The following is a 113773-nucleotide window of genomic DNA, read 5'->3' as shown; positions in this document are numbered from 1 at the left end:
CCGGGAACCGGGCGGGTCAGCCGACCGGCTGGGCGACGTTCTCCCGCACCCACTCGACGATCGACCCGGTGGTCGCACCCGGGGTGAAGATCTTCGCGACGCCGAGCCGCTCCAGCTCCGGGATGTCGGCCTCGGGGATGATGCCGCCGCCGAACACCACGATGTCGGTGGCGTCGCGCTCGGTGAGCAGTTCGACGACGCGCTTGAACAGCGTCATGTGCGCGCCCGAGAGCACCGACAGGCCGACCGCGTCCGCGTCCTCCTGGATGGCGGTCTCGACGATCTGCTCGGGCGTCTGGTGCAGGCCGGTGTAGATGACCTCCATGCCCGCGTCACGCAGGGCGCGGGCGACCACCTTCGCCCCCCGGTCGTGGCCGTCCAGGCCGGGCTTCGCGACGACGACCCGGATACGAGAGCTCATCTGCGCACACCTTTCACCGGCACTCCTGACCTGAACGAACGGTAACCCGGCCGGACCGGAGGCGGGAAGCCGGGCCGGACCTTCCCACATACGAGCCGCCCCACTACCGCCCACCCGGGTACGCGGAAAGCCGGACACCTCCGCCGTTCGGTCACTGTCCGCGACGAATGGGCAGTCGACATACCATCCGACCGGCGGCACGAGCTATGACAAGGTCGGATGGAATTGGACATAACGAATCAGCATTTCGGCGCTTCGGCTTGTGACAGGAGTGGCGGTTGGCTAACGTGTCCACGGTTGTCATCAGGTCCACGGACGGGTGACGACGCGACACCGGAGGTTCGACCGAGCTTCACCGAACGGTCCGGAGTCGCATCGGATCCCCGACAACGGAGGGTGTGCGTGCGCCAGCGCCTGTCGTCTGAGCCCGATCGCTATCGCGGCCGCCGCCGCGTACCCACCCCCCCGCGGAGCCGCTACGCCGCGGTGGTCACCACCGCCTTCGTCGGCGCCGGCATCGTCGCCATCGGCGCGAACGCCCTCCCCGACGCCAAGAGCGTCAGCCCGTCGGTCCTCGACGAGCTCCGGCAGGCCTCGGTCGCCAGCCAGGACGCCGCCGCCCGCGCCGACAGCGCGGAGCGCCCGTCCCGTGCCGACCGCTCCGACAGCAAGGCCGCCGAGCAGGACCCGTGGCTCCTGCCGCTGCACGGCTACGACTTCAAGTCCCCCTACGGCATGCGGTGGGGCAAGCTGCACACCGGCATCGACCTGGTCGCCCCGGAGGGCACGCCCTACAAGGCGGTCCACGCCGGCACCGTCACCAAGGCCGGCTGGTTCGGCGGCTACGGCTACGCCGTCATCGTCCAGCACTCCGACGGCAGCGAGGCCATCTACGGCCACTCCTCCGCGGTGACGGTCAAGGAGGGCCAGGAGGTGAAGGCCGGCGACCAGCTCGGCCTGGTCGGCAACACCGGCCACTCCTACGGCTCCCACCTGCACCTGGAGATCCATGTCAAGGGCCAGCCGCAGGACCCGGTGGCGTTCCTCAAGGATCGCGGAGTGGACATTCAGCTCGAAGTCGAGGCAGTTTACAGCGACGTAGCCGCGTCCTGACGCTCCGTACCGCCCCGTCACCGCCCGGACCGCACGGTCCGGGCGGTTTCGTCTGTGCCGATGTCTGCCACGTCACACCGGCCGGTGTGAGCGGGAGCACATCGCCGAATGATCGTCTCTTCGACCGAACCGGCCGACCGGTCCGAAACCGGACGCGCGGTGGCGGCGCGGGCCACCGCCTCCGCACCCCCGATACCCGCTGCGACCTGCACCGACACCAGTATTTCGAGGTCACGTGCCCCTCGAACCGATGAAGGATCCCGTGCAGCACAGCAGCCCCACCCCGGACAACGCTCCCGCCCGGCACCGGCGCCCGCGCCGCGCCCGGCGCACCGTTTACGTGGTCACCGGCGCGGTGGCCCTGCTCGGCCTCGGCATCGGCGGCGTGGTCGTCACCACCGCCCCGTCCGACCCGACGCCGGCCGCCGTCGACCTCGGCGTAGCGGCCCGCGCCGACGACGCCGACCGCGCCGACCGTTCGGCCCGCGAGCCGGTCACCCCGTCCGCCGTACCGGCCAGCCCGTCGCCGAGCCCGAGCGCGAGCGCGACCAGCCCGGCACCGAAGAAGACGGCGACGGCGAAACCCAAGCCGAAGCCGAAGAAGACGACAGTGGCGAAGAAGCCCACCTGGGTCATCCCGATGAAGGGCGCCGACATCACGTCGTGCTACGGGCCCCGCTGGGGCACCCAGCACGCCGGCATCGACTTCGCCATGCCGGCCGGCACGCCGATCCACGCCGCCGCAGCGGGCACCGTGGTCAAGGCCGGTGACGTCGGCGACGGCTACGGCATCTCGGTCTTCATCGACCACCACAACGGCTACCTGACCCACTACGCCCACCAGAGCCGGCTCGCCGTCGGCGTCGGCGACACGGTCAAGGCCGGTCAGGTCATCGGGTACGAGGGCTCCACCGGCGACTCCACCGGCCCGCACCTGCACTTCGAGGTGCACCAGGGCGCGATGTGGAACCAGATCGACCCGGCACCGTTCCTGCGTGCCCGGGGCATCGGCGTGGCCTGCTGACGCAGTGGTCCACCGGCGTGGCCGGGCCGGTCTCCAGCCCGGCCGCGCCTGCGGTCCGTCCGCCTGACGCTCAGAGCTTGTCGATCGGGGCGTGCCGCAGCACCAGCCACATGGTCTGGTCGCCGAAGTCGATCTGGGCCCGGGCACCCGGCCCGGCCCCCTCCACCGCCAGCACCCGGCCCAGGCCGTACCGCTGGTGGTTGACCCGGTCGCCCACCGCGACCTTCGGAGCCTGCTTCAGCTCGCTCGCGGTGGCCAGCCGGCTGGCGTCCACGCCCAGCCGCTTCGCCAGCTCGGTCGCCTTGGGCGTGCCGCCGGCGAAGCCGCCGCGGCCCAGCCGGTCCGCCCGGCCGCCGACGCCCCCGCCTCCGCCGCCCCACGAGGTGTACGACCCCTCGGTGCGCTCCCAGCGGACCAGCTCGGGCGGCAGCTCCTCCAGGAACCGCGACGGCGGGTTGTAGGCGGGCGCGCCCCAGGCCGACCGGGTCACCGCGCGGGACAGGTAGAGACGCTGGCGGGCCCGGGTGATGCCCACGTACGCCAGCCGCCGCTCCTCCTCCAGCTCGCGGGTGTCGCCGAGCGAGCGCAGGTGCGGGAAGACGCCGTCCTCCAGGCCGGTCAGGAAGACCACCGGGAACTCCAGGCCCTTGGCGGTGTGCAGCGTCATCAGCGTGACCACCCCTTGGTGGTCCGGGTCGTCGGAGGGGATCTGGTCGGCGTCGGCGACGAGCGCCACCTGCTCCAGGAAACCGGCGAGCGTGGCTCGCTCGTCGTCGGCGCCGAGCGCCTCGATCCGCTCGGTGTACTCCCGGGCGACGCTCACCAGTTCCTGGAGGTTGTCCACCCGGCCGGCGTCCTGTGGGTCGAGGCTCTCCTCCAGCTCGGCCAGGTAGCCGGAGCGGGTCAGCACCGCCTCCAGCACCTCCTCCGGGGTGCCGGTGCCGGCCAGCTCCCGCGCCGCGTCGAGCAACGCGACGAACTCGGCGATGCCGTTCGCCGCCCGGGTGGAGATGCCCGGCGCGTCCTTGGCCCGGCGCAACGCGGCGCCGAAGGAGATGCGGTCCCGGGCACTCAGCGCCTCCACGCACGCCTCGGCCCGCTCGCCGATGCCCCGGCGCGGGGTGTTGAGGACCCGGCGCAGGCTGACCGTGTCGTCGTCGTTGACCACGGCGCGCAGGTACGCGAGCGCGTCGCGGACCTCCTTGCGCTCGTAGAAGCGCACCCCGCCGACCACCTTGTAGGGCAGGCCGACCCGGATGAACACCTCCTCGAACACACGGGACATGGCGTTCGTGCGGTAGAACACCGCCACGTCGCCCGGGCGGGTCTCGCCGTCGTCGACCAGCCGGTCGATCTCCCGGGCCACCCAGTCGGCCTCGGCGTGCTCGGTGTCGGCGACGTACCCGACGATCTGCTCGCCGGACCCGGCGTCGCTCCACAGCCGCTTCGGCTTGCGGGAGGTGTTGCGGTCGATCACCGCGTTGGCGGCGTTGAGGATGGTCTGGGTCGAGCGGTAGTTCTGCTCCAGCAGGATCGTGCGGGCGTCGGTGAAGTCCCGCTCGAACTCCAGGATGTTGCGGATGGTCGCGCCGCGGAACGCGTAGATCGACTGGTCGGCGTCACCGACCACGCACAGCTCCGCCGGCGGGATCCCCTCGGTACCGGAGACCAGTTCCTTGATCAGCACGTACTGGGCGTGGTTGGTGTCCTGGTACTCGTCCACCAGCACGTGCCGGAACCGGCGCCGGTAGCTCTCCGCCACGTGCGGGTGCGACTGGAACAGGTGCACAGTCGTCATGATCAGGTCGTCGAAGTCCAGCGCGTGCGCCTCGCGCAGCCGCCGCTGGTAGAGCGTGTACGCCTCGGCCAGTGCCCGCTCGTTCGGCCCCTTGGCCCGGCCGGCGAACTCCTCCGGGTCGACCAGCTCGTTCTTCAGGTTCGACACCTGGGCGGCCAGGCCCCGGGCCGGGTAGCGCTTCGGGTCCAGATCCAGCTCGCGGGCGACCATCTGCATCAACCGGCGCGAGTCGTCCGCGTCGTAGATCGAGAACGTCGACTTCAGGCCGGCGTGCTCGTGCTCGGCCCGCAGGATGCGTACGCAGGCGGAGTGGAACGTCGAGACCCACATGAGCCGGGCGCGCGGGCCGACCAGCGCGGCCACCCGCTCCTTCATCTCACCGGCGGCCTTGTTGGTGAACGTGATCGCGATGATCTCGCCGGGGTGCACGTCGCGGGCGGCGAGCAGGTAGGCGATCCGGTTGGTCAGCACCCGGGTCTTGCCGGACCCGGCGCCGGCCACGATCAGCAGCGGGGAGCCGGCGTGGGTCACCGCGTCCCGTTGGGGGCCGTTCAGGCCGTCGAGGAGGGCGGCCGGGTCCGACCCGGCGCCCCCGGGACGGCGCGGCGGGGTCGGCCGGGACTCCGGCGCGGGCGGGGACTCCGGCGCGGGCGGGGATGTGGGAATGTCGAAGAGAGGATGCATCGCAGCCCGAGTCTATGCCGCCGGGCGGACACTTCCCCGCCCGCGCCGCCGCCCGGCGCACGCCGTCACGTCTCACCTGTTGGTGCGTCTTCTTGCGCGCCCGCCCGGGTGGTCGGCATACTCGACGACGTGTTCGATCAGCGCTTCTACTTTTACTACGGCACCGGGAGTCCGGCAGCCGTGGGTCGCGCCTGATCACAGACCTACGAAACGCCCCGGGCTCCCCGAGCCCGGGGCTTTTCCGTCCCGGGATCCGGGTACCGGGCCCGAGCCCCGAGAGGGACGACGATGATGACTGACGTGGTGGAGTCCAGCGGCAGCCTGGCGCGGCACGACCGGACGGCCGGCGGCGACCCGACCGGCGCCGCGGCGGCCCGGACCGGCACCGACGACGCGGCGGCGGCGGAACGGATCGGCGAGATCCGGCGGCGGATCGACGAGATCGACCGCACCCTCATCGCGCTCTGGCAGGAGCGGGCAGCGCTCTCCCAGGAGGTCGGCGCGACCCGGATGGCGTCCGGCGGCACCCGGCTGGTGCTCTCCCGCGAGCGGGAGATCCTGGAGCGGTTCCGGTCCGAACTCGGCGCCGACGGCACCCAGCTCGCGCTCCTGCTGCTGCGCGCCGGCCGCGGCCCGCTGTGACGGCCACGGAGGCGCTGTGACGGCCACGGAGACGACGAACCGCCTGCCGGCGTCGAGCTGACGCCGGCAGGCGGTCCGGAACGGATCAGGCCACCTCGTGGGTGACGACGATCTCCCGCTTCTCCGCGAAGTGGCAGGCGCTCGGGTGGTCCGAGCCCGGCCGGATCTGGAGCAGCGGCACCTCCTGGGCGCAGACGTCCTGCGCCTTCCAGCACCGGGTGCGGAACCGGCAGCCCGAGGGCGGGCTGACCGGCGAGGGCACGTCGCCCTGGAGCCGGATGATCGCCTTGCTCTCCCGCACGGTCGGGTCCGGCACCGGCACCGCCGACAGCAGTGCCTGGGTGTACGGGTGGGTCGGCCGCTCGTAGATCTCGTCCTCGGTGCCGATCTCCACCATCTTGCCCAGGTACATCACCGCGACCCGGTCGGAGAGGTGCCGCACCACGGACAGGTCGTGGGCGATGAAGACGTACGACAGCCCGAACTCGGCCTGGAGCTTCTCCAGCAGGTTCATCACCTGAGCCTGGATCGAGACGTCCAGGGCCGACACCGGCTCGTCGCAGACGATCACCTCGGGCCGCAGCGCCAGCGCCCGGGCGATGCCGATGCGCTGCCGCTGACCGCCGGAGAACTGGTGCGGGTACCGGTTGATGTGCTCCGGGTTGAGGCCGACCAGGTCGAGCAGCTCCTTGACCTTGTTGCGCCGGCTGCCGCGCGGGGCCACCTCGGGGTGGATCTCGAACGGCTCGCCGATCAGGTCACCCACCGTCATCCGGGGGTTCAGCGAGGTGTACGGGTCCTGCATCACCAGCTGGATCTGCCGGCGCAGCCGCCGCAGCGCGCCACCGGAGAGCTTGGAGATGTCCTGGCCCTTGTAGAGCACCTGGCCGCCGGTCGGCTTCTCCAGGTTCATCAGCACCCGGGCCAGCGTCGACTTGCCGCAGCCGGACTCGCCGACCACGCCGAGCGTCTCGCCGGCCTTGAGGTCGAAGGAGACGCCGTCGACCGCCTTGACCTGACCGATGGTCTTCTTGAACACCACGCCCCGGGTCACGGGGTAGTGCTTGACCAGGTCACGGACCTCGATGATGTTCTCAGTCACGGTTCACCAGTTCCTCGGCGAAGTGGCAGGCGCTGGCCCGGCCGTTGCCCAGTTGCAGCAGCGGCGGGACCTTCTCCCGGCACATCGGCTGCGCCATCGGGCAGCGCGGGTTGAACGCGCAGCCCGTCGGGATGTTCATCAGGTTCGGCGGGAGGCCCTTGATGGTCCGGAGCTCCTGCCCCTTCTCGTCCATCCGCGGGATCGAGTTGAGCAGGCCGAGCGTGTACGGGTGTGCCGGCTTGCGGTACAGGTCGTAGACGTCGGCTTCCTCGACGATCCGGCCGGCGTACATGACCGCGATCCGGTCCGCGACGTCGGCGACCACGCCGAGGTCGTGGGTGATCAGGATCATGCCCATCTGCCGTTCCCGCTGGAGCTCGCCGAGCAGGTCCATGATCTGGGCCTGCACGGTCACGTCGAGCGCGGTGGTCGGCTCGTCGGCGATCAGCACCTCGGGGTCCAGCGCCAGCGACATGGCGATCATGGCGCGCTGCCGCATACCGCCGGAGAACTGGTGCGGGTAGTTGCTGAACCGGCCCTTGGCGTTGGGGATCTTCACCTGGTCGAGCATCTCGATCGCGCGCTTCTTGGCGTCCGAGCGGCTCATGCCGCGGCGGATGCGGAACTGCTCGGCGATCTGGAAGCCGACTGTGAAAACCGGGTTGAGGGCCGAGAGCGAGTCCTGGAAGATCATGGCGATGCCCTCGCCCCGGATCCGCCGCCGCTGCTCGGGGGACATGGTGAGCATGTCCTTGCCGTGGAAGCGGACCTTGCCGCCGGTGACGAAGCCGGGCGGGGTGTCCAGGATGCCCATGATGGTCTGCGCGGTGACGCTCTTGCCGGAGCCGGACTCGCCGAGCACGGCGAGGGTCTCCCCCGCGTCGACGTGGTACGTGACTCCGTTGATGACCTTGGCGACGCCGTCCCGGGTGCGGAACTCCACCCGAAGGTCGTCGACCTCGAGCAGCCGACCCGAGGGGCGGCCGGATCCGTCGGCGCCCGGCGAGGACTGCTCGGACACGAGAATGTCGGACAACTCAGTTCCCCTATCGGAGCTTCGGGTCGAGGGCCTCGCGGACCGCCTCGCCGAGCATGACGAAGCTCAGCACGGCGGCGACGAGGAACGCGGAGGGGAAGAACAGCAGGTAGGGCGAGACCCGGATGTAGTTCTGCGCCTCGCTGATCATGATGCCCCAGGAGACGACCGGGCTCTTCAGGCCGATGCCCAGGAACGAGAGCGTGGCCTCCGCGCCGATGAACGAGCCGACCATGATCGTGCCGTAGACCAGCAGCGGGGCCAGGCAGTTCGGCAGCAGGTGCTTGAGGATGATCCGGCCGGTGCCGGCGCCGAGCGCGCGGGCCGCGACGATGTAGTCGGCCTCCTTGGTGGCGAGCACCGAGGAGCGCATCAGCCGCATCACGACCGGCCAGCTCAGCACGCTCAGGGACATGATGACCAGGCCCATGATCGTCCACTCGCCGTTGTCGGAGCCGGACCCGTTGAACGTGGTCAGGATGACGATCGAGCCGAGCACGAACGGCAGGCCGAAGAAGATGTCCGCGATGCGGGAGAGCAGCGCGTCCACCCAGCCGCCGCGGTAGCCGGCGATGATGCCCATCGTGCCGCCGACCAGCAGCGTCAGGAAGGTGGAGACCACAGCCACCACGATCGAGGCGCGGGCGCCGTAGATGACCCGGGCGTAGACGTCGCGGCCCTGCACGTCGTAGCCGAACCAGGCGGCCGACGACGGCTCGACCCGGCTGCGGTCCAGCGAGCCGTTCACCGCGTCGCCGGAGGTGAACAGCCACGGGAAGGCCGCCATCACGAGGAAGACCAGGATGATCGTCGCCGAGATCCAGAACAGCGGCTTGCGGCGCAGGTCGATCCAGGCGTCACCGAGCAGGCCACGCGGCTTGTTCTGCTTCGCGCTCTCCGGCAGGCCCGCGTTGGTGGGCGCGCCCGACCCCGCCTCGGTGGGCATGGTCGCGGGCGGCGTCGACACGATCGACGCGGTATTCGGGTCACTCATGCCCGTACCTCGCTGCGCTCGGCACGGGCGTGGTTGCCCGCGCAGACTGCTGGGACGTTTCGTACGCTGCGGCGGTCACTCATAGCGGATCCTCGGGTCGAGGGCGGCGTAGAGCAGGTCCACCACCAGGTTCATGATGAGATAGACGAGCACCAGCACCACAACGATGCCGACAACGGTAGCGCTCTCCTTGGTGACGATCGAGCGGAGCACCTGCCGGCCGATGCCGTTGATGCCGAAGATGCCCTCCGTCACGATCGCGCCACCCATCAGCGCGCCGAGGTCGGTGCCGAGCAGGGTGACCACCGGGATGAGCGAGTTGCGCAGCAGGTGCACGCCGACCACGCGGCGCATCGGGAGACCCTTGGCGATCGCGGTGCGGACGTAGTCGGCACGCCGGTTCTCGGCGATGCTCGTACGCGCCACCCGGGCGATGTACGCCATCGATGCGCTTCCGAGCACGAAGCCCGGCACGATCAGTTCGCTGAACCGCATCTCGTTGGACACGGTCGGGTTGATGATGCCCCACTTCACGCCGAGCAGCCACTGCAGCACGAAGCCGATGACGAAGACCGGGAGGGCGATCAGGAAGAGGGTGGAGACCAGGACCAGGTTGTCCAGGAAGCCGTTGCGCCGCAGGCCGGTCAGGATGCCGGCGCCGAGACCGATCACGGCCTCGATGGCGAGGGCGACCACCGCCAGCTTCAGGGTGTTCGGGTACGACGTGGCGATGATGTCGCTGATCTCGCGACCGCCGAACGTGATACCGAAGTCACCCTGCAGAAGGTTCTTCATGTAGCTGGCGTACTGCACCCAGATCGACTCGTCGAGGTTGTACTTCTCGGTCATCATGGCGCGGTAGTTCGGCGGGCAACCGCGGTCGCCGCACTTGCCGGCGAAGGGGTCACCGGGCACTGACCAGACGAGCCAGTAGATCAGGAACGTCGTACCGATGAACACCGGCACGAGTTGCAGCAGCCGTCTCAAGAGATAACGGCCCATGGGGTGGTCCTCCAGACAGGGAGCGCCGGGGCGGGCCGGCGCGGCGGCGACAACGTTTGCGAGGGGTTCGTTGTACACCCCCTCGCGGAACGGCCCCGGGCCGGGCTCACCGGTAGGCGAGCCCGACCCGGGGTCAGACCGTTCGGATCAGAGCTCGACCGAGGTGATGTCGAGCTCGCCGACGTTGGTCAGCTCCAGCTTCTTGATCTTCTCCGAGTGGCCGGACTGCTGGCCACCGAAGTAGATCGGCATCGACGGGACGTCCTGGTCGATGAGCTTGACGGCCTCAGCGAACTTCTTGTGGGCCTCCTCGATGCTGGGGGCCGCGGAGGCCTCCTTGGCGAGGGCGTCCACCTGCGGGTTGCTGTACTTGCCGTCGTTCGAGGAACCACCGGTGACGTAGAGCGGGTTGATCCAGTTCTCCACGTCCGGGTAGTCCTGCTGCCAGCCGGCCCGGTAGGCACCGGTCATCTTGTAGGCGTTGATGTTGGCGCGGAAGACCGCGAAGGTCGGCACGCCGACGGCAACAGCGTCGATGCCCAGGTTGGTCTTGATCTGCTGGGCGACGGCCTCCATCCACTCCTTGTGGCTGGCGTCCGCGTTGTACGACAGGGTCAGCTTGCCCTGGAAGCCACCGGCCTCCTGGAGGAGCTGCTTGGCCTGGGCCACGTCGAACTTGCAGGCGGTGCAGTTGCCCGGCTCGGCGCCCGGGGTCAGCGGGTTGGCCCAGCTGTCGGCCGGCTTACGGGTACCGAAGAAGATCTTGTCGGTGATCGACTGCCGGTCGATGGACAGCGAGATCGCCTTGCGCAGCTTCGGGTTCTGGAAGCGCTTGTCGTAGATCGGGAAGGCGATGATGCCCGTCGACGGGGTCGTCGAGGCCATGGCCCGCTCGGCCAGGTCGGTCTTCCACTTCTCACCGGCCAGCGCGGAGACCGGAACCTGCTGCTGGAAGTCCAGGTTGCCGGCGAGCAGGTCGTTGTACGCCGCCGTGTCGTCCTGGTAGATCTTGACGGTGACGTCCTTGACCTTCATCTTGTCGCGCAGGCTGTAGTCGTCGAAGCGGGTCAGCTTGATCTCGACGTCGTCCTGCCAGGAGACGAGCTTGACCGGGCCGTTACCGATCGGCTTCTTGCCGAAGTCAGCCGGGGTGGACGAGAAGAACGCGTCCGGCAGCGGCACGAAGGCGCTGTAGCCGAGCTTGGTCGGGAACACGGCGGTCGGCGCGGAGAGCGTGACCTCGAAGTTCCAGTCGTCGACGACCTTCAGGCCGGACATCTCCTTGGCCTTCGGCTCCGGGGCCTTCTGCGGGCCGTCCGGGCCGTCCGGGTCCTCGGTGTAGACCTCGTCGAAGCCCTGGATGTCGGAGAAGAAGGAGGCGTTCTGCGCGCCGTTCGGGCCGTACGCAGCCCAGTTCCAGGCCTTGACGAAGCTCTCGGCCTTGACGGTGGTGCCGTCGTGGAACTTGGTGTTCTGCTTGATCTTGACCTTGAAGACCTTCGAGTCGCTCGTGTCGATCGACTCGGCGAGCAGGTTCTGCGGCGCCCCACCGTTGTTGGGGTACTCGACCAGACCGCTCCACATCCAGTCGATGATCGCGCCGCCACCGGTCTCGGTGGTGTTCGCCGGAACCAGGGGGTTCTCCGGCTGGGTGCCGTCGATGACGATCGCGCCGTCCTTGCTGGCGCCGGCGTCGCCACCGTCGTTGTTCCCGCTGGAGCAGCCGGACGCGACGAGCGCGAATGCCGCGCCCACCGCGAGCGCGCCGCTCGCCCGCTTCGAGACTCTCATTCCGAGGGGCCTCCTCTTTCTAACCTGGTTCCGTCGTGAGTTTCACGCACGTCTTTGGGGGTGACACCACCGGCGACCCGAACCGCAGGACGCCGGTTTACCGCAGAGGAATTCGGGACACCCCAGGGGTACCGATCCGCCGGGCGCCACACCCTGGACGAGACACCGCGCAGGGTCGGCGACCACGCGGCGGCGCGAAAGACGGCGTCACGTGGTCGGCAGGCCCGACGAGATGCCTCACACCGGGGGGTGAGGTGCTGCCACTGTGACACCAACCGGCCCTTTCCGTGAAGGTGCCGTTATCAAGCCGTTAGTTGGTCGCCACGTTGCCGATACTTGAGAAAAGATCACAAAGCGCACGGACGATAGGGCCCTGAACAGGCAAGACGGGCACAGACAGGTCGACGGACGTCCCTGCGACACGGGAGGCTGTGACGTTCACCGCGCCGGCGTCGGCCCCCTTCGCGAGCACCCGGCTGCCGGGTTTTTTGTCCGTCCGGATGATGCCATGCCGACCGAGCGGGCACCACCGGCACCCCCGGGGTACGAGGTCGCCGAGGCCCCGCCCCCGGGCGGGCGTCGGTTCCTAGACCAGCCGGCGGTCGGCGGCCCACCGGGACAGCTCGTACCGGTTCGACATCTGGAGCTTGCGCAACACGTTGGAGACGTGCGTCTCGACCGTCTTGATCGAGATGTACAGCTCCTTGGCGATCTCCTTGTACGCGTACCCCCGGGCGAGCAGCCGCAGCACCTCGCGCTCGCGGTTGGTGAGCTGGTCCAGCTCGGGGTCGGCCACCGGCGCGTCCGGCCGGGAGGCGAACGCGTCGAGCACGAACCCGGCCAGCCGCGGGCTGAACACCGCGTCGCCGTCGGCCACCCGCCGGATCGCGTCGGTCAGCTCCTCCGGCGAGATCGTCTTCGTGACGTACCCCCGCGCGCCGGCGCGGATCAGGCCGATCACGTCCTCGGCGGCGTCGGAGACGCTCAGCGCCAGGAACCGCACCTGCGGGTGGGTACGCCGCATCGCCTCCAGCACCGCGCGGCCACCACCGTCGGGCATGTGCACGTCGAGCAGCACCACGTCCGGAGCGGTGGCGGCGATCCGGGTCACCGCCTCGGCCACCGAGCTGGCCTCACCGACCACCTCCACGCGCGTGCCCAGCTCGGCACGGACGCCGGCCCGGAACATCGCGTGGTCGTCGACGAGGAACACCCGCAGCGGCCCGCTCGGCGCCGTACCCTCGACCGGTTCCTGCTCGGACATGTCACTTGTCCCTTTCCGCCGTGGAGCCGGAGCCGCTGATCGGCAGGATCAGCCGGACCTCGGTCCCTTCCCCCGGCTCGGACCGGATCTCCGCCCGGCCGCCGTGCCGCTTCATCCGTCCGATGATCGAGCCCCGGACGCCGTGCCGGTGATTCTCCACCGTATCCGGGTCGAAGCCCTTGCCCCGGTCCCGGACGAACACGCTCACCTGCTCCGGCTCCACCTCGGCGTACAGCGACACGGTCTGCACACCGGCGTGGCGGGCCGCGTTGACCAGGGCCTCCCGGGCGGCGGCCACGATCGCGCCCACCCGCTCGTCGGTCTCCCGGTCGCCGACCACCACCACCTCGACGGTGATGGCGAACGTGTCCTCCACCTCGGCGGCGGCCTGCTCCAGGGCGGCCGCGAAGCGCTCGGTGGGCGAGGCGGCCGGCTTGTAGAGCCAGTTGCGCAGCGAGCGCTCCTGGCCCCGGGCCAGCCGCTGCACCGTCTTGACGTCGCTGGCGTTGCGCTGGATCAGGGCCAGCGTGTGCAGGACCTGGTCGTGCACCATCGCGGCCAGTTCGGCGCGCTCCTGCTCACGGATGCGGCCCTCCCGCTCGGAGCGGAGCTGGTTCCAGGTGCGCCAGAGCACCGGACCGGTGACCACACCCACGCCGGCCAGCCCGACCAGCGCGAAGATCACGCCGTTGAGCACCGCGTCGACGTTCTGCGCCGGCGAGTAGACGGCCGCCACGCCGATGATGCCCACCGCGACGAGCACGCCGCCGCCGATGAAGCGCAGCACGAACGCGCGCCTGTCGCTCTCCTCCACCACCGCGCCCAGCCAGGGCACCGCCGAGTCGCCCCACTGCCGGCGGCGCTCCGGGGCGGACTGGTGCCAGATGACGCCCGCGCCGACCGCGATGATCGCCACCAGCCAGCCGGCGGTGCCGGCCGCGCCCACCGAGTTGAACGCGACCACCTGGAGCAGCAGCACGCCGAGCCCGATCACCACGAACGGCAGCAGCTGGGCGAGGTCGCGGCGGGGCGGGACGGCGGTGTCGCCGGGGCGGGGCGGGACCACCGCCCAGAAGGCGGCGTAGAGCAACAGGCCGAGACCGCTCAGCCCGAGCAGCACCATGAACGCCACGCGTACCCGCAGCACCGGGATGCCCAGGTGCTCGGCGATGCCCGCGGCCACCCCGGCGGCCAGCCGGTGGTCGGTGGCCCGGTAGAGGCGCGGGGCGTGCGGGGCGGGGGTGCTGCTGATCGGAGGCTCCCAGGTCGAGGCGGACATGCCGGCGGCGCCGACGCCCCGATCGTCACACGGCCGCGACGCCCGGGACCACGGGGACGCCCCGGAGTTTCACCGGCGGAGGATCTCAGGGTGGGGTCAGGGTCGGGTCCGGAGGCTGCTCGGGCGGCCGGGGCAGCAGTATCGAAGGCATGAACGAGGACGCTGCCCGTCCGCCCCGCCCCTGGGCGGCAGCACAGGACGCCCCGCCGCCCCCGCCGGGAGCGGCACCCACCGACCAGGCGACCCCGCCGCCCGGCGGCGGCACGCCGTTCGGCGGTCCGCCACCCGGTGGGTACGCCCCACCGCCCGGTGCCGCCGGCTTCACCACCCGGTACGGCCTGGTACGCCCCCGTGAGGGCCGCTACCTGGCCGGGGTGTGCGCCGCCATCGGCCGGGCCACGAACACCGACCCGGTGCTGTGGCGAGTGCTGCTGGCCGTGCTCGGCTTCTTCGGCGGCATCGGGATCATCGTGTACGTCGCCGGCTGGCTGATCATCCCCGGCGAGGGCGACACCGCCTCGCCGGTGGAGGCCATGCTCGGCCGGGGCCGGTCCAGCATGTCCCCGATCACGGTGATCGTGCTCGGCATCGTGGTGGCGCTCGGCTTCGCCTACGTCGTCACCGACGGGTTCCGGGCGATCCTGCTCGGCGCGGTGATCCTGATCGGCGGCGCGCTCCTGCTCAACCGCGAGCAGCGCGGCCCGGCGCAGCGGCCGGCTCAGCCGGCGCCGCCGCACGGTCCCCCGCCGGGTCCGGTACCACCGGTGGCCTGGCCCGCGCCGCCGGCCCCGGCGCCGGGCACCTGGACCGCGGCTCCCCCCGCGGCACAGTGGACCGGCACACCCGCCGGACCGGCACACCCCGCGGCGGCGCCGTCCGGCGGCATGCCCGCCGAGCCCGGCTACCCGCCGGTGTCCGCGTCCGAGCCCGGCTACCCGCCGGTGTCCGCGTCCGAGCCGGGCTACCCGCCGGCGGCGCCGTCCGAGCCGGGGCACCCGGCCACGTCCGAGGCGGAGCGCGAGCCGGGCCACCCCGGGCCTACTACCGGCTACCCGACGCTGCCGGCGCCGGGCTGGCCCGCCGCGGCCGGCACCCGGCCGGGCCCGTCCGAGCCGACGACCGTCGCGATGCAGCACGTGACCGGCCCGGTCGCCGACACCGCCACCTGGCCCGCGTACGGCGCGAACCCGGCCTGGCCGGGCGCGCGGGACGCCGGGGCCCGGCTGGACGAGCCGGCCGCCGTGCCGCCGCCCGCGCCGGTGGGCGCACCGCTGCCGCCCGGCGGTTACCGGCCACCGTTCGCCCCGCACGGCCCGTACGCCGGATCGCCGCCCGTCCCGCCGCCCTTTCCGCCACCGGTCCGGCCGCCGCGACCGCCGAAGCGGCCCAAGGAGCGCTCGCCGCTCGGCGCGATCACGTTCTCGCTGATCTTCCTGGCGCTCGGCATGGTCGCAATGCTCGACCTGCTCGACGTCTTCCCGGTCGGCGCCGCCGGCTACTTCGCCGCGGTACTCGCGACCATCGGCCTCGGTCTGCTCGTCGGCACCTGGTTCGGCCGGGCCCGCTGGCTGATCGCCCTGGGCCTGGTGACAGCGGCGGCGCTCGGCATCGCCACCGTCGCCGAGTCCTACGACCGGGTACGCGGCATCGACGGCAACGTCACCTGGGCGCCGACCGACCTGCGCGACCTGGCCGACCGGTACGAGAACAACCTCGGTGACGCGACGCTCGACCTGCGCGGGATCGACTTCGACAAGCAGGACGTCCAGGTGACTGTCGACGTGAACCTCGGCAACGCGACAGTTGTCGTACCGCCGGACGTCGACGTGACCACTGTGGCCGACGTGAACGCCGGCGACGCCACTGTCTTCGGCCGGCGCAGCGGCGGGCTCGGCGGTCGTCAGTGGGAGACCACCGACCCGGGCGCCGACGGTCCCGGTGGCGGCAAGCTGCGCCTCTACGTCCACGTGAACGCCGGCAAGCTGGAGGTGACCCGGTGAAGGCACACCGTACCGACATCGTGTCGTTCGCTTTCGGACTCGTCTTCCTCGGCCTGTCCGTCTGGTGGCTGCTGGCCCGGATCCTCGGCCTCTCCGTACCCCCGGTCGGCTGGTTCCTGGCCGGCGGGCTGGTGCTGATCGGACTGCTCGGGCTGATCGGCGCGCTGCGCTCGGGCCGTCCCCCGGAGCAGCCCACCACGCAGCCCGCGCCGGACGTCACGGTCTCGGCGCCGTACGGCTCCCCGGTCGCGGGCCCGGAGACCGCCGGCAGCGCGGAGACGACCGCCGGCCCGGAGACGCCCGACAGCGCCGACGAGTGGGCCACCGAGGCCACGACCGACTCCGCGGAACCGGCCACCCGCGAACTGCCGCCGCTCGATCCACCGGCCGACGAGGCGGCTCCACAGCGCCGTACGCCGGGGGATCCGGCCTGACCGCGCCACTGCGGCGCCCTCCGGACGCGGCCTATGCTGGTCGGCGGAGATCTCGTCTCCGCCGGCCGGCCCGCGCACCCCGACCATGCCGGAGCCGCCGGCCGGGTCGCCGGAGCCGCCCCGTCCGTTCGCTATCTCGTCAGGAGCCCGTCCGACATGACCCAGTCCCCCGCCGTGCGCGTCACCGCTCCCTCCGGTGCGGTCCGCATCGGCGAGCGCGCCGCCCGCACGCTCGTCAGCGAGTTCGCCCGGCGTAACGACCCGAAGGCCGGCCTGCTGGTCGGCGCGACCCCGGAGTCCGCGGTGCTGGCCGCCGCGATCGAGGCGCTGCTCCCCGGCGACCGGCTCACAGTGGTGCCGGCGGAGGGCGCCGCGGCGGCCGCGCTGCGCGAACACGTGACCGCGCAGGGCCGCTGGGTCGCCGACCGGGTACGCGTGGTCGACACCCTCGCCGAGGCGGACGCCGCCGCGGTGGTGGTCGTCGCCGAGCCGTTCACCGGCACCGCGGACGAGGCGCGCGTCGCGATCGACGGGCTGGCGAAATACCTCGCCGAGGGCGCGGTGCTGAGCGTCGCCGCGCCGCTGTTCCGCACCGAGGGCGCCGACGGCGAGCTGGACCGGCAGGGCGTGCTGCACGGCGTACGCACCGACCTGGTGCTGCGCAACACCCCGCCGGTACGCGTGCACCACCTGCGGTTCACCCCGGCGCCGGTCGCGCTCGCGGCCTCGCTGTCCCCTGCGTACCGGCCGTCGAGCGTGCCGCTGACCCGGGGCATGCACATCGACTCGAACGGGGTGGCCGCGGCCGGCATCACGCTCGGCCTGGCCGCTCTGGCCCGGGCCGCGCGGCCGAAGTCGAAGCTCTGGCTGCTGCCGGCGCTGGCCGCCGCGCCGGTGGCCGCGTTCTTCCGCGACCCGGAGCGGGACGTGCCGGAGGACCCGTCGGCGGTGGTCGCCTCGGCGGACGGTCAGGTGCTGTCCGTGCAGCGCCTTCAGGACGAGCGCTTCGGTGACGGCGAGTGGCTGCGGATCGCGGTCTTCCTGTCGGTGCTGGACGTGCACGTCAACCGCGCTCCGGTGGCCGGCAAGGTGGTCGACTACTTCGTCGCCGACGGCGGGTTCGTCAACGCCATGAAGCCGGACGCCGAGCACAACGTGGCGGCGTACACGGTGCTGGACACCGACCACGGCACCGTGGTGGTGGCGCAGCGCACCGGGCTGATCGCCCGCCGGATCGTGCAGCGGGCGCCCGTGGGTTCGCTGCTGGCCCGGGGTGAGCGCTTCGGCCTGATCCGGTTCGGCTCGCGTACCGACGTCTACCTGCCGGCCGACGCCGCGGACCCGCTCGTCGGGCCGGGCGACAAGGTGGTCGGCGGCGCGACGGTGATCGCCCGCTGGCGCTGAGCGCCGGACATGAGAGAAGGGGCGCCGCTCTCGCGGCGCCCCTTCTGTCGTTCTCGGGTCAGGCGGTACGGCGCTGGTGCAGCCAGAGCAGCGGCCCGCTGACCAGGTAGCCCACCACCACGAGGGCGAACGTGAGCCGGATGTCGACGAGCGCGCCGACCACCGGGGCCAGCCAGAGCCACGGCGGCAGCTTCAGCAGCCGGGCGAGCTTCGCATACGGGAAGCTGGACACCATGGCGAAGGCGAGCAGCGCCACGCCGGCCACCATGACCAGGCCGGGGACCGGCACGCCGATGGCCACGGTCAGGGCGAGCACTGCCGCCGCCATGGTGGTCGGCACGCCGCAGAAGAAGCGGCCGTCCTTCGGCGAGACGTTGAACCGGGCGAGCCGGACGGCCGCGCACGCGGCGACGAGCGCGCAGGAGACCGCGGCGGCCGCGGGCGGCGCCGAACCGGCGAGCGAGGCGTAGACCACGACCGGCGCGGCGAGGCCGAACGAGCACATGTCGGCGAGCGAGTCCATCTGCGCGCCGAACGGGCTGGCCACACCGAGCTTGCGGGCCAGCGCGCCGTCGAGGCCGTCGAACGCGACGCACGCGATCAGGCAGATCGCGGCGATCTGCACCTCACCGCGCATGGCCAGGAAGATGGCCAGCATGCCGAGCATGAGGCTGCTCAGCGTGCACGCGTTGACGAGCGCGAACTTGGCCCGGCGGGCGGCGGTGCGCTCACCCGGCAGGAGCGGGATCGACATCGCCGGGGACTCGTCGTCGACGGGTGTCGCCGGGGGAAGCGCCGGGCTGATGGGCCGTACCGCTTCGATGTCGGTGTCGAGCCGGCCGTAGCGGAGGCGCTGGCGGTCGGCGTAACGGTGGTCGGGGGTGACCAGGTCGGTCCCGGAGACGGCCGCGCCGTCCCGGCGGCCCACCCGGACCAGCAGCACCTGGCGGGCGAACGTACTGCTGCGGCGCAACCTGCCCGCCCAGCGACGCCCTGCGGGGCGCGGACTGTCAGTCGTACGACGCCGGCGCCATGGGGCTCTCGGCACGTTTCCTCCATCACCGGATCGGCTGGCCGCCCACTGCGGGGCGGGTGTCCGGCTGTCTCGTGCCGGACCTTTCGGGTCCGGCAGCCCTTTTGCGGAGTACACCATTGCACAGGGGACAGGGGCTTGGCGATAGCTGCCGGCGGTACTTATATCTCCCTTAACCGCGCGAACCGCCCACTCATTCCCATCTCGGGCCTCAACGCCCGTTTTCGTCGGTCAGCCGTACTTCCGACTGTACCGGAGGTCACCCAGGGCGGCTCGGCGAGCGATTCAGCTCACCCGCTGCCCGGTGGCCCGGGCCGCCACGTCGGTCATCGACAGACCGGTGACCTGCTCCGGGGCGAACCAGGCGGCCCGTGCGGTGGAGCCGCCGGCCAGCTCGGTCACCACCGCGTCGGTCGGCGCGTCCACGCGTACCCGGTAGATCACCCGGACGCCGTGCCAGTCCAGCGGGCGGCCCTCCGGGCCGAGCGCGGCCGGGTTGTGCAGGTTGTCCACGGCGATCAGGTCGACCACCCGGCCCAGCTGCCCGGCCTCCTCGACCAGCTCGCGCAGCAGCCCGGCGGCCGGCTGCTCGCCGTGGTCGGTGCCGCCACCGGGCAGGTGCCAGCGGCCCGCGCCCGGGTACCCGTCGGCGATCATGGTGAGCAGCACCCGGTCGGCCGGGTCGGTGACCAGCCCGTACGCGGCGAAGCGCTGCCGGCGGTCGACGGACGGCCCGGCCGGCCCGGCGGGCAGCGCCCGGGGCAGGTCGGCCGACAGCGGAGTCACAGGCAGGCCGAGCAGCTCGGCGGTGAACGGCATCAGCTGCCGGGCGGCTGCCTCGTCGGGCGTGAACCAGCCGACCTCGTCGCTGCCACCGGCCAGCTCCGGCCGCAGCCGCCCGCCGCGCGCCTCGACCTCGAAGACCAACCGATCGGTGTGCAGCGCGATCCCCAGGTCGGCGAACGCGGCCACGTCGGCCACCGCGGCCCGGATCGCGCCGGGCGCGACGGTCAGGCCGGTCTCCTCGGCGAACTCGCGTACCACCGTGTCGGCCGGGTGCTCGGCGTGCTCGACGCCGCCGCCGGGCAACTGCCACACCCCCGGGTACGGGCACCTCGCCGAACCGCGCGCCAGCAACACCCGCCCGTCGGAGTCCCGCAGCACCCCGTAGGCCCCGACCCGCCGCCGCTGCTCCACAGCACCCTCCCCCGCCCGCGCGCCCCCGCGCTCTCCCCGCGCCCCACTCCGTCGATCATGAGGTTAGCGGTACCGAGGCGGACATTTCGCGCCGTCAACTTCATGATCGCCGGGGTGGACGCCCGGAGGGCGGGGGTGGGTGGGTCAGAGGAGGTGGGCGGCCTGGACTGCTTCGGCCGTCACCTCGGTGAGGCGGTCGGTGGGGAGGGCGCCGAGTTCCTCGCGGCGGAACCAGCGGGCCTCGCAGGTCGAACCGCCGATGTCGGCAACGGTGGGCGGCGCGGGCTGGTCGACGACCACCCGGTAGAAGGCGCGTACGCCGTGCCAGTCGATCGGGTAGCCCTCCGGGCCGAGCGAGGCGGCGTCCCGGTGGCTGGCCACCCCGAGCAGCTCGACCAGGCGGCCGGTCTGGCCGGTCTCCTCGACCAGTTCCCGGATCAGCGCCGCGCCCGGCTGCTCGCCGTAGTCGGTGCCGCCGCCGGGCAGGTGCCAGCAGCCGGCGCCCGGGTAGCCGTCGGACACCCGGGTCAGCAGCACCCGCTCCTCCGGGTCGGTCACCACCGCGTACGCGGCGAAACGCTGCGCCCGGTGCAGCCCGTCCGGGCCGGGGACGGCGTAGAACGAGGGGAACTCGGGCACCTCCTCCGGCACGATGTCGTCGGTGGAGGTGGGCAGGCCCAGGGCGCGTGCGGTGAACGACCGCAGCGGCAGCTCCCGGGCCTCGTCGAGGGTGAACCAGCGGGCCAGGTCGGTCGGGCGGTCGACCCGCTCGGTGAGCGTCCCGCCGCGGACCGACACGGTGTAGAGAAGCCGGTCGGTGTGGATCGTGATGTGCCGCTCGGGCAGCGCCCGCATGTCGGCGAGCACGTCCTGGAGGCCGGCGACCGCCACCGAGAGCCCGGTCTCGGCAGCGGTCTCCCGGACGACCGTGTGTTTGGGGTCCTCACCGTGGTCGACCGCTCCTCCGGGGAGCGACCAGGTGCCGGGGGTGCCGGAGCGCTCCGATGCGCGGACCAGCAACACTCGGCCGTTTGAGTCAGCACAAACTGCGTATGCCGCGATCCTGCGGAGCGGCTCCAGCGAGGTGGTCACGGGAGCAAATTCTCCCCGTAGCGGGTTACCGACATCGAAAAGAGTCAGATTCCTGACTCTCCGCTGGCGTCTCAGGGGCAGCTCAGGGTAGGCGTCCGGGCGGTCACCGAGGTCGCCCGCCGCGGCGCGCGGGACCGTTGACACATGACCTTCCCGAACCCCTCCCAGGCCCCGTACAAGCAGCTCCGCCGGCCGGTCAGCGACCGCATGATCGCCGGTGTGGCGAGCGGCCTCGGCCGCTACTTCGCCGCCGACCCCACGCTGATCCGGGTGATCTTCGCGACCGCCACCGTGCTCACCGGCGGGCTCGCCGCGCTCGCGTACCCGATCATGTGGTTCCTGATGCCCGAGGAGCCGGCCGGCGCGCCCGCCTGGCCGCACCCGCCGGGCACCGCGCCGGGCTGGCCGCCGGTCCCGCCGGCCGGGCCGGTCCCGCCGGCTACGCCGACCGAGCCGCGGACGCCGGGCGGGCCGCAGGCCGGCCCGCAGACGCCGCCCGCGGCCTGAGCCGCGTCACTCCCACTCGATGGTGCCCGGCGGCTTGCTGGTGACGTCCAGGACCACGCGGTTGACCTCGGCGACCTCGTTGGTGATCCGGGTGGAGATCCGGGCCACCACGTCGTAGGGCAGCCGGGACCAGTCGGCGGTCATCGCGTCCTCGCTGGAGACCGGGCGCAGCACCACCGGGTGGCCGTAGGTGCGCCCGTCGCCCTGCACCCCGACGCTGCGCACATCGGCCAGCAGCACCACCGGGAACTGCCAGACGCCCCGGTCCAGACCGGCCGCGGTCAGCTCCTGCCGGGCGATCAGGTCGGCCTTGCGGAGCACGGCGAGGCGCTCCTCGTCGACCGCGCCGATGATCCGGATGGCCAGGCCCGGACCGGGGAACGGGTGCCGCCACACCATCGCCTCGGGCAGTCCCAGCTCCAGGCCGATCGTGCGGACCTCGTCCTTGAACAGCGTGCGCAGCGGCTCGACCAGGGCGAACTTCAGGTCCTCGGGCAGGCCGCCGACGTTGTGGTGGCTCTTGATGTTGGCGGTGCCGGTGCCGCCGCCGGACTCCACCACGTCCGGGTAGAGCGTGCCCTGCACCAGGTATTCCACGTCGCCGTGCGCGGCGATCTCCCGGGCGGCGGCCTCGAAGACGCGGATGAACTCCCGGCCGATGATCTTGCGCTTCTGCTCCGGGTCGGTCACCCCGGCGAGCGCGCCGAGGAACCGCTCCCGCGCGTCGACCACCTTGAGCTTGATGCCGGTCGCCGCCACGTAGTCCTTCTCGACCTGCTCGGCCTCACCGGCCCGCAGCAGCCCGTGGTCCACGAACACGCAGGTGAGCTGGTCACCCACGGCACGGTGCACGAGCGCGGCGGCGACCGCCGAGTCGACACCGCCGGAGAGGCCGCAGATGACCTCCTTGTCGCCGATCTGCTCGCGGATCCGGGCGACCTGCTCGTCGATGATGTTCGACGGCGTCCACGTCGGCTCGATGCCGGCGATGTCGTACAGGAAGCGGCTGAGCATCTCCTGGCCGTGCGCGGTGTGCCCGACCTCCGGGTGGAACTGCACGCCGGCCCGGCGCCCGGCCAGATCCTCGAACGCGGCGACCGGGGCGCCCGCCGACTCGGCGGTCACGGTGAAGCCGTCCGGGGCCTCGGTGACGCAGTCGCCGTGGCTCATCCAGACCGGCAGGTCGGCCGGCAGGTCGCGCAGCAGCACACCGGGCTCGGTCAGGCGCGGGCGCAGCGGCGTGCCGCCGTACTCGCGGTTGCCGGTGCGCGCGACGGTGCCGCCGAGCGCCTGGGCCATGGCCTGGAAGCCGTAGCAGATGCCGAAGACCGGCACGCCGGCGTCGAACATCCCGGCGTCGATCTGCGGCGCGTCAGGCGCGTAGACGCTGGACGGGCCGCCGGACAGGATGATCGCGGCCGGGTTCTTGGCCAGCATCTCGGACACCGGCATGGAATGCGGGACGATCTCCGAGTAGACCTTCGCCTCGCGGACACGGCGCGCGATGAGCTGGGCGTACTGGGCTCCGAAGTCCACCACGAGGACGGGGCGAGGCGTGCTCATGTGCGCAAAGCCTACCGACAGTCACCGGCCGCGCGGACGCGCCCCGGCGGTGTGGCGGGGTGAACGTGTTAACAAGGGGCCCTTCCTCTACCGGAGGCGTTAAGAAGGGGCCCTTCCTTTCACCGCAGGGCGGCGGGGGCGTGCGCGGGGACGGCCGGCCGCCGCGGCGGGACCGGCTCGACCCGGGTGTACGCCGTGCCGAGCGCCGGGCGCGGGTCCGCCTCGCCCTTGTTCGGCCAGTACGACATGGCCCGCTCGGCCTGCGCGGTGATGGTCAGCGACGGGTTGACGCCCAGGTTCGCCGAGACCGCCGCGCCGTCCACCACGTGCAGCCCCGGGTGGCCGTACACCCGGTGCCAGGGGTCGATCACACCCTCGTCCGGGGTGGCGCCGATGACCGCGCCGCCGAGGATGTGCGCCGTCACCGGGATGTTGAACGGCTCGGTGACCGCCCCGCCGGGGGTGCCGCCGATCTCCTCGGCGAGCAGCCGGGCCGCCGTGTTGCCGGCCGGGATCCAGGTCGGGTTGGGCGCGCCGTGGCCGGGGCCGGAGACCAGCCGCCCCTTGCGGTAGCGGGTGGTCAGCGAGTTGTCGACCGACTGCATGACGAGCGCGATCACGGTGCGCTCGGACCAGCGGCGTACCGACAGCATCCGCGCGGCCAGCACGGGCTGCCGGACGATGCTCCCGAGCCAGCGCCGGACCCGGCGGGGGCCGCCGTCGACGAGCAGCGACTGGAGCAGGCCCATCGCGTTGGAGCCCTTGCCGTAGCGGACCGGCTCGATGTGGGTCTGCGCGTCGGGGTGGAACGAGCTGGTGATCGCCACCCCCTCGGTGAAGTCGAGGCCGCGCTTCCGGGCCGCGCCGGGCGCCACCGAGGCGCCGAGGATGGCCTCGGAGTTGGTGCGGGTCAGCTCGCCCAGCCGGGGCGAGAGCGCCGGCAGGGCACCCGTCGACTTCATCTCGTGCAGCAGCCGCTGGGTGCCGAGCGCGCCGGCCGCGAACACCACCTGGTCGGCGTGGATCACCTCGCGCCGCTTGCGCAGCCAGGCGCCGGTGCGCTCGGTGTGCACCGCGTAGCCGCCGGCCGGGTCCGGGCGTACGGCGGTGACCGTGGTCAGCGGGTGCACCTGCACACCGAGGCGCTCGGCCAGCCAGAGGTAGTTCTTCACGAGCGTGTTCTTGGCGCCGTGCCGGCAGCCGGTCATGCACGACCCGCAGTGGCTGCACCCGGTGCGGTCCGGCCCGGCCCCGCCGAAGTAGGGGTCGGCCACCCGCTCGCCGGGGCGCCCGATGTGCACCCCGACCGGCGTCGGGTGGTAGGTGTGCGCCACCCCCATCCGCTCGGCCACCGCGCGGACGGCCTGGTCCGCGCGGGTGTCGATCGGGTACGTGGTGACGCCGAGCATCCGCTTCGCCTGGTCGTAGTGGCGGGCCAGCTCGTCGCGCCAGTCGGTGATGTCCCGCCACTGCGGGTCGGCGTAGAACGCGTCGAGCGGCTCGTAGAGCGTGTTCGCGTAGACGAGTGACCCACCGCCGACCCCGGCGCCGGAGAGCACCAGCACGCCGCCTCCGGCCTTGCGGTCGGCCGAGCGCAGCAGCGTGATCCGCTGGAGCCCGAAGCAGCCGAGCCGGGGCGCCCAGAGGAACCGTCGCGCCCGCCAGGACGTACGCGGGAACTCGTCGTCGGCGAAGCGCCGCCCCGCCTCCAGGACGCCCACCGTGTAGCCCTTCTCGGCCAGCCGGAGCGCGGTGACGCTGCCGCCGAAGCCCGAACCGATGACGAGCACGTCGTAACGCATGAACGCATCATTACCGACCGGTAGCTATGGCGCCAGCAAGTGTTTTTCGCAGATCATGCAGAGCGCTCGATTCGCCGGGATTCCCGCCGCTGCAACCTCCGGCGGCCCCCGGCGCGTCGAACACCACGGGGAGGAACGAACGTGACGAGACGACGCCTGCTGGGCCTGGCCGCACTGGTGGCGGCGCTGCTGGTGGCCACCGGAGCGGTGGTGACCACCCGGCTGGTGGCGAACCGCCCGGCCGCCCCGGCCGCCGGCCCGAGCACCGCGCCGCCGGCCTCACCGACGCCCGCCCCGACCACCGCCAGCCCGGCACCCCCGCCCGGCGCCGACCTGAAGGGCCCGCTCAACCTGCTGCTCGTCGGCGTCGACACCCGGGTCAGCATCCCCGGCTGGGAGCCGCACGCCGACGCGGTGCTGCTGCTGCACGTACCGGCCGGGCTGGACAAGGCGTACCTGTTCTCGCTCCCCCGCGACCTGGTCGTGGACATCCCCGCCTACCCGAAGGCCCGCTACCCGGGCGGCCGGACCAAGCTCACCCACGCGATGAGCTACGGCAGCCGGGTGCCGGGCGACAAGCGCAACCCCAGCACCGCCCAGGGGTACGAGCTGCTGCGCACCACCGTCTCCCGCTACACCGGCCTGCGCATCGACGCCGGGGCGGTGATCACGTTCGGCGGCTTCGACAAGCTGGTGGACACGCTCGGCGGCGTGGACCTCTACGTCGACCAGCGGGTCGAGTCCCGGCACCGCCGCCCGGACGGCACCATGCGGACGCTGACCGGTGGCGGCTACACCGGGCCGCAGATGGTCTACGAGAAGGGCACCCGCCACCTGACCGGCTGGCAGGCGCTCGACTACGCGCGGCAGCGCTACACCGCGGGCGGCGACTACACCCGGCAACGGCACCAGCAGCAACTGCTCCGGGCGCTGGCCCGCAAGATCCTCGACCAGGGCACGGCCCGCGACCCGCAGCGGGTCGAGCAGGTGGTGGCCGCGCTGGGCAGGACCCTGGTGTACGCCGGGGGCGGCCGGAAGCTGATCGACTACGCGTACGTCCTGGGTGGCCTGCCGGCCGACCGGCTCACGCTCGTCGTGCTGCCCGGCGCCGGGGTGAGCAGCGGCGGCGCGTACCGGGGTGAGCAGCTCAAGCCGCTCGGCCGCGACTTCCTCACCGCGCTGCGCGGCGGGCGGGCCGACGCGTTCCTGGCCGCCCACCCGTCGCTGCGCGTCAAGAACTAGAGGCCCTACAGCGGCTTCGGGGCGGGCGGGCGCTCGGTGCCGTACAGCCACGGGTCGAAGACCTTCGCCAACTTCTTGCCGGAGATCCGCTCGGCCAGCGCCACGAAGTCGGCGGTGGTGGCGTTGCCGTTCTTCCGCTCCGCCGCCCAGGTGCGCAGGATGGTGAAGAACGCGGTGTCGCCCACCGCCACCCGCAGCGCGTGCACGGTCATCCCGCCCCGGTCGTAGACCGAACGGCTGAACAGGTTCGCCACGCCCGGCTTGCCCGGCGGCGTACGCCACACCTGACCGCCGGCGTTCGCGTACCTCTGCTCGAACATGCGCTGAACCGTGGTCGAGCCGCTGTGCTCGGCCCACAGCCACTCGGCGTACGTGGCCAGCCCTTCGTTGAGCCAGATGTCCTGCCAGCGCTGGATCGACACGCTGTTGCCGTACCACTGGTGGGCCAGCTCGTGCGCGACCACGCCGGTGTTGTCGCCCTGCCGGAAGAAGCTCGCCGAGTAGACCGGACGGCTCTGCGTCTCCAGCGCGTACCGGATCCGTTCGTCGGCGATCACCACGCCGCCGTACGAGTCGAACGGGTACGGCCCGAAGACGCTCTCCAGGTAGTCGGCGACCTCGACCGTGCGCGCGACGGACCGGTCCGGCGCCCCCTGGGCGACCTGCGTGGTGACCGCGCTGTAGACCGGCCGTCCCTTGTGCTGCCCGGTGGTGACCCGGAACTTCCCGATCGCCACAGTGGTGAGGTAACTGGCGGCCGGCGCGGTCTCCGACCACTTCCAGGTGGTCCAGGCGCCGCTGGTCGCCTTCCCCTTCGGCACGCCGTTGGAGACCGCCGTCAGTCCCTTCGGGACGGTGATCTCCATGTCGTAGGTGGCCTTGTCCGACGGGTGGTCGTTGACCGGGAACCAGGTGCTCGCCGACTCCGGCTGCCCGAGTGCGATCGCCCCGTCGACGGTGTGCAGCCAGCCGCCCTCGCCCAGCGCCTCGGTACGCAGCGCCTCCGGCCTGCCGTCGTACCGGATCTCGGCGGTGAACCCGTTGCCGGAGGTCAGCCCGATCGCCGGGGTGATCACCAGCTCGTCCTCGGTGCGGCTGTGCCGGGCGGCGGTGCCGTCCACAGTCACCGAGCGGACGGTCAGCCCGGCCAGGTCCAGGTTGAACGCGGACAGGTCGGCGGTCGCGGTGGCCCGCAGCGTGGTGGTGCCGCTGAGCTTGTCCGTCTCCGGGTCGTAGCGCACCTTCACCGTGTAGTGCGCGACGTCGTACCCGCCGTTGCCGTAGCTCGGGAAGTACGCGTCGCCGGCTCCGGCCGCGCCCGGCGCGAAGCTGCGCGAGGTCGCCGGCGCGGGACCGGCCGGGGACGACGGGCCCGGGTCCGGCTCGGCCGAACCGCAGCCGGCCAGCAGCAGCGTGCCGCAGGTCAGCAACCCGATCCGTCGTCGTGCGCCGCGCCGCGTCATCGCCTCGATCCCTCCCGGGGCCCGTTCGGCGGCCCCGCCCACGGGCCGCTCCGACCGCGGCAGCCTACCCAGCGGCGGTCACGCGTGCGTCACGGCAGTCCCGGTGGCGTGCCCCCGACCAGCCAGGCGTCCAGCAGCGCCCGCAGCGGCCGCCCGGACGTTCGTTCGGCGTACCCGATGAAATCGGCAGTGGTGACGTTGCCGTCGCGGTGCTGCGCCAGCCATCCGCGCAGCACCCGGTAGAACGCCTCGTCGCCCACCGCGCGGCGCAGCGCGTGCACCGCGAGCGCGCCCCGCTGGTAGACCGCGTCGCCGAACATCCCGGCCCGGCCCGGGTCGACTGTGGGCCTCGACCAGTCGGTGGCCGCGTAGCGCTCGACGACGGTCTGCGCCACTGTGCGCCCGCCGTCGTGCTCGGCCCAGAGCCATTCGGCGTACGTGGCGAAGCCCTCGTTGAGCCAGATGTCGCTCCACCGGGCCACCGAGACGCTGTCGCCGAACCACTGGTGCGCCAGCTCGTGCGCGACCACCTCGGTGTTCGGCCGGTCCCCGCGGAAGAACGCCGGCCCGTAGACCGGACGGCTCTGCGTCTCCAGCGCGTACCGGATGCGTTCGTCGGCGACCACCACGCCGCCGTACGCCTCGAACGGGTACGGGCCGAAGCGCGCGGCCAGGAAATCGGCGACCTCGCCGGTGCGGGCCACCGACGCGGCGGCCGGACCGTCCGCGGGCAGCGCCGCGGCGACGGCGGTGACCAGCGGCTTGCCGGCGTGGGTGCCGCTGCTGACCCGGTAGTCGCCGATCACCAGCGTGCTCAGATAGCTGGCCATCGGCGCGCGTTCCGCCCAGCGCCAGGTGGTCCAGCCGCCGCTTGAGGTCCTCCCCTCCGGCACGCCGTTCGACAGCGCGGCGAGGCCGTCCGGCACGGTGACCGCGAGGTCGTAGGTGGCCTTGTCCGACGGGTGGTCGTTGACCGGGTACCAGGTGCTCGCCGACTCCGGCTGACCGAGCGCTATCGCACCGTCCGGTGTGGCGTGGAATCCGCCGTCGCCCAGTTCGGCGTTCGGCAGCGGCTTCGGCACCCCGCCGTACGTGACCTCGACAGTGAACCGCCGCCCGGACGGCAGCCCGCCCGACGGGGTGACGATCAGCTCGGCGCCGTCGTGGCGGTGCTTCACCGCCTCGCCGTCCACCCGCACCCGCTCGACGTCCAGCCCGGCCAGGTCGAGCTGGAACCGGGACAGCGCCCGGGTGGCGGTGACGGTCAGCGTCGCGGTGCCGGTGAGCCGGTCGCCGGCCGGGTCGTACCGCACGTCCAGCGCGTAGTGGCCCACGTCGTAGCCGCCGTTGCCGGCCCCCGGCACGTACGGGTCACCGGCGTCCGCCGCGCCCGGCCGGAACCCGCTCTCGTCGCCGCCGGTGCACCCGCTCAGCGCGAACGCCGCCGCCACCAGCCCTGCCGCCCAGACCCGCCCCCGTCCCACCCGGCGAGCCTAGACGCGCGACGGCGCGGGCGGGGCCGGAACACGTCCGCGCCGCCGCCCGCGCCGCCGCGCGGTGCTCAGCCGATGCTCAGCGGTGCTCAGCGGTCGAGGACCAGCCCGACCTTCTGGAACTCCTTCAGGTCGCGGTAGCCGCACTTGGCCATCGCGCGGCGCAGGCCGCCGAAGAGGTTGAGCTGGCCGTCCGGCTCGTCGGCCGGGCCGAACAGCAGCTTCTCCATCGAGCCGAGCGGCTCACCGGCCACCTCGAACGCCCCACGGGGCAGCGACGGGTGGCTGGCCGCGGAGTGCCACCAGGCGCCCCCGGCCGGCGCCTCCTCGCACAACGACAGTGGCTCGCCGAGCATCACCGCGTCCGCGCCGCACCCGAGCGCCTTGGCGATGTCGCCGGAGGTCTGCATGTCGCCGTCGGCGATCAGGTGCACGTACCGGCCGCCGGTCTCGTCCAGGTAGTCGCGGCGGGCAGCGGCGGCGTCGGCGATGGCGGTGGCCATCGGCACCCGGATGCCGAGCACCGACTCGGTGGTCGACCAGTCGTCGCCGCCGATGCCCACGATCACACCGGCCGCGCCGGTACGCATCAGGTGCAGCGCGGTCTTGTAGTCGGTGCACCCGCCGACGACGACCGGCAGGTCCAGGTCGGCGATGAACTCCTTGAGGTTGAGCGGCTCGTCGGTGGTGGAGACGTGCTCGGCCGAGACGAGCGTGCCCTGGATGACCAGGATGTCCACGCCGGCGTCGAGGATCACCGGGGCCAGCGCCAGGGTGTGCTGCGGGGAGACCCGTACCGCCACCGTGCCGCCGCCCTCACGCAGCTCGCGGACCCGCTCGGCGATCAGGTCGGGGCGGATCGGCTCGGCGTAGACCTCCTGGAGGCGCTTGGTCGCCCGCGCGTCCTCGCCGAGACCGGCCAGCTCCTCCAGGATCTTGGCCGGGTTCTCGTACCGGGTCCAGAGGCCCTCGACGTTGAGCACGCCGAGGCCGCCGAGCTGGCCGAGCCGGACCGCCGAGGCGGGGCTCATGGTCGCGTCCGAGGGGTGCGCGACGCAGGGGATGCCGAACTGGTACGCGTCGAGCTGCCACGCGGTGGAGACGTCGTCGACGTCCCGGGTGCGGCGGCTCGGCACGATGGCGATGTCGTCCAGGTGGTAGCCGCGCTGCGCGGTCTTGCCCAGCCCGATCTCGACCACGTCACGCATGGGGGACTCCAGGTGGTTTGGGGGTGGTGGTTCAGCGGGAGTGGTAGTTGGGCGCCTCGACGGTCATCTGGATGTCGTGCGGGTGGCTCTCCTTGAGCCCGGCCGCGGTGATCCGGATGAGCTGGCCGCGCCGGTGCAGCTCCGGGATGCTCTCCGCGCCCACGTACCCCATCGCGGCGCGCAGCCCGCCGATGAGCTGGTGGGCGACGGCGGAGAGCGGCCCCCGGTAGGGCACCTGACCCTCGACGCCCTCCGGGACGAGCTTGTCCTCGGCGAGCACGTCCTGCTGGAAGTAGCGGTCCTTGGAGTAGGACTTGCCCTGGCCGCGCGACTGCATCGCGCCGAGCGAGCCCATCCCCCGGTACGCCTTGTACTGCTTGCCGTTGATGAAGATCAGCTCGCCGGGGCTCTCCTCGCAGCCTGCGAGCAGGCTGCCGAGCATCACCGTGTCGGCGCCGGCGACGAGCGCCTTGGCGATGTCGCCCGAGTACTGGATGCCGCCGTCACCGATGACCGGCACACCGGCCGGGCCGGCGGCGCGGGCCGCCTCCATGATCGCGGTGATCTGCGGTACGCCCACACCGGCCACGATCCGGGTGGTGCAGATGGCGCCCGGGCCGACGCCCACCTTCACGCCGTCCGCACCGGCCTCGACGAGCGCCTTCGCGCCCGCGTACGTGGCGATGTTGCCGCCCACGATGTCGATGGAGACGTCCCGCTTGAGCCGGGCGACCATCTCCAGCACGGCGCGCTGGTGGCCGTGCGCGGTGTCGACGATGACGACGTCCACGCCGGCGTCGACCAGGGCACGGGCGCGCTTGTAGCCGTCCTCGCCGACACCGACCGCTGCGGCGACCCGGAGCCGGCCCGCGTCGTCCTTGGTGGCGTTCGGGTACTGCTCGCTCTTGGTGAAGTCCTTGACCGTGATCAGGCCGCGCAGCTTGCCGCCCGCGTCCACGATCGGCAGCTTCTCGATCTTGTGCTGGCGCAGCAGGCCGAGCGCGTCGTCCTTGCTCACGCCGACCGGGGCGGTGATCAGCGGGGTGCGGGTCATGATCTCGCGCACCGGCGTGGCCGGGTCGGAGACGAACCGCATGTCGCGGTTGGTGACGATGCCGACCAGCTGGCCCTGCCCGTCCACCACCGGCACGCCGGAGATGCGGTAGCGCCCGCAGAGCGCGTCGACCTCGCGCAGCGTGTCGTCCGGGCTGGCCGTCACCGGGTTGGTGATCATGCCGGACTCGGAGCGCTTCACCAGGTCGACCTGGAGCGCCTGGTCCTCGACGGAGAGGTTGCGGTGCAGCACGCCGATGCCGCCCTGGCGTGCCATGGCGATCGCCATCCGCGCCTCGGTGACGGTGTCCATCGCGCTGGACAGCAGCGGCACGGTCAGCTCGATGTTGCGGGTGAGGCGGGTGCGGGTGTTGACGCGGCTGGGCACGACGTCCGACTCGCCCGGCTGGAGCAGGACGTCGTCGAAGGTCAGCCCGAGCGGCACCACCCGGGCCGAACCGGCCGGCAGCTCGGGCAGATGGCCACCCAACTCCCCGCCGTCGGTGCCGGCCGGGATCTCGGTGCTGGGCGAATTCTCCACGATTGCTCCCCTGAGCTGGTCGTACGGGCTGCAGCGAGGCGGCGCGCGGGGGCACCGGCAGGCGCCTGGTGACGGCGCGTCGCCTCATCGTACCCACTTGCCCGTCCGCGCCCGGGAAGCGGCGGGCCCGAGGGTAGGCCGGGCCACAGCACGGGCTGGGGCGGGCTTTCCTGCGGCGCGGGGTCTACGGTGAAGGGGTGCACGACGAGCCCATCGACCCGTTCAACGGCGACCCGGCCGATCCGGCTGCCGGCCTGCACGATCCCGGCGACGACGACGCGCTCGACCCGCTGAGCGAGGTCGAGCGCCAGGACGTCCTGGAGGATCTCGCCGATCTGGAGATCTACCAGGCGTTGCTCCAGCCGATCGGCGTGCGCGGCCTGGTGATCGAGTGCGAAGACTGCCGCGAGCCGCACTACTTCGACTGGGACCTGCTGCGCGGCAACCTGCGCCACCTGCTCAACTCGGGGCGTCCCCGGGTGCACGAGCCGGCCTACGACCCCGACCCGGACCACTACGTGAGCTGGGACTACGCCCGCGGCTACGCCGACGGCGTGCACGACACGCTCACCGAGGGCACCGACGACTCCGCGCAGGAGTGATCCCCGCGCGGGTCAGGCGACCAGGCCGGCCCGGAACCCGGCCGCCACGGCGTGCGCCCGGTCGCGCGCGCCGAGCTTGCGGAACAGCCGCCGGGCGTGCGTCTTGACCGTGTCCTCGGAGACGAACAGCTCCCGCCCGATCTCCGCGTTGCTCTTGCCCTCGGCCATGCCGAGCAGCACCTGAAGCTCCCGCTCGGTCAGCCCGATCGCGCTGCGCGGCGACCGCGCCGGCCGCTGGGCCGCACCGGGCCGGGGCGCCTCCGCGCCGTCGGCCGCCGCCGGGTCGTCCGGGTCCTCACCCCGCTGCACGGGCACCACTGTGGGCAGGCCCGCCGCGTCCACCGGCGCCGTCGCCGGCCAGCCGGGCCCACCCTGGGTACGCCCCGGCGCCGCCGGCCGGGTCGGCCCGCCCACAGCCGCCGCGTCCCGGGCGGTGTCCGCCACCCGGTGCCTGTTGCTCCGCCCGGGGGCGGAGAGCAGCAGCAGCGCCTTGGCGACCGCGCTGGTCAGGTCGTGGTCGGCGTTCTGGATCAGTCCGCGCGCCCCGGCGCTGATGGTGGCCGCCGCCGACTCCGACTCCTCGGCGCCGAGCAGCAGCACCGCAGCCTGCGGGGCACGGGCCAGCACCCGCCGGACGAAGCCGGCGCTGTCCGGACGGGTCAGGGCGGTGTCGGCGAGCACCACGTCCACCGGGCGCTCGGCGAGCCGCAACATCACCTCCGGATCGGAGACGGCCGTCCGGACGACGCCGGACAGCCCGAGCCGCGCCGCCGCGGAGGTCAGATGCTGGGCCGCCAATGGTGTCCGAACGCACACAAGAACACTACGCACAGTGGTCTCCTCTCCGACTCAGAGCAGACCATGCGGAGGTGGGCTCGGGAGGGGGTTCCGGGCAATCATCCGAACTTTTCCGACAGATGGGGCATATGCCGCCGAGTGTCCGAGGTTTTCGATCACAGATGTGTGAGCCGCGGACCGCTCGGGTACCGAGGGGTTCATCCGGAACCGGCATCCCGCGCGGACCGCCGCCCGGTAGCTGGCAACGAACATTCTCCGCGGTGCCGCGCGGGAGGAGGGGTGCTGATGTCGAACGTACGTAGGCTGCCTGGACCGATCGACGAGCTCTGGGACTGGCAGCGGCTCGGAGCCTGCCGTGGCCGCGACAGCGCGCAGTTCTTCCACCCGGACGGCGAGCGCGGCTCCTCCCGGCTGCGCCGCGAGATGGGTGCCAAGTCGGTCTGCCGTGCCTGCCCGGTACGCGCCGAGTGCGCCGCCCACGCGCTCTCCGTACGCGAGCCGTACGGCGTCTGGGGCGGGTTCAGCGAGTCCGAGCGGCTGCGGCTGCTCGCCCTCGGCTGGGAGGACCTGGCCGACCGCCGGCAGACCAAGGTGGACATCGCCCGGCTGGAGGCGCGCCTCGGCCGGCCGCACAACACCGCCGTGCCGGACCAGCGCAAGGTCGCCTGACCGGCTTCACGACCCCCGACGCCGCGCCCCGGACCCCCGGGGCGCGGCGTCGTGTCGTCCCGCCCCGGCCCCCGCGTGATCAACACCAGCTCGGCGAAATGGCCATATCGCGGAGCCTCTGATGCCACCACTTCGGGGAACTGGTGTTGATCTTTCGGGGTGGGGCGGTCGTCAGGTGACCGTGACCCGCACTGTGTGCCAGCCGGTCGCGCCGTCCGGGGCGACCGGGGCGCGCTGTTCCGTCTGGGTCTCACCGGTCGTGTCGGTCGCCCGCACCTGGAGCGTGTGCTCGCCCGGCGTCGCGTCCCACCGCCAGGACCACTGCACCCAGGTGTCCGCCGACACCGCCGGGGCCGGCGTCGCCTCCTGCCAGGGGCCGCCGTCGACGCGTACCTCGACGCGACGGATGCCGCGGTGCTGCGCCCACGCCACACCGGCCACGATCACCGGACCGGCGGCCGGGCGGCTGCGGGGCCGGGGCGTGTCGATCCGGGACTGCGTCTTGATCGGGCCCTGCGCGGACCAGCCGCGCGGCACCCAGTACGCGTCGAAGTCGGCGAAGCTGGTCAGCTCCAGCTCGGTGAGCCACTTGCAGGCCGACACGTACCCGTAGAGGCCGGGCACCACCATCCGCACCGGGAAGCCGTGCTGGATCGGCAGCGGCTCGCCGTTCATCCCGACCGCGAGCAGCGCGTCCCGCCCGTCGCGCAGCACTGAGGTGGGCGTGCCGCAGGTCCACCCGTCGACCGCGCGGCCCACCACCTGGTCCGCGCCCTCCTCCGGGCCGGCCTCGTCGAGCAGTTCCCTGATCGGTACGCCGAGCCAGCGCGCGTTGCCGATCAGGTCGCCGCCCACCTCGTTGGAGACGCAGGCGAGCGTCACGTACCGCTCGACCATCGGGCGGGCCAGCAGGTCGTCGAAGCTCAGCTCGATCGGGTTGCGCACCCGCCCGTGGATCCGCAGCCGCCAGGTGGCCGGGTCCACCTGCGGCACCACCAGCGCCGTGTCGATCCGGTAGAACTCCCGGTTCGGCGTCACGTACGGCGCGAGCCGGGGCAGTGACAGGTCGGCTCCGGCCGGCACCTGCGGGGCGGGCGCGGCCGGGGCGGGCAGCGTCACCGCCTCCCGGGCCGCCGACACGCCGCGCCGCCCGGCCAGCCAGTGCCCGCCCAGCCCGGCCACCGCCGCAGCGCCGGTGAGCAGCCCGGCGCCGCGCAGGAACCGCCGCCGCGACTCCGCGTCGTCGTCGTGCCGTACCGGCTCCCAGCCGCCCGGGGTCTTCTCCTCCCCCGCGAGCGCGGCGACCGCCGGAGGCGGCGCCGACGGCGGCCGGTCCGCCGCGTCGGCCCGGTCGCGCCCGGCCTGCTCCCGGCGTGCCGGGCCGGCGCCCAGCGGTCCGGCCACGAACGCCCAGAGCGTCAGCGCGCCGAGTCCGCCGCCGACCAGGGAGGGCAGCGCGTCGAACGCGTCAGCGCCGGCCCGGGTCAGCGCGGCGGCGACGCCGAGCACGGCGAACGCGGCGACGCCGGCCAGGCCGATCACCAGCCGCCGGGCCGCCGCCAGGCCGAGCAGCGCCCCGAAGGCGGCCAGCAGCAGCGCCGTCCCGACCAGCAGGGCGATCTTGTCGTACGTGCCGAAGACGTCGATGGCGAACTGCTTGACCGGCTCGGGTACGAGGTCGACGACGAGTCCGCCGACGGCGACGAGCGGCGCGGACCGGGGACCGGTCAGGACCGCCACGGGCTCGGCGGTGCCGAGTGCCACCACGGCGGCGACGACACCGGCCAGTGCCGCGCGGCGGCGGGAGAGGGTGCTCACGGCGTCCAGTCTGGTCGACCCGCCGGCCCGGCTGCCAATGTCGTCAGCGTTCCGTAAGGGCATACGCGTCAGGGCACACCACCGGGTCGGCGGTGTGCCCTGACGTCGGGCCGTGCGGTCGGGTCAGAAGCCCGGGCCGTGCTGGTGGCCGTGACCGTGCGAGTGGCCGTGGCCACCGGCGGCCGGCTCCGGCTCGGCCGGCTTCTCCACCACGAGGCTCTCGGTGGTGAGCAGCAGGCCGGCGATCGAGGCGGCGTTGCTGACCGCGTTGCGGGTCACCTTCACCGGGTCGATGATGCCGGACTTGGCCAGGTCGACGTACTCGCCGGTGGCGGCGTCGAGGCCGTGACCCCAGTCCTGGGCGACGACCTTCTGCACCACCACGTAGCCGTCGTGGCCGGCGTTCTGGGCGATCCAGCGCAGCGGCTCGACGAGCGCCTTGCGCACGATCGAGACGCCGACCTTCTCGTCACCGGTGAAGCCCAGGTCGTCGTCGAGCGCCGGCAGGATCTGGGCCAGGGCGGCACCGCCACCCGGGACCGTGCCCTCCTCGACCGCGGCCTTGGTCGCGGCGATGGCGTCCTCGATGCGGTGCTTGCGCTCCTTCATCTCGACCTCGGTGGCCGCGCCGACCTTGATCACGGCGATGCCGCCGGAGAGCTTCGCCAGCCGCTCGGCCAGCTTCTCCCGGTCCCACTCGGAGTCGGAGGCCTCGATCTCCTTGCGGATCTGCGCGACCCGGTCGGCGACCTCGGAGGCCTGCCCGCCACCGTCGACGACTGTGGTGTTCTCCTTGTCGACCACGACGCGACGGGCGGTGCCGAGCACCTCCAAGCCGACCTGGTCGAGCTTGTAGCCCAGCTCCGGGGCGACCAGCTCGGCGCCGGTCAGGATCGCCATGTCCTGGAGCATCGCCTTGCGGCGGTCGCCGAAGCCGGGGGCCTTGACGGCGCAGACCTTGACGGTCTTGCGCAGCGCGTTGACCACGAGCGTGGACAGGGCCTGGCCCTCGACGTCCTCGGCGACGATGAGCAGCGGCTTGTTGTTCTGGAGAACCTTCTCCAGCAGCGGCAGCAGCTCCTCGATCGCCGAGATCTTCTGGGTGGTGATCAGGATGTACGGGTCCTCCAGGACCGCCTCCTGCGCCTCCAGGTCGGTGACGAAGTTCGGCGAGATGAAGCCCTTGTCGAACTGGAGACCCTCGGTCACCTCCAGCTCGGTGGTGAGCGCGGAGCCCTCCTCGACGGTGATGACGCCGTCGCGGCCGACCTTCTCCATCGCCTCGGCGATCAGGTCGCCGATGGCGGCGTCCTGCGCGGAGACGGTCGCGACGTGCGCGATCGACTCCTTGCCGGCGACCTCGACGGCCTTGCCGAGCAGCGCCTCGGAGACCTTGGCGGCCGCCGCGTCGATGCCCCGCTTCAGGCCGGTCGGGTTGGTGCCGGCGGCCACGTTGCGCAGGCCCTCGCGGACCATGGCCTGGGCCAGCACGGTGGCGGTGGTGGTCCCGTCGCCGGCGACGTCGTTGGTCTTGGTCGCCACCTCCTTGACCAGCTGCGCGCCGAGGTTCTCGTACGGGTTGGTGAGCTCGATCTCCTTGGCGATGGTCACGCCGTCGTTGGTGATCGTGGGCGCACCGAACTTCTTGTCCAGGACGACGTTGCGCCCGCGCGGGCCGAGGGTGACCTTCACCGCGTCCGCGAGGGCGTTGACACCGTGCTCGAGCAGGTGCCGGGCGTCGTCCGAGAAGCTGAGGATCTTCGCCATCAGTATCCCTTCGAAGCGACGTCGCCCCGGCCCGGCGAGCCGGACCGGGGCAACGACACTGATCGGTTGCTTACTTCTCGATGACCGCGAGGACGTCGCGGGCGGAGAGCACCAGGTACTCCTCGCCGGCGTACTTGACCTCGGTGCCGCCGTACTTCGAGTAGAGGACGGTGTCGCCGACCTTCACGTCGATCGGCACGCGGTTGCCCTTGTCGTCGATCCGGCCCGGGCCGACAGCGAGGACGGTGCCCTCCTGCGGCTTCTCCTTGGCGGTGTCGGGGATCACGATGCCCGAGGCGGTGGTGGTCTCGGCCTCGTTCGCCTGGACCACGATGCGGTCCTCGAGCGGCTTGATCGCAACCTTGGTCGCGGTAGTCACGGGCATACCCTCCCGGGTACTTGGTGTCGTTGCCGGCCGGCATGCCGACCAGCGTCAATCTGCCACATGCCACCGGGCGGGGCCGTCGTCGCGGGTGCCGGTCCGCCTGGCGCTCAACCCCCGGGCACGAGGCTCGGGCGTTGGCACCCTCAGGGTGAGAGTGCTAATCGCAGGTTATTCCTCGGCTAGCACTCCGTCAAGGAGAGTGCCAACGCGTCGCCCTCCGTGTCGCGCCGGAACCGGGCCGGGAGAATGAGCGCGTGGATCTCGACCAGCTCGCCGCGCTGCGTACCCCCGAGGGGTCGGCCGCGCTCGCCGCGGCCGAACGGGTGGCCGGCGGCGACCCGCTGGCGGCGGCGGCCGCGCTGCGTTCGGCCGGGATTCCCGGCGGGCTCGCGGCGGCCGCACTCACCCAGGCGGAGCTGCGCCGCCGGGCCGCCGGCAAGTTCGGCGCGGCGGCGGCCGGGATGTTCCTCACCCGGGCCGGGCTGGAGCAGGCCACCCGCCGCGCGGTCGCCGACCGGCGCGCCGCGCGGCTGCGGGCCACGGGTGTGACCACGCTGGCCGACCTGGGGTGCGGGCTGGGGGCCGACGCGCTCGCCGCGGCCCGCGCCGGCATCCGGGTGTACGCGGTGGAGGCCGACCCGGTGACCGCCGCGATGGCGGCCGCGAACGCCGAGGCGGCCGGGCTGGCCGACCTGGTGACTGTCGAGCGCGGTGACGCCACGGCGTTCGACGCGACAGGGGTCGACGCCGTGTTCTGCGATCCGGCGCGGCGGCGGGCCGGCACCGGGCGGCGTGTGTTCGACCCGAACGCCTACTCGCCGCCGTGGGACTTCGTCACCGGCCTGGCCGCACGCGTGCCGCGCACGGTGGTGAAGGTGGCGCCCGGGCTGGACCACGCGCTGATCCCGGCCGGCGCCGAGGCGGAGTGGGTGAGCGTGGACGGCGACCTGGTCGAGGCCGCGCTCTGGTGCGGCGAGCTGGCCGAGGTCCCACGCCGCGCCACCCTGCTGCGCGAGAAGGAAGGGCCCCTTCTTAACGCCTCCGGTAGTAAAAGGGTCCCTTCCTATCACCTCACCGGGACCGGTGCGCAGGAGGCGCCGGTGGGACCGGTGCGGCGGTTCCTCTACGACCCGGACCCGGCCGTGGTGCGCGCACACCTGGCCGCCGAGCTGGCCGCCGACCTCGACGCCACGCTCGCCGACCCGTCGATCGCCTACCTGTACGCCGACGAGGCCCGGCCCACCCCGTTCGCCCGCTGCCTGGAGATCACCGACGTGCTGCCGTTCTCGCTGAAGCGGCTGCGCGCCCTGCTGCGGGAGCGGCGCGTCGGCCGGGTCGAGATCCGTAAGCGCGGCTCGGCGCTGGAGCCGGAGAAGCTGCGCCGCGACCTGCGGCTGTCCGGTGACGAGGCGGCCGGTCTGGCGCTGACCCGGGTGGCCGGCGACCCCACTGTGCTCGTCTGCCGGCCGGTTCCGCCCGGCGGTTGACCCCGGCTCACGTTTCCGGCTCGCGGTGTCGCGGCGCGCGGGTTAGCTTGAGCCCGTGGCGGGCCCTGGCACTCCGGCGATCGCGTTGCTGAGCAAGCGGAAGATCGCCCACAGCACCCACACCTACGACGTCTCGCCGGACGCGCCGAACTACGGTGCGCTCGTGGCGACCGCGCTCGGCGTGGCGCCGGAGCGCGTGTTCAAGTCGCTCGTCACCGAGGTCGACGGCGGGCTGACGGTGGCGGTGGTGCCGGTGACCGGCGAGCTGGACCTGAAGGCGCTCGCCGCCGCGGCCGGCGGCAAGCGGGCGACGATGGCGGAGCGCACGACGGCGGAGCGGGCGACCGGATACGTCCGCGGCGGCATCAGCCCGCTCGGGCAGCGCAAGCGGCTACCGACTGTCATCGACGCCTCCGCGCTGACGCACCCGACGGTGTACGTCTCGGCGGGTCGCCGGGGGTTGCAGGTGCAGCTCGCGCCGACGGATCTGGTGGCGCTGACCGGGGCGACGACGGCGTCGATCGCCACTGCCTGAGCGGCTCGTGACGGTACGTGTGGGAGCGTTTCCGGAACGCGCTCTCCCGGCGGTGTCCCGCGGGTGACAACCGCGTTGCTGAATTGTTACCGCCGCCAACAAACTTCTGACCTCGGCAGTCTTGCGGCGCATGGGAAGCGGGGAATACGTTGCCGGGCACAACAAAACATCACCACTCCCCCACCTCCGAAAGGACCCTGCACATGCGCAAGGGCTTCCTCACCTTCGCGGCCGTCGGTCTTCTCGCGACCGGCAGCATGGCCGCCTGCGGTGACAACGGCGGTTCTTCCGACGAGGCCGGCGGCTCCAACGCCAAGAAGCCGAAGATCGGCGTGATCCTGCCGGACAGCAAGTCCTCCGCCCGCTGGGAGGGCGCGGACCGCAAGTACCTCAAGGCGGCGTTCGACGCGGCCGGCGTCGAGTCCGACATCCAGAACGCGCAGAACGACAAGACCGCGTTCCAGACCATCGCCGACCAGATGATCACCAACGGCGTCAACGTCCTGATGATCGTCAACCTGGACTCCGGCACCGGCAAGGCCGTGCTCGACAAGGCCAAGTCGCAGGGCGTCGCGACCATCGACTACGACCGGCTGACCCTGGGCGGCTCCGCCCAGTACTACGTCAGCTTCGACAACGAGGCCGTCGGCAAGCTCCAGGGCGAGGGCCTGAGCAAGTGCCTGACCGACAAGGGCGTCAAGAACCCGTCGATCGCGTACCTCAACGGCTCGCCGACCGACAACAACGCCACCCTGTTCAAGAACGGGTACGACTCGGTGCTCAAGCCGAAGTTCGACTCGAAGGAGTACACCAAGGTCGCCGACGACTCGGTGCCGGCCTGGGACAACGCGCAGGCCGCCACGATCTTCGAGCAGCAGCTGACCAAGGCCGGCGGCAAGATCGACGGCGTGCTCGCCGCCAACGACGGTCTCGGCAACGCGGCCATCTCGGTGCTGAAGAAGAACAAGCTCAACGGCAAGGTTCCGGTGACCGGTCAGGACGCCACCAAGGAGGGCCTGCAGAACATCCTCGCCGGTGACCAGTGCATGACTGTCTACAAGGCGGTCAAGAAGGAGGCGGACGCCGCCGCCGAGCTGGCCATCGCGCTCGCCAAGGGTGAGCGGAAGGACACCGGCCAGACGGTCAAGGACCCGGAGGGCGGCCGGGACGTGCCGTCGGTGCTGCTGGAGCCCAAGGCCATCTACAAGGACAACGTCAAGGACGTGGTGGCCGACGGATACGTCACCAAGGAAGAGCTCTGCACCGATGCCTTCGCGAAGCTCTGCACCGACGCCGGCGTGAGCTGACCCACCCGCCTCAGGCGGCGCCGCCCGGCACGGGGTTTCCCGTGCCGGGCGGCGCCCGCGCCGGACGGGATCCGAGACCTCCCTCCGCCCAAAGGAGAACCCCGTGTCCGCAACCCCCCTGCTGGAGCTACGCGGGATCGACAAGAGCTTCGGTCCCGTCCAGGTGCTGCGTGACGTCGCCTTCGCCGCGCACGCCGGCGAGGTGACCGCGCTGGTCGGCGACAACGGCGCCGGCAAGTCGACCCTGGTCAAGTGCATCAGTGGCATCCACCCCACCGACGCCGGCGAGTTCGTCTTCGACGGCCGCCCGGTGACCATCAACAGCCCTCGGGACGCCGCCGCGCTCGGGATCGAGGTCGTCTACCAGGACCTCGCGCTCTGCGACAACCTCGACATCGTGCAGAACATGTTCCTCGGCCGGGAGAAGCGCAGCGGCATCGTGCTCGACGAGCCGACCATGGAGCAGATGGCCGCCGAGACGCTCGCCGGCCTGAGCGTGCGCACCGTGAAGTCGCTGCGCCAGCACGTGGCCAGCCTCTCCGGCGGCCAGCGGCAGACCGTGGCCATCGCCAAGGCCGTGCTCTGGAACAGCCGGCTCGTCATCCTGGACGAGCCGACCGCCGCACTCGGCGTCGCGCAGACCGCCCAGGTGCTGGAGCTGGTCCGCCGGCTGGCCGACAACGGCCTGGCCGTGGTGCTGATCTCGCACAACATGAACGACGTCTTCGCCGTATCCGACCGGATCGCCGCGCTCTACCTCGGCCAGATGGTCGCCCAGGTGAAGACCACCGACATCACCCACTCGCAGGTGGTCGAGCTGATCACCGCCGGCCGCTCCGGCAGCCTCGGCCTCACCGGCGAGCCGGGCGGCAACGGCGCCGCGCCCGCCGACACCACTCCAGGAGCCGTCCGATGACCGCCATCGTCGTGAAGAAGGAAGGCCCGGCCGGCGTCACCCCGACACCGACCGTCGGCAGCCACGTGAACAACTACTGGCGCCGGGTACGCGGCGGCGACATCGGTGCGCTCCCCGCTGTGGTCATGCTCGTGGCGCTGGCGGTGGGCTTCTCGATCGCCCGCCCGTCGTTCTTCACCGCCGGCAACCTGGCGAACCTGTTCACCCAGGGCGCGGCGGTCACGCTCATCGCGATGGGTCTGGTCTTCGTCCTGCTGCTCGGCGAGATCGACCTCTCCGCCGGCTTCGCCAGCGGCGTCTGCGCCGCGATCCTGGCCAACGTGGTGACAGTGCTCGGCTACCCCTGGTACGTGGCGGTGCTCTCCGCCGTCGTCACCGGCGTGGTGATCGGCACCGTGCTGGGCCTGCTGGTCGCCAAGGTCGGCATCCCCTCCTTCGTGGTCACGCTCGCCGGGTTCCTGGCCTTCCAGGGCGTGGTGCTGACGCTCATGGACGAGGGCGCCAACATCGCGGTCCGGGACGACGTGCTCGTGGCGATCGCCAACCGCAACCTCTCGCCCGTGCTGGGCTGGTCGCTCGCTGCCGTCGCCGTCGTCGGGTACGCGGCCGTGCAGTTGCTGCGGCACCGCAACCGTGCCGCCCGCGGCCTGCTCACCGATCCGATCGCGGTGGTCGCCGCGCGGATCGCCGGTCTGGCCGTGATCCTCGGCGTGGCGGTCTACGTGCTCAACCTGGAGCGCAGCCGCAACGTGCTCGTCGTCTCGCTCAAGGGCGTGCCGATCGTGGTGCCGATCATCGCGATCCTGCTCGTCGTCTGGACGTTCGTGCTCCAGCGCACCAGCTACGGGCGGCACATCTACGCGGTCGGCGGCAACGCCGAGGCGGCCCGCCGGGCCGGCATCAACGTCGACCGGATCCGCATCTCCGTGTTCATCATCTGCTCCTCGATGGCCGCGATCGGCGGCATCGTGGCCGCCAGCCGGGCCAACTCGGTCGACCCCAACACCGGGGGCAGTAACGTACTGCTCTACGCCGTGGGCGCGGCGGTGATCGGCGGCACCAGCCTCTTCGGCGGCAAGGGCCGGGTCCTCGACGCCGTGCTCGGTGGCGCAGTGGTGGCGGTCATCGACAACGGTATGGGACTGATGGGATACAGCTCGGGCGTCAAGTTCGTGGTCACCGGCGTGGTGCTGCTCGCCGCGGCGACCATCGACGCGCTGTCGCGTCGGCGGGCCGCCGCCACCGGCACGCGCTGACCCGGGGTACGGGAACACCATGGCAGTGGCAATGCGCGCGGGCCCCAGTCAGGACGAGATCCGTCGGCAGAACCTGGGCGCATTGCTCCGCTATGTACACGTCCACGGCGCCACCACGCGGGCCGAGCTGACCACAGCGCTCGGCCTCAACCGCAGCACCATCGGCGCGCTGACCGCGGACCTGGCCGGCGCCGGTCTGGTCAGCGAGGGGACGCCGAAGGAGACCGGCCGGGCCGGACGACCGTCACTCGTCGTCCGGCCCGAGTCGGGTCGGGTCTACGCGTACGCGTACAGCGTCGAGGTGGACCGGCTGCGGGCCGCGCGGGTCGGGCTCGGCGGTGAGGTGCTCGACCGCCGGGAGATGGACCGGCCGCGCAACCTGGTCGCCGGGGAGGCCGCCCCGCTGCTCGCCGGCGCGGTCAAGGAGATGCACCAGTCGGTGCCGCCGGACGCGATCTGCGTCGGCGCCGGGGTGGCCGTGTGCGGCATGGTCCGCCGGGAGGACGGACTGGTCCGGCTCAGCCCCACCACCGGCTGGGTGGACGAGCCGATCGGTGCGGCGCTCGCCGTCGAGCTGGGGATAGACGTACCGATCACGGTGGGCAACGTGGCCGACGTGGCCGCGTACGCCGAGCACGCCCGCGGCGCGGCGGTCGGCTGCGACAACGTCATCTACATCTACGGCGACGTCGGCGTGGGCGCGGGCATCATCGCCGGGGGCCGGCGGCTGAGAGGGCACGGCGGCTACGGCGGCGAGGTCGGCCACATGGTGGTGGTCCGCGACGGGGTGCGCTGCGACTGCGGCCGGCGCGGCTGCTGGGAGACCGAGATCGGCGAGCACGGGCTGCTGCGCGCCGCCGGCCGGTCCGAGGCGCGTGGCCGGGACGCCCTGCTCGCCGTCTTCGACGCCGCCGACCGCGGCGACGCCCGCGCCCAGACCGCGGTACGGCAGGCCGGCGACTGGCTCGGCTTCGGCGTCGCGAACCTGGTGAACATCTTCAACCCGGAGATGGTCATCTTCGGCGGCACCATGCGTGACCTCTACCTGGCCTCCGCGGCGCAGGTACGCAGCCGGCTCAACTCGAACGGGCTGCCCGCGTGCCTGGAGCACGTACGGCTGCGTACCCCGAAGCTCGGTGGCGACGCGGCGCTGATCGGCGCCGCCGAGCTGGCGTTCGAACGACTCCTCGCCGACCCGCTGAACTGATCGGCCCGCCGATCCGTACCAGTGTGCGGACGGGCGGCCGGCTTGCGCGGCCGTCCACGACCCCGCGTACCGGTCCGGACCGAGGAGGCACCGCAACCATGGCATCGCTGGAATCCGCACGCCGCAAGCTGGCGCACCGGGTGGTACTGCTGCTCGCCGCGCTGGGCGCGGGGATCGGCGTCATTCCCGGGACGGCACAGGCCGCACCCAACCCCGGCGTGCAGATGAACGCCGCCGACATGACGCTGCTCAACGGCGTACGGCTGGCCGGGCTGTGGGAGATGCCGGCCGGGCAGATGGCGGCCGAGAAGGGCCAGTCCGCCCGGGTACGCGAGGTCGGCGCGGAGATCGCCAAGCAGCACGCGGAGCTGGACCTGCTGGTGGTCGAGGCCGCGAACAAGCTGGGCGCCACCCTGCCGACGGATCCGACGGCCGAGCAGAAGGGGTGGCTGACCGAGATGCAGAACGCCACCGGCGCCCGGTTCGACCAGATCTTCGTCACCCGGCTGCGGGTCGCCCACGGCAAGATCTTCCCGGTGATCGGCGCGGTCCGGGCCAGCACCCGTGACCCGATCGTGCGCAAGCTGGCCGAGGACGCCAACACGTTCGTCAACGACCACATGACCATGCTGGAGAGCACCGGGCTGGTGCGCTGGCAGCAGTTGCCGCCGGCCGCGCTGCCGCCCGCGCAGAGCGACTCGCTCGTCGCCGCCGCCCAGGCCAACGTGGGCAGCGGCGGTGGACTCCAGGTGGGCACCGGTGTGGTGTGGGCGGTGTTCCTGATCGCGCTCGGCACCGGCGGGTACGCGACCTGGCGGCTGACCCGCCGCACGTGACCCCCGGCCGTCGAGCGGGCCCCGGCACGTGTGCCGGGGCCCGTCGCGCGTTCTCAGCCGTGCCAGGAGCGCCACAGCGCGGCGTACGAGCCACCGGCCGCGACCAGCTCGTCGTGTGATCCCAGCTCGGTGATCCGCCCGTCGGCGACCACCGCCACGCGGTCCGCGTCGTGCGCGGAGAAGAGCCGGTGCGCGATGGCGACGACGGTACGGCCGTGCAGCACCGCCGCCAGCGACCGTTCCAGTGCCCGGGCCGCCCGCGGGTCGATCAGCGAGGTGGCCTCGTCCAGCACCAGCGTGTGCGGGTCGGCGAGCACCAGCCGGGCCAGCGCGAGCTGCTGCGCCTGCGCGGGGGTGAGCGGGTGGCCGCCCGCCCCGACCGCCGTGTCGAGCCCGTCCGGCAGGGCCAGCGCCCAGTCCAGCGCGTCGACCGCGGCCAGCGCCGCGCGTACCCGAGCCGGGTCGGCTTCCGGCCGGACCATCGCCACGTTGTCGGCGAGCGTCCCGATGAACACGTGGTGCTCCTGACTGACGAGCGCGACATGGGTACGCAGCTCGGCCAGGGGCATTCCGGCGAGCGGCCGGCCGTCCACTGTCACAGTGCCGGCGCTCGGCGCGTGCACGCCCGCCAGCAGCCGGCCCAGCGTCGACTTGCCCGCCCCGGACGGGCCGACCATCGCGAGCCGCTCCCCCGGGCGGGGTTCCAGCGTCACGCCGTGCAGCACGTCGTGACCCGGGCGGTACGCGTACCGGACGTCGTGCGCGGCGAGCCGGCCCGCGCCGCCCGCACTGCCTGCAGCGGCGGCGCGCTCGTCCGGCGTGGCGAATGCCTTGGCGCGCTCGTCCGGTTCAGCGGCCACCCCGAGCAGCCGGGCCAGCGAGGCGCCTCCGACCTGGAACTCGTCCAGCCAGCCGAGCAGCCGCTCGATCGGGTCGGTGAGCTGCTGGGCGTAGAGCGTGGCGGCGGTGACCTGGCCGAGGCTGGCCCAGCCCTTCAGGTGGAACCAGCCGCCGATGAGCAGGGTCGCCACCATCGGCACCAGGTAGCCGAACTCGGCCACCGGCCAGAACACGGTCCGCAGGTAGAGCGTGTAGCGCTCGGCCGCGTACGACCGGCTGATGTCCGCGTCGCCGCGGGCCCGGCGGCGGGCCGCCTGCCGCAGCGCCTCGGTGGTCCGCGCCCCCTCGACCGTCTCGCTGATCCCGTCGGTGATGTCCGAGTAGGCGGCGTTCTCCCGCAGGTAGCCCTGCGGCGCGCGGCGCAGGTACCAGCGCGTGCCCGCCCACAGCACCGGCACCGCCAGCAGGCTGGGCAGCGCCAGCAGCGGGCCGGTCAGCACCAGCGCGCCCAGGATCAGCAGCACGGTCAGCGCGGCGATGAGCGTCTCCGGCCCGGCGAACCGGACCGTGCGGGACAGCGCGGCGACGTCCCGCGAGGTGCGGGTGAGCAGATCGCCGGTGCCGGCCCGCTCCACAGTGGCGAGCGGCAGCGCGAGCACCCGGTCGACGAACTCCTCCCGCAGCTCGGCGAGCACCCGCTCACCGAGCCGGGCCGAGGCGAGGTGCGCGAAGCGGACCAGCACCGCCTGCACCACCACGAACGCGGCGATGGCCGCCACGACCCGGTCCACAGTCGTCGCGGCGATGCCCTGGGAGATCCCCTCCACCAGGTCACCGAGCAGGCGCGGGGCGACGAGCCCGGCGCCGGCGGCGAGCGCGTGCAGGCCGAGCGCGACGGCCAGGCCACGCGGGTGACGGCGGATCAGCTCGCGCACGTACCGGCGGACCTGGGCGATGTCGGCGACGGGCAGCGCGTTGCTCATCGGTCCTCCTCCCGGCTCACCGTGGCGGCGTAGCGCGGCTCGCCGGCGAGCAGTTCCTCGTGCCGGCCCTCGGCGACGACCTTGCCGTCCTCGACGAAGACCACGTGGTCGGCGTGACCGAGCACCAGCGGGCTCGTGGTGCAGACGAGCGTGGTGCGGCCGCGGCGGGCCGGGCCGAGCCGTTCGGCGATGCGCGCCTCGGTGTGCGCGTCCACCGCGCTGGTCGGCTCGACCAGGATCAACGTCTCCGGGTCGGCGACGAGCGCGCGGGCCAGCCGCAGCCGTTGCCGCTGCCCGCCGGAGAACTCCCGGCCGCGTTCGGCGACCTCGCCGTCCAGGCCGCCGGGCAGCGCCTCGACGATGTCGGTGGCACTCGCCGCGGCCAGCGCCGCCGCCACGGCGCCGGGCTCGGCCCGGTCGTGCGGGTCAAGCTCCGTGCGCAGCACGCCGCTGAACAGCTGCGCGTCGTTGTCGGCCACCAGGATCCGCTCCCGCACCGTCGCCAGCGCCACGTCCCGCAGCGGTACGCCGTGCAGCGTGACGTCCCCGTCGGCGTAGCGGCCGAGCCGGTCGGCGATCTCGGTGGCGTCCTGCGGGGTGGCGGCGGCCAGCGCGGTCAGCCGGCCCGGTCGCAGCACCAGTCCGGAACGTACGTCCGCCAGCTCGCCCGGCCCGGCCGGCACCGGCACCGGGGTGGCCGGGTCGGTGAACTCCGGCGCGAGCCGCAGCAACCGGACGACCCGGCGGGCCGCGACGTGTCCCCGGGTCAGCTTGTCGGCCGCCTCGGTGAGGTTGCGCAGTGGGCTGACCAGGAACGCGGTGTAGCCGTAGAACGAGACCAGCTCGCCGGCGCTGATCTCGCCGCGCAGCGCGAACCGGGCGCCCAGCCAGGTCACCAGCACCACGAAGACGCCGGGCAGCAGGATCTGCGCCGCCTGCAACAGCGACTCGACCCGCGCCACCCGCAGCCCGTCCGCGCGCAACGCCTGCGAGCGTTGCCGGTAGCGCTCGGACAGCACCGGCTCGCCGCCGACTCCGCGCAGTACGCGCAGGCCCGAGACGATGTCCGCGGCCCGGGCGGTGAGCCGGCCGGTCGAGTCCCGGTACGCGGCCTGCTGCCGGTGCAGCGGGCGGATCAGCAACGCCACGAGCGCCATCAGCAGCGGCACCCCGAGCACCACCACGAGGCCGAGCGGCTGGGAGGCGCTGAGCAGGATCACCGCCACGGTGACGATGCCGACCACCGAGCCGGCGCCCCGGGCGGTGATGTCGATGGCGCTGCCGATGTGCTCGATGTCGGCGGTGCCGATACTCACCACCTCGCCCGCCGCGACCCGCCGGGGCAGCGCCGCGCCGAGGCGGTTCGTGGCGTCCACCGTGACCTGCACGGTGCGGTAGGCGGCGCCGAGCCAGTTGTGCACCGCGCAGCGGTGGCGCAGGATCCCGGCGACGGCCTGCACCAGACCCAGCCCGAGCAGGGCCAGACTCCAGCGCACCAGCGCGTCCGGGTCGCGTTGGGCCAGGCCGGCTTCCACGGCGCGGCCGAGCACGGCCGGCACCAGCGCCTGGGCCAGCATCCAGATCACGCCGAGCGCGAGCCCGGCGCCGAAGATGACGGGATGTCGCCCGGCGAGCCACACGAGATATCGGGTGGCCGACCGCGCGTCGGGGGTGCCGGGATCGCCGGCCGGTGAGAAGCGCATGGCGCACCGACGCTAGGTGCCGGGGCGACCCGCGCGCCAACCAATTCCGGCGGCCGTGACGACCCTCGCGTCAGCGGTCGACCTGCGTGAAGTCCCAGCTGTGCGGCGGGCGGGCGATCAGGCGCGCCGGCGGCTCGGGCAGCTCCCGAGGGCTGTTCCGCCACTTGGAGACGACCACCAGCCGGTGGTCGGTGGAGGAGAACACCTCGCTGGAGACGTGCATCGGGTCGTGCTCGAACTCGGGCAGCGCGGTCTCGCAGACCCAGGTGATCAGGTCGGCGAAGCCGTACGGCTCGGCCTTGGCCTCCCACATGCGGACGATCATGTCGGTCCCCTCCCCGCTCACACGCTGACCACTGTCAGCGGCATCGCCGAGTCGGCCGGCAGGTCCAGCCGGCTCGGCGCGACGCCCGCGGCGACCAGGTGGGAGCCGAGCGCGGCCACCATCGCGCCGTTGTCCGTGCAGAGCTTCGGCCGGGGCGTACGCACCCGGATGCCGTGCCTGCCGGCCCGCTGCTCGGCCATCGCCCGCAGCCGGGAGTTGGCCGCCACTCCGCCGCCGATGACCAGCGTGTCGATGCCGCTGCTGCGGCAGGCGTCGATCGCCTTGCCGACGAGCACGTCGCAGACCGCCTCCTGGAAGGATGCCGCCACGTCGGCGACCGGCACCGGCTCACCGGCCCGCTGCCGCGCCTCCACCCAGCGGGCGACAGCCGTCTTCAGGCCGGAGAAGGAGAAGTCGTACCGGTGTCCGACCAGGTCCTTCGCCGCGGTCAGCCCGCGCGGGAAGGCGATCGACGCCGGGTCACCGGCCCGCGCCTCGCGGTCGATGTACGGCCCGCCGGGGAACGGCAGCCCGAGCAGCCGGGCCACCTTGTCGAACGCCTCGCCGGCGGCGTCGTCGATGGTGGCGCCGAGCGGGACCACGTCGCGGGCCAGGTCGTCGACGCGCAGCAGCGAGGAGTGCCCGCCGGAGACCAGCAGCGCGATCGCGGGCTCGGGCAGCGGGCCGTGTTCGAGCGTGTCCACCGCCACATGCGCGGCGAGGTGGTTCACGCCGTACACCGGCTTCTCCGCCGCGACCGCGTACCCCTTGGCGGCGGCGACCCCGACGAGCAGCGCGCCGGCCAGGCCCGGCCCGGAGGTCACGGCGATGGCGTCGATGTCGGCGATGGTGACGCCGGCTTCGCGCAGCGCCCGGTCCATGGTCGGCACGATGGCCTCCAGGTGGGCGCGGCTGGCCACCTCGGGCACCACGCCGCCGAACCGGGCGTGCTCCTCGACGCTGGAGGCGAGCGCGTCGGCGAGCAGCGTGTGCCCGCGCACGATGCCCACGCCGGTCTCGTCGCAGGAGGTCTCGATGCCGAGGATCAGGGGTTCGTCAGCCATGCGCGTCAGTCCTCGTTGCGCTGCATGACCAGCGCGTCGGTGTTGCTCGGTTGGTAGTAGCCGCGCCGTACGCCGATCGGCTCGAACCCGTAGGTGGCGTAGAGCCGTTGCGCGGGCGCGTTGTCCGCGGCGACCTCCAGCAGCGTGCTGCGGGCGCCGCACCGGGCCGCCTCGGCGAGCAGCGCCTCCAGCAGCAGCCGGCCGATCCCCCGGCGGTGGGCGTCCCGGCGGACCGCGACGTTCTGCACCCACGCCTCGTCGGGCGGGGACACGGCCAGCCCGGCGTAGCCGAGGACGGCGCCGTCGTCGTCGGTGGCGACCAGGTAGAAGTGCCCGTTGGCGAGTTCGTTCCAGAACATCGCCGCCGACCACTGCTCGGCGCCGAAGAGGTCCGCCTCGATGGGCAGCACCTCGTCGATGTGCCACCAGCGGAACCGGCCCAGCCTCATGGCAGGACCGGCTTGTGGCCGGTGGCCGCGACCGCGTCCGGGCGGCGCAGGTAGAGCGGGGTGAGCGTCTCGCCGGGCGCGCCCGCGCGGATCCGCGGCGCGGCGAGACGGGCCAGCGCCAGCGGGTCCGGGTAGCGCGGCTCGTCGCGTACCGGCAGCCCCAGCACGTCCGCGTACCGGTGCGCGCCGTCGCCGACCGCGACGGTGACCGCAAGGTCGCGCGCCCGCTCCGCGACCACCGCCGGGGCGGCCACCTCCGGCCCGGCCAGGCGCCGGCCGGCGCCGTCGTAGACGGCCCAGTAGATCTCCCGGCGCCGCGCGTCGCTCGCCGCCAGCACCGGCTCGCCGGCGGCCGCCGGGTGGCCGAGCCCGTCCAGCGAGCAGACGCCGTACGTGGGTACGCCGAGCACCTGACCCATGGTGGCGGCGGTGACCAGCCCGACGCGCAGCCCGGTGAACGGGCCCGGGCCGAGGCCGGCGACGATAGCGGCCAGGTCGGCGGGCCGTGCACCGACGTCCGCCAGCACGGCGTCGACCTGCGGCGCGAGCAGCTCGCCGTGGGCGCGGGCGTCGACGGTGCACCGGGACGCGCGGACCGCGACGCCGTCCGCCGAGACCTCGGCAAGGGCCGCGGTCACCGCGGGCGTCGAGGAGTCCACCACGAGTACCAGCACGGTAAGCCAGCCTAGCCGTCCGCTCCGTCCGCCCCGTCCGCCCCCGGCACGCCCCCGGCACGCCCTCGGCACGCTCCCGGCACGCCCCCGGCACGCCCTCGCCGCTCGTCCGGTCACGATGCGTAGCGCCCGGATCAAAGAGAAGAGGTGAGAGCCTTATGCCTCTGGGTCATAAATATGACTCAGAGGCATAAGGCTAAGAAGAGGACTGCCATTCTCCGGAGATGACGGAGAGTCGCCTCGTTCGAGAAATCGCCCGGACCTTGCGGCGTGAACGCGAACAGGCAGGGCTCACCCAGCAGGCTCTGGCCGCCCGGTCCGGGCTCAGTCAGGCCGCCATCGCCCGGATCGAACGCGGCGACCGGCTGCCGAGCCTGACCGCCGCGGAACGCCTGCTCGCCGCGCTCGGCCGGCAACTGCGGATCGAGGTCGAGCCGCTGGACAGCCACCTGGACGCCGCGCTGGACGAGATGGCCGGGACGGTGCTTGCCGAGCGGATCGAAGTCCTCCGGCTGGACCGGATCATGGACGCCCTGGGCGACCTGCCGTACGTACTGTCGGGCGGCACGGCGGCACTGCTGCAGGGCGCGCCGCTGCCGGTGGACGCGGTCGAGATCGCGGTGCGCTGGCGGGACTCGCCGCAGTTCAGCGCGCTCCTCGATCGGATCTACGCGCAGCGCTGGGACGCTCGATGGCAGGTGTGGGGCGGCATCCACACGGAGCCCGAAGAGCCGGGCGAGCACCGCTGGCTGACCCGCTACGGCGAGCTGCGGGCCCGGATGTGCGAGGAACTGCCCGAGCCCATCGAGGTCCGCCTCGGTGAACGTACGTACCCGGTCGAGCCGCTGGTCGAGGTGGAGGTGACCGACCAGCGCACGGCCGAGCTGCTGTCCCGGTACCGCCGGCGCCTCGCCGCGGCGGGCGAGGCGCCGGGCGGGTCAGCCGGCTGAGCGCTCCCAGTCGACGGTGGGCAGCCCCGCGTCGGCCAGCGCCTTGTTAGCAGCGCTGAACGGGCGGCTGCCGAGGAAGCCGCGCGGGTTCATCGGGCTCGGGTGCCCGGCCTCCAGCACCACGTGCTGCGGGTTGGTCACCAGCGCCGCCTTCTTGCGCGCGTAGCCGCCCCAGAGCAGGAAGACCACGCGCTGGTCGAGCGCGTCGAGCGCCCGGATGGTGGCGTCGGTGAACTCCTCCCAGCCCTTGTTGGCGTGCGAGCCGGGCGTGGCCTGCCGGACCGTCAGCACCGAGTTGAGCAGCAGGACGCCCTGCGCGGCCCAGCCGTCGAGGTTGCCGCTGCGCGGCTTCGGCACGCCCAGGTCCTCGCCCAGCTCCTTGAAGACGTTGCGCAGCGACGGCGGCACCGCCACCCCCGCGCGCACGCTGAAGCTCAGCCCGTGCGCCTGGCCCGCCTTGTGGTACGGGTCCTGCCCGAGGATCAGCACCCGGGTGTCGGCCGGCCCGCACAGCCGGTAGGCGGAGAAGAGGTCCTCCAGCGGCGGGAAGACAGTGGCGGTCGCGTACTCCCGGGCGACGAACTCGGCCAGCGCCGCGGTGCGGGCCGGGTCCAGGTGGGGGGTGAGCACGGCACGCCAGGCCTCCGGCAGCAGCGCCGGCAGGTCCAGGGTGGGGGCGTCGGGCATCGGCAACCTCTCCTCGTCGGTCGCCATCTTCTTACCAGCCGCGACCGACACTCCCGGGCGGCGGCAGGGCCGGGTACTGGACGAGAAAAGTTACCGGAGCGTAACCTACTGGCAAGTTACTTACGCCACACCGCCACTGCTAGCTTGCATCCACCACCATCGATGCTCGCTAGGAGTGCCCGTGAGCAGGAGAAACACCCGTCCCCGCATGCCCTCCGCCGCCCCCTCCCCCCGCCGCACGACCGGCCTCCGGATGCTGGCCGTCGCCGCGGCGGCAGCCACCTACCTGGCCGGATCCGGCGCAGCCGCAGCCGCCGACGGCACCACGCCGGTGGTCTCCCGCGGCGTGACGATCCCCGCCTTCTACCACCCGCCCGCCGACCTGCCCGCCACCAACGGCACGCTGATCCGTACCGAGCCGCTGCCGCTCGGGCTCAGCATCCCCGGGCTCGACGGCCGCCCGATGCCCGGCACCGCCACCCGCCTGATGTACCGGTCCACCGACTCCAACGGCCGGGCCGTCGGCGTGACCGGCGCCTACATCGAACCGTCGGCGGCGTGGCGGGGCACCGGCCCGCGCCCGCTGGTCGCCGTCGCCTCCGGCACCATGGGGCAGGGCGACCAGTGCGCGCCCTCGTTCGCCCTGCAACACCCGCTCACCCTCACCGGCGACACCCTGTCCGTCGGCTACGAGGCCCTGGCGATCTACCGCCTCCTCGCCACCGGCGCCGCGGTCGTCGTCACCGACTACGTCGGGCTGGGCGCGACCGACCGGCTGCACACGTACGTCAACCGCCTCGACGAGGGACGTGCCCTGCTCGACGCGGCCCGCGCCGCCCGCACCGTGCCGGGCGCGTCGGTCACCGACCGGTCCCGCGTCGGTCTGTACGGCTACAGCCAGGGTGGCGGCGCCAGCGCCGCAGCCGCCGAACTCCAGCCCACCTACGCGCCCGACGTGCCACTGGCCGGCACCTACGTCGGCGCGCCGCCAGCCGACCTGACCGCTGTCATCGGCGGCATCGACGGCAGCGCGCTGGCCGGGGCGCTGGGCTGGTCGCTCAACGGCTTCGCCCAGTCCGACCCGGCGGTGCGGGACGTCATCGAGGCGAACGTCAACGACGCCGGCCGGGCGGCGCTCACCGACACCTCGACCATGTGCGTCGGTGACGCCATCCTCCGGTACGCGTTCACCAAGAGCAGCAGGTGGATCACCGGCGGCCGGTCCCTCACCGCTGTCATCGCCGCCTCGCCCGAGGCAGCCGCCGTCCTCGACCGGCAGCGCATCGGCACGCTCAAGCCCGCCGGGCCGGTACGCGTGGCGACCGGCGTCCAGGACGACATCGTGCCCCACCGGCAGGCCCGTCAACTGGCGGTCGACTGGTGCCGCAAGGGTGCCAACGTGACCTACCAGGCCGTCAGCCTGCCCAACCTCGGTGACAAGCTCCTCACCAACCACCTGGCGCCGCTCATCACCGACCAGGGCGACGCGGTGGCCTGGCTGACCGACCGGCTCGCCGGGCGCACCGCCTACTCCAACTGCTGGACGATGCCCCTTCAGCCCTAGGACAGTTCGGCGACCCGGGCGGTCCAGTCGCCGCCGACCGGCTCCAGCGTGACCGCCCGGGTGTCGTCGTCGCGGCGGTCGATGCGTACCCGCAGGTGCGCGTCGACCAGCTGCTCGACCATCCCCTCGCCCCACTCCACCACGGTGACCGCCTCGTCAACCGAGGCGTCCAGGTCGAGGTCGTCGATCTCCGCGCGCGGGTCGGCGGCCTCACCCAGGCGGTACGCGTCGGCGTGCACGAGCGTCACCCGGCCGCCCCGCGCCGGGTCGGGCCGGTGCACCCGGGCGATGACGAAGGTGGGCGAGGTGATGTCCCCGCGTACGCCGAGGCCGGCGCCGATGCCCTGGGTCAGCGCGGTCTTGCCGGCGCCGAGCGGGCCGCTGAGCAGCAGCAGGTCACCGGCCCGCAGCACCCCGGCCAGCCGCCGCCCGAACTCGTGGGTGTCGTCGACCGTCTTCAGCTCCACGACCACTGTCATAGCGAGTCCAGGAACCTCTCCAGCGCCACGTTCACCTCGTCGGCGTGCTCCAGCATCACCACGTGCCCACTGTCGTTGATCTTCACGAACTCGGCGTGCGGCAGCCGCCGGACGATCTCCTCGGAGTGCGTCACCGGCGTGATCATGTCCTTGTCGCCCACGATCACCAGCACCGGCGTGCCGGCCAGCGCCGCAAGCGCCGGGAACCGGGAGTGGGTGGCGATCGTGCGCAGGTAGCGGGTGACCGTGTCGGCCGAGGTGCGCGAGTTCATCATCTCGACGTACGACACCAGGGCCGGGCTCGGCTTCGACGTGCCGAAGCCGTACTTGCGGGTGAGCAGCCAGGCCACGTTCGACGTCGACCGGCGCGCCCGGTCGATCACGGTCCCGCCGTACCGGGTGGCGTTGCTCATCATGTAGAGCACCGGCGAGCCGACGCGGCCGAGCAGCGCGGGCGCCACCAGCTTGGTCTCCGCCGCGAGGCCGCCCGAGGTGGCCATCAGCACGGTGCCGACCACGCGGTCACCGAACATCTCCGGGTACAGCTCGGCCAGCGCCATGATCGTCATGCCGCCCATCGAATGCCCGACCAGCACCAGCGGGCCGTCCGGGGCCACCTCGTCGAGCACCCGGCGCAGCGTGTGGCCCAGCGCGGTCAGGTCGTACTCGCCGCTCTCCAGCCGGCCGGAGCTGCCGTGCCCCGGCTGGTCGTACGCGACCACCCGGTAGTCGCCGCGCTCGGCGAGCCGCTTGCGCTGGAAGTGGAACGTGCCCATGTCCAGGCAGAACCCGTGCACCAGCACCACAGTCGGGTGCCCTGCGACAGGGCGGGTCGGCTCGACCACCTCGACGTGGATGTCGGTGCCGTCCGGCATCTCCAGCCGGTACGCCTCGTCGTAACGCTGCTCACCGAAGACCTCGTCGGCGTACCTGTCGGTGGGGTCGTTCTTGAGCCGGCGGACCAGCACCCGCTCGCTGACCACGCCCGCCGCGAGCCCGGCGGCGGCAACGCCGACGGCGGCGCCGACCAGCCCGGCCACCTTGCCGGCAGCGGTACGCGGTCGCGGCAACCGGACACTCATGCGTGCTCGCCGTCGTAGACGCGGGGCACGCGCACACCGCCGAAGCGGGTCACGATCTCGTAGTTGATGGTGCCGACCGCCTCGGCCCAGTCGTCGGCGGTGGGCTCGCCGTCCGCGCCGCTGCCGAACAGCGTCGCCACGTCGCCGTCGGTCACCTCGTCGTCGCCGCAGTCGACCACGAACTGGTCCATGCAGACCCGCCCGGAGATGGTCCGGCGCTTGCCGGCGAGCTGCACCGGGCCGGTGTTGGAGGCGTGCCGCGGCACCCCGTCGGCGTAGCCGAGCGGCACCACCGCGAGGTTGGCCTCCTGCTCGGTGAGGTAGGTGTGGCCGTAGGAGACGCCGGTGCCGGCCGCCACCCGTTTGGTGAGCATCACCCGGGCGCGGGCGGTCATGGCGGGACGCAGACCGAACTGCTCGCCCGCGACCGGCGACAGGCCGTAGACGGCGATGCCGGGCCGGACCAGGTCGAAGTGGGTGTCCGGCCGGGTCAGCGTGGCGGCCGAGTTGGCCAGGTGCCGGTAGCGCGGACGCAGACCGGCACGCGTCACCATCTCCAGCCCCTCCTGGAACACGGCGAGCTGGCGGTCGGTGGTGGGGTGACCGGGCGAGTCCGCGTACACGAAGTGGCTCCACACGCCGACCACCTCGACCAGACCGTCGGCCTGGGCCTTCGCGGCGGCCTCCAGCAGCGCCGGCCAGTCGGCGACGGTGGCGCCACCCCGGGCCAGCCCGGTGTCGATCTTGAGGTGCAGCCGGGCCGGGCGGTCCGCCCGGCGGCTCGCCTGGATCATCTCGTCGAGCTGGGTGAGGCCGGCGCAGCCAAGGTCGACGCCGACGGTGATCCCGTCGTGCAGCGGCAGCCCGGGGCTGAGCAGCCAGGCCAGCACCGGCGCGGTGATGCCCTCCTCGCGCAGCCGCAGCGCCTCGTCCAGCGTGCAGACGCCGAGCTGGTCCGCCCCGGCGTCGAGCGCCGCGCGGGCGGCCGGCACCATGCCGTGGCCGTACCCGTCGCCCTTGACCACCGCCATCAGTTCGGCGCTGGTGCCGGCCTTGAGCCGGGTCACGTTCTCCCGGATCGCGTCCAGGTCGACGCGCACCTCCGACTGCCACATGTCCTCAGCCTACTTCCGTCAGTGATCATCAGCGCCGTGAGCCGTGCGGGCGGTGCCCGCCGCCACCGGGCGCCGCCGCCCGGATCAGCCCAGCCGGGCCAGTACCGGACGCAACGCCGCGGCCACGTCGGGCGCGGTCACCGGACCGCCGCGCGCCGCCTCCCGCCCGGCCAGCCCGTGCAGGTACGCCGCCGCGGCGGCCGCCCGTTCCGGGGCCAGCCCGGCGGCGAGCAGCGAACCGAGCAGCCCGGCCAGCACGTCGCCGGTGCCACCGGTGGCGAGCACCGGGGTGCCGGTCGGGTTCACGTACGCGCGGCCGTCGGGCGTGCCGATGACCGTACGGTCGCCCTTGAGCAGCACCACCGCGTTCATCCAGGCGGCCAGCCGCAGCGCGGCGGCGACCCGGTCGTCCCCCGGCATCTCGCCGCAGAGCCGGGCGTACTCCCGGTCGTGCGGCGTCACCACGATCGGCGCGTCCCGGCCGCGCAGCCGGTCGGCCAGCTTGCCATCGACGAGCAGCGTCAGCGCGTCCGCGTCGAGCACCACCGGCACCGGCGCGGCGAGCACCGCGCGCAGCTCGGCGGCGGAGTCCTCGCCGGTGCCGAGCCCGGAGCCGCAGACCCACGCCTGCACCCGGCCGGCGTCGGCGACCCGGCCGGTGGCGATCACCGACGGATGCTGGTGCAGCACCTCGCCCTCGGCGCTACCGGCGTAGCGGACCAGGCCGGTGGGACCGGCGAGCGCCCCGGCGACCGAGAGCACGGCGGCGCCGGGGTAGGTGGCCGACCCGGTGGCGACGCCTACTACGCCCCTGGTGTACTTCTCCGACGACGCGCCCAGCGCCGGCCACCAGTCGGCCACGTCCGTCTGCTCGATCACCTGGAGCGCCGGCGTGCCGCGCAGCCACGGCGTCAGCCCGATGTCGACCAGCTCGACCTCGCCGGCCAGCTCGGCGGCCGGCCCGACGACCAGTGCGGGCTTGAGCGCGCCGAAGGCGACTGTCACGTCGGCGCGGACCGCCCGGGGCCGCCCGGCGTCGGTGAGCGGGACGTGGCCGGTGTCGACAGCGACGCCGCTCGGCACGTCGACCGCGACCACGGTGGCGCGCGTGCCGCCGCGCCCGCGCTGCCCGGTCAGGCTCGCGGCCAGCTGCTCGGCCGTCTCGCGGAGCCCTCCGGTGCCGCCGATGCCCACGATGCCGTCGAGCACCAGGTCGACCACAGCGGGCGGCCGGTCGGCCACACGGCCGCCGGCGGCGCGCAGGGCGGCCAGGCCCTCGGCGTGTGCCCGGCCCGGCGTGAGGAGCAGCGCTGTCACCGCCACGCCCCGGCGGGCCAGATGCGCGCCCGCGAACAGCGCGTCGCCGCCGTTGTCGCCGGACCCGGCGAGCACCAGCACCCGGGCGCCGTAGACACCGCCCCGGTCGGCGAGCAGCAACGCGCAGCGGCGGGCCAGCCCGGCCGCCGCCCGCTGCATCAGCGCACCGGGCGGGAGGGTGGCCATCAGGCCCGCCTCCGCCGCGCGAACGTCCGCGACCCGCCACACCTGTCTCATGCCACCCCGCCCCGCTCGTCGCGCCGGCTCAGCATCCGCTCGCGGCTCCCCCGATCACGGCCTCACCCTACCGGCGGTACGCGCCCGGGACCGGCTGGCGAACAAGCCCTGTGGATAACCCGGACCGTTGTCCACAGGGGTCGGCGGCCACTGCCGGGTGCCGCCTAGCGTCCCGGTGTCCGGAGCCGGCCGGTGGCGCCGGGCGAGGGAGGGCACGTGGTGGAGAAACCGTTAGACGTCGACCCGGAGCTGCTGCGATCGGTGGCGCGCGAGCTGGCCGACGACGCGTACCGGCTGGGCCGCGGGCCGGGCGCGGCACCGGAGTCGTTGCTGGTGGCGGCACCGGACGGCTGGCGATCCGCGGTGGCGCTGACCGAACTGGAGTCGGCCGTGCGGCGCTGGTCCGGCGCGCTCGGCGCCCGGGTGGCCGACACCGCTCAGGCGTTGCGCCGCGGCGCGGACGGCTACGAGGCGGTCGATGAACGCGCCGCCCGCCGCCTCACCGGGGTGCTCCGGTGAACGACGGTCCGGCCGACGCCGTGGACGTGCCGGTCGGCTACGCGCAGCTCTGGCGGGCCGATCCGGGCGCCTGGTCCACCGCCGGGGCGGCGTGGCGGGGCATCACCACGCCGGTACGGCAGCGCGCCGACGCGTTGACCGCCCGGATCGGCACGCTCCGCCCCGGGTGGTCGGGTGCGGCCTCGACTGCCGCGCAGCGGCGCATCGGGGATCTGCGCACCGATCTCACCGACGTGCTGCCCGCACTGGTCGAGGTCGATCAGGTGCTCGCCGAGTTCGGCGCCCGGCTGGGCGCGGCGAAGGCCCGGCTCGGCGCCGAGGTGGCCCGCGCCGAGTCCGGTGGCCTGCTCGTCGACCGCACCGGCGCGGTCCGGCCCGACCCGGCACGGCCGCCGGGGCAGACCGGGCCGGCGGTGGTCGACGCGCGGGCCGGGATCCGGGGCGCGCTGACGCTCGCCGGCGCCGCCGACCGCGAGGCGGCCGGCCGGCTGGCGGAGCTGACCACCGCTGCGGTACGCGGCTGGGTGAGCGTCCCGCCCGCGTGGCGGCCCGGTCCCGGCGCCGGGCCGGCCGAGGTGAGCCGCTGGTGGGCCGGCCTGAGCGCGGCCGAGCGGCGCTGGCTGGTGGGGCGGGAACCGGGCCGGATCGGGCGCCTCGACGGGCTTCCGGCCGCCGTCCGGGACCAGGCGAACCGGCTACTGCTCGGCGACCGGCGGGAGCAGTTGCTCGCGCGCCGGCTCGGGCTGCTGCACCCGCTTCCGGCCGGGCCGTTGGAGGCGTCCCGGCGGGTCCGGCTCGCCGCTGTCGAGGCGGCGCTGCGCGGGCTGGACGGGCTCGGCGAGCGGCTGGCCGCAGGCGGGGCGCCGCGGGCGTACCTGCTGGGGCTCGACCCGGCCGGCGACGGCCGCGCGGTGGTGGCGCTCGGCAACCCGGACCGCGCCGCCTCGGTGCTCACGTACGTCCCGGGCATGACCTCGGATCTCGCCGACGCGCCGGCCGAGCTGGGCCGGGCAGCACGGGTGTTGCAGCGATGCGCGGCGCTCGGGCCGGGCGAGGAGGCGGCGGCTGTGCTCTGGCTGGACTACGACGCGCCCGGCTTCCTCACCGAGGCGGCGGGCACCCGGCAGGCCGAGGACGCCGGCCCGGCGCTGCACCGGTTCCAGGACGGGCTGCGGGCCGCGCACGAAGGCCCACCGGCCCGGCAGACGGTGCTCGGGCACAGCTACGGCTCGCTCGTGGTCGGCACCGCCGCCCGCGACCACGGGTTGGGCGCCGACGCGCTGGTCTTCGTCGGCTCGCCGGGCGTCGGCGTCGACCACGCCGCCGAGCTGCGGATGCCCGCCGGTCAGGTCTGGTCGTCGACCGCGCCGGACGACGTGATCCGGCTGGCCCGCCCACCGGACGAGCTGGCCCGCCGCGCGCTGCTCGCGGGTACGCCGCTCGGTCCGGCGCTCGCCGTGCTCGACCCGCACGGCGAGCGACTCTGGTTCGGCGCCGACCCGAGCGCGCCGGACTTCGGCGGGAGGCGCTTCCCGAGCGCTCCGCACGGCCACACCGGCTACTGGGATCCGGACAACCCGGCGCTGGACGGCATGGCCCGGATCGTGCTGGGCCGATGACCGCCCGCGGCCCTCCGGCGACCGGTCCGCGGCCGTCCGGCGGCCGGTCCGCGGCCGTCCGGCGGCCGCCCGAGAGGCAGGCCGGAGACGACGCGGTCCCTCCACCCGTCGTGCGGGCGGAGGGACCGTGGACGAGAGCGGAGGGACCGTGGACGAGATCGGCTACTCGACAGTGACCGACTTGGCCAGGTTCCGGGGCTGGTCGACGTCGTGCCCGCGGGCGGCGGCGATCTCGGCGGCCAGCACCTGCAACGGCACCGTGGTCACCAGCGGCGCCAGCAGCGTCGGCGTACGCGGCACGTAGATCAGGTGGTCGGCGTAGCGGACCACCGCCTGGTCGCCCTCCTCGGCGATCACGATGGTGCGGGCGCCGCGGGCGCGGACCTCCTGGATGTTGGAGACGACCTTGTCGTGCAGCATGCCCCGGCCGACCGGGGAGGGCACGATGCAGATCACCGGCGTGCCCTGGTCGATCAGCGAGATCGGGCCGTGCTTCAGCTCGCCGGCGGCGAACCCCTCGGCGTGCATGTACGCCAGCTCCTTGAGCTTCAGCGCACCCTCCAGCGCCACCGGGTAGCCCACGTGCCGGCCGATGAACAGCACCGTCGGCTCGGACTTCAGCTCGCGGCCCAGCTCACGGACCGGCTCGATGCGGTCCAGCAGCTCCCGCAGCTTGCCCGGCATCTCCTGGAGCTGGGCCACCACCGCGCCCACCTCGTCGGCGAACTTGATGCCGCGCACCTGGGCCAGGTGCAGGCCGATCAGGTAGCAGGCGACGACCTGGGTGAGGAACGCCTTGGTGGAGGCGACGGCGATCTCCGGGCCGCCGTGGGTGTAGAGCACCGCGTCGGACTCGCGCGGGATGGTCGAGCCGTTGGTGTTGCAGATCGCCAGCACGCGGGCCTTCTGCTCCTTGGCGTGGCGCAGCGCCATCAGCGTGTCCATCGTCTCGCCGGACTGCGAGATCACCACGATCAGCGTGGACCGGTCCAGCACCGGGTCGCGGTAACGGAACTCGCTGGCCAGCTCCACCTCGCAGGGGATGCGGGTCCAGTGCTCGATGGCGTACTTGGCGACCAGGCCGGCGTGGTAGGAGGTGCCGCAGGCGACGATGAAGATCTTGTCGACGTCGCGCAGGTCCTGCTCGCTGAGGCGGACCTCGTCGAGGGCGATCTCGCCGGTCTCGGTGAGCCGGCCCAGCAGCGTGTCGGCGATGGCCTGCGGCTGCTCCTCGATCTCCTTGAGCATGAACCAGTCGTAGCCGCCCTTCTCGGCGGCCGACGAGTCCCAGTCGATGTGGAAGTCCGTGCCGCTCGCCGGCTGACCGTGGAAGTCGGTGATGTCGATGCTGTCCGGGGTGATCAGGACGATCTGGTCCTGCCCCAGCTCGACCGCGTCCCGGGTGTGCTCGATGAACGCGGCGACGTCGCTGGCCAGGTAGTTCTCGCCGTCGCCCCGGCCGACGACCAGAGGCGAGTTGCGCCGGGCGCCGACCACCGCGCCGGGGATGCCGGCGTCGACGGCGAGCAGCGTGAACGCACCCTCCAGGCGCGCGCAGACCACGCGCATGGCGGCGGCGAGCAGCGCCGGGCTGTCGGTCTCGCCGGCCGAGCGCAGGTCGGCCAGCGCGCGGGCGATCAGGTGCGCGGCGCACTCGGTGTCGGTGTCGCTGGCGAACTCGACACCCTCGTCCTCCAGCTCGGCGCGCAGCTTCGCGAAGTTCTCGATGATGCCGTTGTGGATCACCGCGACCCGGCCGTCCGGGGAGAGGTGCGGGTGGGCGTTGCGGTCGGTCGGGCCGCCGTGCGTGGCCCAGCGGGTGTGGCCGATGCCGGTGGTGCCGTCGCCGATGCCAATCGGGCTGGCGGCGCAGTCCTCGGGGTTGTCGGCCGCCCGCTCGGAGAGGACCTTCTCCAGGTTCGCGAGCTTGCCGGCCTTCTTCTCGGTCAGCAGCTCGTCCTCGCAGACCACGGCGACGCCGGCCGAGTCGTAGCCGCGGTATTCGAGACGCCGCAGTCCGTCAAGCACGATGCCGAGCGCCGGGCGCGCACCGGCGTAACCCACGATTCCACACATGGTCCGCAGCCTAACCGAGTTTCGCTCATCGTGCGTGCTCGGAAAGGCGGTTAACGATCACTGAACTTGAGCGAACCGAGCGCCGGGGATGCGATTACCGGACAAAGCACCATCCAGGTCGTTCCGCCCGTCCGGACCGGTTCGGGACGCGGGGCGCGGACCGCCGGCCGGGACCGCACGGCTGGCCGCCACCGCCTACATTGAGGCCGGGCGCCGTCCCCCGGCCCCACCGTTCCGCGGTCGTCCGCGCCGTACCCCTGTGAGCTGAGCCCATGTCCGAGACGACCCCCGCCCCCGAACCGGCCTCCGGACCGAGCGACCCGACCGCCGCGCCGGCCACGCCGCAGCCCTCGTCCTGGACGCCGCCGGACCCGTTGGCCGCCCCGCAGCCGTGGACGCCGCCCGCGCCCTGGTCGCCGCCCCCGGCACCGAGCCCGTGGGCGGCAGCCGGCCCGGAGAGCGCGTCCGGAACCGACCCGGCCTCGTCCCCGAGCGGCACGGGCCGGCCGGTGGGCGAACCGGGGTGGGCGGCTCCGGCCGACCCGGCCGCCACGCCACGCCCGGCCGTCCCACCGGCCTCCGGCGATCCGCAGGCCCCAGGCTTCCCGGCCACGCCCGGCTGGCCGTCCCAGCCCGGCGTCCCGGACTTCTCGGCACAGCCGGCCTGGACACCGGGCGCCTACCCGCCCGGCCCTCACAAATCCGGGTCCTACCCGCCCGGGCCCTACCCGCCGCCGTACGCGTATCCGGGCATGCCGCCGCGCCGCAGCGGCGGCGGCTGGGTGGCCGGTCTGGTGATCGGCATCGTCACCGTCCTCGCACTGATCGTCTGCGGCTGCGTCGGGCTGTCCTTCCTCGGCCGCTCCATGACCGACGGGACGGCCTCCGGCGACCGGTACGACGGGCCGCTGTACGGCGAGCCCGACGGATGGGCCGACGAGCCCACCGGTCCCCCGGCCCGACCGGTCACCACCCCGTCCGGCGGACCCGGCAGGTTCACCGTCCTGTACGAGGTCACAGCCACCGACGGCGAGGCGGAGGTGCAGTTCTACGACGCGGACGCGAACTTCCACCAGCCCGGCGCCGTGGACACGCCCTGGCGGCTGAGCCTCACCGCGAACGACCGCGAGCGGGTGCAGATCATCGCGAGCCCCGTCGAGTCCGGCGAGGTGACCTGCCGGATCACCGTCAACGGCAAGGTCGTCTCCACGGACTCGGGCGAGTACGGCGCGACCTGCTTCGGCTGGTGAGCGGTCGGCGGCGGGCCGTAGGCTGGCCGCCGTGACGACGACCGATCCCCTGGTGGCCCGGATGCGGCCGTTCGGCACCACCGTCTTCGCCGAGATGTCCGCGCTGGCCGTGCGCACCGGCGCGGTCAACCTCGGGCAGGGCTTCCCGGACACCGACGGCCCGCCGGAGATGCTCGCCGCCGCGGCCGAGGCGCTGCGTACCGGCCACAACCAGTACCCGCCCGGCCCGGGGATCCCCGCGCTGCGCGCCGCCGTCGCCGGGCACCAGCGCCGGTTCTGGGGCCTGGAGTACGACCCGGACGGCGAGATCGTCGTGACGGCCGGCGCCACCGAGGCGGTCGCGGCGAGCATCCTCGCGCTCTGCGAGCCGGGTGACGAGGTGATCTGCTTCGAGCCGTACTACGACTCGTACGCCGCCTCGATCGCGCTCGCCGGCGCGGTCCGCCGCCCGGTGACGCTGCGGCCCGGCCCCGACGGCAGGTACGCGTTCGACCCGGACGAGCTGCGCGCCGCGTTCGGGCCACGTACCCGGCTGGTGCTGCTGAACTCGCCGCACAACCCGACCGGCAAGGTCTTCACCGCCGACGAGCTGACGACGGTGGCCGAGCTGTGCCGGGAACACGACGTGTACGCGGTCACCGACGAGGTCTACGAGCACCTGGTGTTCACCGACGCCGCCGCGCCGCACGTACCGCTGGCCACGCTGCCGGGCATGCGGGAGCGGACGCTGCGCATCTCGTCGGCCGGCAAGACGTTCTCCTGCACCGGCTGGAAGGTCGGCTGGGTGAGCGGCCCCGCGCCGCTGGTGGCGGCGGTGCTGCGGGTGAAGCAGTTCCTCACGTTCGTCAACGCCGGGCCGCTGCAACCGGCGGTGGCTGTGGCGCTCGGGCTGCCGGACGCGTACTTCACCGGGTTCCGGGACGACATGCAACGCCGCCGGGACCAGCTCGCCGCCGGGCTGGCCGACGCCGGGTTCGGCGTGCTCGCGCCGGAGGGCACCTACTTCGTCACCGCCGACGTCACGCCGCTGCGCGGCCGGGACGGGGTGGAGTTCTGCCGGGCGCTGCCGGAGCGCTGCGGCGTGGTGGCGGTGCCGACGCAGGTGTTCTACGACGACGTGGAGGCCGGGCGCCGGCTGATCCGGTTCGCGTTCTGCAAACGGCCGGAGGTGCTGGCCGAGGCGGTGACCCGGCTGCGCCGGCTCCGGGCGGACGGATGAGCGACGAGCAGGCCACGCGGCTGCGCCGGTTCACCGCCCAGCGTGGCTGCGACACGATGCTCTCCGGCGTACGCCCGGCCTCCGTACGGGAACAGCTCGCCGCGCTCGATCAGGTGGCCGGGGACGACCCGCCCGACCTGTACGGCGAGGGCGGGCCGGTGGCGGAGCTGGAGCTGCGGGTCGCCGAGCTGCTCGGCGCGGAGGCTGCCGCGTTCTTCCCGTCGGGCACGATGGCGCAGCAGGTGGCCATGCGTCACGGGGCGGAGCTGACCGGCCGCGCCGGTGTCGGCCTGCACCCGCTCAGCCATCCGCTGACGCACGAGCGGGACGCGTACGCGCTGCTCGCCGGCGTACGCGCGGTGCGCACCACGAGCGCGCCGCGCAACCCGACTGCCGACGAGGTGGCGGCGCTCGACGAGCCGATCGGCACACTCTTCCTGGAGTTGCCGCTGCGGGACGCCGGGTTCGTGCTGCCGACCTGGGACGAGCTGGTGGCCGTCGTCGCGGCGGCCCGCGCCGGCGGTGCCCGGGTGCACTTCGACGGGGCCCGGCTCTGGGAGTCGTCAGTCCATCTGGGCTACTCGCCGGCCGAGATCGCGGCGCTGGCCGACAGCACGTACGTCTCGTTCTACAAGTCGCTGGGCGGCATCTCCGGTGCCGCGCTGGCCGGCGACGCGGACCTGATCCGGTACGCGCGTGCCTGGCGGCACCGCTACGGCGGCACGCTGTTCCAGCAGTGGCCGGCGGCGCTCGCAGCGCTCGCCGGGCTGACCCGGGAGCTGCCCCGCCTCCCCGGGTACGTGGTGCACGCCCGGGTGGTGGCCGAGGCGCTGGCCGCCCTGCCCGGCGCCCGGGTGTACCCGGCGCCGCCGCACACCCACCAGTTCCGGTTCTGGCTGCCGTACCCGGCGGCCGTGCTCGACGCGGCGAACCTGGCGCTGGCCGAGGAGGAACGCGCGTGGTTCGTCGGCGGCTGGCGGGACACCGAGGTACCCGGGCTGGCGCTGGCCGAGGTGACCGTGGCCGGGCCGGCGCAGGAGCTGGACGCCGGCGCGGTGGCCGACCTGGCCGCCCGCTTCCTGCGCCGGGTCCAGGCGAACTGACCGCCGCGTCCGGCCGAGCTGACCGGCGAGGAGGAAGAGCAGGCGGCCCCGGGTCGGTCAGGCGACCGGGCTGGCGGTGCGGACCTGCTCGGCGATGCGCTCGGCGACCTCGCGGGCGGTGTCCTCGGTGGCCGCCTCGACCATGACCCGCACCAGCGGCTCGGTGCCGGACGGGCGCAGCAGCACCCGGCCGGTCTCACCCAGCTCCGCCTCGGCGCGCTCGACCTCGGCCCGGACGGCCGGTGCGGCGGCGCCGACGGTACGGTCGCCGACCGGCACGTTGATCAGCACCTGGGGCAGCTTGGTGACCACGGCGGCCAGCTCGGCCAGCGAGGTGCCGGTGGCGGCCATCCGCGCCATCAGGTGCAGGCCGGTCAGCACGCCGTCGCCGGTGGTGGCGTACGCGGGCAGCACGATGTGGCCGCTCTGCTCGCCGCCGAGCGCCAGGCCGGAGGCGCGCAGCTCCTCCAGCACGTACCGGTCGCCGACCTTGGTCTCGACCAGCCGGATGCCGTGCTCGGACATGGCCAGCCGGAGACCGAGGTTGCTCATCACTGTGGCGACCAGGGTGTCCTGGGTCAGCTCGCCGGCGTCCCGCATGGCCAGCGCGAGGATCGCCATGACCTGGTCGCCGTCGACCTCGTTCCCGTCGGCGGTGACCGCGACGCAGCGGTCGGCGTCGCCGTCGTGGGCGATGCCGAGGTGGGCGCCGTGCTCGACCACTGCGGCGCGCAGCGCCTCGATGTGGTTCGAGCCGCACTCGTCGTTGATGTTGAGCCCGTCCGGCTCGGCGTGGATGGCGATCACCTCGGCGCCGGCCTCCCGGTAGGCGACCGGTGCGACGTCGGCGGCCGCGCCGTTGGCGCAGTCGACCACGACCTTGATCCCGTCGAGGCGGTGCGGCACGGTGCCGACCAGGTGCTGCACGTAGTGGTCGGCGCCGTCGAGCAGGTCGTGCACGCGGCCGACACCGGCGCCGACGGGGCGCTTCCAGGCGGTGGTGGCGTTCGCCTTCACCGCCTCCTCGATCCGCATCTCGATCTCGTCGGGCAGCTTGTGCCCGCCGGCGGCGAACAGCTTGATGCCGTTGTCCGGCATCGGGTTGTGCGAGGCGGAGAGCATCACGCCCAGGTCGGCCTTTGCCTCGGCGGTGAGGAACGCCACCGCCGGGGTGGGCAGCACGCCGACCCGGACCACGTTGGCGCCGGCGCTGGTGAGCCCGGCGACCACCGCCGCCTCCAGCATCTCGCCGCTGGCCCGGGTGTCCCGGCCGACCACCGCGAGCGGCGGATGGCTCTTGTCGGTCTCGGCCAGCGTGTGGGCCGCGGCCACCGCGACCGCAAGCGCCAACTCCGGGGTGAGATCCGCGTTCGCCCGCCCGCGTACGCCGTCCGTGCCGAACAACCGGCCCATACCCGCCAACCTCCGTGGAACTGCCGATGAGAGGAGAAACGCGGAACGGCCGGTCCGCCTCCCGGATGGGGGAGGCGAACCGGCCGTCCGTCAGAAGTACAAGACGCTTGTGGTGATCAGCGCTTCGAGTACTGGGGAGCCTTACGGGCCTTCTTGAGGCCGTACTTCTTGCTCTCCTTGACCCGGGCGTCACGGGTCAGGAAGCCGGCCTTCTTCAGGGCCGGGCGGTCGTCGGGCTCGCTGACGATCAGCGCCCGGGCGATGGCGAGCCGCAGCGCGCCGGCCTGGCCGGTGGTGCCGCCGCCACGCAGGTTGGCGATCACGTCGAACGCCTCGGGCTTCTCGGCGGTGACCAGCGGGTCCTTGATGAGCTGCTGGTGCACCTTGCTCGGGAAGTAGGCCTCGAGGTCGCGGCCGTTGCAGGTGATCTTGCCGCTGCCCGGGATGATCCGGACCCGGACGATGGCTTCCTTGCGCCGACCCACGGTCTGGATCGGGCGGTCACCACGGGGCGCGCGCGCGACGGGCGCCGGCGCCTCGGTGGCCTCGGGGGCGACCTCGGTGGCGGTGATGTCGGTCATGCTGCTTCCTTCGCCCGCGCTCACTGCGCGATCTGCTTGATCTCGAACGGCACCGGCTGCTGCGCGGTGTGCGGGTGCTCGGCACCGGCGTAGACCTTCAGCTTCTTGAGGAGCTGACGGCCCAGCTTGTTGTGCGGGAGCATGCCCTTCACGGCCAGCTCGATGGCCCGCTCGGGCCGCTTGGTGAGCAGCTCGTCGTAGCCGACCCGCTTCAGGCCACCCGGGTAACCGGAGTGGCGGTAAGCGACCTTGGTCTGACGCTTGTTGCCGGTCAGCGCGACCTTGCCCGCGTTCACGATGACGACGAAGTCGCCCGTGTCGACGTGCGGCGCGAAAGTCGGCTTGTGCTTGCCACGCAGGAGCGTGGCGGCGTGGGTCGCCAGGCGGCCCAGCACGACATCAGAGGCGTCGATGACGTGCCACTGACGCTCGATCTCACCCGGCTTCGGGCTGTACGTACGCACAGGTCTACCTTGTCTCGTCGTCGGTCTGGGGTCGCGCGCCGAGGTGACCAGGAGTACCCAGCCGGACCAGCGCGCACGAACGACCAAGCGTACCTGATGCGGCACGCCTAAGAATGTCGTACAACAGCAGGCAACGATACCCGGCCGCCCGGCGGCAGGTCAAAACGGGGTCGCGCCGCGCGTGGCCTGCGGGTTCGCCATGGCACAGGTCACACGCCGACCAGCGTACGCGGTCCGGGACGCAGGTAGACCACCCAGGTGACCAGGAAGCAGAGCGCGTACCACCCGATGAAGGCCAGGTAGGCGGCATCAGCAGTGCCGGAGGCCAGGAACGACTGCCGGAACGCCACGTTCACCAGCACCCCGCCCGAGGCACCGACCGCCCCGGCGATGCCGATCACCGCGCCGGCCAGCCGCCGGGCCCGCCGCTGCGCCGCCTCCGGGTCGCCGGTCAGCTCGCTCTCCGCGACGGCCCGGGCCCGGAAGATCGCCGGGATCATCTTGTACGTCGACCCGTTGCCGATGCCGGAGAAGACGAACAGCGCCAGGAACCCGGCCAGGTAGAGCGGGAACGACTTCTCCCTGGCGGCGTACAGCACCAGCCCGGCCCCGGCGGCCATCGCGACGAAGTTCCAGAACGTGACCCGCGCCCCGCCCAGCCGGTCGGCGAGCTGACCGCCCACCGGCCGGATCAGCGACCCGATCAGCGGCCCCAGGAAGGTCAGCCAGGCGGCGTCGACGGGCGTCGGGAACCGGTCGTGGAACTGGAGCTGGAGCACCTGGCCGAAGGCGAACCCGAAGCCGATGAACGAGCCGAACGTGCCCACGTAGAGCAGCGACATCACCCAGGTGTGCGGGTCGCGGGCCGCCGCGCGCAGCGCGCCCGGCTCGTTGCGCGCCCCCGGCACGTTGTCCAGCCACCGGGCCGCGGCCAGCGCGGCCAGCACGATCAGCGGCAGGTAGACCGCCGGCACGAGCCGGGGGTACGCGGCGCCGGCGGTCGCCAGCACCGCCAGCCCCGCCAGTTGCACGGCCGGTACGCCCAGGTTGCCGCCGCCGGCGTTGAGCCCCAGCGCCCGGCCCTTGAGCCGCTCCGGGAAGAACAGGTTGATGTTCGCCATCGACGAGGCGAAGTTGCCGCCGCCGACGCCGGACAGGCAGGCCAGCACCATCAGCGTGGCGTACGACACCCCGGGCTCGATCAGCACGGCCATCGGCACCGCCGGCACCAGCAGCAGCAGGGCGCTCACGATGGTCCAGTTCCGGCCGCCGAAGCGGGCCACCGCGAGCGTGTACGGCAGCCGCAGCACCGCCCCCAGCGCGGCCGGTACGGCGGTGAGCAGGAACTTCCCGGCCGGGTCGATGCCGTACTCGGGGCCCAGGAACAGCACCGTGACGGACCAGAGGCTCCACACCGAGAAGCCGACGTGCTCGGCGAAGATCGAGACGTACAGGTTGCGCCGGGCGACCCGGGCGCCACCGGCCGCCCAGAACGCCGGGTCCTCCGGCCGCCATTCGGTGAGCCGGCCGGCGGTGGCGGCCGGAGGCGTGGTCGGTGCGGAAACGAGCGTGCTCACGGGCGACTCCTCCTCGTCGATGACGAGGCGACGCTCTCAGCCCGTGGTTTCCCCGGCGTGCCCCGCACGCGTCGGCCCGGCAACGGAGATCGCACGTCCGCCGGACGGCGCCGGTGAGGCGGTCACAGCTCCTGGAGGATCCGCAGCGCCCGGCCGACCCGCTGCATGGTCTCGGTGTCCGCCACGTCCACGCACTCGGTGAACCACTTCTTCATCGGCGAGGAGATCCGGTCGGGCATCACCACGTACGCGCCCATCGGCACGGCGAGCGGCGAGTCGCGCAGCAGCGACTCCTCGACCACCTCGGCCACGATCACGATCGGTACCGCAGTGGCGTTGTAGACGTCGGAGCTGATCACCAGGCCGAACCGCTCCCGGGCGCCGGAGATGCGCCAGACCTCACCCCTACGCAGCACGCGGACGCCCGCCGAACAGGGCGTCGTCGACGAGCGCGACCTCCTGGGCGTCGGCCAGGGCGGCGGCTTCCAGGTCCAGGCCGGCACGGCCGACCGCGTCGGCGTGCGCGGTGAAGACCTCGCGCAGCGCCTTCTCCCGGGCGGCCTGGTCCATCCAGGCGGAGAGGGAGAGCCCTTCCCGCTTGGCGAACCGGCGCGCCTCCTCGATCGTCTCGTCGGAGAACGACAGCGTCACCTTGGCGGTCATGCCGCGAAGACTACCCATCGGTATGACCGCCAGTCATCCTCGTCCCCGCCGATCGCGGAATCGGACACCTGCAGGTGAAACAAGCGAAGCCGGTTGCGGATATTGCACTTGGGGGCGACGATAGAGCAGGTCCGAACGGCTGGGACGACACAAGCCGCATCTGCCACAGGGAGCCGTCATGAGCCTCAGCACCGGCATGGCCGCCTCGGTCATGCCCACCGAGGGAGCGGAGCGCCAGAAGGCGGCCGCCATGGAGGAGTTCCTCGTGCGGCACCCCCTCGCCGCGGGCGGAGGCGTGGCCCGCCTCGTCTCGGCGGACGGCGAAGAGGTCGAGGTGCCCGCCCAGATGTTCGACGTCCTCCATCAGATCTCGGCGATGCTCGCCCGCGGCGACGGCGTCGCGATCAGCGCCATCTCCCGCGAACTGACGACGACCGAGGCGGCGAAGCTGCTCGGCATGTCCCGCCCCACACTCGTTCGCCTCCTGGAGAACGGGTCGATCGCGTCCCACCGGGTCGGCAGCCACCGGCGCCTCTTCCTCCGCGACGTCCTCGCATTCCGGCAACGGCAGATGGAGGAGCGACGGAAGTCGTACGAGGCCTTGATGTGGGAATCCGACGCGCTGGGTTTCACCGACGACGTGTAGTTCCGGGCCCGGCCAGGGGGCGCTGGGTAGGGTGTCCACTGTGATCCCCAGCGCCCCACTGGTGTTCCTGGACGCGAACATTCTCTATTCCAGGACCCTTCGCGACTGGATCAGCCTTCTCGCGCTCGAAGGCGACTGCACCGTCTTCGATCTGCGGTACAGCGAGGACGTTCTGGCGGAATGGATGTATCGCCTGCGCCGTAAGCGGCCCGAGCATTCCGAGCAGGCGATCGGCGGGCAGCGACGCCGCTTCGTCCAGGCGTTCCCGTACGGCCTCGTCACCGGCTATTCGCCGAACGACGTTCCGTGCCCGCCGGACCCGGACGACCGGCACGTGCTGGCCGCCGCCGTCCACGGTCGCGCCGACATCCTGGTGACCGACGACCGGCGCGCCTTTCCGCCGGAATGCGTACGGGAATCGCTGTCGGTCCGCACCGGCGACGAGTTCCTCGACTGGGTGGCCGACCGTTCGATGCCTCTGGTCATGAGAACGTTGACGCGGCAGATCGACTACTACCGGCGCAGCCTGGTCGCCGAGGACAAGGACGCGGTCGAACTGATCGCCCACCTACGGAAGGCCGGCGCGTCCCGTTTCGCCGATCGGCTCGAGAATCACCTCGCCGATCCGTCCGGCCGCTGACCGCCGAAGACCGCGAAACGCCATTCCTTGAAGAAGCAGTCCACGTCCACCAGGCCCGCCTCGGTCAGCCAGCGACACTGCTCGGCCACCGGGGCCGGCCGGTCGTGCCGCATCCGCTCGCGGGCGCCGGCGATCTCCTCGGCGTCGGAACCCAGCTCGGTGATCCGCGCCGTCCACACCTCGTCGTAGCGGCGGTCCAGCGCGGGGGTCGGCCCGGCGACCTGCTCGGCGTTGACGAACACCCCGCCGGGAACGAGCGCGTCGGCGGCCCGCTTGTACAGCGCCCGCTTGCCCTCGTCGTCGAGGTGGTGGATGGCCAGCGCGGAGACCACCGCGTCGTACCGGCCGGCGGGCAGCGGGCCGGCCAGGTCGGCGTGGACGGTGCGGTGCGGCACGCCACGGGCGTCCAGGTGCCCGGCGGCCACCGCGAGCATGCCGGGGGCGCCGTCCACGAGCGTCAGGCGGACCCCGGGGACGGCCGCGGTCAGCAGCAGGGACAGCAGGCCGGTGCCCGCGCCCAGGTCCAGCACCTCGGGGGTACGCCCGGCGGCGAGCGCGGCGCGCAGCGGGGGTGCGGCCACCTCGACAGCGGTGCCGTAGAAGGCGTCGAAGCAGGGCACAAGGCGGCGCCGGGCCTGGTCGTAGCTGCCGGCCACCGCGTCGAACGCGTCCGCCACGCTCATCATGCCTCCCGTTATATGAGATTATTGTCCCACATTCTAAGCCCTGCGGAGCGTCTCGTCACCCGCGTGCGGTGTGAAGCGCTCGTGACAGGACCGAAACAGAGCAGACCCGGACCGGAAACCCCCCGACGGCACGCTTTTCCGACATGACAGACGGTGCACGCACGGCGACGCGAACGGGGTCACACCTCGTCGAGGCCGCCACGCACTGCCCGTACTGCGCGTTGCAGTGCGGCATGGTGCTACGCGCCACCGGCGACGGTGTCGAGGTCGGCGCCCGCGACTTCCCCACCAACCGGGGCGGGCTCTGCCAGAAGGGCTGGACCGCCGCCGACCTGCTCGACCACCCGGACCGGCTCACCACCCCGCTGCTGCGCGACCGGCCCGGCGGCGAGCTGCGCCCGGCGACCTGGGACGAGGCGCTCGACCGCGTCGCCGCCGGGGTCAAGGACGTGCAGCACCGCCACGGGCCGGACGCGGTGGCGGTCTTCGGCGGCGGCGGGCTCACCAACGAGAAGGCGTACGCGCTGGGCCGCTTCGCCCGGGTGACGCTGCGGACCCGGCACATCGACTACAACGGGCGCTGGTGCATGTCGTCGGCCGCCGCAGCCGGGAACCGGGCGTTCGGGATCGACCGGGGACTGCCGTTCCCGCTCGCCGACCTCGGGCACGCGGACACGCTGCTGCTGGTCGGCGCGAACCCGGCCGAGACCATGCCGCCGCTGATGCGGCACGTCGCCGACCTGCGGGAACGCGGCGGCCGGCTGATCGTTGTCGACCCGCGCGCCACCGCCACCGCGCGCCAGGCCGACCTGCACCTGCAACCCCTGCCCGGCACCGACCTCGCGGTGGCGAACGCGCTGCTGCACATCGCGCTCACCGAGGGCTGGCTGGACCGCGCGTACGTGGCGGAGCGGACCACCGGATTCGACGACGTCCGGCGGACGGTGGCCGGCTACTGGCCGACGGAGGTGGAACGGCTCTCCGGCGTGCCGGTGGCCGACCTGTACGCGACCGCCCGCGCACTCGCCACTGTGGACCGCGCGGTCGTCCTCACCGCCCGGGGCGCCGAGCAGCACGCCAAGGGCGTCGACACGGTCACCGCCTTCATCAACCTGGCGCTCGCCCTGGGCCTGCCCGGCCGCCCCGGCTCCGGCTACGGCTGCCTGACCGGGCAGGGCAACGGGCAGGGTGGCCGGGAACACGGGCAGAAGGCCGATCAGCTTCCCGGCTACCGGCGCATCGACGACCCGGCGGCCCGCGAGCACGTCGCCGGGGTGTGGGGCGTCGAACCGGACTCGCTACCCGGGCCGGGGGTGCCGGCGTACCAGCTCCTCGACGCGCTCGGCACGCCGTCCGGCGCGCGGGCGCTGCTGGTGTTCGGTTCCAACCCGGTCGTGTCCGCGCCCCGCGCCGCGCGGGTCGAGTCCCGGCTGCGCGCCCTGGACCTGCTCGTGGTGGCGGACTTCGTCCGTTCCGAGACGGCCGAGCTGGCCGACGTGGTGCTGCCGGTCGCCCAGTGGGCCGAGGAGGACGGGACGATGACCAATCTGGAGGGCCGGGTGCTGCGCCGCCGGGCGCTGCGCGAACCACCCGCCGGGGTCCGTACCGAGCTGGAGATCCTCGCCGCGCTCGCCGAACGGCTGACCGGGGGCGGGACGCCGCTGCCGGCCGACCCGCGCGAGGTGTTCGCGGAGCTGGGCCGGGCCTCGGCCGGCGGGCCGGCCGACTACGCCGGGATCACCTGGGACCGGATCGACGCCGACACCGGCGTGTTCTGGCCCTGTCCGGACCGGGACGGCCCGGACACGCCCCGGCTGTTCGCCGACCGCTTCCCCACCCCGGACGGCCGGGCCCGGTTCCATCCGGTGACCCACCGGCCGGCCGCCGAGCCGGTGTGCGCCGACTACCCGCTGCACTTCACCACCGGGCGGGTGCTCGCGCAGTACCAGTCCGGCGCGCAGACCCGGCGGGTGGCCGCGTTGCGCCGCGCCGCGCCCGGCGGCTTCGTGGAGCTGCATCCCGACCTGGCAGCACGGATCGGCGTGGCCGAGGGCGCGCCGGTACGCGTGGTCTCCCGCCGGGGTGAGTTGTGCGCACCGGCCCGGCTCAGCACGGCGATCCGGCCGGACACCGTCTTCGCGCCGTTCCACTGGCCCGGCGCGCAACGCGCCAACTCGGTCACCAACGACGCGCTCGACCCGGTCTCCGGGATGCCCGAGTTCAAGATCTGCGCGGTCCGGGTGGAGCCGGCATGAACGAGCGCATCGTCGTCGTCGGCTACGGCATGGCCGGCGCCCGGCTCGCCGCCGAGCTGCACGCACGCGGCGGGAACCACTCGATCACAGTGCTCGGGGCGGAGCCGCACCGCGCGTACAACCGGATCATGCTCTCCACGCTGCTCGCCGGACGCATCGGCGAGCCGGACGTGGAGCTTGTCGAAGCCGTCGGGCCGGGCGTCGAGGTCCGCACCGGCGCGGCGGTCACCGCGGTGGACCGGGCCGCCGGCGAGGTGGTCACCGACGACGGCGAGCGGCACGGGTACGACCACCTGGTGCTCGCCACCGGCAGCCGGGCCGTGGTGCCGCCGCTGCCGGGCCTCGCCCCGCTGCCCGAGCGGGTCGTCCCGTTCCGCACGCTCGGCGACTGCCGGCGGATCCTCGCCGCCGCCGAGGGCGCGCGGCGCGTGGTCGTGCTCGGCGGCGGGCTGCTGGGTCTGGAGGCGGCCCGCGGGCTGGCCGCCCGAGGGCTCGACGTGACTGTGGTCCACCCGGTCGGGCACCTCATGGAGCGCCAGCTCGACCCGCCGGCCGGCGCGGTCCTCGCGGGCACGCTCGCCGGCCTGGGCGTCCGGTCCCGGCTCGGGGTGCCGGCCACCGCCGTGAGCGCCGGCGCCGACGGCGTCCGCCTGCACCTGGGCGACACCGGGACGCTCGACGCCGACCTGCTGGTGCTCTGCTGCGGGGTACGCCCCGACACCGCGCTCGCCGCCGCGGCCGGGCTCGCCGTCGAGCGGGGCGTGGTGGTGGACGACCGGATGCGGACGAGCGACCGGCGGATCTCCGCGATCGGCGACTGCGCCCAGCACGACGGGACGTTGACCGGGCTTGTCGCGCCGGCCTGGGCGCAGGCCCGGGTGGTGGCCGACGTGCTGACCGGCACGGACCCGCTGGCCCGGTACCGGCCCCGCCCGGCGGTGACCCGGCTCAAGGCGGCCGGTATCGACCTGGCCGCGATGGGCGACGTGGACGGGACCGGCGACGTGGACGGGCCGGTCGAGGAGCTGACCTTCGCCGACCCGGCCCGGGGCACCTACGCCCGGCTGCGCATCCGGGACGAGCGGCTGACCGGCGCGATCCTGCTCGGTGACAACCCGGCGGTCGGCACCGTGGTGCAGCTGTTCGACAGGGGCGCGCCGGTGCCGGCGGACCGGCGTTCGCTGCTGCTCGGCCGGGCGTTCGGCGAGGCGCCGGCCGGTCCGGCCGCGTCACCGGCGCTGATGCCGGACGCCGCGACCGTGTGCCGGTGCAACGACGTGAGCAAGGGCGCGCTGGTGGCGTGCTGGCGGGCGGGTGCCCGGACGGCGGCGGAGCTGTCCGCGGAGACCCGGGCCGCCACCGGCTGCGGCAGTTGCCGGGACGCGGTGGCCGGCATCGCCGCCTGGCTCGCCGAGGTGGACCCGCCCACGGACGAGACACGCGACAGCGAGACGGATCGCGAGACGGTGGAGGTGTCATGAACGAGCGGCTGGTGGTGGTCGGCAACGGCATGGTGGGGCAGCGCTTCGTCGAGGCGCTGCGGGCCCGGGACACCGACGGGCGGTGGCGGGTCACGGTGCTCGCCGAGGAGCGGCGCCCGGCGTACGACCGGGTGCGGCTCTCGGCCGTGTTCGACGGGGTGGACGCCGGTGAGCTGAACCTGCACACGCCCGACGCCGGAGTGGACCTGCGACTCGGCGAACCGGCCACCGGCGTCGACCGGGCACGGCGGGTGGTGACCACGGCGGCCGGCGAGTACCCGTACGACGCGCTGGTGCTGGCCACCGGCTCGTACGCGTTCGTGCCGCCGGTCGACGGCACCGATCTGCCAGGCGTCTTCGTCTACCGGACGCTGGACGACCTGGCCGCGATCCGGGAGCACGCCCGGGGCCGCCGTACCGGCGCGGTGATCGGTGGCGGGCTGCTCGGGCTGGAGGCGGCGAACGCGCTGCGGCTGCTCGGGCTCGCCACGAGCGTTGTCGAGTTCGCGCCCCGGCTGATGCCGGTGCAGGTGGACGAGGCGGGCGGCGCGATGCTCCGGCGGTACGTCGAGGAACTGGACGTCACGCCGTACCTCGGGGTGGCCACCACGGCGCTGCGTCCCGGGCCGGACGGCACGGTGGCCGCGCTCGACCTGGCCGACGGCCGCAGCCTCGACGCGGAGCTGGTGGTGGTCGCCGCCGGGATCCGGCCGCGCGACGAACTGGCCCGGGTGGCCGGGCTGCCGCTGGGCCCGCGCGGCGGCGTGCTGGTGGACACGGCCTGCCGGACCGCCGACGAGCGGATCTGGGCGGTCGGCGAGTGCGCGGCGGTCGACGGGGTCTGCCACGGTCTGGTCGCGCCCGGGTACGCCACCGCCGAGGTGGTCGCGGACCGGCTGCTCGGCGGCGCTGCGACGTTCCCCGGCGCGGACACCGCCACGAAACTCAAGCTGCTCGGCGTGGACGTGGCCTCGTTCGGTGACGCGCACGGCGTCACCCCCGGCTGCCTCGACGTGACGTACACCGACCCGGCCACCCGCTCGTACGCGAAGCTGGTCCTCTCCGACGACGCGCGGACGCTGCTCGGCGGCGTGCTGGTCGGGGACGCGAGCGCGTACCCGGCGTTGCGCGCCAGTGTCGGCGGACCGCTGCCCGCTCCCCCGCTGGCATTGCTGGCGCCGGCCGGCGGCGCGGGCGCCGGTGCGGGCGCGTTGCCCGCCACCGCGCAGGTCTGCTCCTGCAACGCGGTGACCCGGGCCGACCTGGACGCGGCGATCGCCGGCGGGGCGACCGACGTGCCGGCGCTGAAGGCGTGCACCCGCGCCGGTACGAGCTGCGGCTCCTGCGTGCCGATGCTGAAGCAGTTGCTGGACGCCGCCGGGGTACGCCAGTCGACGGCGCTGTGCGAGCACTTCGACCACAGCCGGCAGGAGCTGTTCGACCTGATCCGGGTGCGGGGCATCAGCACGTTCTCCCGGCTCGTCGCCGAGCACGGGCGCGGCAGCGGGTGCGACATCTGCAAGCCGGTGGTGGCCTCGATCCTGGCCTCGCTCGGCACCGGGCACGTGCTCGACGGCGAGCAGGCGTCGCTCCAGGACACAAACGACCACTTCCTGGCCAACCTGCAACGCGACGGCAGCTACTCGGTGGTGCCCCGGATTCCCGGCGGGGAGATCACCCCGGAGAAGCTGATCGCGATCGGTGAGGTGGCGCGCGACTTCCGGCTCTACACGAAGATCACCGGTGGGCAGCGGATCGACCTGTTCGGCGCCCGGGTCGACCAGTTGCCGCAGATCTGGCGCCGGCTCGTCGACGCGGGCTTCGAGTCGGGCCACGCGTACGGCAAGGCGCTGCGCACCGTGAAGTCGTGCGTGGGCGACACGTGGTGCCGCTACGGCGTGCAGGACTCGGTGGGGCTCGCGGTCGCGCTGGAGCTGCGCTACCGGGGCCTGCGCGCGCCGCACAAGCTCAAGTCGGCGGTGTCCGGCTGCGCCCGGGAGTGCGCCGAGGCCCGGAGCAAGGACTTCGGCGTCATCGCCACCGAGACCGGCTGGAACCTGTACGTCGGCGGCAACGGCGGTTTCCGGCCCCGGCACGCCGACCTGTTCGCCACCGACCTGAGCACCGCGGAACTGGTCACCCTGATCGACCGGTTCCTCATGTACTACATCCGCACCGCCGACCGGTTGCAGCGCACCGCCGCCTGGGTCGAGGCCATGGACGGCGGCCTGGACCACCTCCGGTCGGTGCTCGTGGACGACTCGCTCGGGCTCTGCGCCGACCTCGACGCGGCGATGGCCCGGCACGTCACGAGCTACTCCGACGAGTGGCGCGACGTCCTGGAGGACCCGGACCGGCTGCGCCGCTTCACCTCCTTCGTCAACGCGCCCGAGGTGCCCGACCCGTCCATCACGTTCACCCAGGAGCGGGGCCAGCCGGTGCCGGCCCGGGGCGCGCCCCCGGACGGCGGACACCGCCGCCAGCCCGTCGCGCTGGGCCTGCCGGAGGTACGCCGATGAGCCCCGTCGTCACGCTGGACTGGACCCCGGTCTGCCCGCTGGACCGGCTCGACCCCGACCGGGGCGTGGCCGCCCTCGTCGACGGCGTACAGGTGGCGGTCTTCCGTACCGCGAACGGGCTGTACGCGGTGGACAACCTCGACCCGGTCGGCGGCGCGTACGTCATGTCCCGGGGTCTGGTGGGCAGTCGGGGCGGCGTGCCCACGCTCGCCTCGCCGCTGCACAAGCAGGTCTACGACCTCACCACCGGGCGGTGCCTGGACCTACCGGGCGTGACGCTGCGCCGGCATCCGGTGCGCTGCCGGGACGGCCTGGTCGAGGTGCGGTTACGGCAGGAGGAATGATGCGGGACGAGCTGGCCGGCTTCACCATCGGGGTCACCGCCGACCGGCGGCGCGACGAACTGGCCGCGCTGCTCCAGCGGCGCGGTGCGCGGGTGGTGCTCGCCCCGGCGCTGCGGATCGTCCCGCTGGCCGACGACACCGACCTGCGTGAGGCCACCCGGGCCTGCCTGGAACACCCGCCGGACGTGCTGATGGCCAACACCGGCATCGGCATGCGGGGCTGGCTGGAGGCGGCCGAGGGCTGGGGGCTGGCCGAGCCGCTGCGCACCACGCTCGCCCGCGCGTACGTGGTGTCCCGCGGTCCGAAGGCGACCGGCGCGATCCGTGCCGCCGGGCTGCGCGAGCACTGGTCCCCGGATTCGGAGAGCTGCGACGAGGTGGTCGAGCACCTGGTCCGGCGCGGGGTGGCCGGCCAGGTCGTGGCGATGCAACTGCACGGCGAGCGGCAGCCCGAGTGCGCCGACGCGCTGGTGGCGGCCGGCGCCACGGTGATCGAGGTGCCGGTGTACCGGTGGGCGCCGCCGGCCGACCCGGCGCCGCTGCACCGGCTCATCGACCTGGTGGCCGGGCGTCTCGTCGACGCGGTCACGTTCACCTCGGCCCCGGCGGCCGAGGCGCTGCTGCGCGCGGCCGGGGACCGTACCGAGACGGTGCTGGAGGCGCTGCGCGGCGACGTGCTGGCCGGGTGCGTCGGCACCGTCACCGCCGAGCCGCTGGTGCGGCGCGGGGTGCCGGTGAGCGCGCCGAGCCGGGCCCGGCTTGGCGCCCTGGTCCGCACCATCGTCGAGGAGCTGCCCCGGCGCACGGTCTCGGTGAAGGCGGCCGGGCACGTGCTGACGCTGCGCGGGCACGCCGCGGTGGTCGACGGGGAGCTGCGCCAGCTGGCGCCGGCGCCGATGGCGGTGCTGCGGGCGCTCGCCGCGTCGCCGGGGAAGGTGCTCTCCCGCACCGCGCTGCTGCGGACGCTGCCACGTGGCGCCGACGAGCACGCGGTGGAGATGGCGGTCGCCCGCCTGCGGGCGGGGCTGACGGCGCCCCGCGTGGTGCAGACGGTGGTCAAGCGGGGGTACCGCCTGCGGGTCGACTGACCCGCAGGCGGTCAGCCCACCGAGGCCGGGTAGCCGTGCTCGGCCTGGAGGCGGAGCATCGCGTGCTCGACCACCGTGACCAGCACCTGCTTGACCGAGTCCCGCTGGCGGGCGTCGCACAGGACCATCGGCACGTCCGGGGAGATGGCGAGCGCCTCCCGGACCTCCTCCAGCTCGTAGTGCGGCGCGTCGCCGAAGCGGTTCAACGCCACGACGTACGGGAGCTTGCGGTTCTCGAAGTAGTCCAGCGGCGCGAACGCGTCGGTGATCCGGCGGGTGTCCACCAGCACCGCCGCGCCCACCGCGCCCCGGATGATCTCGTCCCACATGAACCAGAAGCGGGTCTGGCCCGGCGTGCCGAACAGGTAGAGGATCAGGTCCTCGGCCATGGTGATACGGCCGAAGTCCATGGCGACCGTGGTGGTCTCCTTGCCCGGCACCTTCGACGCGTCGTCGATGCCCACGCCGGCCGCTGTCATCAGCGCCTCGGTGGTCAGCGGCTGGATCTCGGAGATCGCTCCGACAAGTGTCGTCTTGCCCACGCCGAAGCCACCCGCGATCACGATCTTCGCGGAGATGATCTCCCGGCCGCGGTTCACCCCGTCGGGGTCATAGTTCGCGAAGTCCACTTAGCACCCTTCCAAGCAGGTTCATCCGCGCCGCGAAACCCGTCGCGGGAGCGGCAGTGTGTAGCGTCAGCAGGCCCTCGGCCACCATGTCGGCGACCAGCACCCGGGTGACGCCCAGCGGCATCCGGGTGTAAGCGGCGATTTCCGCAAGCGACTGCGCCCGGCCCTCACAGACCGAGGAGATGCGGTACTTGTCGTGCCCGGCGAAGCGCGCCTCGGCCGACTGCGTCGGCGTGCTCGACAGCACCGCTTCGAGCGCGATGTTCTGCAACGGCTCGGTGCGGCCCCGGGTGACCGCGTACGGCCGCACCAGCGCGCCACGTGGATCACGTCGCGGGTCCATCTCGCGATCACCTCCCCTCGTTCGGAGCCGCACCGGCTCCGGTCGTCAGCGCCCCGGTCCGATCAGGACCGGACCGCGTCTCTCGGCAGCGGGACCAGTGCCTGGCCGACCCGCTCGACCAGCAGCGCCATCTCGTAACCCACCTGGCCGACGTCGCAGCTGCGCGCCGCGAGGACGGCCATCGACGAACCGTCGCTGATGGACATCAGGAACAGGTAGCCGCTGTCCATCTCGATGACGGTCTGCAACACCCCGCCGGCGCTGAACATCCGCGCCGCGCCCTCGGTCAGGCTCACCACGCCGGAGGTGATCGCGGCGAGCTGGTCGGCCCGGTCACCGGGCAGGTCCCGGGAGGAGGCGAGCAGCAGCCCGTCCGCGGACACCGCCACCACGTGCGCGATACCCGCAACGCTGTCGGCGAAGTTGGTGAGAAGCCACCCCATGTCCTGCATGGCCGCCGGCCTGTTCATCGGTTCGTCTCCTTGGTCGAGGTGCTGTTCAGGTCGGCGCCGGCCGTACGGCCCCGCTGGACGCCACGGTGGTAGGCGGAGAGCAGACCGCGTACCTCGTCCGGCGTGCGCCGGCTGCGGTCCCGGCCGCTCTTCGGCTCTATCCCGCCGGGCACGAGCTGGGCCTGCGGCACCCGCTTGGGCAGGCCGGAGCGGGTGGTGCCGCCGGTGGTGGGCTCCGCGGCACGGCTGGCCCGGGACCAGCCCTCGTCGGCCGCCGTACGCCAGGCCTCCGGGTCGATCGGCGGCGCGGGCGCGGGCGCGGCGGCGGGCGGCGGCGGGGGCGGCGTCGCGGCCGCCGGCGGCGTGGACGGAACCTCCGGCGGGCTGTACGCGGACGGCGTGGTCGACGTGGTCAGCCCCGACGCCTGGGCCCCCGGGGTACGGGTGGGCAGCTTCGGACGCGCCGGCGCCGCTGGGGGCGCCACCGCCGGCTGTGCCGGCACGGGCGGCTCGTCGAACGTGGGACGGGTGAAGATGGTGGTCTCGTCCTCTCCGTGCGAACGGAACCAGACCGCCTCCATCTCACGGAATATCGGCGCCTCGGCCCGCTGCTCGGGCCGGGCCACCACCGGCGTCGCCGGGGTGCTCTCCACCGCCGGCGCCGCCGCGAGCGGCTGGTAGGCCGGAGGCGCGGCCTGGGTCGCGGGTTGCGCGGTCTCGACACCCGGCGTCCGCTTGGGCAGGGGGTCGAGCGCGGGGTACGCCACCGTCGGTCCCCCGGCCGACCAGCCTGCTCCGGAGACCGGAGCCGGCGCGGTAGCGGGCGCCGCCGCCACCGGAGCGGGTGCCGCCACGGTGGGCAGCGCACCGGTCGCCCCACCCAGTTGTACGGCGGGCGTGGTGTCGCGCGTCTCGCCGGGCGTCTGCCACCGCGACGGCGGAGCGGTGGTCGCCCCGCGCCACTGGTCGGCGAGCGTCGCCGTGGCCGCGCCCCGCCCGGCGCCGGCCAGCGCGTCGGCGGCGCCGACCTGGCTGAGCGGCGACTGTTCGACGGCGAGCGGCTGACGCGGCCGGGTCAGCGGGGCCTGGCCCCGGTTGGCCGGCAGCACCACTGTCGAGTTCGGCAGCGTGACCTGGGCGACTGTGCCGCCCTCGACGTTGCGGCGCAGCTCGACGCGGATCCCGTAGCGGGAGGCGAGCCGGCTCACCACGGCCAGACCCATCAGCCGGAACGCGGCCACGTCGACGGTCGGCGGCGCGGCCAGTCGCCGGTTGAGCGAGTCGAGCTGGTCGTCGCTGAGGCCCAGACCGCGGTCCTCGATCTGGATCAGCACGTAGTCGCGGATCCGGCGGCCGTCGGCCACCACTGTGGTGTTCGGCGGCGAGAACCGGGTGGCGTTGTCGAGCAGCTCGGCGACCAGCCGGACGACGTCGTTGACGGCGTGCGCGGCCACCGAGATGTCGGTGTCGACGGTGCCGAACTCGATCCGGTTGTAGAGCTCGACCTCAGACTGCGCGGCGCGCAGCACGTCGACCAGGAGCGCGTCGTCGCGACGCGGCACGGCCGAGTCGGCGCCGGCGAGCACCAGCAGGTTCTCGTCGTTGCGGCGCATCCGGGTGGCCAGGTGGTCCAGCTCGAACAGCTGCGCCAGCCGCTTCGGGTCCTCCTCGGAACGCTCGATCGCGTCCAGCTCACCGATCATCCGGTCGACCAGGCTCTGCGAGCGGCGGGCCAGGTTGAGGAACATCGCCGAGACGCTCGTCCGCAGCGCGGCCTGCTCGGCCGCGACCCGGACCGCCTCCCGGTGGACCACGTTGAAGGCCACAGCCACCTGACCGACCTCGTCGCGGTTGCTCAGCTTGATCGGATCCCGTACCTGCTGGACGATCTCGTCCACACCGCCGTCACCGATGGCGTTGACGTTCTGGAGCCGGCTCACCGCGTCCGGCAGGTCGTGGTTCGCCACGGCGAGCGCGCCCTCGCGCAGCCGGCGCAGCGAGTCGTTGAGCGAGCGGGCGAGCACCACGGCGAGCGTCACCGCGACCGCGAGCGTGAGCAGCACGAGCAGGCTCTCCACGATCGCCTGCCGGATCACGTCGGCGCGTGCCTCGTCGGCGTCGGCCAGCATGTCGTCCAGGAGCTGGATCTCGGCCCACCGCATCAGGTCGTCGACCGCGCCGATGGCGGCCGATGCCTCGTCGCGGGTGACCAGCGCCTGACGCCCGATGGACCGGGAGATGTCGCCCGCGACCCGGTCGGCGAGCTGGACGGCGTCACCGGAGACGGTGCGGTCCACCAGGGCCCGCTGGCTCGGCGTCGCGGACCGGGAGAAGGTGAGCAGCGCCTCCTGCTGACCCGTCAGCGTGGCCACGAAGGACGAGAACTGCTCCTCGTCGATCCTTCCGCCGTCGAGGGCGGTGAAGGCCACCGCCTGCTCCTCGGCCACCTCGGCCTTGGCGTGGGCGAACGCGGCCACCGCGCGGCGGGCGTCGGCCAGGCTGTCCGCGCCCGGCTGCTGGGCCAGCGCGTCGCTGTACGCGACCAGGTCGTCCAGCACGATGCCGTAGCGCAGGCTCGCCTCGGCCACCGGCATCTGCAGCCGGTCCAGCACCTCCTGGCGGGTGCCGTTCAACGTGGACAGGTGGGCGTCGATCACCTTGAGCTGGTTGCTGATCGCGCCCGTCACGTCGCCGAGCTTGCCCCGCTCGTCCTGGTACGCCGCGATGCGCTCGTCGGTCTGACGCACCCGCAGGTTGTACGCGTCCGGCTTCTGGTTCGGGTCGGCCAGGAAGACCGCCGCCGCCATGCGCTCCTTGTGCAGGTCCTGGGTGAGCGCCGCGATGTCGACCGACACCGCGCTCAGCGACCGGACCTGGTCCGCCTCGTACGCGCCCTGGCCCACCGAGATGAGTCGGATAGTTGCCAGCGCGATGACAGCTGCGACCGGAACGACCAGGATGAGGGCGAGCTTGGAGCGGATCCGCGCGTCGCGCAGCCTGGGCAGGAGCCGGCGCCGGTTCCGCTGTTCGGCGTTGGGGCTCCCGGGCAGGGTCGTAGGTCCGGTGCTCACGACATCGCCTCCGTCGTTTCTTCCACGCGTGACCCGCTGACCCGTGCCTGGTGCAGCGGCCAGCGCCACGCGCGGCACGGCCGCGATTTCATCAGACGAGATCCTGTTTGGGAAGCCGCGGTGAGGCAGGAAACGGTCGCGGTCGACGCAACCCGTGATCCGATCACCTAATACCTTCTTTTCTCCGACCCCCTGATCAGGGGATGTCACTCCAGAGTGGTCACACGCATCTGTGCAGTAATTGTCAGTTAATGTTCCGTGTCCCCAGCATGTGGGATGGCTGTCCCGAAACAGCACTCGACGGCCCGGCTTGACCACAGGCCCCGGCATTGGCAAGGTTTTGCAGGCTTCGCGCACACCGTACGGCAAACCAATCCCGTTCCTCCACTGAGGACGGACGAGCGGCGGTGATCGGGCGTCGGCCCGCGCCGCACCTGGAGGACTGAGTTGAGCCCCATCCGCTCCGCGCGCATCGCGGCGCTCGCATCGGCCGTGCTGGCCACCACGCTCACCGGCTGCGGGATCGGCGGGGAACCGCAGGACACCAGCCCGATCGTGATCGCCGCCGACCTGGAACTCTCCGGCGCCTCGGCGCCGGTCGGCAAGGTCTACCAACGGGCTCTGGAACTGAAGGTCGAGCAGTTGAACGCCTCGGGCGCACTGGGCGGCCGGAAGATCGATCTGCGGGTCAAGGACAACCGCTCGGACGCCGCGGAATCCTTGCGGAACATCAATGATTTCAGCGGTGACTCACGGGTGAGCGCCGTCATCATGGGCGGTTGCAACGAATGCGCCGTCGGCGCGGCCCGCACGATCGGTGAGAAGCGCATTCCGACGATCGCACTCGCGTCGTCGAGCGCGGTCACCGAGCCGGTGGCCGAGCGCCGATATGTCTTCAAGCTCGCCCCGAACGCCACCGACAGCGCCGCCGCGCTCGCCGCGGAACTGGACCGGCGCGGCGTCCGCAAGGTGGCCTTGCTGCACAGCGCCGAGGGTTACGGCCAGGAAGGGCTCACCGCCCTGCGCCGCGAACTGAGCAAGACCACGGTCAAGCTGGTCGGCAACGAGTCGGTGCGCGCCACCGACACCGAGGTCGGCACGCAGATCAACGAGCTGATCGCCCGCAAGCCGCAGGCCCTGGTCCTGTGGACCACGCCGGAGCAGGCGACGCTCGCCGCCACCACCGCCCGGCAGAGCAAGTTCCGCGGCTCGCTGTTCTTCGACGCCACGGCCGCCGGCGACCTCTTCCTCGGCCCGTCGGCCCGCTCCACCGAGGAGGCCACGCTGATCTTCACCCAGACCATGGTGATCGACGACGTGATCGCCACCACCCCGGCGAAGGCCGCGCGTCGGCAGTGGTTCCAGGACTACACCGCCCGGTTCGGCGGCTACAACGGCTTCTCCTCGTTCGCGGCGGACGCGGTCCAGCTGATCGCCGACGCCGAGCAGCGGGCCGGCGGCGAGCCGGGCGAGGTCGACCGGGACGCGCTGCGTGACGTGCTGGAGACCTCGCAGCTCGACGGGCTGTCCGGGCCGATCCGGATGACGCCGGACAACCACTCCGGGTTGATGCCGCAGGCGTTGACGACGCTGGTGGCTCGTGGTGGTCGTTGGCGGCTCGCTGGTTAGTCACTGTTGGGGGCGTGGCCCCACCGCAACCGGCTCCGGGCGGTCAAGCTTGATCCCTGCGCCGGTTGCGGTGGGGCCACGCCTGTCGTGGTCAGCCGCCATCCGTGGGTTGAGGTTTTCTTTCTGGATTCTCGGTCGACGTCGGGTTCTCGGGTCAGTGGCTAGCGGGCTGAGGTGGTGGCCCGCACCCAGGGCAGGGCCAGCCGCTCGACCAGGCTCAGGACGGCGTAGAGCACGATGCTCATCAGCGCCACCAGCACGATCGCAGCCCAGGCGGTCGCGGTGTCACCGACGCCGTTGTACTGGAGGATCTGGTAACCCAGACCCGGACGGTCGGAGTAGAACTCCCCGATCACCGCGCCGATCGCGGCCAGCGGCATGGCCACCTTGAGCCCGACGAAGATCTGCGGCAGCGCCGCCGGGAAGCGCACCTTGCGGAACGACTGCCACCACGAGGCGTTGAGCGACCGGCCCAGCTCCGCCAGGTCCGCCGGGGTGGTGGTCAGACCGGTGGCGGTGGAGAGCACGATCGGGAAGAAGCAGAGCAGGAACACCATGGTCAGGATGGGTTTCTGCCCCCAGCCCACCGCGACCACGAGCAGCGGCCCGAACGCGATCTTCGGGACCGCGTTCACCGCCACCAGCAGCGGCGCGAACATCCGCTCCACCCGGCGGGAGGCGGCCAGCGCCATCCCGATCAGCACCCCGGCCGCCGACGAGAGCAGGAAGCCGAACACTGTCATCCAGGTGGTGATGCCCAGCGCGGGCAGCAGCACCTCGGTGGTGCCGGCGAGGGACTTCCCCACCGCCTGCGGCGGGGGCAGCGCGGCCGGGTGCACCAGGTTCAGGCCCGAGGTGACCAGCCACCAGGCCGCCACCGCGATCACCAGTCCCAGCGCCGGCAATCCGACCGCCGCCGGGCGTACGGCCATCCCGCGCCGGACCGCCGGGCGCGGCGGCGCCTCCGGCCGGGCCTCGGTCGACTGTGTCAACGTGTCCTCCTCTCTGCGCCGGTCCGTGTGACCGGCACGGGAAGGGGGTGCGCCCCACCGGGGTGTCCGGCGGGTCGCACCCCCGTTGGCCCGAGCGGACCGGTCAGGCCTTCGGCGCGAGGTTGAAGTCGATGATCTGGTCGGGGGTCAGGTTCTGCTTCAGCGCACCGGCGCCCTGGAGCAGCGCGATGCTCTTGGCGACCCGGCCGCTGTCCAGCGTGCCGATCGCGGTGCCGGAGTTGCTCGACCGGACGTACGCGGCCATCAGCTGAAGCTCGGCGGACGCCGCAGCCGGGACGGCGGCCGGCACGTTCTTCTTCAGGATCTCGCCCGCCTCGTCCGGGTTGGCCAGCGAGTACTCCAGGCCCTTGAGCAGCGCGGCGGTGAACTTCTTCACCATCTCCGGCTTCTCCTTGGCGATCTTCGACGAGGTGATCAGCGCGTTGCCGTAGAGGTCCTGCATCACGTTGCTGTACGGCAGGACGACCGGCTTCTTCTTGGTCACCGTCTCCACCGTCGGCTGGCCGACGACGAACTGGCCGATGCCGTCCACCGAGCCCGAGCCGAGCATGCCGATCAGGCCCTGCGCCTCACCGTTGACCCAGGTCACCTTGCTGCCGTCGATGCCGGCGAGCCGGGCGTACGTCGGGAAGAGGTTGCGCACGACGGACGTCGGGGTGTCCGCGAGCTTCTTGCCCTCGAGGTCCTTCGGCGTGGCGATGTTCTTGCCCTCGACCGTGACGATGGCGGCCATGGTGCGCTGCTGGATCGCGGCCACCGCCACGAAGTCCTTCGCCTGGCCGTTGCCGAGCTGAAGGATGCCGCCGGTCAGGTCGATCGGGCCGAAGTCGGCCTGGCCGCCGGTGATGGTCTGGATCACGGAGCCGGTGCCCTGACCGGGCTTGATGTCGACGTCGAAACCGGCCTCCTTGAAGAAGCCCTTGTCCTTCGCCACCCAGGCGTAGGAGTCACGCCCGAAGTTGCCGAACGAGGTGAGGTACGTCACCTTCTCCAGCGCCGCGCCGTTGCCGCCGCCGCTCTCGGACTTCTCCGAGTCGCTGCTGCAGCCGCCCACCAGGGCGAGGGCGGTGGCCATAGCCGCGGCGGCGACCGTACGGGTCAGCCTTCTCATCAGTGCACCATGTCCTTTCCGACCAGGACTTCTTCGCCGGTCGGGTCGTGGGTCCGACGGGGTCGGCAGGTGGGTTCGGCCGACTGGACCGTCGTGAGGGGACTCTTCGCGCGCAACAGCGTACGAGAAGCCAGATGACCTGCCGCCGCCGTCCCGGTTGCGGAACGGAAACGAAGTTGCGTGACGGAAAGCGGACTGACGTCCACCCCGGACGGTGCTATAAGCACGGTCCGCTACGCTAGCCCGGCTCGCGTTTGGGACGACGTGGAAGGGAGCCGGCGGAAGATGATCCGACTGTCCGGGGTGTCCCGCACCTTCGACGGCCGTTCGGGGCGGGTGGAGGCGTTGCGCGGCATCGACCTCGACGTCGCCGAAGGCGAGTTCGTCGCCGTCCTCGGCCGCTCCGGCTGCGGCAAGTCCACGCTGCTGCGCATGATCGCCGGCCTGCTGCCGGTCACCGGCGGTGAGATCACCGTGGGCGGTACGCCGATCACGAAGCCTCGCCGCGACGTGGCGATGCTGTTCCAGCGTCCGGCGCTGCTGCCCTGGCGCTCGGTGCTGGACAACGTGCTGCTGCCGGTGGAGATCTTCGGCTGGCGCCGCGCCGAGCACCGCGACCGGGCCCGCCAGTTGCTGGAGATGGCCGGGCTGGGCGGCTTCGAGAAGCGCCTCCCGCACGAGCTGTCCGGCGGCATGCAGCAGCGCGTGTCGCTGTGCCGGTCGCTGATCGGCTCGCCCCGGGTGATGCTCATGGACGAGCCGTTCTCCGCGCTCGACGCGCTCACCCGCGAGGAACTCTCCGGCGAACTCCAGCGGGTGCACATGGAGACGAAGGCGACGATCGTCTTCGTCACCCACTCGATCGACGAGGCGGTGCTGCTCGCCGACCGGGTAGTCGTGCTCAGCCCGCGCCCCGGCCGCATCCGCGAGGTGGTCGAGGTGAACGTCCCCCGGCCGCGCACGCTGGGCCGCCACGAACACCTGGAAGACGTCGCGCGGATCAGTGCCGAGCTGCACGAACTGCTGATGGAGCGGGACGCCCCCGGCGTACCCGTGGGAGGCCGGTGACCATGCGGGTCTCGGTGTTCACCGAACCCCACCGCGGTGCGGACTACGACGACCAGCTCCGGTTCGCCCGGCTGGTCGAGGAGACCGGCTTCGAGGGCTTCTTCCGGGCCGACCACTACCGGGCCATGGGGGACGAGCCGGCGCTGCCCGGCCCCACCGACGCCTGGCTGACGCTCGCCGCGCTGGCCCGGGAGACCTCCCGGATCCGGCTCGGCACGCTCGTCACGTCCGCCACGTTCCGGCTCCCCGGGCCGCTCGCCGTCATGGTCGCCCAGGTCGACCGGATGAGCGGCGGCCGGGTCGAGCTGGGCATCGGCGCCGGATGGTACGAGCGCGAGCACACCGCGTACGGCATCCCGTTCCCGCCGGTCAGTGAGCGCTTCGACCGGCTCGCCGAGCAGTTGGAGATCGTCACCGGGCTGTGGCGCACCCCGTCCGACGAGACGTACAGCTTCACCGGTGAGCACTACCGGCTGGTCGACGCGCCCGCGCTGCCCAAGCCGGTGCAGCAGCCCGGCCCGCCGGTGATCGTCGGCGGCCGGGGACCGAAGCGCACCCCCGAGCTGGCCGCCCGCTACGCCGACGAGTTCAACATGCCGTTCAAGAGCGTGGCCGAGACCGCCGCCGCGTACGAGCGGGTGCGGGAGGCGTGCGACCGCGCCGGGCGGGACGCCTCCGGCCGCGCGCCCCTGACGCTCTCCGCCGGCATCGTGGTGGCGATCGGACGCACCGACGCCGAGGCGCAGCGCCGGGCCGCGCCGCTGCACGTCACGAGCGCGCTGCCGCCGGAGGACCCGGTGGTCGGCTCCCCCGCCCAGCTGGTCGACCGGATCGGCGAGTTCGCCGCGATCGGGGCCACCCGGGTGCACCTGCGCCTGATCGACTTCGACGATCTCGACCACGTGGAGCTCATCGCCGCCGAGGTGCTCCCCCGACTGGACGGACCACGATGACCGAACTCTCCGCCGACCTCGAACTCGGCCCGGTGGGCCAGGAGATCGTGTACGAGAACGACCGCGTACGCGTCTGGCACATCCGGCTGGAGCCGGGTGAGCGGCAGCCGCTGCACCGCCACGACCACCCGTACCTGGTGGTGGCGATCCAGGGCGCCAAGAACGTGGTGCAGACGATCGACGGCACCACCATCGACGCCGACGAGCCGACCGGCGGCGTGGTCTACCGCGACCCGGGCGCGGTGCACATGCTCACCAACGTCGGCGACACCACCTACCTCGCGCGCCTGGTCGAGCTGAAGTAGCCGCACCGGCAGGTTCGCCGCGCCGCGCGGCGGCAAGGTGGCGATCGGGGGCACCGGGCCGTAACGTGCCCGACATGGCCTTTCGGACGTGGGGCAGGCTGCTGCTCACGGCGCTCGGGGTGAGCGTGCTGGCCGGGGCCGGCCAGTTGGGGATCGCGTACGGCTTCGGAGTCGTACGCCTCGACGGCGCGTTCGTGGACGTCTCGGTCAACCGGTGGCCCGCCCAGCTCGTCTGGGTGGGCTGGTTCGCCGCTGTCGCCACGGTCGCCGGAGCCGTCCTCACCGAGCGCTTCGCCCGCCACGACGACAGTCCCGGCGGCACCACCGAACTGCTCTCCATCGCCGGCGTCAGCGCGCTGGGCGCGACGGTGGTCGCCCCGCTGTGCATGCAACCGGCCCGCGCGGCCGAGCTGGGCGGATCCGTCGACCCGGTCTGGGCCGCAGGTATCTGCGCCGCCCTCGGCGCGGTGGTCGGAGCGGGCGCCGCGATCGCCGTCCTGCTCAAGCCGCCGTTCGGCTGGGGCGTGGCGATCACCGCCGGGATCGTCTGGCTGATGGCGCTGCTCTCCGTCGCGCCCACGATCGTGTCCAGCCGGCCGCTGGCCACGGTACGGCTCGGCGTCCTCGAACCCTCCTGGCTGGATCCGGAGGCGGCGCAACGCCTGTCCATGCTGCTGCTGCCGGTGCTCACGCTGCTGGCCGGCGGGGCGGTCGGCGTGCTCGCCCGCCGGGCCGGATGGCCGCCGCTGGTGGGCGGCGCGGCCGGGGCGGCCGGCCCGGTGCTCGTCGCGTTCGCCTACCTGACCGCCGGTCCCGGCTCGGCGACCGACCGCTACCAGGTCGCGCCCTACTACGGCGCGCTGATCGCCGTGATCGCCGGTGCGCTCGGCTCGACCGCCACCACAGTGCTGCCCCGGCCGGTCACCGCCACCGGTGACCCCGACGCCGTCGAGGCCACCGACATCCTCGCGCCGCTGCCGCACTCGTCCACTCCGGGCGCCCCGGCCGCCCCGCCCGCGCCTCCGGTGACGAGCGGCGCCGCCGCGCCGGCGCACTGGAACTGGCCGGAGCCCGGCGGCTCGGCCACGGCGACGGCTCCGGCCGGTACCGATCTTCCCGCCGCCGGCCGGCCGGCCCTCGCGGGTCTGCCCGCCGTCGATCAGCCGGCCGTTGCGGAACGGCCGGCGGGTGAGCGCCCGGCCGTCGCCGACACGGGCCACGGCCAGCCCATGCCGGGTCTGCTGCCCCCGGGGCGCCGGACCTCGGCCATCGACGTCCTCGCCGCGGGCCGCCCCGACCCGGTCCCGGTCCCTGGTCCAGGCACGGACATGGGCACGGTTCCGGGCACGGACATGGGCACCGCCCACACGGGCGGCACCGGCGAGGCGGTCACCACGGACCGCGCAGGCACCGCCGACCGGGCCGTTGCCGGTGCCGAACCTGCCGATGCAACGTCCGGGCAGGCGACCGGCATCCCGGCGGACAGTGAGGCCGCCTCGGGCACCGGCTCGGCAGCCGGCACGGACGATGCCGCACCGGAACCGCCCCAGCAAGCGGCGGCGACCACGCCACGGGTGACCCGGCCGCGCCGTACCCGCGCCAGCCGGTCCAGCGGCACCACCGACGGATCGACGGCACCCGCCGACGCCACAGCACCCCGCCCAGCGGATGCCGCCTCCCCGAGCGCCGCTGCGGGCACCACCTCGGAAGCCACGTCACCGGCCACCGGCGGCACCGCCGAGGGCCACGTTCCCGGCCCGCGTACTGACAGTGGCGCGCTCGCCGGACCGGTCACGGCCGACGCGGACAGCGGCACCCCCGCCGCGCCACCGGCCGAGGCCACCGGAGACACCGGCGCCACGGGCCGCTCCACCCGCTCCCGGCGCCCCCGCGCCCCGAAGGCCGGACCGCGTGCCACCGGCCCGGCCTCCCCCGGCTCCGGCCCGGCCGACGCCGCGCCGACGACGCCGATCGAGCAGGCCGACGCCAGGTCGACGATGCCGAGCAGCCCGGCCGACGCCCCGCTGACGACGTCGAGCAGCCCGGCTCCCCGCACCGATGCCCCCACGGGGGATGTCGCACCGACCGGACGTCCCGGACGCAATTTCTTCTTCGACGACCCGGCGCCGACCCCGTCGTCCCGGCCCCGGTTCCCGATGTTCGAGGACGTCACCGGAGCGCCCGGCGAGGTACGCCCGGCCTGGCCGATCACCCCGGCGGCCCGCCCGCACCGCGCCACCACCGAACCGGACGCACCGGCCCGGGACGACGCGGAGGCGTCCGCCCCGGCCGAGCCGGCGCCGCGCCCCCGCCACCGTGGCCTGCCCGAGCCGGGCGCGAGCACCGGATGGGACGCGCTCGCCACGAACGCCCGCCCGGCGGGGCCGCTCGCCCGGCCGGAGGCGGGGAGACCTGTCGCCCGGCCCGAGGCGGCGACCGCCGCACCGGGCGAGGCGGGTGCCGCGCTGCCCGAGGCCGCCGCCGCGGAGACGGAGGCGGACTCCCGGCGCGGGCGGCACGCCGGACCGGACGACGCCGACGCGTCCGGCGGGAAGCCGAAGACCCGGCGCGGCCTGTTCCGGCGCAACCGGGCCAAGGGCGACCCGGAGCCGGCCGACCGGACGGCCGAGCCGGGTGCCGAGGCCGACGACGAGTACGTGGACTGGGTCGCCGGTCTCGCCTCGGACGACAACGCCGACGACGCCCGCTCGCTGCGTACCGGGCGGCACCACCGCGAGTGAACGCGGCCCGGGGCGGGCCGGAAGCGACCCGCCCCGGGCCTCGCTCACGCCAGCGGCAGGTAGACCCGTGACCCGGAGGCGACGAACTCCTCCGACTTGCCGCGCATGCCCCGCGCCGCGTAGTCCTTCAACTCCTGGGTGATCTTCATGGAGCAGAACTTCGGCCCGCACATCGAGCAGAAGTGCGCGGTCTTGGCGGGCTCGGCGGGCAGCGTCGCGTCGTGGTACGCCCGCGCGGTCTCCGGGTCCAGCGCCAGGTTGAACTGGTCCTCCCAGCGGAACTCGAACCGGGCCTTGGACAGCGCGTCGTCCCACGCCTGCGCGCCGGGGTGCCCCTTGGCCAGGTCGGCCGCGTGCGCGGCGATCTTGTACGCGATCACGCCCGCCTTCACGTCGTCGCGGTCGGGCAGCCCGAGGTGCTCCTTCGGGGTGACGTAGCAGAGCATCGCGGTGCCGAACATGCCGATCATCGCCGCGCCGATCGCGGAGGTGATGTGGTCGTACGCGGGCGCGACGTCGGTGGTCAGCGGGCCGAGCGTGTAGAACGGCGCCTCGTGGCACCACTCCTGCTGGAGGTCCACGTTCTCCTTGATCTTGTGCATCGGCACGTGCCCGGGGCCTTCGATCATCACCTGGACGTCGTACTCCCAGGCGACCTTCGTCAGCTCACCGAGCGTGCGCAGCTCGGCGAACTGCGCCTCGTCGTTGGCGTCCGCGATGGAACCGGGGCGCAGGCCGTCACCGAGGGAGAACGTCACGTCGTACTTCGCGAGCAGCGAACACAGCTCCCGGAAGTTCGTGTAGAGGAAGTTCTCCTCGTGGTGCGCCAGGCACCAGGCCGCCATGATCGAGCCACCCCGCGACACGATCCCGGTGACCCGGTCCACCGCCAGCGGCACGTACGGCAGCAGTACCCCGGCGTGCACCGTCATGTAGTCGACGCCCTGCTCCGCCTGCTCGATGACGGTCTCGCGGAACACCTCCCAGCTCAGCTTCACCGGGTCGCCGCCGACCTTCTCCAGCGCCTGGTAGATCGGCACCGTGCCGATCGGCACCGGCGCGTTCCGCACGATCGCCTCGCGGGTCTCGTGGATGCGCTTGCCGGTGGACAGGTCCATCACGGTGTCCGCGCCCCACCGGGTGGCCCAGGTCAGCTTCTCCACCTCCTCGGCCACCGACGAGGTGACAGCCGAGGTGCCGATGTTGGCGTTGACCTTCACCAGGAACGCCTTGCCGATGATGGCCGGCTCGCACTCGGGGTGGTTGACGTTGAGCGGCAGCACGGCCCGCCCGGCCGCGATCTCGTCCCGGACGAACTCCGGCGCCACCGACTCCCGGACCGCCACGAACTCCATCTCCGGAGTGACGATCCCGGCCCGGGCGTACGCGAACTGCGTCGGCCGCTTCCCCTCCACACCCGCCAGCGGCGTGCCGGCGCCGCGTACCGGGGCCACGTCGCCGCGCTCGGCGATCCACGTTCCGCGCAGCGCGGGCAGCCCCACCTCCGGGTCGGAGCCGGGACCGGAGGTGTCGTAGAGCCGTACCGGAGGGTTGTCTCCGGCCAGCGTCACCTCGGTGAACGGCACCCGGACGTCCGGGCGTGACCCTTCCACGTACACCTTGCGACGTGCCTGCATGACAGCCTCCCTGTCGCTCATGCGGACCAGCCGAAGTGGTCCAGCGGGCCGCGTCCCGCGCCCAGCTCCCAGGTCCGCGCGCCGGTCAGCGCGCGGGTGACGTACTCCTTGGCGGCCGCCACCGCGACCGGCACCGCGTCGCCCGCGGCGAGCCGGACCGCGACGGCGGCCGAGAACGAACAGCCGGTGCCGTGGTTGTGCCGGGTGTCCACCCGGGGCGCGCGCAGCAGGCGGGTCGTCCCGCCGCCGGCGAGCACGTCCACCGACTCGCCGTCGGCGTCCACGTCGCCGCCGGTCACCACCACGAACGCCGGTCCGCGCGCCGCCAGCGCCTCGGCCGCCGCGACCATCTCCTCGACGGTGCCCACCGGGCCTCCGGTGAGGGCCGCGGCCTCCGCGCAGTTCGGTGTCGCCACCTCCGCGTACGGCAGGAGCCGCTCGACCGCCTCCACCACGCCGAGCCGGTGCCCGCTCGTGGCGACCAGTACCGGGTCGACGACCAGGTGCGGCAGCCGCCCGGCCCGGGCCGCCTCGGCCACCGCGTCGGCGACCGCGGGGGTGCCGAGCATGCCGGTCTTCACGGCGCGCACGTCGAAGTCGCCGAGGACGCTGTCCATCTGGTCGCGCACTGTCTGCGGCGGCAGGGGCAGGACGGCGTCCACGCCCCGGGTGCTCTGCGCGGTGACGGCGGTGAGCACTGTGGTGCCGTACGCCCCGAGCGCGGCGAACGTCTTGAGGTCGGCCTGGATGCCCGCTCCCGCTCCGGAGTCGGAGCCGGCGATGCTGAGAACTGTTTTCGGCGTCACTGGTTCTCTTCTCCGGCGGTTGCTGTGACGGCTGCGGCCGACAGTGGTTGCGGTCGGGGCTGCGGCCGACCGTGCCCACTCCGGGCGGTCAGGCTTGATCCCTCCGTGGGCACGGTCGGCCGCAGCCCTGTCGCGTGCGGGCCGTGGTCGGATCGCGCGGGGTGGGTGCGCGCCACACGGGTGGCCGCCTCCTGGAAGGCTCTGCCCAGCGTGGTGGCGGTTTCGGTGGGGTCGTCGGCGCGCATGATGGTGCCCAGGACTGCTACTCCGGTGGCGCCCGCCTCCACGCATGCACTGACCTGAGCTGCCGTTTCGATGCCGCCTAGTGCCAGCACGGGCACCTTGGTCACCGCGATCAGCTCGCGCAGTCCGTCGGGTTGCAGGGGTGGGCCGTAGCCGGGCTTTGTTCTTGTCTCGTAGACCGGGGACAGCGTGGCGTAGTGCTCGGTGGTGAGCCGGGCCAGCTCGGCGGTGTCGTGACAGGACCGGCCGACCAATCCGACTGCGGGCGGCGGGTACGGGCCGGCGGCGGGCAGGTGCACCGCGTCCCCGTCGAGCGGATCGGGTCCGGCCACGACGAGCGTGCCGCCCGCCTCGGCGAGGATCGCGCGCAGCTCGACGGCGAGCGCGAGGCGTTCGGCGCGGGGCAGGTCCTTCTCCCGCAGCACCACCCAGCGCACTCCCCCGCCGACGGCCCCCGCGACCACGTCGACGAGCGCCCTCTTGGCGACCCGCCGATCGGTGAGCAGCACGACCCCGGTCGGGCCGGTGTAGATCTTGGTACGCGGCCGCCCCTCCACGGGCGCCTCCGTACCAGGATCCGCAACGCGTAGAGCGGTCACAGGTCCGGCCGTCCCTCGTCGGGGGTGGACGGCAAGGCGTGGAAGCGACGGGTGATGCGGCCCGCGCCGTACGCCAGGTGCCCGGCCTCGACCGCGTACCGCATGGCCGTGGCCATCGCCACCGGGTCGGCGGCCCGGGTCACGGCACTGGCCAGCAGCACCGCGTCGCAGCCCAGCTCCATCGCCAGGGCCGCGTCGGAGGCGGTGCCGATGCCCGCGTCCAGCACCACCGGCACGTCCACAGCCGCCCGGATCAGCCGGATGTGGTGCGGGTTGCCGATGCCCAGCCCGGAGCCGATCGGCGACCCGGCCGGCATCACCGCCGCGCAGCCCACGTCGGCCAGCCGCCGGGCCAGCACGGGATCGTCCGAGGTGTACGGCAGCACTGTGAACCCGTCGGCCACCAGTTCCTCGGCGGCGCGCAGCAGCTCCACCCCGTCGGGCAGGAGCGTGCGCTCGTCGCCGATCACCTCCAGCTTCACCCAGTCCGTGTCGAACGCCTCCCGGGCCAGGTGCGCCGTCTTCACCGCCTCCACGGCGGTGCGGCAGCCGGCCGTGTTCGGCAGCAGCCGTACGCCGCACCGCTCCACCAGGTCGAGCAGGCCGCCCGAGCCGCCGGGCGTGGTGTCCACCCGGCGCAGCGCCAACGTCACCAGCTCGGTGCCGGAGGCGCGGATCGCCTGCTCCAGCACGTGCAGGTTGGCCGCGCCGCCGGTGCCGAGGATGAGCCGCGAGCCGAACGCGACCCCGCCGATCTCCAGTGCGGACATCCGTTCACCCGCCCTGGGTGGCGCTGAGTACCTCGACCCGGTCGCCGTCGCGCAGCACGCTCGCCGACCAGCCGCCGCGTGGCACCACCTCGCCGTTGACCGCTACGGCGAGCCCGCGCTCCCGGTCGGTGACGGTGCGGACCACCTCGGCGACGGTGACGCCCTCGGGCAGCGTCCGGCCGGTGCCGTTGACGATCAGTTCCACGTGCGCTCCTTCCCGAAGCGGTCCGGGGTGAAGGGGGCGAGCGCGGGATCCGGCTCGCCGGTGACGATCAGCTCGGTGACCATGTCGGCGGTGACCGGGGTGAGCACGATGCCGTGCCTGTGGTGCCCGGTCGCCGCGAGCACGCCCGACTGCCCGGGGAGCGGCCCGATGATCGGCGCGTTGTCGGGCGTACCGGGGCGCAGCCCGGCAACGGCCTCCACCAGCTCGTACTCGACGAGTTCCGGCACCAGCTCGGCGGCGGCGCGCAGCAGTGTCAGCACGCCACCGGCGGTGACCTCGGTGTCCGCGCGCTCCTCCACAGTCGCCCCGACCACGACCTCACCGCTGTCCCGGGGCACCAGGTAGACCGGCTCGCTGTCCGCGTACCCCCGGATCACGTGCCGGAAGCCCGGCGGACCGCCACCCGGCGCGCGCAGCCGCAGCACCTGGCCCTTGACCGGCCGGACCGGCAGGCCGGTCAGGCTCGCCGCGCCGCAGCCGGCCGCGACCACAGTGACCCGGGCGTCCACCTCGGACAGCGCGCCGACGCGGGCCGGGCGCAGCTCCACGCCGACGCGTTCCGCAGCAGTGCGCAACGCGGCGACCAGCCGTCGCGGATCCACTTGGTGGTCGCCGGGGGCCACCGCGCCGCCGCGCACGCGCGGTGCCAGCGCCGGCTCGCGGTCGCGCAGCTCCGAGGGCCGCAGCGGCGTGATCGGCAGTCCCAGACCCCGTTGGTACGACCACAGCCGCCCCGCCTCGGCCAGGTCGTCGGCGGTGAGCCCGACGACGAGCGTGCCCTCGGTGCGGTACCCGAGGTCGACGCCGCTCGCCCCGGCCAGTTCGGCCGCGAAACCGGGCCAGCGGGCGGCGGACCCGACGAGAAGCGCTGTGAGTTCGTGCTCACCGAAGTACGCCTCCGCGACCGGCGACAGCATCCCGGCGGCCACCGACGAGGCGCCCGACCCGGGCCGGTCGTCGTGCACCACCACGCGCAGTCCGCGCTGCGCGCACCGCCACGCGATCGCGAGTCCCACCGGCCCGGCGCCCACCACCGCCACGTCGGTAAGGAAGGGCCCCCTGTTAACGCCTCCGGTAGAGGAAGGGCCCCCTCTTAACACGTCAGCGCCCGCAGCAGCTCGGCGGTGGCGTGCGCCGGATCGGCAGCCAGGCTGAGCGCGCCGACCACCGCCACCCCGTACGCCCCGGCGGCCCGCAGCGCCGGCACGCTCGCGGCCGTCACCCCACCGATCGCGATCACCGGGACGCTGACCGCCTCGGCGACCGCGCGTATCCCCTCGGGGCCGATCGGGTCCGGCAGGCCGGACTTGGTGGTGGTGACGTGGCACGGGCCCACGCCCAGGTAGCTCGCGCCCGCATCCACGGCCGTACGGGCGCTCACCGGCTCCCGGGCGGTCGCGCCGAGCACCGCGTCCGGGCCGAGCACGCAGCGCGCGGCTGCGACCGGCAGATCGTCCGCGCCGACGTGGCCCCCGGCGGCGTCCACCGCGAGCGCCACGTGCAGCCGGTCGTTGACCAGGCACTGTGCCCCGTACGGCCGGCACGCCTCGGTCACCCGGCACGCCAGCTCGTACGCCTCCCGGTCGGTGGCGTCGTCCTCCACGCGCACCTGCACGACGAGTTCGGCGCCCGCCACGGGCAGGGCGGCACGCAGCACGGCGAGCGGGTCACGCCCCGGCCGGGTGTCGGTGATGAGATGCAGTCGTCCCAGGGACAGCACGGCAACGCTCCTCCCTGCGCCGGCATTACCCGGATCAGGTTCGACGGTCGGGGGCTCCCAGCCCCCCTCTCAGCCCGGTCCGCACCGGGCTCCCGTGGGTCACTTGCGGCCTACCGTACGACGCCTCCCGCCCGTACGGAACCCCGGGTGAGGTTTTTCCCAGGAACCGTTCACATGCCGTACCGGGGCAACAGGTGATCGTCTCGTCACGACACGCTGCCGGATGTCCGTTCCCGCCCGTGTCCCGCGCCGCCTGGCGATCCTGCCGTTCCGGGGCAGCCGTGCCGTCTCCGAAGGACTGCTCACCTGGACGATGCTGCGCGGGCCGACCTGGATCCGCCTGCTGCCGGACGTGTACGTGCACCGGGACGGACACCGCGCCGACGACCACCGGATGTGGTGCGAGGCGGTGGCGTTGCGCCTGCCGCCGGGTGCCGCACTGGCGGGACGCAGCGCCGCCTGGCTGTTCGGCACGGACGTGCTCAGCCGCGACGCGCCGGTCACCGTGCTGCTGCCGAGCCCGGCCCGCATGCGTCCTCATCCACGGCTGCTGGTGACCCGGTCGCCCCTGCCCGAGTCGGACCGCACCCGGTTCGCGGGGCTGCCGGTCACGACCCCGCTGCGTACCGCGTTCGACCTGGGCCGGCAGGGCTCACTCGCCGAGGCGCTGGTCGCCGTCGACGCGCTGCTGCGTCGCCGGGTCGTGAAGCTGCCCGTCCTGCGGGCCTACGCCGCCGACCGGCCGGGTTGGCCGGGCGCTCCGCTGCTGCGCGAGGTACTGGCGATGGCCGAGCCGTTGAGCGAGTCCCCGATGGAGACGCGGCTGCGGCTGCTCCTCCTCGACGCCGGTCTCGGCCCGCTGACCGCCCAGCACGAGGTGCGCACCGGCGGACGCTTCGTGGCCCGGGTGGACCTGGCCTGGCCGGCTCTCCGCCTCGCGGTCGAGTACGACGGCGACCACCACCGGGAACGGGCTCACTTCCGGCGGGACGTGGCGCGCCTGAACGCGCTCCGCGCGGCCGGGTGGGTCGTGCTCCGGTTCACCGTCGACGACGTGCTACGCCGGCCCGACGCCACTGTCGCCCTGGTGCGCCAGGCCCTGGCAGAACGTCGCGCCGCCGCGGCAAACCACTGATCCGCACCCGCAGCCCCCCGCACCCCGGCTCGCAGCCCACAGCCCGCAGCCCCACAGCCGCAGCCCCACAGCCCCACAGCCCCGAGTCTCGCCCCGCCGCGCCCCCGGCCGCCACCCGCCACCTGGCCGGGCCGGGCCGGGACGCCCAAGACACCACGGGCGTCAGGAGGCCGCCCACAGACACTTATGGCGTTCCACTCGCGACTGAATCTGGCGACGAGTGGAACGCCGTGGGTGTCTGTGGGCCCTCTTGACACCCATACCGTTCCACTCATCGTGAGCGCTGCCCCTGAGTGGAACGCCACGGGTGCCTCCGCGCGCGGGCGGGCGGGCGGGCCACGGTGGGCGCACGCCGCGCGGGGCAAGCCCCGACGCTCGCACGCCGACGAGCGAGCGCACCCCCGACGCGCGAGCGGGCGCGTATGTACTGGCAGGGACGGTCAGAGGATGGCGTCCAAGGCGGTCAGGTCCTCGTCGGACGGCTGCCACGTCCCGGCTTCGGCATTGGCCTTCACCTGGTCGGGAGTGGTGGCGCCGGCGATCACCGACGTCACGGCGGGACGGGCCGCCAGGCCGCCGATCGCCACCTGGAGCATGCTGATGCCGCGCTCGGCCGCGTACGCCTCGATCGCCTCGATGACGTCCCAGCGCGCGGCGGCCAGCCGCTCGGCGTACCGGCCGCCACCGGCCAGGCGGCTGCCCGCCGGGGGCGCCTCGCCGCGCTTGTACTTGCCGGTGAGCAGCCCGTTGGCGAGCGGGAAGAACGGCAGCATGCCGAGGCCGAACCGCTCGCAGGCGGGGATCACCTCGTCCTCCACCCCGCGCTCCACCAGCGAGTAGTGGTTCTGCGCGGAGATGAACCGGGTACGCCCCTGCGACGACGCGGTCCAGTCGGCGTCGGCGATCTGCCACCCGGCGAAGTTGGAGTTGCCGAGGTAGCGCACCTTGCCGGCGGTCACCAGGTCGTCCAGCGCGGCGAGCGTCTCGTCGATCGGGGTGCCCGGGTCGGGCTCGTGCATCTGGTACAGGTCGATGTGGTCGGTGCCGAGCCGGCGCAGCGACGCCTCGACCGCGCGGGCGATGTAGCGGCGGGCGCCCCGGGCGCCGTGGTCCGGCCCGTTCGCGCCGTTCATGTCCATGCCGAACTTGGTGGCCACCACCACGTCGTCGCGGCGGCCCTTGAGCGCCTGGCCGAGCAGTTCCTCGGAGGCGCCCTGCGGCTCGCCGTAGATGTCGGCGGTGTCGAAGAAGTTGATCCCGGCGTCGAGCGCGGCGTCCACCACCGCCCGGGTGCCGTCGAGGTCGAGTTTGCGGCCGAAGTTGTTGCAGCCGATACCGACCACTGACACCACGAGCCCGGAGTCGCCCAGCCGGCGATAGGTCATCTCACTCACGAGATCCACCCTATGCCCGCTGCCCGGATGTCATCCGGGCAGCGGCAGCACCTGGTCGGCCAGCGTCCGGGCGGCACCGATCGTCGCCGCCAGTTCCTCAGGGGTACGCCCCACCGCGCCCAGCAGCGCCTGCGCCCGCTCGGCGAAGTCCGGCGGCGCACCGGGCAGGCGTCCGGCGGAGACGATCATGCCCTTCTCGTTGACCAGCCACCGCCCGGCCCGGCCGTGCAGCGCGTGGACCAGCACGCCGACCACCCGGAACAGGCAGCCCGCCACGTAGCCGGCGTCACCCCCTGCGGCGCCCTTCGCGGCGCCGTCGAGCAGCAGCCCGGTCTCCCAGCCACCGGCGACCAGCGCGGCGCCGAGCGCGGGCGGGTAGTCGACGGTCTCGGCCCGCAGCGCGGTCAGCTCACCGGTCGGGTCGCCGAGCACCCGCCCGAGCGCCACCTCCCCGGCGTACGCGTGCGAGTAGAAACCGAGCGGATGCCCGGCCTGCGCCTCGACCGTGTAGCGGCCGGCCCGGCAGTCCGCCCAGACCCGGTGCACCCGGTCCAGGTCGCGGTAGATCCAGTCCACCGCCACCCCGCCGACGCGCAGCCAGCCGCCCCCGTCGACCCACGGCCCCCAGCCGCCCGGGGCGGTGAGGTCCACCGGCCCGTCGGCGATCGAGGCGGCCACCGCGCGCAGCCCGGCCAGGTCCGGCGCGCCCCGGTAGTAGAGGCCCACGTCCCAGTCGGAGTCGGGCCGGTGGTCGCCGCGGGCCCGGCTGCCGCCGAGCGCCACCGCGACCACGCCGTTCACCGCGCACAGCCGGTCGGCCAGGTCCCTGTCGATCACCTCACGTCCCAGACCGGCTCCGGCGTCTCCACCACGTCGCCGTCGCCCCGGAACAGCACGAACCGGTCGAAGGTACGGGTGAACCACCTGTCGTGTGTCACCGCGACCACAGTCCCCTCGAACGCGGTCAGCCCGGCTTCCAGCGCCTCGGCCGAGGCCAGGTCGAGGTTGTCGGTGGGCTCGTCGAGCAGCAGCAGCGTGGCCCCGGACAGCTCCAGCAGCAGCACCAGGAACCGCGCCTGCTGCCCGCCGGAGAGCGTGCCGAACCGCTGGTCGCCCTGGCCGGCCAGCTCGTACCGGGACAGCGCCGCCATCGCGGCGTGCCGGTCCATGCCGGCCCGGTGGTCGTCGCCGCGCCACAGCACCTCGACGAGCGTCTTGCCCATCAGCTCCGGCCGGTCGTGGGTCTGCGAGAAGTGCCCGGGCCGGACCCGTGCGCCGAGCCGGACCACGCCGCCGTGGGCGACAGGTGCGAGCGCGGCGGCGCCGTCCACAGGCGTGTTGCCCGGCTCCGGGTCGGTGCCGCCCCGGGCCAGCAGCCGCAGGAAGTGCGACTTGCCGGTACCGTTCGCGCCGAGCACCGCGACCCGGTCGCCGTACCAGAGTTCCAGGTCGAACGGGTACGTCAGGCCGTCCAGCTCCAACTGCTCGGCGATCACCGCGCGCTTGCCGGTCCGCCCGCCGGTCAGGCGCATCCGGATGTCCTGGTCCTTCGGGGGTACGGGCGGCGGCCCGGCCTCCTCGAACTTGCGCAACCGGGTCTGCGCGGCCTGGTAGCGGGAGGCCATCCCGTCGTTGTACGCGGCCTTCTGCTTGTACATCAGCATCAGCTCGCGCAGCTTCTGGTGCTCCTCGTCCCAGCGTTTGCGCAGCTCGTCGAGGCGGGCGTGGCGGGCCACCCGTGCCTCGTGCCAGCTCGCGAAGCCGCCCGGGTGCACCCAGGCGCTGCCGCCCTCCACCGCGACGACCCGGTCGGCGGTCTGCGCCAGCAGTTCCCGGTCGTGCGAGACGTAGAGCACGGACTTGCCCGACTCGCGCAGGCGCGCCTCCAGCCAGCGTTTGCCGGGTACGTCGAGGAAGTTGTCCGGCTCGTCGAGCAGCAGCACCTCGTCGGGGCCGCGCAGCAGCAGCTCGAGCGCGAAGCGCTTCTGCTGGCCGCCGGACAGCGTGCGGACCGGCCGTTCCCGGGCGCTGTCCCAGGGCAGGTCGAGCACGATGGTGGCGACGGTGTCGAAGAGGACCTCGGCGTCGTACCCGCCGGTCTCGCCCCACGCGGCGAGCGCCTCGGCGTACGCGAGCTGGGTCTTGGCGGCGGCGGAGCTGTACTTGCCGCGGACCTCGGCCGCCCGCATGGCCGCCTCGGTCTCGGCGAGCCGCCGCCCGGCGTCGCGCAGCGCCGGCGGCGCCAGCGACAGGGCGAGGTCGGCGAGCGTGGACTCGTCGCCGATCATGCCGATGAACTGCCGCATCACGCCCAGCCCACCGGAGCGGGCGACAGCGCCGGTCTTCACCGGCAGGTCACCGGCGACCATCCGCAGCAGCGTGGTCTTGCCGGCGCCGTTCGGGCCGACCAGCGCCACCTTGGCACCCTCACCGACCCGGAACGACACGTCGCTGAACAGCTCACGCCCGTCCGGGAGGATGTGCCCTACTCCTGCCACGTCCACGTATCCCACGCGGGCATCCTGCCCGAGCCGGGTCGGTGGACGACACCGGATTACCGGGTGACCCGCAGCACCCGGTAGCCCTTCTGGCTGGCGTGCCGCTCGACCGACCAGCCCTGCTCGACCAGCCAGCGGTGCAGCGAGTCGCCGCCGAGGTGCCGGGCGACGACCAGCCAGGCCACGCCGTCCGGGGCGAGGCGGGGCAGCCAACGCAGCAGCAGGCCGTGCAGTTCCGGCTTGCCGATGTGGATCGGCGGGTTGGACCAGATTTGGCTGAAGGTGACGTCGTCCGGCAGTTCGTCCGGCGCGACGGCGCGTACCCGGTCGGCGGCACCGACCCTTGCCGCGTTGGCGGTGGTGAGGGCGCGGGCGCGCTCGTTGACGTCCACGGCCCAGACGGTGGCCTTCGGCGCGACAGTGGCGAGGACGCAGGTGATCGGGCCGAAGCCGCAGCCGATGTCGAGCAGCGCACCGGTGACGTCGGCGGCCGGCAGGTCGGCCTTGCGCAGCAGTACGGCGGTGCCCGGGTCGAGCCGGTCGGCGGAGAAGACGCCGCCGGCCGAGGCGAGCGTGTAGTCGCGCCCGGCGACTGTGAACTCGACCTCGCGGGGGCGGGCCGGGGTCGAGGGCTCAGCTGTGAAGTAGTGGTCGCCGGTCACGCCCGCATTCTCGCACCGGGCCGCAGGGGTTCCGGCGACGGTGTCACGGGCGGGGTCGCACGCCACTCCGCCAGAATTTCCCGATATTACCCCTGAAAGGGACAATCAGTCCTACTCTATGCCACATGGTGTACCGGTACGAGTCCGATGAGGACGCCTTCCTGGAGTACCCGAAGCCCGGGTCGGCCCCGAACGGGCCCGCAGCCACGCCTCCGCCCGCGGGTCCGTCACGTTCCCGCTTCCCCACGCCGTCGCTGCCCCCGCCGCCGCGCCCGCAAGCGGCGCCGCCGCCGACCGGCGCGGCCGAGCAGGCCGATCCCGGCGGGCAGGCGGTGGCGGACGACGCTCGCGCACCCGCTCCGGCGCCCCCGGCCCCGGCGCCGACACCGGGACGGCCCGCCCCACCACGGGAGCCCTCCCCGGTGCCGCACCCCGCGCCGCCCATGCCGGCACCCGTACCGGCGGCGGCGAACCGGCCGACGGTGCCGATCCCGGCCAGCCCCACCGCCCGCGCCGCCGACGTCTCCGAACTGCCCCGGACCCGGCGCGCCGAACGCCGCGGCGGCGGCCGGTTCTGGCAGACGCTCGTCGGCGGCGCCGCCGTACTGCTCCTGCTCTCGCTCACCGGGCTCGCCGTCGCGGCCCTGCTCGACGAACGCACCACCACGCCGCCGGCGGGCCAGCCGACCCCGCAGCCGACCGAGTCGAGCACACCGTCCGGCGGCACCGACCTGGACTCCCGGGACACCGACCAGGCGTCGCTCACCGCCAAGGAGGTCTTCCCGACCAGGGACCTGGTGGTCACCGACGGGAAACCGGCCTACCGGGTGCTGAAGACCCAGGCCAGCACGAAGTGCCAGGTCGCGGCCACCGGCGAGATCGCCGACCTGCTGGTCCGGCTCGGCTGCAACCAGGTGGTGCGGGGCACGCTCCGCTCCCCCGACGGCGACCACCTGATCACCGCCGGTCTGTTCAACCTCACCGACGTGGCCACCGCCCAGCGGGTACGCGACCGCATCCGGCCGCTGCTCGACGCGCGCCAGGGACGGTTCCGTGGCATGGCGGCGGGCGACGACACCGACGCGGTGGAGAAGGCCGCGGCCCGGGTCGCCTGGCAGGTACGCGGACACTACGTCGCCTTCTGCCTGGTCACCCGCGCCGACGGGGAACGCATCCCGAGCGACGACGCGACCGCCCGCGAGATCATGTACGACCTGGTCGAACTGCACCTCAACCGGGGTGTGCTGGACCGTCGCGCGGCGGCCGGCACGGCCGGGCAGCCCGACGCCGACTCGGCCGAGGACAGCGCCGGTCAGCGGGGCACGGACTGAGGCTGGCTCAGCCCTCGGCCACCGGCACCCGCAACCGGCGGGTCTCCTCGGCGCGGCGGGCGTACTCGGCCGGGTCGCCCGGGTAGCCCACAGCGACCAGGGCGAGGCCGTGCGCGGGCGCCACAGTCACCTCGCTGGAGCGCTCGCGGCGCGTCAGCAGGCCGGCCGGCCACTGGACCGGCCGCCGCCCGTCGCCCGCCACCAGCATCGCCCCGACCAGGCTGCGCACCATGTTCTGGCAGAACGCGTCGGCCTGCACTGTGGCGACCAGGATCCCGTCCGGGTCGCGCCGCCAGTCCAGCCGGGTCACCTCGCGCAGCGTGGTGGCGTTCTCCTTGCGCCGGCAGTACGCGGCGAAGTCGTGCTCGCCCACCAGCCCGGCAGCGGCGGCGTTCAGGGCCGCCAGGTCCAGCGGCTTCGGCCAGGCCAGGGTGTCCCCGCGGCGCAGCGGCTCGGCGCCCCACGGGGCGTCGGTGACCCGGTACTCGTAGCGCCGGAACGTGGCCGAGAACCGGGCGTCGAAGTCGGCGGGCACCTCGGTCATCGCGCGTACCCGGACGTCCGGGGGCAGGAGCCGGGCCAGCCGGCGCAGCAACCGGCCCTCGTGCTCCCGCCACACGGGAGTCGGCAGGTCGAGGTGGCAGACCTGCCCGGTGGCGTGTACCCCGGCGTCGGTACGCCCGGCCACCGTCAGGCCGGTCGCCGTGCCCGCGCCGAGCACCAGGTCCAGCGTCTGCATGAGCACGCCGGCCACTGTGCGCCGGGCCGGCTGGGGCGCCCAGCCGGAGAAGTCGGTGCCGTCGTACGAGACGTCCAGCCGCAGCCGGGTCCGCTCGTCCACCTCGTACCTCCTGTCGACGGCGACGGGCCCGGCACCCCCGAGGGGATGCCGGGCCCGGTCGAGCCTGATGTCAGGCCTTGTCGTTCTCGGTGGCCTCGTCGCTGTCCTCACGGGCGGCGGCGGTGTCACCCGACGCGGAGACCGGCGCCTCGGCGTCCTGGTCACCGGCGCTGGAGCGCGGGGTCTCCTCGGCCGGGGCCAGGGCCTCGACCTTGTCCTGCTGGGCGGCCTTGCGGGCGGCGGTCTTCTTGTTCGCCTTCGGCTCGGCGATCTGAAGCTCCTCCACCAGCTCGATGATCGCCATCGGAGCGGCGTCACCCTTGCGCGGACCGGTCTTCACGATCCGGGTGTAGCCACCGTTGCGGTTGGCGTACCGGGGCGCGATCTGGTCGAACAGGGCGTAGACCACGTCCTTGTCCTTGACGACGCCCAGCACGCGGCGGCGCGAGGCGAGGTCGCCACGCTTGGCCTTGGTGATGAGCTGCTCGGCCAGCGGACGCAGCCGCCGGGCCTTCGTCTCGGTGGTCTGGATCTTGCCGTGCTGGAACAGCGCGGTGGCCAGGTTGGCCAGCATCAGCCGCTCGTGCGCGGGGCTGCCGCCGAGGCGGGGGCCCTTGGTGGGCGTGGGCATGCTTGGTGCTCCTCAGGTGTGGCGGCAGCGCGGACTAGAGCTGCTCGGTCTCGCGGTAGTCGTCGGTGTCGTAGTCCGCCTCGCCGAAGGCGTCCACGACGTGCGCCGGGTCGAAGTTCGGAGCCGAGTCCTTCAGCCCCAGGCCCATCCCGGCGAGCTTCATCTTGACCTCGTCGATCGACTTCTGACCGAAGTTGCGGATGTCGAGGAGGTCGGCCTCGGTACGCCCGATGAGCTCACCAACGGAGTTGATGCCCTCGCGCTTGAGGCAGTTGTAGGAGCGGACGGTGAGGTCCAGCTCCTCGATCGGCAGGGCCAGGTCCGCCGCCAGCTGGGCGTCCTGCGGGGACGGCCCGATGTCGATGCCCTCGGCGGTCTCGTCCAGCTCCCGGGCCAGCCCGAACAGCTCCACCAGCGTCGAACCGGCCGAGGCCAGCGCGGTACGCGGGCCCATCGACGGCTTGGTCTCGACGTCGATGATGAGCCGGTCGAAGTCGGTCCGCTGCTCGACACGGGTCGCCTCGACCCGGTACGTCACCTTGAGCACCGGCGAGTAGATCGAGTCGACCGGGATCCGGCCGATCTCGGCGCCCGCCTGCTTGTTCTGCGCCGCGGTGACGTAGCCGCGACCCCGCTCGACGGTCAGCTCCATGTCGAGCCGGCCCTTGCCGTTGAGGGTGGCGAGCTTCAGGTCCGGGTTGTGCACCGAGACACCGGCCGGGGGCTGGATGTCACCGGCGGTCACGTCGCCCGGGCCCTGCTTGCGCAGGTACATGCTGACCGGCTCGTCGTGCTCGGAGCTGACGCACAGCTCCTTGATGTTCATGACGAGCTCGACCACGTCCTCCTTGACGCCGGGGATCGTGGTGAACTCGTGCAGCACACCGTCGATCTTGATCGAGGTGACCGCCGCACCCGGGATCGAGGACAGCAGCGTACGCCGCAGCGAGTTGCCCAGCGTGTAGCCGAAGCCGGGCTCCAGCGGCTCGATGGTGAACCGGGAGCGGGTCTCGTTGATCGACTCTTCGGAGAGAGACGGTCGCTGGCTGATGAGCATCTTTTCTCTTCTCTTCCGGGGCGCCCGCTATTTGACGCCCACGACACAACTGTTCCGGTGGCCCGCCCCGGAGGACGGGCCACCGCAACGAGCCCTTACTTGGAGTAGAGCTCGACGATCAGCTGCTCCTGGACCTGGGTGTCGATCACCTGGCGGGCCGGGAGCGAGTGCACGAGGATCTTCATCTGGCTCGGGATCGCCTCCAGCCACGCCGGAACGGTCCGCGAGCCGGCCTCACCCTGCGCCACGAGGAACGGGGTGAGCTCCTTGCTCTTGGCACGCACCTCGATGATGTCGTGCTCCTTGACGCGGTACGACGGGATGTCGACCTTCTTGCCGTTCACCGTGAAGTGGCCGTGCTTGACCAGCTGACGGGCCATGTCCCGGGACTTGGCGTAGCCGGCCCGGTAGACCACGTTGTCCAGCCGCGACTCGAGGATCTGCAGCAGGACCTCGCCGGTCTTGGCCTCCTTGCTCACGGCCTCTTCGTAGTAGCCGCGGAACTGCTTCTCCAGCACGCCGTAGACACGACGGGCCTTCTGCTTCTCACGGAGCTGGAGCAGGTACTCCGTCTCCTTCGTGCGGCCGCGGCCGTGCTGCCCGGGCGGGAACGGCCGGGACTCGAACGGGCACTTCGGACCATCGCACTTGCTGCCCTTGAGGAACAGCTTCATCTTCTCCCGCCGGCAACGGCGGCAGTCAGCACCGGTGTAACGAGCCATCTCTCTCTAACCTCTCAGACCCGGCGACGCTTCGGCGGACGGCACCCGTTGTGCGGCTGCGGCGTGACGTCGGAGATCTGCCCGACCTCGAGGCCGACTGCCTGCAGCGAACGGATGGCGGTCTCCCGGCCGGAGCCGGGGCCCTTGACGAACACGTCGACCTTGCGCATGCCGTGCTCCATCGCGCGGCGCGCGGCGGCCTCGGCGGCGAGCTGCGCGGCGAACGGAGTCGACTTGCGGGAGCCCTTGAAGCCCACCTGGCCGGAGGAGGCCCAGGAGATGACCGCACCGGTCGGGTCCGTGATGGACACGATGGTGTTGTTGAAGGTGCTCTTGATGTGCGCCTGCCCGTGGGCGACGTTCTTGCGTTCCTTGCGCCGGACCTTCTTGACGGCGGCTCCGGCACGAGCCTTCGGTGGCATAAGTCTGTGCGCTCCTAGTTACTTCTTGCCGGGCTTCTTCTTGCCGGCCACGGTCCGCTTCGGGCCCTTCCGGGTCCGCGCGTTGGTCTTGGTGCGCTGGCCACGCACGGGCAGACCGCGGCGGTGCCGGATACCGGCGTAGCAGCCGATCTCGACCTTGCGGCGGATGTCAGCGGCGACCTCGCGGCGCAGGTCGCCTTCAACCTTGTAGTTGCCCTCGATGTGGTTCCGGAGCTCGACGAGCTCCTCGTCCGTGAGGTCCCGAACGCGCTTGTCCGGCGAGATGCCGGTCGCGGCGAGCGTCTCCAGGGCGCGGGTGCGACCGACCCCGAAGATGTAGGTGAGCGCGATCTCCATCCGCTTCTCGCGGGGGAGATCCACGCCGACTAGACGTGCCATGTGCGGGCGTACTCCTCGTGATGTTGTGGCGGAGGTGTGGACCCGTCCCACCCCGCTACCGGCCGTCCCTGTCCTTCCGGCGTCAAGAACGCCGGCGACCGGGATCGGTCGCTGCCCGAGCGGGCCCCGGCCTCCGACCGGGGGTCAACCACGAGGGGGTACGCGCTGCGCACCCGACCGCGGCTGGGACGAGCTGGTGATGTGTGGGGCGTCAGCCCTGGCGCTGCTTGTGGCGCGGGTCGGTGCAGATGACCATGACCCGGCCGTGCCGGCGGATCACCCGGCACTTGTTGCAGATCCTCTTGACGCTCGGCTTGACCTTCACGGTTGCCTTACTTCCCATCTGGCCCGGACCCGCGACACAGCGCGACCCGGACGTCGAAGACGGACACGGAAACGTCCCGGCCGCCGTCAGGCTTACTTGTAGCGGTAGACGATGCGCCCGCGGGTCAGGTCGTACGGCGAGAGTTCGACGACGACCCGGTCCTCCGGCAGGATGCGGATGTAGTGCTGCCGCATCTTGCCGCTGATGTGAGCCAGCACCTTGTGACCGTTCGCGAGCTCCACCCGGAACATGGCGTTCGGCAGGGGCTCGATGACCCGACCCTCGATCTCGATGGCTCCGTCTTTTTTCGGCATGTCCTCCGCTGTCCTGACGTCGGTTACTCCGGACGGCCCACAACGTCTTACACGGGTGAACTGACCAAGATCAGGAAACCCGCGCCAGCCGCGGCTCCGACTCCCACCGAAGCGCAGGGTGGGCATGGCGGAGTGGACGCTGTGCGCCGATCAGAAAGTGTACGCCGACCCGTACGTGCTCGCCAAACCGACCGGCGCGACAGTCACCCGGACGGCTCGGATATGACGCAGGTCACGTCTCCGGAAGCTCGCGCTTCGCCCGCCGGCGGGCTTCCCGCTCGACCTGCTTGCGCCGCCGGCGTTCGGCGTCCTTCTCCGGTGCTCCGGTGGCCAGCCCCTGCGCGGTCTGGTAGAGCAACACGGCGCCCCACGGGCCGAGCACCCAGAGCGGCCAGTAGTCGTCGAACTCGAACTCGCCCTCAGCCAGCTGGGAGACGAACCAGATCGCGGTGAGGATCAGGGCCACCTTGAGCCACGGCCCCCAGACCCCCAGCAGCCAGGCGCTGCGCGCCCCGCTCACGGCCTCCGTGCCCGGGACCGCGACCCCGCCCTCCCCGGCCGCACGAGGCGCCGGCAGGGGGCGCCCAGCCGGGCCGGCGCCGGGCAGGTCGGTCAGCAGCTCGTCCAGCTCGCCGTAGGTCTTCGACCCGTACGCCCGGCGCAGCCGGTCGTCGTACTCGTGCAGGTCGAGCCGGCCCTCGTTCAACGCCGCCCGGAGTCGCTCCGCGGTGGCCTCACGGTCCGCGTCGGCCGCCCGCATGCGGTTGCGCTCCTCCATGGGAGCAAGCATGTCACCCGATCGCCAGCCCGGCACGACGTGGCCGGTCATCCGGGGCGGCCGGGGCCCCGATCAGGCCGGGGAGTCCACCGACGTCTGCCGCTTGGTCACCAGGTCACCCAGGCGGGCCCGTCCGCCGTCCTCGGCGGTCAGCACCCACACGCCGTCGTCCAGCAGCGCCATCGAGTGCTCGACGTGCACCGCCATCGACCCGTCCCGGGTCACCACGGTCCAGCCGTCGGACAGCTCGACGGTACGCGGCGAGCCCATCGTGATCATCGGCTCGATCGCGAGCGCCAGGCCCGGCACCAGGCGCGGCCCCTTACCGGGACGCCCGTGGTTGAGCACATGCGGGTCCTGGTGCATCTCGGTGCCGATGCCGTGGCCGCCGTAGCCGTCGACGATGCCGTACCGGCCGCCCTTGCGGACCGCCGTCTCGACCGCGTGGGAGATGTCGGTGAGCCGGCCCTTGCCGGAGGCCGCACCGCGCGCCGCGGCGGCGATCCCGGCCCACATGGCGTCCTCGGCCACCGCCGTCATCCGCAGCAGCGCCGGGTCGACCTCGCCGACC

The 113773-nt window shown here is 73.2% G+C and carries 106 protein-coding genes and 1 riboswitch (1 of these 107 only partly in view); of the genes, 38 read left to right on the top strand and 68 right to left on the bottom strand.

Annotated elements, in window-relative coordinates; all coding sequences use genetic code 11:
• Positions 1–16 precede the first annotated feature (16 nt).
• The gene (locus IF06_RS0105765; RefSeq protein ID WP_013288515.1) at positions 17–421 is read right to left on the bottom strand and encodes a cobalamin B12-binding domain-containing protein; all 405 of its coding nucleotides are present in this window, start codon (positions 419–421) and stop codon (positions 17–19) included.
• Between the two features lie 402 nt (positions 422–823).
• On the opposite strand from IF06_RS0105765, the gene IF06_RS0105760 reads away from it, so the two are divergent.
• Together IF06_RS0105760 and IF06_RS0105755 are read left to right on the top strand one after the other, a co-directional pair.
• On the top strand, positions 824–1534 hold the full coding sequence (locus IF06_RS0105760; protein ID WP_013288516.1) for a M23 family metallopeptidase: 711 nt from the start codon (positions 824–826) through the stop codon (positions 1532–1534).
• A 250-nt stretch (positions 1535–1784) separates the two neighbouring features.
• Positions 1785–2558, top strand: a complete 774-nt coding sequence (locus tag IF06_RS0105755) for a M23 family metallopeptidase (protein WP_013473628.1) — start codon at positions 1785–1787, stop codon at positions 2556–2558.
• 70 nt (positions 2559–2628) lie between these two features.
• Here IF06_RS0105755 and pcrA read toward each other — a convergent pair whose 3' ends face one another.
• Complete coding sequence (pcrA, locus tag IF06_RS0105750) at positions 2629–5040, bottom strand: DNA helicase PcrA (protein WP_030269425.1); 2412 nt, start codon at positions 5038–5040, stop codon at positions 2629–2631.
• 288 nt (positions 5041–5328) lie between these two features.
• On the opposite strand from pcrA, the gene IF06_RS0105745 reads away from it, so the two are divergent.
• Complete coding sequence (locus IF06_RS0105745) at positions 5329–5682, top strand: chorismate mutase (RefSeq protein ID WP_030269423.1); 354 nt, start codon at positions 5329–5331, stop codon at positions 5680–5682.
• Positions 5683–5767: 85 nt separating this feature from the next.
• Here the strand turns inward: IF06_RS0105745 and IF06_RS0105740 are convergent, their stop codons facing one another.
• The 7 genes from IF06_RS0105740 to IF06_RS0105710 all read right to left on the bottom strand — a co-directional run bounded on the left by IF06_RS0105740 (position 5768) and on the right by IF06_RS0105710 (position 14150).
• The gene (locus IF06_RS0105740; RefSeq protein ID WP_013288520.1) at positions 5768–6784 is read right to left on the bottom strand and encodes an ABC transporter ATP-binding protein; all 1017 of its coding nucleotides are present in this window, start codon (positions 6782–6784) and stop codon (positions 5768–5770) included.
• Positions 6777–7805 (bottom strand): ABC transporter ATP-binding protein, encoded by a 1029-nt coding sequence (locus IF06_RS0105735; protein ID WP_013288521.1) that lies wholly within the window; start codon positions 7803–7805, stop codon positions 6777–6779. Before IF06_RS0105735 ends, IF06_RS0105740 begins: the two co-directional genes overlap by 8 nt.
• Before the next feature lie 25 nt (positions 7806–7830).
• Entirely contained in the window at positions 7831–8814 is a 984-nt protein-coding gene (locus tag IF06_RS0105730) for an ABC transporter permease (RefSeq protein ID WP_013288522.1), read from the bottom strand.
• 75 nt (positions 8815–8889) lie between these two features.
• Positions 8890–9816 (bottom strand): ABC transporter permease, encoded by a 927-nt coding sequence (locus IF06_RS0105725; protein WP_013288523.1) that lies wholly within the window; start codon positions 9814–9816, stop codon positions 8890–8892.
• A gap of 147 nt (positions 9817–9963) precedes the next feature.
• Positions 9964–11607, bottom strand: a complete 1644-nt coding sequence (locus tag IF06_RS0105720) for a peptide ABC transporter substrate-binding protein (protein ID WP_013288524.1) — start codon at positions 11605–11607, stop codon at positions 9964–9966.
• A 586-nt stretch (positions 11608–12193) separates the two neighbouring features.
• Entirely contained in the window at positions 12194–12871 is a 678-nt protein-coding gene (locus IF06_RS0105715) for a response regulator (protein ID WP_013473634.1), read from the bottom strand.
• Between the two features lies 1 nt (position 12872).
• Positions 12873–14150, bottom strand: a complete 1278-nt coding sequence (locus IF06_RS0105710; RefSeq protein WP_030269421.1) for an ATP-binding protein — start codon at positions 14148–14150, stop codon at positions 12873–12875.
• 149 nt (positions 14151–14299) lie between these two features.
• Between IF06_RS0105710 and IF06_RS0105705 the strand changes: the two genes are divergently transcribed.
• The 3 genes from IF06_RS0105705 to IF06_RS0105695 all read left to right on the top strand — a co-directional run bounded on the left by IF06_RS0105705 (position 14300) and on the right by IF06_RS0105695 (position 17988).
• Positions 14300–16150 (top strand): PspC domain-containing protein, encoded by a 1851-nt coding sequence (locus tag IF06_RS0105705; protein ID WP_030269419.1) that lies wholly within the window; start codon positions 14300–14302, stop codon positions 16148–16150.
• Positions 16147–16584: a hypothetical protein gene (locus IF06_RS0105700; protein WP_030269417.1), complete on the top strand. Its 438-nt coding sequence runs from the start codon at positions 16147–16149 to the stop codon at positions 16582–16584. Before IF06_RS0105705 ends, IF06_RS0105700 begins: the two co-directional genes overlap by 4 nt.
• Before the next feature lie 156 nt (positions 16585–16740).
• Positions 16741–17988, top strand: coding sequence for a phosphatidylserine decarboxylase (locus IF06_RS0105695; protein ID WP_013473638.1), 1248 nt, complete (start codon positions 16741–16743; stop codon positions 17986–17988).
• 58 nt (positions 17989–18046) lie between these two features.
• Here IF06_RS0105695 and IF06_RS0105690 read toward each other — a convergent pair whose 3' ends face one another.
• From IF06_RS0105690 to IF06_RS0105680, 3 genes are all read right to left on the bottom strand, one after another.
• Positions 18047–18961: a CDP-alcohol phosphatidyltransferase family protein gene (locus tag IF06_RS0105690; protein ID WP_013288530.1), complete on the bottom strand. Its 915-nt coding sequence runs from the start codon at positions 18959–18961 to the stop codon at positions 18047–18049.
• A gap of 345 nt (positions 18962–19306) precedes the next feature.
• Entirely contained in the window at positions 19307–20218 is a 912-nt protein-coding gene (locus tag IF06_RS0105685) for an NUDIX hydrolase (RefSeq protein ID WP_030269414.1), read from the bottom strand.
• A gap of 144 nt (positions 20219–20362) precedes the next feature.
• Entirely contained in the window at positions 20363–21310 is a 948-nt protein-coding gene (locus tag IF06_RS0105680; RefSeq protein WP_013288532.1) for an NUDIX hydrolase, read from the bottom strand.
• 144 nt (positions 21311–21454) lie between these two features.
• Between IF06_RS0105680 and IF06_RS0105675 the strand changes: the two genes are divergently transcribed.
• Positions 21455–21817 (top strand): PspC domain-containing protein, encoded by a 363-nt coding sequence (locus IF06_RS0105675; protein WP_013288533.1) that lies wholly within the window; start codon positions 21455–21457, stop codon positions 21815–21817.
• Between the two features lie 6 nt (positions 21818–21823).
• On the opposite strand, the gene guaA is transcribed toward IF06_RS0105675, so the two are convergent.
• Positions 21824–23380 carry a glutamine-hydrolyzing GMP synthase gene (gene guaA, locus IF06_RS0105670; protein ID WP_030269412.1) on the bottom strand — a complete coding sequence of 519 codons (1557 nt, stop codon included), beginning with the start codon at positions 23378–23380 and terminating at the stop codon, positions 21824–21826.
• A 119-nt stretch (positions 23381–23499) separates the two neighbouring features.
• Positions 23500–25182 (bottom strand): FAD-dependent oxidoreductase, encoded by a 1683-nt coding sequence (locus IF06_RS0105665; protein ID WP_013288535.1) that lies wholly within the window; start codon positions 25180–25182, stop codon positions 23500–23502.
• A 141-nt stretch (positions 25183–25323) separates the two neighbouring features.
• On the opposite strand from IF06_RS0105665, the gene IF06_RS0105660 reads away from it, so the two are divergent.
• On the top strand, positions 25324–26424 hold the full coding sequence (locus IF06_RS0105660) for an LCP family protein (protein WP_013288536.1): 1101 nt from the start codon (positions 25324–25326) through the stop codon (positions 26422–26424).
• Positions 26425–26429: 5 nt separating this feature from the next.
• Here the strand turns inward: IF06_RS0105660 and IF06_RS0105655 are convergent, their stop codons facing one another.
• From IF06_RS0105655 to guaB, 4 genes are all read right to left on the bottom strand, one after another.
• A complete protein-coding gene (locus tag IF06_RS0105655; protein WP_013288537.1) occupies positions 26430–27887 on the bottom strand; it encodes a M1 family metallopeptidase in 1458 nt (485 codons plus the stop codon).
• Between the two features lie 89 nt (positions 27888–27976).
• On the bottom strand, positions 27977–29371 hold the full coding sequence (locus IF06_RS0105650) for a M1 family metallopeptidase (RefSeq protein ID WP_030269410.1): 1395 nt from the start codon (positions 29369–29371) through the stop codon (positions 27977–27979).
• 98 nt (positions 29372–29469) lie between these two features.
• Positions 29470–30588, bottom strand: coding sequence for a GuaB3 family IMP dehydrogenase-related protein (locus IF06_RS0105645; protein ID WP_013288539.1), 1119 nt, complete (start codon positions 30586–30588; stop codon positions 29470–29472).
• Positions 30589–30619: 31 nt separating this feature from the next.
• Entirely contained in the window at positions 30620–32182 is a 1563-nt protein-coding gene (gene guaB, locus IF06_RS0105640) for an IMP dehydrogenase (RefSeq protein ID WP_030269408.1), read from the bottom strand.
• 197 nt (positions 32183–32379) lie between these two features.
• Between guaB and IF06_RS0105635 the strand changes: the two genes are divergently transcribed.
• Positions 32380–32784, top strand: coding sequence for a DUF5319 domain-containing protein (locus tag IF06_RS0105635; RefSeq protein WP_013288541.1), 405 nt, complete (start codon positions 32380–32382; stop codon positions 32782–32784).
• 12 nt (positions 32785–32796) lie between these two features.
• Here the strand turns inward: IF06_RS0105635 and IF06_RS0105630 are convergent, their stop codons facing one another.
• Positions 32797–33615, bottom strand: a complete 819-nt coding sequence (locus IF06_RS0105630; RefSeq protein WP_013288542.1) for a helix-turn-helix transcriptional regulator — start codon at positions 33613–33615, stop codon at positions 32797–32799.
• A gap of 252 nt (positions 33616–33867) precedes the next feature.
• On the opposite strand from IF06_RS0105630, the gene IF06_RS0105625 reads away from it, so the two are divergent.
• A complete protein-coding gene (locus tag IF06_RS0105625) occupies positions 33868–34251 on the top strand; it encodes a WhiB family transcriptional regulator (RefSeq protein WP_013288543.1) in 384 nt (127 codons plus the stop codon).
• 171 nt (positions 34252–34422) lie between these two features.
• On the opposite strand, the gene IF06_RS0105620 is transcribed toward IF06_RS0105625, so the two are convergent.
• From IF06_RS0105620 to groES, 3 genes are all read right to left on the bottom strand, one after another.
• On the bottom strand, positions 34423–36069 hold the full coding sequence (locus IF06_RS0105620) for a sulfite oxidase (RefSeq protein ID WP_030269406.1): 1647 nt from the start codon (positions 36067–36069) through the stop codon (positions 34423–34425).
• A 123-nt stretch (positions 36070–36192) separates the two neighbouring features.
• Positions 36193–37836, bottom strand: a complete 1644-nt coding sequence (groL, locus tag IF06_RS0105615; protein ID WP_013288545.1) for a chaperonin GroEL — start codon at positions 37834–37836, stop codon at positions 36193–36195.
• A 70-nt stretch (positions 37837–37906) separates the two neighbouring features.
• A complete protein-coding gene (gene groES, locus IF06_RS0105610) occupies positions 37907–38221 on the bottom strand; it encodes a co-chaperone GroES (RefSeq protein WP_018222648.1) in 315 nt (104 codons plus the stop codon).
• Between the two features lie 254 nt (positions 38222–38475).
• Here groES and IF06_RS0105605 point away from each other — a divergent pair, with 254 nt between their 5' ends.
• The 7 genes from IF06_RS0105605 (at position 38476) to IF06_RS0105575 (ending at position 45765) form a co-directional block, all read left to right on the top strand.
• Positions 38476–39708: a THUMP-like domain-containing protein gene (locus IF06_RS0105605; RefSeq protein WP_030269404.1), complete on the top strand. Its 1233-nt coding sequence runs from the start codon at positions 38476–38478 to the stop codon at positions 39706–39708.
• Positions 39709–39763: 55 nt separating this feature from the next.
• Positions 39764–40243, top strand: a complete 480-nt coding sequence (gene ybaK, locus IF06_RS0105600) for a Cys-tRNA(Pro) deacylase (protein ID WP_013288547.1) — start codon at positions 39764–39766, stop codon at positions 40241–40243.
• 203 nt (positions 40244–40446) lie between these two features.
• On the top strand, positions 40447–41550 hold the full coding sequence (locus IF06_RS0105595) for a sugar ABC transporter substrate-binding protein (RefSeq protein ID WP_013288548.1): 1104 nt from the start codon (positions 40447–40449) through the stop codon (positions 41548–41550).
• 103 nt (positions 41551–41653) lie between these two features.
• Positions 41654–42466: an ATP-binding cassette domain-containing protein gene (locus IF06_RS0105590; protein WP_013288549.1), complete on the top strand. Its 813-nt coding sequence runs from the start codon at positions 41654–41656 to the stop codon at positions 42464–42466.
• Positions 42463–43722 (top strand): sugar ABC transporter permease, encoded by a 1260-nt coding sequence (locus tag IF06_RS0105585; protein ID WP_013288550.1) that lies wholly within the window; start codon positions 42463–42465, stop codon positions 43720–43722. Before IF06_RS0105590 ends, IF06_RS0105585 begins: the two co-directional genes overlap by 4 nt.
• Positions 43723–43753: 31 nt before the next feature.
• The gene (locus tag IF06_RS0105580; protein ID WP_030269402.1) at positions 43754–44929 is read left to right on the top strand and encodes an ROK family protein; all 1176 of its coding nucleotides are present in this window, start codon (positions 43754–43756) and stop codon (positions 44927–44929) included.
• Positions 44930–45027: 98 nt separating this feature from the next.
• On the top strand, positions 45028–45765 hold the full coding sequence (locus tag IF06_RS0105575) for a DUF4142 domain-containing protein (protein WP_013288552.1): 738 nt from the start codon (positions 45028–45030) through the stop codon (positions 45763–45765).
• A gap of 53 nt (positions 45766–45818) precedes the next feature.
• Here the strand turns inward: IF06_RS0105575 and IF06_RS0105570 are convergent, their stop codons facing one another.
• The 6 genes from IF06_RS0105570 to tsaB all read right to left on the bottom strand — a co-directional run bounded on the left by IF06_RS0105570 (position 45819) and on the right by tsaB (position 51803).
• Complete coding sequence (locus tag IF06_RS0105570; protein ID WP_013288553.1) at positions 45819–47588, bottom strand: ABC transporter ATP-binding protein; 1770 nt, start codon at positions 47586–47588, stop codon at positions 45819–45821.
• Positions 47585–49291: an ABC transporter ATP-binding protein gene (locus tag IF06_RS0105565; RefSeq protein WP_013288554.1), complete on the bottom strand. Its 1707-nt coding sequence runs from the start codon at positions 49289–49291 to the stop codon at positions 47585–47587. The genes IF06_RS0105570 and IF06_RS0105565 overlap by 4 nt, the downstream gene beginning before the upstream one ends.
• Before the next feature lie 70 nt (positions 49292–49361).
• On the bottom strand, positions 49362–49616 hold the full coding sequence (locus IF06_RS0105560) for a hypothetical protein (RefSeq protein ID WP_013288555.1): 255 nt from the start codon (positions 49614–49616) through the stop codon (positions 49362–49364).
• A 17-nt stretch (positions 49617–49633) separates the two neighbouring features.
• Positions 49634–50680 (bottom strand): tRNA (adenosine(37)-N6)-threonylcarbamoyltransferase complex transferase subunit TsaD, encoded by a 1047-nt coding sequence (gene tsaD / locus IF06_RS0105555; RefSeq protein WP_013288556.1) that lies wholly within the window; start codon positions 50678–50680, stop codon positions 49634–49636.
• 5 nt (positions 50681–50685) lie between these two features.
• Positions 50686–51129 (bottom strand): ribosomal protein S18-alanine N-acetyltransferase, encoded by a 444-nt coding sequence (gene rimI / locus IF06_RS0105550; RefSeq protein ID WP_030269400.1) that lies wholly within the window; start codon positions 51127–51129, stop codon positions 50686–50688.
• The gene (tsaB, locus tag IF06_RS0105545; RefSeq protein ID WP_013288558.1) at positions 51126–51803 is read right to left on the bottom strand and encodes a tRNA (adenosine(37)-N6)-threonylcarbamoyltransferase complex dimerization subunit type 1 TsaB; all 678 of its coding nucleotides are present in this window, start codon (positions 51801–51803) and stop codon (positions 51126–51128) included. The genes rimI and tsaB overlap by 4 nt, the downstream gene beginning before the upstream one ends.
• Positions 51804–52027: 224 nt before the next feature.
• Here tsaB and IF06_RS0105540 point away from each other — a divergent pair, with 224 nt between their 5' ends.
• A complete protein-coding gene (locus IF06_RS0105540; RefSeq protein WP_030269398.1) occupies positions 52028–52753 on the top strand; it encodes a helix-turn-helix domain-containing protein in 726 nt (241 codons plus the stop codon).
• On the opposite strand, the gene ung is transcribed toward IF06_RS0105540, so the two are convergent.
• Positions 52742–53440, bottom strand: a complete 699-nt coding sequence (ung, locus tag IF06_RS0105535) for a uracil-DNA glycosylase (protein ID WP_030269396.1) — start codon at positions 53438–53440, stop codon at positions 52742–52744. The genes IF06_RS0105540 and ung overlap by 12 nt on opposite strands.
• Positions 53441–53621: 181 nt before the next feature.
• Between ung and IF06_RS0105530 the strand changes: the two genes are divergently transcribed.
• Positions 53622–55004, top strand: coding sequence for a lipase family protein (locus IF06_RS0105530; RefSeq protein ID WP_030269394.1), 1383 nt, complete (start codon positions 53622–53624; stop codon positions 55002–55004).
• On the opposite strand, the gene tsaE is transcribed toward IF06_RS0105530, so the two are convergent.
• From tsaE to IF06_RS0105510, 4 genes are all read right to left on the bottom strand, one after another.
• The gene (tsaE, locus tag IF06_RS0105525; protein WP_030269392.1) at positions 55001–55483 is read right to left on the bottom strand and encodes a tRNA (adenosine(37)-N6)-threonylcarbamoyltransferase complex ATPase subunit type 1 TsaE; all 483 of its coding nucleotides are present in this window, start codon (positions 55481–55483) and stop codon (positions 55001–55003) included. The two genes, IF06_RS0105530 and tsaE, sit on opposite strands and share 4 nt — an antisense overlap.
• On the bottom strand, positions 55480–56565 hold the full coding sequence (locus IF06_RS0105520; protein WP_013288563.1) for an alpha/beta fold hydrolase: 1086 nt from the start codon (positions 56563–56565) through the stop codon (positions 55480–55482). The genes tsaE and IF06_RS0105520 overlap by 4 nt, the downstream gene beginning before the upstream one ends.
• Positions 56562–57680 carry an alanine racemase gene (gene alr / locus IF06_RS0105515; protein WP_030269390.1) on the bottom strand — a complete coding sequence of 373 codons (1119 nt, stop codon included), beginning with the start codon at positions 57678–57680 and terminating at the stop codon, positions 56562–56564. Before alr ends, IF06_RS0105520 begins: the two co-directional genes overlap by 4 nt.
• An 84-nt stretch (positions 57681–57764) precedes the next feature.
• A complete protein-coding gene (locus IF06_RS0105510; protein WP_030269389.1) occupies positions 57765–59234 on the bottom strand; it encodes an NAD(P)H-hydrate dehydratase in 1470 nt (489 codons plus the stop codon).
• A 219-nt stretch (positions 59235–59453) separates the two neighbouring features.
• On the opposite strand from IF06_RS0105510, the gene IF06_RS0105505 reads away from it, so the two are divergent.
• Positions 59454–59753, top strand: a complete 300-nt coding sequence (locus IF06_RS0105505) for a type VII secretion target (RefSeq protein ID WP_232236622.1) — start codon at positions 59454–59456, stop codon at positions 59751–59753.
• A complete protein-coding gene (locus IF06_RS0105500) occupies positions 59750–61372 on the top strand; it encodes an alpha/beta hydrolase (protein WP_013473663.1) in 1623 nt (540 codons plus the stop codon). The genes IF06_RS0105505 and IF06_RS0105500 overlap by 4 nt, the downstream gene beginning before the upstream one ends.
• 162 nt (positions 61373–61534) lie before the next feature.
• Here IF06_RS0105500 and glmS read toward each other — a convergent pair whose 3' ends face one another.
• A complete protein-coding gene (gene glmS / locus IF06_RS0105495) occupies positions 61535–63448 on the bottom strand; it encodes a glutamine--fructose-6-phosphate transaminase (isomerizing) (RefSeq protein ID WP_013288568.1) in 1914 nt (637 codons plus the stop codon).
• A gap of 272 nt (positions 63449–63720) precedes the next feature.
• On the opposite strand from glmS, the gene IF06_RS0105490 reads away from it, so the two are divergent.
• The 3 genes from IF06_RS0105490 to IF06_RS0105480 are packed head-to-tail and all read left to right on the top strand — an operon-like array spanning position 63721 to position 67020.
• Complete coding sequence (locus tag IF06_RS0105490) at positions 63721–64698, top strand: MmpS family transport accessory protein (RefSeq protein WP_013473664.1); 978 nt, start codon at positions 63721–63723, stop codon at positions 64696–64698.
• Positions 64699–64729: 31 nt separating this feature from the next.
• A complete protein-coding gene (locus IF06_RS0105485; protein ID WP_013288570.1) occupies positions 64730–65917 on the top strand; it encodes a pyridoxal phosphate-dependent aminotransferase in 1188 nt (395 codons plus the stop codon).
• Complete coding sequence (locus IF06_RS0105480; protein ID WP_030269383.1) at positions 65914–67020, top strand: threonine aldolase family protein; 1107 nt, start codon at positions 65914–65916, stop codon at positions 67018–67020. The genes IF06_RS0105485 and IF06_RS0105480 overlap by 4 nt, the downstream gene beginning before the upstream one ends.
• A gap of 57 nt (positions 67021–67077) precedes the next feature.
• Here IF06_RS0105480 and glmM read toward each other — a convergent pair whose 3' ends face one another.
• The 6 genes from glmM to IF06_RS0105450 all read right to left on the bottom strand — a co-directional run bounded on the left by glmM (position 67078) and on the right by IF06_RS0105450 (position 71718).
• The gene (gene glmM, locus IF06_RS0105475; protein WP_013473666.1) at positions 67078–68433 is read right to left on the bottom strand and encodes a phosphoglucosamine mutase; all 1356 of its coding nucleotides are present in this window, start codon (positions 68431–68433) and stop codon (positions 67078–67080) included.
• Between the two features lie 116 nt (positions 68434–68549).
• Complete coding sequence (gene rpsI, locus IF06_RS0105470; protein ID WP_013288573.1) at positions 68550–69014, bottom strand: 30S ribosomal protein S9; 465 nt, start codon at positions 69012–69014, stop codon at positions 68550–68552.
• Between the two features lie 20 nt (positions 69015–69034).
• Complete coding sequence (rplM, locus tag IF06_RS0105465; RefSeq protein ID WP_013288574.1) at positions 69035–69478, bottom strand: 50S ribosomal protein L13; 444 nt, start codon at positions 69476–69478, stop codon at positions 69035–69037.
• Positions 69479–69687: 209 nt separating this feature from the next.
• Positions 69688–71055, bottom strand: coding sequence for an MFS transporter (locus IF06_RS0105460; protein WP_030269381.1), 1368 nt, complete (start codon positions 71053–71055; stop codon positions 69688–69690).
• A gap of 122 nt (positions 71056–71177) precedes the next feature.
• Complete coding sequence (locus IF06_RS0105455) at positions 71178–71471, bottom strand: type II toxin-antitoxin system PemK/MazF family toxin (protein ID WP_030269379.1); 294 nt, start codon at positions 71469–71471, stop codon at positions 71178–71180.
• Positions 71461–71718 carry a DUF6364 family protein gene (locus IF06_RS0105450; RefSeq protein ID WP_030269378.1) on the bottom strand — a complete coding sequence of 86 codons (258 nt, stop codon included), beginning with the start codon at positions 71716–71718 and terminating at the stop codon, positions 71461–71463. The genes IF06_RS0105455 and IF06_RS0105450 overlap by 11 nt, the downstream gene beginning before the upstream one ends.
• A gap of 178 nt (positions 71719–71896) precedes the next feature.
• Between IF06_RS0105450 and IF06_RS0105445 the strand changes: the two genes are divergently transcribed.
• Entirely contained in the window at positions 71897–72364 is a 468-nt protein-coding gene (locus IF06_RS0105445; protein ID WP_013288578.1) for a helix-turn-helix domain-containing protein, read from the top strand.
• A 40-nt stretch (positions 72365–72404) separates the two neighbouring features.
• Entirely contained in the window at positions 72405–73004 is a 600-nt protein-coding gene (locus tag IF06_RS31990; protein WP_030269375.1) for a PIN domain-containing protein, read from the top strand.
• On the opposite strand, the gene IF06_RS0105435 is transcribed toward IF06_RS31990, so the two are convergent.
• On the bottom strand, positions 72977–73687 hold the full coding sequence (locus IF06_RS0105435) for a class I SAM-dependent methyltransferase (protein WP_013288580.1): 711 nt from the start codon (positions 73685–73687) through the stop codon (positions 72977–72979). The two genes, IF06_RS31990 and IF06_RS0105435, sit on opposite strands and share 28 nt — an antisense overlap.
• 146 nt (positions 73688–73833) lie before the next feature.
• On the opposite strand from IF06_RS0105435, the gene IF06_RS0105430 reads away from it, so the two are divergent.
• From IF06_RS0105430 to IF06_RS0105410, 5 genes are read left to right on the top strand one after another with little or no spacing between them, the layout of a single operon-like run.
• Entirely contained in the window at positions 73834–75945 is a 2112-nt protein-coding gene (locus IF06_RS0105430; RefSeq protein WP_052166129.1) for a molybdopterin oxidoreductase family protein, read from the top strand.
• Positions 75942–77426 carry an FAD-dependent oxidoreductase gene (locus IF06_RS0105425; RefSeq protein ID WP_030269370.1) on the top strand — a complete coding sequence of 495 codons (1485 nt, stop codon included), beginning with the start codon at positions 75942–75944 and terminating at the stop codon, positions 77424–77426. Before IF06_RS0105430 ends, IF06_RS0105425 begins: the two co-directional genes overlap by 4 nt.
• Complete coding sequence (gene nirB, locus IF06_RS0105420) at positions 77423–79945, top strand: nitrite reductase large subunit NirB (RefSeq protein ID WP_030269369.1); 2523 nt, start codon at positions 77423–77425, stop codon at positions 79943–79945. The genes IF06_RS0105425 and nirB overlap by 4 nt, the downstream gene beginning before the upstream one ends.
• Positions 79942–80289: a nitrite reductase small subunit NirD gene (gene nirD, locus IF06_RS0105415; RefSeq protein ID WP_013288584.1), complete on the top strand. Its 348-nt coding sequence runs from the start codon at positions 79942–79944 to the stop codon at positions 80287–80289. Before nirB ends, nirD begins: the two co-directional genes overlap by 4 nt.
• Complete coding sequence (locus tag IF06_RS0105410) at positions 80289–81377, top strand: uroporphyrinogen-III synthase (protein ID WP_013288585.1); 1089 nt, start codon at positions 80289–80291, stop codon at positions 81375–81377. The genes nirD and IF06_RS0105410 overlap by 1 nt, the downstream gene beginning before the upstream one ends.
• 11 nt (positions 81378–81388) lie before the next feature.
• Here the strand turns inward: IF06_RS0105410 and IF06_RS0105405 are convergent, their stop codons facing one another.
• From IF06_RS0105405 to IF06_RS0105390, 4 genes are all read right to left on the bottom strand, one after another.
• Positions 81389–82006 carry a GTP-binding protein gene (locus IF06_RS0105405; protein WP_013288586.1) on the bottom strand — a complete coding sequence of 206 codons (618 nt, stop codon included), beginning with the start codon at positions 82004–82006 and terminating at the stop codon, positions 81389–81391.
• Positions 81987–82349: a DUF742 domain-containing protein gene (locus IF06_RS0105400; protein WP_013288587.1), complete on the bottom strand. Its 363-nt coding sequence runs from the start codon at positions 82347–82349 to the stop codon at positions 81987–81989. The genes IF06_RS0105405 and IF06_RS0105400 overlap by 20 nt, the downstream gene beginning before the upstream one ends.
• A 62-nt stretch (positions 82350–82411) precedes the next feature.
• Positions 82412–82819 carry a roadblock/LC7 domain-containing protein gene (locus IF06_RS0105395; protein ID WP_013288588.1) on the bottom strand — a complete coding sequence of 136 codons (408 nt, stop codon included), beginning with the start codon at positions 82817–82819 and terminating at the stop codon, positions 82412–82414.
• Positions 82816–85872 carry a sensor histidine kinase gene (locus IF06_RS0105390; RefSeq protein ID WP_030269368.1) on the bottom strand — a complete coding sequence of 1019 codons (3057 nt, stop codon included), beginning with the start codon at positions 85870–85872 and terminating at the stop codon, positions 82816–82818. The genes IF06_RS0105395 and IF06_RS0105390 overlap by 4 nt, the downstream gene beginning before the upstream one ends.
• 447 nt (positions 85873–86319) lie before the next feature.
• Here IF06_RS0105390 and IF06_RS0105385 point away from each other — a divergent pair, with 447 nt between their 5' ends.
• Positions 86320–87501, top strand: coding sequence for an ABC transporter substrate-binding protein (locus IF06_RS0105385; RefSeq protein WP_013288590.1), 1182 nt, complete (start codon positions 86320–86322; stop codon positions 87499–87501).
• A gap of 161 nt (positions 87502–87662) precedes the next feature.
• Here IF06_RS0105385 and IF06_RS0105380 read toward each other — a convergent pair whose 3' ends face one another.
• Positions 87663–88433, bottom strand: a complete 771-nt coding sequence (locus IF06_RS0105380; RefSeq protein WP_225319577.1) for an ABC transporter permease — start codon at positions 88431–88433, stop codon at positions 87663–87665.
• Positions 88434–88596: 163 nt separating this feature from the next.
• Positions 88597–89625: an ABC transporter substrate-binding protein gene (locus IF06_RS0105375; RefSeq protein ID WP_013288592.1), complete on the bottom strand. Its 1029-nt coding sequence runs from the start codon at positions 89623–89625 to the stop codon at positions 88597–88599.
• Between the two features lie 285 nt (positions 89626–89910).
• On the opposite strand from IF06_RS0105375, the gene IF06_RS0105370 reads away from it, so the two are divergent.
• The 4 genes from IF06_RS0105370 to IF06_RS0105355 all read left to right on the top strand — a co-directional run bounded on the left by IF06_RS0105370 (position 89911) and on the right by IF06_RS0105355 (position 94692).
• A complete protein-coding gene (locus tag IF06_RS0105370; protein ID WP_013288593.1) occupies positions 89911–90693 on the top strand; it encodes an ABC transporter ATP-binding protein in 783 nt (260 codons plus the stop codon).
• Between the two features lie 2 nt (positions 90694–90695).
• The gene (locus IF06_RS0105365) at positions 90696–91646 is read left to right on the top strand and encodes an LLM class F420-dependent oxidoreductase (protein WP_013288594.1); all 951 of its coding nucleotides are present in this window, start codon (positions 90696–90698) and stop codon (positions 91644–91646) included.
• Positions 91643–91951, top strand: coding sequence for a cupin (locus IF06_RS0105360; RefSeq protein WP_013288595.1), 309 nt, complete (start codon positions 91643–91645; stop codon positions 91949–91951). The genes IF06_RS0105365 and IF06_RS0105360 overlap by 4 nt, the downstream gene beginning before the upstream one ends.
• 74 nt (positions 91952–92025) lie before the next feature.
• Positions 92026–94692 (top strand): hypothetical protein, encoded by a 2667-nt coding sequence (locus IF06_RS0105355; protein WP_030269365.1) that lies wholly within the window; start codon positions 92026–92028, stop codon positions 94690–94692.
• Between the two features lie 44 nt (positions 94693–94736).
• Here IF06_RS0105355 and thiC read toward each other — a convergent pair whose 3' ends face one another.
• From thiC to thiE, 7 genes are all read right to left on the bottom strand, one after another.
• Positions 94737–96329: a phosphomethylpyrimidine synthase ThiC gene (gene thiC / locus IF06_RS0105350; RefSeq protein WP_084588787.1), complete on the bottom strand. Its 1593-nt coding sequence runs from the start codon at positions 96327–96329 to the stop codon at positions 94737–94739.
• Positions 96330–96346: 17 nt separating this feature from the next.
• Positions 96347–97135 (bottom strand): bifunctional hydroxymethylpyrimidine kinase/phosphomethylpyrimidine kinase, encoded by a 789-nt coding sequence (thiD, locus tag IF06_RS0105345; protein WP_013288598.1) that lies wholly within the window; start codon positions 97133–97135, stop codon positions 96347–96349.
• On the bottom strand, positions 97132–97935 hold the full coding sequence (locus IF06_RS0105340) for a thiamine phosphate synthase (protein ID WP_036310244.1): 804 nt from the start codon (positions 97933–97935) through the stop codon (positions 97132–97134). Before IF06_RS0105340 ends, thiD begins: the two co-directional genes overlap by 4 nt.
• 38 nt (positions 97936–97973) lie before the next feature.
• Positions 97974–98747: a thiazole synthase gene (locus IF06_RS0105335; RefSeq protein ID WP_030269358.1), complete on the bottom strand. Its 774-nt coding sequence runs from the start codon at positions 98745–98747 to the stop codon at positions 97974–97976.
• A gap of 4 nt (positions 98748–98751) precedes the next feature.
• On the bottom strand, positions 98752–98952 hold the full coding sequence (thiS, locus tag IF06_RS0105330; RefSeq protein ID WP_013288601.1) for a sulfur carrier protein ThiS: 201 nt from the start codon (positions 98950–98952) through the stop codon (positions 98752–98754).
• A complete protein-coding gene (gene thiO, locus IF06_RS0105325; protein ID WP_198039647.1) occupies positions 98943–100073 on the bottom strand; it encodes a glycine oxidase ThiO in 1131 nt (376 codons plus the stop codon). The genes thiS and thiO overlap by 10 nt, the downstream gene beginning before the upstream one ends.
• Positions 100067–100693 carry a thiamine phosphate synthase gene (gene thiE, locus IF06_RS0105320; protein WP_030269352.1) on the bottom strand — a complete coding sequence of 209 codons (627 nt, stop codon included), beginning with the start codon at positions 100691–100693 and terminating at the stop codon, positions 100067–100069. Before thiE ends, thiO begins: the two co-directional genes overlap by 7 nt.
• Positions 100688–100799: riboswitch (TPP riboswitch) on the bottom strand. It overlaps the preceding gene by 6 nt.
• A 117-nt stretch (positions 100800–100916) precedes the next feature.
• Between thiE and IF06_RS0105315 the strand changes: the two genes are divergently transcribed.
• A complete protein-coding gene (locus IF06_RS0105315; RefSeq protein WP_030269350.1) occupies positions 100917–101828 on the top strand; it encodes a DUF559 domain-containing protein in 912 nt (303 codons plus the stop codon).
• 440 nt (positions 101829–102268) lie between these two features.
• Here the strand turns inward: IF06_RS0105315 and IF06_RS0105310 are convergent, their stop codons facing one another.
• Genes IF06_RS0105310 through IF06_RS0105295 form a run of 4 tightly spaced genes read right to left on the bottom strand, consistent with a single transcriptional unit; the run spans position 102269 to position 106382 of the window.
• Positions 102269–103231 (bottom strand): aldo/keto reductase, encoded by a 963-nt coding sequence (locus tag IF06_RS0105310; RefSeq protein ID WP_186466411.1) that lies wholly within the window; start codon positions 103229–103231, stop codon positions 102269–102271.
• Positions 103232–103252: 21 nt separating this feature from the next.
• Positions 103253–104059, bottom strand: coding sequence for a nucleotidyltransferase family protein (locus tag IF06_RS0105305; RefSeq protein ID WP_030269345.1), 807 nt, complete (start codon positions 104057–104059; stop codon positions 103253–103255).
• Complete coding sequence (locus tag IF06_RS0105300) at positions 104056–105735, bottom strand: ABC-F family ATP-binding cassette domain-containing protein (RefSeq protein ID WP_030269343.1); 1680 nt, start codon at positions 105733–105735, stop codon at positions 104056–104058. Before IF06_RS0105300 ends, IF06_RS0105305 begins: the two co-directional genes overlap by 4 nt.
• 41 nt (positions 105736–105776) lie before the next feature.
• Positions 105777–106382 carry a class I SAM-dependent methyltransferase gene (locus tag IF06_RS0105295; protein WP_030269341.1) on the bottom strand — a complete coding sequence of 202 codons (606 nt, stop codon included), beginning with the start codon at positions 106380–106382 and terminating at the stop codon, positions 105777–105779.
• 125 nt (positions 106383–106507) lie between these two features.
• Here IF06_RS0105295 and IF06_RS0105290 point away from each other — a divergent pair, with 125 nt between their 5' ends.
• Positions 106508–107713 (top strand): hypothetical protein, encoded by a 1206-nt coding sequence (locus IF06_RS0105290; protein ID WP_269635806.1) that lies wholly within the window; start codon positions 106508–106510, stop codon positions 107711–107713.
• Positions 107714–107720: 7 nt separating this feature from the next.
• Here IF06_RS0105290 and truA read toward each other — a convergent pair whose 3' ends face one another.
• From truA to map, 10 genes are all read right to left on the bottom strand, one after another.
• Positions 107721–108554, bottom strand: a complete 834-nt coding sequence (gene truA, locus IF06_RS0105285; protein ID WP_013288610.1) for a tRNA pseudouridine(38-40) synthase TruA — start codon at positions 108552–108554, stop codon at positions 107721–107723.
• A 70-nt stretch (positions 108555–108624) separates the two neighbouring features.
• Positions 108625–109185 (bottom strand): 50S ribosomal protein L17, encoded by a 561-nt coding sequence (gene rplQ, locus IF06_RS0105280; protein ID WP_030269337.1) that lies wholly within the window; start codon positions 109183–109185, stop codon positions 108625–108627.
• A 34-nt stretch (positions 109186–109219) separates the two neighbouring features.
• Positions 109220–110242 (bottom strand): DNA-directed RNA polymerase subunit alpha, encoded by a 1023-nt coding sequence (locus tag IF06_RS0105275; RefSeq protein WP_007073009.1) that lies wholly within the window; start codon positions 110240–110242, stop codon positions 109220–109222.
• Positions 110243–110337: 95 nt separating this feature from the next.
• On the bottom strand, positions 110338–110964 hold the full coding sequence (gene rpsD / locus IF06_RS0105270) for a 30S ribosomal protein S4 (RefSeq protein WP_013288612.1): 627 nt from the start codon (positions 110962–110964) through the stop codon (positions 110338–110340).
• Positions 110965–110978: 14 nt separating this feature from the next.
• A complete protein-coding gene (gene rpsK, locus IF06_RS0105265; RefSeq protein ID WP_013288613.1) occupies positions 110979–111386 on the bottom strand; it encodes a 30S ribosomal protein S11 in 408 nt (135 codons plus the stop codon).
• Positions 111387–111404: 18 nt separating this feature from the next.
• Entirely contained in the window at positions 111405–111785 is a 381-nt protein-coding gene (gene rpsM / locus IF06_RS0105260) for a 30S ribosomal protein S13 (RefSeq protein WP_013288614.1), read from the bottom strand.
• 211 nt (positions 111786–111996) lie between these two features.
• The gene (gene rpmJ / locus IF06_RS0105255; protein ID WP_012184307.1) at positions 111997–112110 is read right to left on the bottom strand and encodes a 50S ribosomal protein L36; all 114 of its coding nucleotides are present in this window, start codon (positions 112108–112110) and stop codon (positions 111997–111999) included.
• A 92-nt stretch (positions 112111–112202) separates the two neighbouring features.
• The gene (gene infA, locus IF06_RS0105250; RefSeq protein ID WP_007073013.1) at positions 112203–112424 is read right to left on the bottom strand and encodes a translation initiation factor IF-1; all 222 of its coding nucleotides are present in this window, start codon (positions 112422–112424) and stop codon (positions 112203–112205) included.
• A gap of 232 nt (positions 112425–112656) precedes the next feature.
• Positions 112657–113202, bottom strand: a complete 546-nt coding sequence (locus tag IF06_RS0105245) for a DUF1707 SHOCT-like domain-containing protein (protein ID WP_030269335.1) — start codon at positions 113200–113202, stop codon at positions 112657–112659.
• A 72-nt stretch (positions 113203–113274) separates the two neighbouring features.
• On the bottom strand, positions 113275–113773 hold the 3' portion of the coding sequence (map, locus tag IF06_RS0105240; protein WP_013288617.1) for a type I methionyl aminopeptidase. It continues 353 nt past the right edge of the window; the window shows 499 of its 852 coding nt (coding positions 354–852); its start codon lies beyond the right edge, outside the window; it ends in the stop codon at positions 113275–113277.

The sequence above is a fragment of the Micromonospora globosa genome (assembly GCF_000717585.1).
Taxonomy (GTDB): Bacteria; Actinomycetota; Actinomycetes; order Mycobacteriales; family Micromonosporaceae; genus Micromonospora; species Micromonospora aurantiaca.
The sequence above is the reverse complement of the archived record's forward strand: the minus strand, read 5'-3'. Positions and strand labels throughout refer to the sequence as shown.

Coding starts and splice junctions, on each gene's coding strand:
- IF06_RS0105765 (WP_013288515.1), bottom strand. CDS start 421: ATGAGCTCTCGTATCCGGGTCGTCGTCGCGAAGCCCGGCCTGGACGGC.
- IF06_RS0105755 (WP_013473628.1), top strand. CDS start 1,785: ATGAAGGATCCCGTGCAGCACAGCAGCCCCACCCCGGACAACGCTCCC.
- pcrA (WP_030269425.1), bottom strand. CDS start 5,040: ATGCATCCTCTCTTCGACATTCCCACATCCCCGCCCGCGCCGGAGTCC.
- IF06_RS0105745 (WP_030269423.1), top strand. CDS start 5,329: ATGATGACTGACGTGGTGGAGTCCAGCGGCAGCCTGGCGCGGCACGAC.
- IF06_RS0105730 (WP_013288522.1), bottom strand. CDS start 8,814: ATGAGTGACCCGAATACCGCGTCGATCGTGTCGACGCCGCCCGCGACC.
- IF06_RS0105725 (WP_013288523.1), bottom strand. CDS start 9,816: ATGGGCCGTTATCTCTTGAGACGGCTGCTGCAACTCGTGCCGGTGTTC.
- IF06_RS0105720 (WP_013288524.1), bottom strand. CDS start 11,607: ATGAGAGTCTCGAAGCGGGCGAGCGGCGCGCTCGCGGTGGGCGCGGCA.
- IF06_RS0105715 (WP_013473634.1), bottom strand. CDS start 12,871: ATGTCCGAGCAGGAACCGGTCGAGGGTACGGCGCCGAGCGGGCCGCTG.
- IF06_RS0105710 (WP_030269421.1), bottom strand. CDS start 14,150: ATGTCCGCCTCGACCTGGGAGCCTCCGATCAGCAGCACCCCCGCCCCG.
- IF06_RS0105705 (WP_030269419.1), top strand. CDS start 14,300: ATGAACGAGGACGCTGCCCGTCCGCCCCGCCCCTGGGCGGCAGCACAG.
- IF06_RS0105695 (WP_013473638.1), top strand. CDS start 16,741: ATGACCCAGTCCCCCGCCGTGCGCGTCACCGCTCCCTCCGGTGCGGTC.
- IF06_RS0105675 (WP_013288533.1), top strand. CDS start 21,455: ATGACCTTCCCGAACCCCTCCCAGGCCCCGTACAAGCAGCTCCGCCGG.
- guaA (WP_030269412.1), bottom strand. CDS start 23,380: ATGAGCACGCCTCGCCCCGTCCTCGTGGTGGACTTCGGAGCCCAGTAC.
- IF06_RS0105665 (WP_013288535.1), bottom strand. CDS start 25,182: ATGCGTTACGACGTGCTCGTCATCGGTTCGGGCTTCGGCGGCAGCGTC.
- IF06_RS0105655 (WP_013288537.1), bottom strand. CDS start 27,887: ATGACGCGGCGCGGCGCACGACGACGGATCGGGTTGCTGACCTGCGGC.
- IF06_RS0105645 (WP_013288539.1), bottom strand. CDS start 30,588: ATGCGTGACGTGGTCGAGATCGGGCTGGGCAAGACCGCGCAGCGCGGC.
- IF06_RS0105625 (WP_013288543.1), top strand. CDS start 33,868: ATGTCGAACGTACGTAGGCTGCCTGGACCGATCGACGAGCTCTGGGAC.
- groL (WP_013288545.1), bottom strand. CDS start 37,836: ATGGCGAAGATCCTCAGCTTCTCGGACGACGCCCGGCACCTGCTCGAG.
- groES (WP_018222648.1), bottom strand. CDS start 38,221: ATGCCCGTGACTACCGCGACCAAGGTTGCGATCAAGCCGCTCGAGGAC.
- IF06_RS0105595 (WP_013288548.1), top strand. CDS start 40,447: ATGCGCAAGGGCTTCCTCACCTTCGCGGCCGTCGGTCTTCTCGCGACC.
- IF06_RS0105585 (WP_013288550.1), top strand. CDS start 42,463: ATGACCGCCATCGTCGTGAAGAAGGAAGGCCCGGCCGGCGTCACCCCG.
- IF06_RS0105580 (WP_030269402.1), top strand. CDS start 43,754: ATGCGCGCGGGCCCCAGTCAGGACGAGATCCGTCGGCAGAACCTGGGC.
- IF06_RS0105575 (WP_013288552.1), top strand. CDS start 45,028: ATGGCATCGCTGGAATCCGCACGCCGCAAGCTGGCGCACCGGGTGGTA.
- IF06_RS0105570 (WP_013288553.1), bottom strand. CDS start 47,588: ATGAGCAACGCGCTGCCCGTCGCCGACATCGCCCAGGTCCGCCGGTAC.
- IF06_RS0105565 (WP_013288554.1), bottom strand. CDS start 49,291: ATGCGCTTCTCACCGGCCGGCGATCCCGGCACCCCCGACGCGCGGTCG.
- IF06_RS0105560 (WP_013288555.1), bottom strand. CDS start 49,616: ATGATCGTCCGCATGTGGGAGGCCAAGGCCGAGCCGTACGGCTTCGCC.
- tsaD (WP_013288556.1), bottom strand. CDS start 50,680: ATGGCTGACGAACCCCTGATCCTCGGCATCGAGACCTCCTGCGACGAG.
- rimI (WP_030269400.1), bottom strand. CDS start 51,129: ATGAGGCTGGGCCGGTTCCGCTGGTGGCACATCGACGAGGTGCTGCCC.
- IF06_RS0105540 (WP_030269398.1), top strand. CDS start 52,028: ATGACGGAGAGTCGCCTCGTTCGAGAAATCGCCCGGACCTTGCGGCGT.
- ung (WP_030269396.1), bottom strand. CDS start 53,440: ATGCCCGACGCCCCCACCCTGGACCTGCCGGCGCTGCTGCCGGAGGCC.
- tsaE (WP_030269392.1), bottom strand. CDS start 55,483: ATGACAGTGGTCGTGGAGCTGAAGACGGTCGACGACACCCACGAGTTC.
- IF06_RS0105520 (WP_013288563.1), bottom strand. CDS start 56,565: ATGAGTGTCCGGTTGCCGCGACCGCGTACCGCTGCCGGCAAGGTGGCC.
- alr (WP_030269390.1), bottom strand. CDS start 57,680: ATGTGGCAGTCGGAGGTGCGCGTCGACCTGGACGCGATCCGGGAGAAC.
- IF06_RS0105510 (WP_030269389.1), bottom strand. CDS start 59,234: ATGAGACAGGTGTGGCGGGTCGCGGACGTTCGCGCGGCGGAGGCGGGC.
- glmS (WP_013288568.1), bottom strand. CDS start 63,448: ATGTGTGGAATCGTGGGTTACGCCGGTGCGCGCCCGGCGCTCGGCATC.
- IF06_RS0105490 (WP_013473664.1), top strand. CDS start 63,721: ATGTCCGAGACGACCCCCGCCCCCGAACCGGCCTCCGGACCGAGCGAC.
- IF06_RS0105480 (WP_030269383.1), top strand. CDS start 65,914: ATGAGCGACGAGCAGGCCACGCGGCTGCGCCGGTTCACCGCCCAGCGT.
- glmM (WP_013473666.1), bottom strand. CDS start 68,433: ATGGGCCGGTTGTTCGGCACGGACGGCGTACGCGGGCGGGCGAACGCG.
- rpsI (WP_013288573.1), bottom strand. CDS start 69,014: ATGACCGACATCACCGCCACCGAGGTCGCCCCCGAGGCCACCGAGGCG.
- IF06_RS0105450 (WP_030269378.1), bottom strand. CDS start 71,718: ATGACCGCCAAGGTGACGCTGTCGTTCTCCGACGAGACGATCGAGGAG.
- IF06_RS0105445 (WP_013288578.1), top strand. CDS start 71,897: ATGAGCCTCAGCACCGGCATGGCCGCCTCGGTCATGCCCACCGAGGGA.
- IF06_RS0105435 (WP_013288580.1), bottom strand. CDS start 73,687: ATGAGCGTGGCGGACGCGTTCGACGCGGTGGCCGGCAGCTACGACCAG.
- IF06_RS0105430 (WP_052166129.1), top strand. CDS start 73,834: ATGACAGACGGTGCACGCACGGCGACGCGAACGGGGTCACACCTCGTC.
- IF06_RS0105425 (WP_030269370.1), top strand. CDS start 75,942: ATGAACGAGCGCATCGTCGTCGTCGGCTACGGCATGGCCGGCGCCCGG.
- nirB (WP_030269369.1), top strand. CDS start 77,423: ATGAACGAGCGGCTGGTGGTGGTCGGCAACGGCATGGTGGGGCAGCGC.
- nirD (WP_013288584.1), top strand. CDS start 79,942: ATGAGCCCCGTCGTCACGCTGGACTGGACCCCGGTCTGCCCGCTGGAC.
- IF06_RS0105410 (WP_013288585.1), top strand. CDS start 80,289: ATGCGGGACGAGCTGGCCGGCTTCACCATCGGGGTCACCGCCGACCGG.
- IF06_RS0105400 (WP_013288587.1), bottom strand. CDS start 82,349: ATGGACCCGCGACGTGATCCACGTGGCGCGCTGGTGCGGCCGTACGCG.
- IF06_RS0105395 (WP_013288588.1), bottom strand. CDS start 82,819: ATGAACAGGCCGGCGGCCATGCAGGACATGGGGTGGCTTCTCACCAAC.
- IF06_RS0105380 (WP_225319577.1), bottom strand. CDS start 88,433: ATGGCCGTACGCCCGGCGGCGGTCGGATTGCCGGCGCTGGGACTGGTG.
- IF06_RS0105375 (WP_013288592.1), bottom strand. CDS start 89,625: ATGAGAAGGCTGACCCGTACGGTCGCCGCCGCGGCTATGGCCACCGCC.
- IF06_RS0105370 (WP_013288593.1), top strand. CDS start 89,911: ATGATCCGACTGTCCGGGGTGTCCCGCACCTTCGACGGCCGTTCGGGG.
- IF06_RS0105365 (WP_013288594.1), top strand. CDS start 90,696: ATGCGGGTCTCGGTGTTCACCGAACCCCACCGCGGTGCGGACTACGAC.
- IF06_RS0105360 (WP_013288595.1), top strand. CDS start 91,643: ATGACCGAACTCTCCGCCGACCTCGAACTCGGCCCGGTGGGCCAGGAG.
- IF06_RS0105355 (WP_030269365.1), top strand. CDS start 92,026: ATGGCCTTTCGGACGTGGGGCAGGCTGCTGCTCACGGCGCTCGGGGTG.
- thiC (WP_084588787.1), bottom strand. CDS start 96,329: ATGCAGGCACGTCGCAAGGTGTACGTGGAAGGGTCACGCCCGGACGTC.
- IF06_RS0105335 (WP_030269358.1), bottom strand. CDS start 98,747: ATGTCCGCACTGGAGATCGGCGGGGTCGCGTTCGGCTCGCGGCTCATC.
- IF06_RS0105315 (WP_030269350.1), top strand. CDS start 100,917: ATGTCCGTTCCCGCCCGTGTCCCGCGCCGCCTGGCGATCCTGCCGTTC.
- IF06_RS0105290 (WP_269635806.1), top strand. CDS start 106,508: ATGGTGTACCGGTACGAGTCCGATGAGGACGCCTTCCTGGAGTACCCG.
- rplQ (WP_030269337.1), bottom strand. CDS start 109,185: ATGCCCACGCCCACCAAGGGCCCCCGCCTCGGCGGCAGCCCCGCGCAC.
- IF06_RS0105275 (WP_007073009.1), bottom strand. CDS start 110,242: ATGCTCATCAGCCAGCGACCGTCTCTCTCCGAAGAGTCGATCAACGAG.
- rpsD (WP_013288612.1), bottom strand. CDS start 110,964: ATGGCTCGTTACACCGGTGCTGACTGCCGCCGTTGCCGGCGGGAGAAG.
- rpsK (WP_013288613.1), bottom strand. CDS start 111,386: ATGCCACCGAAGGCTCGTGCCGGAGCCGCCGTCAAGAAGGTCCGGCGC.
- rpsM (WP_013288614.1), bottom strand. CDS start 111,785: ATGGCACGTCTAGTCGGCGTGGATCTCCCCCGCGAGAAGCGGATGGAG.
- infA (WP_007073013.1), bottom strand. CDS start 112,424: ATGCCGAAAAAAGACGGAGCCATCGAGATCGAGGGTCGGGTCATCGAG.
- IF06_RS0105245 (WP_030269335.1), bottom strand. CDS start 113,202: ATGGAGGAGCGCAACCGCATGCGGGCGGCCGACGCGGACCGTGAGGCC.